Source organism: Roseovarius bejariae (assembly GCF_009669325.1).
GTDB lineage: Bacteria > Pseudomonadota > Alphaproteobacteria > Rhodobacterales > Rhodobacteraceae > Roseovarius > Roseovarius bejariae.
In genome coordinates this window covers 1-113929 of sequence record NZ_SZWE01000002.1, presented here as the reverse complement: position 1 = coordinate 113929, position 113929 = coordinate 1, and the positions used below count along the sequence as shown (strand labels likewise).

General features: G+C 61.8%; 110 protein-coding genes, 1 tRNA gene, 1 other RNA gene, 1 pseudogene and 1 riboswitch (1 of these 114 cut by a window edge). Of the genes and pseudogenes, 61 read left to right on the top strand and 52 right to left on the bottom strand.

Translation table 11 applies throughout. The features are described from left to right. From FDP25_RS14500 to dctP, 4 genes are all read right to left on the bottom strand, one after another. On the bottom strand, positions 1 to 1213 hold the 5' portion of the coding sequence (locus FDP25_RS14500) for a malonyl-CoA decarboxylase (protein WP_154153857.1). The gene continues 47 nt to the left of window position 1, outside the view; only the first 1213 of its 1260 coding nucleotides appear in the window; the start codon lies at positions 1211 to 1213; its stop codon lies off the left edge, out of view. Continuing rightward, entirely contained in the window at positions 1210 to 2526 is a 1317-nt protein-coding gene (locus FDP25_RS14495; RefSeq protein WP_154153854.1) for a TRAP transporter large permease, read from the bottom strand. The genes FDP25_RS14500 and FDP25_RS14495 overlap by 4 nt, the downstream gene beginning before the upstream one ends. Before the next feature lie 5 nt (positions 2527 to 2531). Further along, on the bottom strand, positions 2532 to 3077 hold the full coding sequence (locus FDP25_RS14490; protein ID WP_154153851.1) for a TRAP transporter small permease: 546 nt from the start codon (positions 3075 to 3077) through the stop codon (positions 2532 to 2534). 70 nt (positions 3078 to 3147) lie between these two features. Next, a complete protein-coding gene (dctP, locus tag FDP25_RS14485) occupies positions 3148 to 4134 on the bottom strand; it encodes a TRAP transporter substrate-binding protein DctP (protein ID WP_154153848.1) in 987 nt (328 codons plus the stop codon). Positions 4135 to 4272: 138 nt separating this feature from the next. Between dctP and FDP25_RS14480 the strand changes: the two genes are divergently transcribed. Continuing rightward, complete coding sequence (locus tag FDP25_RS14480) at positions 4273 to 4929, top strand: GntR family transcriptional regulator (protein WP_154153845.1); 657 nt, start codon at positions 4273 to 4275, stop codon at positions 4927 to 4929. A 172-nt stretch (positions 4930 to 5101) separates the two neighbouring features. Here FDP25_RS14480 and FDP25_RS14475 read toward each other — a convergent pair whose 3' ends face one another. The 5 genes from FDP25_RS14475 to FDP25_RS14455 all read right to left on the bottom strand — a co-directional run bounded on the left by FDP25_RS14475 (position 5102) and on the right by FDP25_RS14455 (position 11566). Further along, complete coding sequence (locus tag FDP25_RS14475; protein ID WP_154153842.1) at positions 5102 to 5752, bottom strand: DUF3726 domain-containing protein; 651 nt, start codon at positions 5750 to 5752, stop codon at positions 5102 to 5104. Beyond that, positions 5749 to 7440 (bottom strand): hypothetical protein, encoded by a 1692-nt coding sequence (locus FDP25_RS14470; protein ID WP_154153839.1) that lies wholly within the window; start codon positions 7438 to 7440, stop codon positions 5749 to 5751. Before FDP25_RS14470 ends, FDP25_RS14475 begins: the two co-directional genes overlap by 4 nt. Positions 7441 to 7514: 74 nt before the next feature. Beyond that, positions 7515 to 9071, bottom strand: a complete 1557-nt coding sequence (locus tag FDP25_RS14465; protein WP_154153836.1) for a BCCT family transporter — start codon at positions 9069 to 9071, stop codon at positions 7515 to 7517. 42 nt (positions 9072 to 9113) lie between these two features. Further along, positions 9114 to 10109 carry a membrane dipeptidase gene (locus FDP25_RS14460; protein WP_154153833.1) on the bottom strand — a complete coding sequence of 332 codons (996 nt, stop codon included), beginning with the start codon at positions 10107 to 10109 and terminating at the stop codon, positions 9114 to 9116. A gap of 5 nt (positions 10110 to 10114) precedes the next feature. Next, positions 10115 to 11566 (bottom strand): aldehyde dehydrogenase family protein, encoded by a 1452-nt coding sequence (locus tag FDP25_RS14455; RefSeq protein WP_154153830.1) that lies wholly within the window; start codon positions 11564 to 11566, stop codon positions 10115 to 10117. Positions 11567 to 11678: 112 nt separating this feature from the next. Here FDP25_RS14455 and FDP25_RS14450 point away from each other — a divergent pair, with 112 nt between their 5' ends. From FDP25_RS14450 to FDP25_RS14440, 3 genes are all read left to right on the top strand, one after another. After that, positions 11679 to 12590 carry a LysR family transcriptional regulator gene (locus FDP25_RS14450; RefSeq protein WP_154153826.1) on the top strand — a complete coding sequence of 304 codons (912 nt, stop codon included), beginning with the start codon at positions 11679 to 11681 and terminating at the stop codon, positions 12588 to 12590. A gap of 198 nt (positions 12591 to 12788) precedes the next feature. Beyond that, positions 12789 to 14801: a vWA domain-containing protein gene (locus FDP25_RS14445; protein ID WP_154153823.1), complete on the top strand. Its 2013-nt coding sequence runs from the start codon at positions 12789 to 12791 to the stop codon at positions 14799 to 14801. Between the two features lie 100 nt (positions 14802 to 14901). Further along, positions 14902 to 15468, top strand: coding sequence for a hypothetical protein (locus FDP25_RS14440; RefSeq protein ID WP_154153820.1), 567 nt, complete (start codon positions 14902 to 14904; stop codon positions 15466 to 15468). Positions 15469 to 15495: 27 nt separating this feature from the next. Here FDP25_RS14440 and FDP25_RS14435 read toward each other — a convergent pair whose 3' ends face one another. From FDP25_RS14435 to FDP25_RS14390, 10 genes are all read right to left on the bottom strand, one after another. Next, entirely contained in the window at positions 15496 to 16161 is a 666-nt protein-coding gene (locus tag FDP25_RS14435) for an ABC transporter permease subunit (protein WP_218939986.1), read from the bottom strand. Beyond that, positions 16158 to 16895 carry an amino acid ABC transporter ATP-binding protein gene (locus FDP25_RS14430; protein WP_154153817.1) on the bottom strand — a complete coding sequence of 246 codons (738 nt, stop codon included), beginning with the start codon at positions 16893 to 16895 and terminating at the stop codon, positions 16158 to 16160. Before FDP25_RS14430 ends, FDP25_RS14435 begins: the two co-directional genes overlap by 4 nt. Next, positions 16895 to 17566, bottom strand: a complete 672-nt coding sequence (locus FDP25_RS14425; protein ID WP_154153814.1) for an amino acid ABC transporter permease — start codon at positions 17564 to 17566, stop codon at positions 16895 to 16897. Before FDP25_RS14425 ends, FDP25_RS14430 begins: the two co-directional genes overlap by 1 nt. Before the next feature lie 74 nt (positions 17567 to 17640). Next, entirely contained in the window at positions 17641 to 18465 is an 825-nt protein-coding gene (locus FDP25_RS14420) for an ABC transporter substrate-binding protein (protein ID WP_172982821.1), read from the bottom strand. A 102-nt stretch (positions 18466 to 18567) separates the two neighbouring features. After that, positions 18568 to 19230, bottom strand: a complete 663-nt coding sequence (locus FDP25_RS14415; protein WP_154153809.1) for an adenosylcobinamide amidohydrolase — start codon at positions 19228 to 19230, stop codon at positions 18568 to 18570. Beyond that, entirely contained in the window at positions 19227 to 19985 is a 759-nt protein-coding gene (locus FDP25_RS14410) for an ABC transporter ATP-binding protein (RefSeq protein ID WP_154153806.1), read from the bottom strand. The genes FDP25_RS14415 and FDP25_RS14410 overlap by 4 nt, the downstream gene beginning before the upstream one ends. Next, the gene (locus FDP25_RS14405; RefSeq protein ID WP_154153803.1) at positions 19982 to 20965 is read right to left on the bottom strand and encodes a FecCD family ABC transporter permease; all 984 of its coding nucleotides are present in this window, start codon (positions 20963 to 20965) and stop codon (positions 19982 to 19984) included. The genes FDP25_RS14410 and FDP25_RS14405 overlap by 4 nt, the downstream gene beginning before the upstream one ends. Continuing rightward, the gene (locus FDP25_RS14400) at positions 20962 to 21801 is read right to left on the bottom strand and encodes an ABC transporter substrate-binding protein (protein WP_154153801.1); all 840 of its coding nucleotides are present in this window, start codon (positions 21799 to 21801) and stop codon (positions 20962 to 20964) included. Before FDP25_RS14400 ends, FDP25_RS14405 begins: the two co-directional genes overlap by 4 nt. 8 nt (positions 21802 to 21809) lie before the next feature. Further along, positions 21810 to 23729, bottom strand: coding sequence for a TonB-dependent receptor plug domain-containing protein (locus tag FDP25_RS14395; RefSeq protein WP_154153798.1), 1920 nt, complete (start codon positions 23727 to 23729; stop codon positions 21810 to 21812). 129 nt (positions 23730 to 23858) lie between these two features. Then, positions 23859 to 24076: riboswitch (cobalamin riboswitch) on the bottom strand. A 169-nt stretch (positions 24077 to 24245) separates the two neighbouring features. Beyond that, entirely contained in the window at positions 24246 to 26276 is a 2031-nt protein-coding gene (locus tag FDP25_RS14390) for a TonB-dependent receptor domain-containing protein (protein WP_246175939.1), read from the bottom strand. A gap of 214 nt (positions 26277 to 26490) precedes the next feature. Between FDP25_RS14390 and FDP25_RS14385 the strand changes: the two genes are divergently transcribed. The 17 genes from FDP25_RS14385 to FDP25_RS14305 all read left to right on the top strand — a co-directional run bounded on the left by FDP25_RS14385 (position 26491) and on the right by FDP25_RS14305 (position 40100). Continuing rightward, positions 26491 to 27543, top strand: a complete 1053-nt coding sequence (locus FDP25_RS14385) for a hemin-degrading factor (protein WP_154153792.1) — start codon at positions 26491 to 26493, stop codon at positions 27541 to 27543. A 77-nt stretch (positions 27544 to 27620) separates the two neighbouring features. After that, complete coding sequence (locus FDP25_RS14380; RefSeq protein ID WP_246175938.1) at positions 27621 to 28526, top strand: heme/hemin ABC transporter substrate-binding protein; 906 nt, start codon at positions 27621 to 27623, stop codon at positions 28524 to 28526. Between the two features lie 3 nt (positions 28527 to 28529). Next, entirely contained in the window at positions 28530 to 29597 is a 1068-nt protein-coding gene (locus FDP25_RS14375; RefSeq protein WP_154153789.1) for a FecCD family ABC transporter permease, read from the top strand. Then, a complete protein-coding gene (locus FDP25_RS14370) occupies positions 29594 to 30376 on the top strand; it encodes a heme ABC transporter ATP-binding protein (protein ID WP_154153786.1) in 783 nt (260 codons plus the stop codon). Before FDP25_RS14375 ends, FDP25_RS14370 begins: the two co-directional genes overlap by 4 nt. A 13-nt stretch (positions 30377 to 30389) precedes the next feature. Further along, on the top strand, positions 30390 to 31139 hold the full coding sequence (locus FDP25_RS14365; RefSeq protein WP_154153783.1) for a ChaN family lipoprotein: 750 nt from the start codon (positions 30390 to 30392) through the stop codon (positions 31137 to 31139). A gap of 152 nt (positions 31140 to 31291) precedes the next feature. Next, positions 31292 to 31462: a hypothetical protein gene (locus FDP25_RS14360; RefSeq protein WP_154153780.1), complete on the top strand. Its 171-nt coding sequence runs from the start codon at positions 31292 to 31294 to the stop codon at positions 31460 to 31462. A gap of 5 nt (positions 31463 to 31467) precedes the next feature. Next, on the top strand, positions 31468 to 31632 hold the full coding sequence (gene hemP / locus FDP25_RS14355; RefSeq protein WP_425500531.1) for a hemin uptake protein HemP: 165 nt from the start codon (positions 31468 to 31470) through the stop codon (positions 31630 to 31632). After that, positions 31629 to 32111 (top strand): hypothetical protein, encoded by a 483-nt coding sequence (locus tag FDP25_RS14350; protein ID WP_154153774.1) that lies wholly within the window; start codon positions 31629 to 31631, stop codon positions 32109 to 32111. The genes hemP and FDP25_RS14350 overlap by 4 nt, the downstream gene beginning before the upstream one ends. A gap of 136 nt (positions 32112 to 32247) precedes the next feature. Next, on the top strand, positions 32248 to 32682 hold the full coding sequence (locus FDP25_RS14345; RefSeq protein ID WP_154153771.1) for a hypothetical protein: 435 nt from the start codon (positions 32248 to 32250) through the stop codon (positions 32680 to 32682). Beyond that, the gene (locus FDP25_RS14340; protein ID WP_154153768.1) at positions 32679 to 33335 is read left to right on the top strand and encodes a MotA/TolQ/ExbB proton channel family protein; all 657 of its coding nucleotides are present in this window, start codon (positions 32679 to 32681) and stop codon (positions 33333 to 33335) included. The genes FDP25_RS14345 and FDP25_RS14340 overlap by 4 nt, the downstream gene beginning before the upstream one ends. Before the next feature lie 25 nt (positions 33336 to 33360). Beyond that, a complete protein-coding gene (locus FDP25_RS14335) occupies positions 33361 to 33708 on the top strand; it encodes an ExbD/TolR family protein (protein WP_154153765.1) in 348 nt (115 codons plus the stop codon). Beyond that, positions 33705 to 34091, top strand: coding sequence for an ExbD/TolR family protein (locus FDP25_RS14330; RefSeq protein ID WP_154153762.1), 387 nt, complete (start codon positions 33705 to 33707; stop codon positions 34089 to 34091). The genes FDP25_RS14335 and FDP25_RS14330 overlap by 4 nt, the downstream gene beginning before the upstream one ends. After that, entirely contained in the window at positions 34088 to 35047 is a 960-nt protein-coding gene (locus FDP25_RS17350; protein ID WP_154153759.1) for an energy transducer TonB family protein, read from the top strand. The genes FDP25_RS14330 and FDP25_RS17350 overlap by 4 nt, the downstream gene beginning before the upstream one ends. Before the next feature lie 128 nt (positions 35048 to 35175). Further along, positions 35176 to 36438 carry an imelysin family protein gene (locus tag FDP25_RS14320; protein WP_154153756.1) on the top strand — a complete coding sequence of 421 codons (1263 nt, stop codon included), beginning with the start codon at positions 35176 to 35178 and terminating at the stop codon, positions 36436 to 36438. A gap of 47 nt (positions 36439 to 36485) precedes the next feature. Then, the gene (locus tag FDP25_RS14315) at positions 36486 to 38042 is read left to right on the top strand and encodes a di-heme oxidoreductase family protein (protein WP_154153753.1); all 1557 of its coding nucleotides are present in this window, start codon (positions 36486 to 36488) and stop codon (positions 38040 to 38042) included. Further along, positions 38039 to 39025: an imelysin family protein gene (locus FDP25_RS14310; RefSeq protein WP_154153750.1), complete on the top strand. Its 987-nt coding sequence runs from the start codon at positions 38039 to 38041 to the stop codon at positions 39023 to 39025. Before FDP25_RS14315 ends, FDP25_RS14310 begins: the two co-directional genes overlap by 4 nt. Positions 39026 to 39029: 4 nt before the next feature. Next, positions 39030 to 40100 carry a DUF1513 domain-containing protein gene (locus tag FDP25_RS14305; protein WP_154153747.1) on the top strand — a complete coding sequence of 357 codons (1071 nt, stop codon included), beginning with the start codon at positions 39030 to 39032 and terminating at the stop codon, positions 40098 to 40100. Positions 40101 to 40167: 67 nt separating this feature from the next. Here FDP25_RS14305 and FDP25_RS14300 read toward each other — a convergent pair. Beyond that, positions 40168 to 40254, bottom strand: a tRNA-Leu gene (locus tag FDP25_RS14300). Between the two features lie 161 nt (positions 40255 to 40415). On the opposite strand from FDP25_RS14300, the gene lipB reads away from it, so the two are divergent. The 6 genes from lipB (at position 40416) to folP (ending at position 46364) form a co-directional block, all read left to right on the top strand. Next, positions 40416 to 41069, top strand: coding sequence for a lipoyl(octanoyl) transferase LipB (lipB, locus tag FDP25_RS14295; RefSeq protein ID WP_154153744.1), 654 nt, complete (start codon positions 40416 to 40418; stop codon positions 41067 to 41069). Between the two features lie 270 nt (positions 41070 to 41339). Continuing rightward, complete coding sequence (locus FDP25_RS14290; RefSeq protein WP_154153741.1) at positions 41340 to 41732, top strand: c-type cytochrome; 393 nt, start codon at positions 41340 to 41342, stop codon at positions 41730 to 41732. A 212-nt stretch (positions 41733 to 41944) separates the two neighbouring features. Next, complete coding sequence (ctaD, locus tag FDP25_RS14285) at positions 41945 to 43618, top strand: cytochrome c oxidase subunit I (protein ID WP_154153738.1); 1674 nt, start codon at positions 41945 to 41947, stop codon at positions 43616 to 43618. Positions 43619 to 43694: 76 nt separating this feature from the next. Beyond that, positions 43695 to 44258, top strand: a complete 564-nt coding sequence (locus FDP25_RS14280) for a hypothetical protein (RefSeq protein ID WP_154153735.1) — start codon at positions 43695 to 43697, stop codon at positions 44256 to 44258. Between the two features lie 88 nt (positions 44259 to 44346). Further along, positions 44347 to 45279, top strand: coding sequence for a dihydroneopterin aldolase (locus FDP25_RS14275; protein WP_154153732.1), 933 nt, complete (start codon positions 44347 to 44349; stop codon positions 45277 to 45279). Between the two features lie 71 nt (positions 45280 to 45350). Continuing rightward, positions 45351 to 46364: a dihydropteroate synthase gene (folP, locus tag FDP25_RS14270; protein ID WP_154153730.1), complete on the top strand. Its 1014-nt coding sequence runs from the start codon at positions 45351 to 45353 to the stop codon at positions 46362 to 46364. A 118-nt stretch (positions 46365 to 46482) separates the two neighbouring features. On the opposite strand, the gene FDP25_RS14265 is transcribed toward folP, so the two are convergent. Next, complete coding sequence (locus FDP25_RS14265; protein WP_154155013.1) at positions 46483 to 47364, bottom strand: DMT family transporter; 882 nt, start codon at positions 47362 to 47364, stop codon at positions 46483 to 46485. Positions 47365 to 47504: 140 nt separating this feature from the next. On the opposite strand from FDP25_RS14265, the gene FDP25_RS17345 reads away from it, so the two are divergent. Then, positions 47505 to 47627, top strand: coding sequence for a hypothetical protein (locus FDP25_RS17345; RefSeq protein WP_281350484.1), 123 nt, complete (start codon positions 47505 to 47507; stop codon positions 47625 to 47627). 77 nt (positions 47628 to 47704) lie between these two features. Here FDP25_RS17345 and ilvC read toward each other — a convergent pair whose 3' ends face one another. After that, positions 47705 to 48727 (bottom strand): ketol-acid reductoisomerase, encoded by a 1023-nt coding sequence (ilvC, locus tag FDP25_RS14260; protein ID WP_154153727.1) that lies wholly within the window; start codon positions 48725 to 48727, stop codon positions 47705 to 47707. 128 nt (positions 48728 to 48855) lie between these two features. Here ilvC and FDP25_RS14255 point away from each other — a divergent pair, with 128 nt between their 5' ends. The 3 genes from FDP25_RS14255 (at position 48856) to FDP25_RS14245 (ending at position 50996) form a co-directional block, all read left to right on the top strand. Next, positions 48856 to 49311 (top strand): Lrp/AsnC family transcriptional regulator, encoded by a 456-nt coding sequence (locus FDP25_RS14255; protein WP_154153724.1) that lies wholly within the window; start codon positions 48856 to 48858, stop codon positions 49309 to 49311. Further along, positions 49308 to 49766 (top strand): Lrp/AsnC family transcriptional regulator, encoded by a 459-nt coding sequence (locus tag FDP25_RS14250; protein ID WP_154153722.1) that lies wholly within the window; start codon positions 49308 to 49310, stop codon positions 49764 to 49766. The genes FDP25_RS14255 and FDP25_RS14250 overlap by 4 nt, the downstream gene beginning before the upstream one ends. Before the next feature lie 102 nt (positions 49767 to 49868). Next, entirely contained in the window at positions 49869 to 50996 is a 1128-nt protein-coding gene (locus FDP25_RS14245) for an aminotransferase class V-fold PLP-dependent enzyme (RefSeq protein ID WP_154153719.1), read from the top strand. Positions 50997 to 51000: 4 nt separating this feature from the next. Here FDP25_RS14245 and FDP25_RS14240 read toward each other — a convergent pair whose 3' ends face one another. The 3 genes from FDP25_RS14240 to FDP25_RS14230 form a co-directional block, all read right to left on the bottom strand. Continuing rightward, entirely contained in the window at positions 51001 to 52203 is a 1203-nt protein-coding gene (locus FDP25_RS14240) for a UbiH/UbiF family hydroxylase (protein WP_154153716.1), read from the bottom strand. A 31-nt stretch (positions 52204 to 52234) separates the two neighbouring features. Then, entirely contained in the window at positions 52235 to 52456 is a 222-nt protein-coding gene (locus tag FDP25_RS14235; protein ID WP_154153713.1) for a hypothetical protein, read from the bottom strand. A gap of 83 nt (positions 52457 to 52539) precedes the next feature. After that, a complete protein-coding gene (locus tag FDP25_RS14230) occupies positions 52540 to 53184 on the bottom strand; it encodes a pyrimidine 5'-nucleotidase (protein ID WP_154153710.1) in 645 nt (214 codons plus the stop codon). Positions 53185 to 53294: 110 nt separating this feature from the next. On the opposite strand from FDP25_RS14230, the gene FDP25_RS14225 reads away from it, so the two are divergent. After that, entirely contained in the window at positions 53295 to 53939 is a 645-nt protein-coding gene (locus tag FDP25_RS14225; protein ID WP_154153707.1) for a GntR family transcriptional regulator, read from the top strand. Here FDP25_RS14225 and FDP25_RS14220 read toward each other — a convergent pair. Both FDP25_RS14220 and carA read right to left on the bottom strand, forming a co-directional pair. Continuing rightward, on the bottom strand, positions 53880 to 55820 hold the full coding sequence (locus FDP25_RS14220; protein ID WP_154153704.1) for a glycosyltransferase: 1941 nt from the start codon (positions 55818 to 55820) through the stop codon (positions 53880 to 53882). The genes FDP25_RS14225 and FDP25_RS14220 overlap by 60 nt on opposite strands. 95 nt (positions 55821 to 55915) lie before the next feature. After that, positions 55916 to 57064: a glutamine-hydrolyzing carbamoyl-phosphate synthase small subunit gene (carA, locus tag FDP25_RS14215; RefSeq protein WP_154153701.1), complete on the bottom strand. Its 1149-nt coding sequence runs from the start codon at positions 57062 to 57064 to the stop codon at positions 55916 to 55918. A 196-nt stretch (positions 57065 to 57260) separates the two neighbouring features. Here carA and FDP25_RS14210 point away from each other — a divergent pair, with 196 nt between their 5' ends. Further along, positions 57261 to 57719, top strand: a complete 459-nt coding sequence (locus FDP25_RS14210) for a GatB/YqeY domain-containing protein (RefSeq protein ID WP_154153699.1) — start codon at positions 57261 to 57263, stop codon at positions 57717 to 57719. Positions 57720 to 57728: 9 nt separating this feature from the next. On the opposite strand, the gene FDP25_RS14205 is transcribed toward FDP25_RS14210, so the two are convergent. From FDP25_RS14205 to gatC, 6 genes are all read right to left on the bottom strand, one after another. Continuing rightward, positions 57729 to 58235, bottom strand: coding sequence for a DUF2244 domain-containing protein (locus tag FDP25_RS14205; protein WP_154153697.1), 507 nt, complete (start codon positions 58233 to 58235; stop codon positions 57729 to 57731). A 95-nt stretch (positions 58236 to 58330) separates the two neighbouring features. Further along, positions 58331 to 58732, bottom strand: an RNA gene (gene rnpB, locus FDP25_RS14200) — RNase P RNA component class A. Positions 58733 to 58743: 11 nt separating this feature from the next. Beyond that, positions 58744 to 59439 carry an N-acetylmuramoyl-L-alanine amidase gene (locus tag FDP25_RS14195; RefSeq protein ID WP_484592887.1) on the bottom strand — a complete coding sequence of 232 codons (696 nt, stop codon included), beginning with the start codon at positions 59437 to 59439 and terminating at the stop codon, positions 58744 to 58746. Positions 59440 to 59445: 6 nt separating this feature from the next. After that, a complete protein-coding gene (locus tag FDP25_RS14190) occupies positions 59446 to 60174 on the bottom strand; it encodes a hypothetical protein (protein WP_154153694.1) in 729 nt (242 codons plus the stop codon). A 35-nt stretch (positions 60175 to 60209) separates the two neighbouring features. Then, a complete protein-coding gene (gatA, locus tag FDP25_RS14185) occupies positions 60210 to 61691 on the bottom strand; it encodes an Asp-tRNA(Asn)/Glu-tRNA(Gln) amidotransferase subunit GatA (protein ID WP_154153691.1) in 1482 nt (493 codons plus the stop codon). After that, complete coding sequence (gene gatC, locus FDP25_RS14180) at positions 61691 to 61978, bottom strand: Asp-tRNA(Asn)/Glu-tRNA(Gln) amidotransferase subunit GatC (protein WP_154153688.1); 288 nt, start codon at positions 61976 to 61978, stop codon at positions 61691 to 61693. Before gatC ends, gatA begins: the two co-directional genes overlap by 1 nt. Before the next feature lie 148 nt (positions 61979 to 62126). Here gatC and FDP25_RS14175 point away from each other — a divergent pair, with 148 nt between their 5' ends. Beyond that, the gene (locus tag FDP25_RS14175) at positions 62127 to 62819 is read left to right on the top strand and encodes a metal-dependent hydrolase (RefSeq protein WP_154153685.1); all 693 of its coding nucleotides are present in this window, start codon (positions 62127 to 62129) and stop codon (positions 62817 to 62819) included. Between the two features lie 63 nt (positions 62820 to 62882). Here FDP25_RS14175 and FDP25_RS14170 read toward each other — a convergent pair whose 3' ends face one another. Beyond that, the gene (locus tag FDP25_RS14170; RefSeq protein WP_154153682.1) at positions 62883 to 63335 is read right to left on the bottom strand and encodes a nucleoside deaminase; all 453 of its coding nucleotides are present in this window, start codon (positions 63333 to 63335) and stop codon (positions 62883 to 62885) included. Between the two features lie 61 nt (positions 63336 to 63396). Here FDP25_RS14170 and FDP25_RS14165 point away from each other — a divergent pair, with 61 nt between their 5' ends. After that, positions 63397 to 64203: a pseudouridine synthase gene (locus FDP25_RS14165; protein WP_154153679.1), complete on the top strand. Its 807-nt coding sequence runs from the start codon at positions 63397 to 63399 to the stop codon at positions 64201 to 64203. Between the two features lie 56 nt (positions 64204 to 64259). On the opposite strand, the gene FDP25_RS14160 is transcribed toward FDP25_RS14165, so the two are convergent. After that, a complete protein-coding gene (locus FDP25_RS14160) occupies positions 64260 to 65273 on the bottom strand; it encodes a GlxA family transcriptional regulator (protein ID WP_154153676.1) in 1014 nt (337 codons plus the stop codon). A 121-nt stretch (positions 65274 to 65394) separates the two neighbouring features. Here FDP25_RS14160 and FDP25_RS14155 point away from each other — a divergent pair, with 121 nt between their 5' ends. From FDP25_RS14155 to FDP25_RS14110, 10 genes are all read left to right on the top strand, one after another. Beyond that, positions 65395 to 66213 (top strand): TerC family protein, encoded by an 819-nt coding sequence (locus FDP25_RS14155; RefSeq protein ID WP_154153673.1) that lies wholly within the window; start codon positions 65395 to 65397, stop codon positions 66211 to 66213. A gap of 209 nt (positions 66214 to 66422) precedes the next feature. After that, positions 66423 to 67319: a 5-bromo-4-chloroindolyl phosphate hydrolysis family protein gene (locus FDP25_RS14150; protein WP_154153670.1), complete on the top strand. Its 897-nt coding sequence runs from the start codon at positions 66423 to 66425 to the stop codon at positions 67317 to 67319. A gap of 10 nt (positions 67320 to 67329) precedes the next feature. Then, complete coding sequence (locus FDP25_RS14145) at positions 67330 to 68529, top strand: toxic anion resistance protein (protein ID WP_154153667.1); 1200 nt, start codon at positions 67330 to 67332, stop codon at positions 68527 to 68529. Positions 68530 to 68534: 5 nt separating this feature from the next. Then, positions 68535 to 69503, top strand: coding sequence for a DUF2927 domain-containing protein (locus FDP25_RS14140; RefSeq protein WP_154153664.1), 969 nt, complete (start codon positions 68535 to 68537; stop codon positions 69501 to 69503). 22 nt (positions 69504 to 69525) lie between these two features. After that, positions 69526 to 70638 carry an SPFH domain-containing protein gene (locus FDP25_RS14135; RefSeq protein ID WP_154153661.1) on the top strand — a complete coding sequence of 371 codons (1113 nt, stop codon included), beginning with the start codon at positions 69526 to 69528 and terminating at the stop codon, positions 70636 to 70638. A gap of 70 nt (positions 70639 to 70708) precedes the next feature. Then, positions 70709 to 71827, top strand: a complete 1119-nt coding sequence (locus tag FDP25_RS14130; RefSeq protein ID WP_154153658.1) for a TFIIB-type zinc finger domain-containing protein — start codon at positions 70709 to 70711, stop codon at positions 71825 to 71827. Between the two features lie 2 nt (positions 71828 to 71829). Next, positions 71830 to 72873, top strand: coding sequence for a trans-3-hydroxy-L-proline dehydratase (locus FDP25_RS14125; protein ID WP_343032102.1), 1044 nt, complete (start codon positions 71830 to 71832; stop codon positions 72871 to 72873). Beyond that, entirely contained in the window at positions 72870 to 73541 is a 672-nt protein-coding gene (locus FDP25_RS14120) for a nitroreductase (RefSeq protein ID WP_154153652.1), read from the top strand. The genes FDP25_RS14125 and FDP25_RS14120 overlap by 4 nt, the downstream gene beginning before the upstream one ends. 21 nt (positions 73542 to 73562) lie before the next feature. Beyond that, positions 73563 to 74021: a D-aminoacyl-tRNA deacylase gene (dtd, locus tag FDP25_RS14115; protein ID WP_154153649.1), complete on the top strand. Its 459-nt coding sequence runs from the start codon at positions 73563 to 73565 to the stop codon at positions 74019 to 74021. Then, complete coding sequence (locus FDP25_RS14110; protein ID WP_154153647.1) at positions 74018 to 75334, top strand: serine hydroxymethyltransferase; 1317 nt, start codon at positions 74018 to 74020, stop codon at positions 75332 to 75334. The genes dtd and FDP25_RS14110 overlap by 4 nt, the downstream gene beginning before the upstream one ends. Positions 75335 to 75378: 44 nt before the next feature. On the opposite strand, the gene FDP25_RS14105 is transcribed toward FDP25_RS14110, so the two are convergent. Continuing rightward, positions 75379 to 76392, bottom strand: coding sequence for an NAD-dependent epimerase/dehydratase family protein (locus tag FDP25_RS14105; protein ID WP_154153644.1), 1014 nt, complete (start codon positions 76390 to 76392; stop codon positions 75379 to 75381). A 192-nt stretch (positions 76393 to 76584) separates the two neighbouring features. Between FDP25_RS14105 and FDP25_RS14100 the strand changes: the two genes are divergently transcribed. Next, entirely contained in the window at positions 76585 to 77613 is a 1029-nt protein-coding gene (locus FDP25_RS14100) for an extracellular solute-binding protein (RefSeq protein ID WP_154153641.1), read from the top strand. 94 nt (positions 77614 to 77707) lie between these two features. Here the strand turns inward: FDP25_RS14100 and FDP25_RS14095 are convergent, their stop codons facing one another. Beyond that, entirely contained in the window at positions 77708 to 78475 is a 768-nt protein-coding gene (locus tag FDP25_RS14095) for a beta-keto acid cleavage family enzyme (RefSeq protein ID WP_343032076.1), read from the bottom strand. Continuing rightward, the gene (locus FDP25_RS14090; RefSeq protein ID WP_154153637.1) at positions 78472 to 79794 is read right to left on the bottom strand and encodes an aspartate aminotransferase family protein; all 1323 of its coding nucleotides are present in this window, start codon (positions 79792 to 79794) and stop codon (positions 78472 to 78474) included. The genes FDP25_RS14095 and FDP25_RS14090 overlap by 4 nt, the downstream gene beginning before the upstream one ends. A gap of 135 nt (positions 79795 to 79929) precedes the next feature. On the opposite strand from FDP25_RS14090, the gene glnH reads away from it, so the two are divergent. The 11 genes from glnH to cydX all read left to right on the top strand — a co-directional run bounded on the left by glnH (position 79930) and on the right by cydX (position 91060). Then, the gene (gene glnH, locus FDP25_RS14085; RefSeq protein WP_154153634.1) at positions 79930 to 80661 is read left to right on the top strand and encodes a glutamine ABC transporter substrate-binding protein GlnH; all 732 of its coding nucleotides are present in this window, start codon (positions 79930 to 79932) and stop codon (positions 80659 to 80661) included. Positions 80662 to 80742: 81 nt separating this feature from the next. Continuing rightward, positions 80743 to 81399, top strand: coding sequence for a glutamine ABC transporter permease GlnP (gene glnP / locus FDP25_RS14080; protein WP_154153631.1), 657 nt, complete (start codon positions 80743 to 80745; stop codon positions 81397 to 81399). Then, positions 81396 to 82121 (top strand): glutamine ABC transporter ATP-binding protein GlnQ, encoded by a 726-nt coding sequence (glnQ, locus tag FDP25_RS14075; protein WP_154153628.1) that lies wholly within the window; start codon positions 81396 to 81398, stop codon positions 82119 to 82121. Before glnP ends, glnQ begins: the two co-directional genes overlap by 4 nt. After that, the gene (locus FDP25_RS14070) at positions 82114 to 83133 is read left to right on the top strand and encodes a C45 family autoproteolytic acyltransferase/hydrolase (RefSeq protein WP_154153625.1); all 1020 of its coding nucleotides are present in this window, start codon (positions 82114 to 82116) and stop codon (positions 83131 to 83133) included. Before glnQ ends, FDP25_RS14070 begins: the two co-directional genes overlap by 8 nt. Further along, the gene (locus tag FDP25_RS14065; RefSeq protein WP_218939985.1) at positions 83093 to 84046 is read left to right on the top strand and encodes a MurR/RpiR family transcriptional regulator; all 954 of its coding nucleotides are present in this window, start codon (positions 83093 to 83095) and stop codon (positions 84044 to 84046) included. Before FDP25_RS14070 ends, FDP25_RS14065 begins: the two co-directional genes overlap by 41 nt. 163 nt (positions 84047 to 84209) lie before the next feature. After that, on the top strand, positions 84210 to 84560 hold the full coding sequence (locus tag FDP25_RS14060) for a hypothetical protein (protein ID WP_154153622.1): 351 nt from the start codon (positions 84210 to 84212) through the stop codon (positions 84558 to 84560). A 141-nt stretch (positions 84561 to 84701) separates the two neighbouring features. Further along, positions 84702 to 86384 (top strand): thiol reductant ABC exporter subunit CydD, encoded by a 1683-nt coding sequence (cydD, locus tag FDP25_RS14055; RefSeq protein WP_343032075.1) that lies wholly within the window; start codon positions 84702 to 84704, stop codon positions 86382 to 86384. After that, complete coding sequence (locus FDP25_RS14050; RefSeq protein ID WP_154153616.1) at positions 86384 to 88069, top strand: amino acid ABC transporter ATP-binding/permease protein; 1686 nt, start codon at positions 86384 to 86386, stop codon at positions 88067 to 88069. Before cydD ends, FDP25_RS14050 begins: the two co-directional genes overlap by 1 nt. 95 nt (positions 88070 to 88164) lie before the next feature. Further along, entirely contained in the window at positions 88165 to 89775 is a 1611-nt protein-coding gene (locus FDP25_RS14045; protein WP_154153613.1) for a cytochrome ubiquinol oxidase subunit I, read from the top strand. A 5-nt stretch (positions 89776 to 89780) separates the two neighbouring features. Then, a complete protein-coding gene (cydB, locus tag FDP25_RS14040; protein ID WP_154153610.1) occupies positions 89781 to 90929 on the top strand; it encodes a cytochrome d ubiquinol oxidase subunit II in 1149 nt (382 codons plus the stop codon). 17 nt (positions 90930 to 90946) lie between these two features. Then, positions 90947 to 91060: a cytochrome bd-I oxidase subunit CydX gene (gene cydX / locus FDP25_RS14035; RefSeq protein ID WP_154153607.1), complete on the top strand. Its 114-nt coding sequence runs from the start codon at positions 90947 to 90949 to the stop codon at positions 91058 to 91060. 102 nt (positions 91061 to 91162) lie between these two features. Here the strand turns inward: cydX and FDP25_RS14030 are convergent, their stop codons facing one another. The 3 genes from FDP25_RS14030 to FDP25_RS14020 form a co-directional block, all read right to left on the bottom strand. After that, positions 91163 to 92842, bottom strand: a complete 1680-nt coding sequence (locus FDP25_RS14030) for a bifunctional protein tyrosine phosphatase family protein/NAD(P)/FAD-dependent oxidoreductase (protein ID WP_343032074.1) — start codon at positions 92840 to 92842, stop codon at positions 91163 to 91165. Positions 92843 to 93072: 230 nt separating this feature from the next. Beyond that, the gene (locus FDP25_RS14025; protein ID WP_154153602.1) at positions 93073 to 93945 is read right to left on the bottom strand and encodes an MBL fold metallo-hydrolase; all 873 of its coding nucleotides are present in this window, start codon (positions 93943 to 93945) and stop codon (positions 93073 to 93075) included. 78 nt (positions 93946 to 94023) lie between these two features. Continuing rightward, a complete protein-coding gene (locus tag FDP25_RS14020; protein WP_154153599.1) occupies positions 94024 to 94668 on the bottom strand; it encodes a peroxiredoxin in 645 nt (214 codons plus the stop codon). Between the two features lie 110 nt (positions 94669 to 94778). On the opposite strand from FDP25_RS14020, the gene FDP25_RS14015 reads away from it, so the two are divergent. After that, positions 94779 to 95690 (top strand): hydrogen peroxide-inducible genes activator, encoded by a 912-nt coding sequence (locus tag FDP25_RS14015; RefSeq protein ID WP_154153597.1) that lies wholly within the window; start codon positions 94779 to 94781, stop codon positions 95688 to 95690. 79 nt (positions 95691 to 95769) lie between these two features. Here FDP25_RS14015 and FDP25_RS14010 read toward each other — a convergent pair whose 3' ends face one another. From FDP25_RS14010 to FDP25_RS13980, 7 genes are all read right to left on the bottom strand, one after another. Continuing rightward, positions 95770 to 97083, bottom strand: coding sequence for an HlyD family type I secretion periplasmic adaptor subunit (locus tag FDP25_RS14010; RefSeq protein ID WP_154153594.1), 1314 nt, complete (start codon positions 97081 to 97083; stop codon positions 95770 to 95772). Then, positions 97080 to 98813 carry a type I secretion system permease/ATPase gene (locus FDP25_RS14005; protein ID WP_154153591.1) on the bottom strand — a complete coding sequence of 578 codons (1734 nt, stop codon included), beginning with the start codon at positions 98811 to 98813 and terminating at the stop codon, positions 97080 to 97082. Before FDP25_RS14005 ends, FDP25_RS14010 begins: the two co-directional genes overlap by 4 nt. Before the next feature lie 533 nt (positions 98814 to 99346). After that, positions 99347 to 101272, bottom strand: a complete 1926-nt coding sequence (locus tag FDP25_RS14000; RefSeq protein WP_172982820.1) for an SEL1-like repeat protein — start codon at positions 101270 to 101272, stop codon at positions 99347 to 99349. 5 nt (positions 101273 to 101277) lie between these two features. After that, entirely contained in the window at positions 101278 to 101808 is a 531-nt protein-coding gene (locus tag FDP25_RS13995; protein WP_154153585.1) for a hypothetical protein, read from the bottom strand. Between the two features lie 26 nt (positions 101809 to 101834). Continuing rightward, positions 101835 to 104534, bottom strand: a complete 2700-nt coding sequence (locus tag FDP25_RS13990; protein WP_154153582.1) for a PASTA domain-containing protein — start codon at positions 104532 to 104534, stop codon at positions 101835 to 101837. Further along, a complete protein-coding gene (locus FDP25_RS13985; protein WP_154153578.1) occupies positions 104531 to 104911 on the bottom strand; it encodes an SH3 domain-containing protein in 381 nt (126 codons plus the stop codon). The genes FDP25_RS13990 and FDP25_RS13985 overlap by 4 nt, the downstream gene beginning before the upstream one ends. Further along, a complete protein-coding gene (locus FDP25_RS13980; protein WP_154153575.1) occupies positions 104874 to 105434 on the bottom strand; it encodes an NADase-type glycan-binding domain-containing protein in 561 nt (186 codons plus the stop codon). Before FDP25_RS13980 ends, FDP25_RS13985 begins: the two co-directional genes overlap by 38 nt. 808 nt (positions 105435 to 106242) lie before the next feature. On the opposite strand from FDP25_RS13980, the gene FDP25_RS17085 reads away from it, so the two are divergent. Then, complete coding sequence (locus FDP25_RS17085) at positions 106243 to 106413, top strand: hypothetical protein (protein ID WP_172982819.1); 171 nt, start codon at positions 106243 to 106245, stop codon at positions 106411 to 106413. On the opposite strand, the gene FDP25_RS13975 is transcribed toward FDP25_RS17085, so the two are convergent. Genes FDP25_RS13975 through FDP25_RS13960 form a run of 4 tightly spaced genes read right to left on the bottom strand, consistent with a single transcriptional unit; the run spans position 106392 to position 112245 of the window. Further along, the gene (locus tag FDP25_RS13975; RefSeq protein ID WP_154153572.1) at positions 106392 to 108224 is read right to left on the bottom strand and encodes a TniQ family protein; all 1833 of its coding nucleotides are present in this window, start codon (positions 108222 to 108224) and stop codon (positions 106392 to 106394) included. The genes FDP25_RS17085 and FDP25_RS13975 overlap by 22 nt on opposite strands. Before the next feature lie 3 nt (positions 108225 to 108227). Beyond that, positions 108228 to 109220, bottom strand: a complete 993-nt coding sequence (locus FDP25_RS13970) for a TniB family NTP-binding protein (protein ID WP_154153569.1) — start codon at positions 109218 to 109220, stop codon at positions 108228 to 108230. Further along, entirely contained in the window at positions 109217 to 111577 is a 2361-nt protein-coding gene (locus FDP25_RS13965; protein ID WP_172982818.1) for a Mu transposase C-terminal domain-containing protein, read from the bottom strand. Before FDP25_RS13965 ends, FDP25_RS13970 begins: the two co-directional genes overlap by 4 nt. After that, on the bottom strand, positions 111574 to 112245 hold the full coding sequence (locus tag FDP25_RS13960; protein WP_154153563.1) for a hypothetical protein: 672 nt from the start codon (positions 112243 to 112245) through the stop codon (positions 111574 to 111576). Before FDP25_RS13960 ends, FDP25_RS13965 begins: the two co-directional genes overlap by 4 nt. An 883-nt stretch (positions 112246 to 113128) precedes the next feature. On the opposite strand from FDP25_RS13960, the gene FDP25_RS13955 reads away from it, so the two are divergent. Both FDP25_RS13955 and FDP25_RS13950 read left to right on the top strand, forming a co-directional pair. Next, positions 113129 to 113503, top strand: a complete 375-nt coding sequence (locus tag FDP25_RS13955; RefSeq protein WP_154153560.1) for a helix-turn-helix domain-containing protein — start codon at positions 113129 to 113131, stop codon at positions 113501 to 113503. Positions 113504 to 113646: 143 nt separating this feature from the next. After that, a pseudogene (locus tag FDP25_RS13950) lies at positions 113647 to 113929 on the top strand (hypothetical protein); the annotation flags it as partial.

The window sequence follows — 113929 nt, the reverse complement described above, 5'->3', positions numbered from 1 at the left end:
TGATCTCGGGCGCGGCGACGACTTCGCGCGTGTTGGCGAATATTTCGTGATTTTGGGCGACCTGTGCAAGGTCATAGAGGTAGTTCACCATGGTGCCACCCGATTGGGCACGGCCCTTGTCAGAGGTGTCGGCATCCGCGTGAACGGCATGGACAACCGCCCCGTTGCCCAGATGAAAGCGCGCCACCGGATCGAAGGGCAACCCGTTGTCGCGCTTGGCATACAGCAGGTAATGTGCCGCCAGCGCCTTCATCGTCTCGGGGTTCGCGATGTCCCATGCAAGCCGCTCCTGTTTCAGCCACTTGGTCAGCCCGGGAATGGGCGAGAGGGTCACGAAGGTTTCCAGGCCGGGCAATTCCGCGGCCAGATCCGCCGCGACCTGTTTGATCAGGGAATTGCCGAAGGAAATGCTCGCCAGCCCCGACTGACAGTTGGAGATCGAGTAAAAGACGGCCGTGTCGGCCTCCTCCGTCGGCATGGCCGCGCGATCCCCGGCCAGAAGCGCCTGAACCGAGCCGGGAACGCCCTTGGTCAGGGCCACCTCGACAAAGATCAATGGCTCATCCGGCATGGCCGGGTGAAAGAACGCAAAGCAGCGGCGATCCTTGGGTTGCAACCTGCGCCGCAGGTCATCCCAGCTATCAATCGCGTGGACCGCTTCGTAGGCGATGATCTTTTCGAGGATATGGGCCGGGCTTTCCCAGTTGATCGGGCGCAACACAAGGAAGCCGCGATTGAACCACGACGCGAACAGGTGCCGGAAATCGAGGTCCAGCGCCTGAAGCTCGGGCTCCTGTCCGCCCAAGCGCAGCAGGTCGGCCCGCATCTTGACCAGGGCGCCGGTGGCCCCGGGAACCTGGTTCAGGCGGCGAATCAACTCCTGCCGGGCGGGTTCGGCGGCCTCCATGAAGGCCCGGTAGCTGTGCTTGGAGGGGCTGCGCTCGTAGTCGTCGAGCGTGGTACGCACCGCTTCGGGGTCGATGTTCATCGTGGTGGCGATGTCGTGAAAGAAGGACAGCTTGTCATCGTCGTCCAGCTCGGCGAAGCGCGACAGGATTTCGCGCGCCAGCGCCAGTCCCGATGTCTCCCCCGCCGACCCCACCAGAGCATCGGCCATCTCGGTCAGCGGGCGGCCATCGACGGCGGCCTGCGGTGTCTCACGGCGATAGCGCCGCTCGAACACGGTAGACAAAAGATCAGCAAGCAAGGTCATAGCGCACCCCCCATGACGACATTTGGCAACCATGTGGCCAGCCCCGGGAACAGGCAGAGAAGGACGATGGCAATCACCATGCACGCCACGAAGGGCAAGGAGCCGGTCAGGATCGTCCTGAGCGAAATATCCGGCGCAATGCCATTGATCACGTAAAGGTTCAGGCCCACCGGCGGCGAGATCAGGCCGATCTCCATGTTGATTGTCAGCACAACGGCGAACCAGATCGGGTCAAACCCGGCAGTGGTGATGATCGGCAGAAGGATGGGCGCCGCCATCAGGATGACGGCGACAGGCGGCAGAAAGAACCCGGCGATCAGCAGGAAGATATTGACCGCCCCCATCAGCACCCAACGGTTCACATCCAGCGTCCCGATCCATTCGGCAATCGACTGGGTGATGAAGAGCGACGAAAGCATATAGGAAAAGACACCGGCGGCGGCGATGATGAACAGGATCATCACGCTTTCCTTGGTGCTGTCGCGCAGCACGACCCACAGTGCCCTCGGGTGCCAAAGCTTGTAGATGATCATGGCGATCAGCAGGCACAGGAGCGCACCGACAGCCGCCGTTTCCGAGGGCGTGGCAACGCCGCCGTACATGGCATAGAGCACGCCCAGGATGATCAGCAGGAAAGGCAGAACGCGCGGCAGAATCTCGAACCGCTCGGCCCAGCTGTAATTCCCGGCGCTGAGCAATGCCGCGTCACCCGACCGCCATGTCGAGAAAAGCGACCAGGCCATGAACAGCCCCACCAACATCAGGCCCGGGATCACACCCGCCAGAAACAACCGGCCAATCGAGCTTTCCGTGGCGATGCCATAGACGATCATGGTGACCGATGGCGGGATCAGGATGCCCAGCGTGCCACCCGCCGCGATGGAACCCGCCGCGACCCCATCGGGATAGCCACGCTTGCGCATTTCCGGAATGCCCATCTTGCCGATGGCCGCACAGGTGGCGGGCGAGGAGCCGGACATCGCCGCGAACAGCGCACAGGCCCCGAGATTGGAAACCACAAGACCACCGGGCACCCGTGTCAGCCAGCGCTCCAGCGCCTCGTAAAGGTCGGCGCCGGCACGGGTGGAGGCGATGGAGGCCCCCATGATGATGAACATCGGAATCGACAGCAGGGCAAAGTTATCGAGCTTGCCGAACAGGATTTCGGGCATCAACTCAAGTGAGCGGGGACCGTCGAATATGACGAGGAACCCGGCCGAGACGATCAGCAGGCCGATGGCCACCGAAACGCCGGAGAAGAGAACGAGGATGGTGACGATCGCCACGATCCCACCGAGCAAGAGCGGATCCATGGTGATTACTCCAGACCAAAGGGTTTATCGACGCGCGTGAGAACAGCGACCAGATCGGCGACGAGTTGCAGAAGAAGCAGGCCGAATCCCACCGGGATCGACAGATAGGGAATCCAAAGGCGCACGCCCCAGATCGTGTCGGAGCGCCAGCCCCGGTCCCAGGCGAAATGCCAGAATTCATAACCGTAAAAGAGCATCACGCCGACGATGATGATCGACAGGACCGCCGTCAGGATCGCCATGGCGAAACGCGCACGCGGCGCAAGGGAAATCGGGATCAGGTCCACGTTCACATGGCCCCGCAGGCGTTGCACATAGGGCAACCCGATAAGCGTGGCTGCGATGACAAGATAGATCACGGCCTCGGTCTGCCAGACAGTCGAGCCGTTCAGCACGAACCGCACGACAATCATCTGACAGGTGATCGCCACGGCGGCCACGATCATTCCGGCAGAGCACCACCCCGCCAGAGTGGAAATCGCTGCCACGGCTTTCAGGAAGGGGTTTCCCCCCGTATGCGCAGCACTGGCAGAGCTGTGTCCTCCGGCCATGTTTGCCTCCCTATAGTTCGTCTGGTGTGGAAAGGCGGGGACAGCGCGCGGCTGCCCCCGCCGAAGGGTGTTACTCGACGGCCAGCGCCATATCGAGCAGCGCTTGCCCGTCAGGCACTTCTTCGACGAATTTCGCGTAGGAGGTTTCCTTGGCCAGCTTGCGCCATGCCTCGAAATCCTCGGCGCTCATCTGGGCAATTTCGACCCCGGCGTCCCTGAACACCTCGGCCGAGGCGGCATCCTGTTTCTTGGCTTCTTCAAGGTAATAGGCCTCGGCCTTTTCGGACGCAGCCAGAAGCGCGTTCTGCTGGTCTTCGCTCAGACCTTCGAAGGTGGTCTTGTTCATCAACAGCGGTTGATACATGAACCACAGCGCCACGTCGCCCGCTGGTGTATAGCAGCTGACCTGCTCGTAGATGCGGTAGCTGACGAAGGACGACGACGATGTATTGGCGGCCTGGAGCACGCCGGTCTGCATTGCGTTGTAGATTTCCGATGAGGCCATCGACGCGATCGAGGCCCCGGCCCCGGCCAGCATCTGTTCGAACGATTTGCCAGCGGCCCGGGTTTGCAGGCCCTCCACGTCCTCCGGCGCGGTGATGCACTTGTCCTTGCCGGCAAATCCACCGGCCAGATAGCCATGCACCAGTACCATCACGTCGTCTTCGGCCATCTTCTCCTCGAGCGCTTCCATGAAGGGCGAGTTGGACAGCCGCGCGGCGTGGTCGTGGTTTTTCACGAGGCCCGGCATCAGGGTCAGGTTATAGGCCGGTTGCTGACCACCCGCATAGGACAGCGGCAGAACGGTCATGTCCAACTGTCCGCGGCTGAGCGGCGTGTACTGTTCGCGCGGCTTGAAAAGCGACTTCGACCCGAAGATCTTGATCTCCAGATCGACATCGGCGGCAGCCACCTCATCGGCCACGATCTGTGCCACCTGGTGGCGGATGTCCTTGTTGGACCACTGATGCGACAGGCGCAGTTCCGTGGCGTTGGCCGTAACGCCAACAGCCGCGAGGGCCAGCGCCGCGGCGGTGGTTTTCAGAATAGATTTCATTTGTTCCTCCCTAGAACTCCAGCCCGGCAAGAACCGGGGCTGCCCATAGCCTAGACATGTCATGTATTTTGAGTCAATGTTTTTGTATACAATAATCTTCATATTGAATTTTCACACTTCGGCAGGTAATACAAGACCATGGACAAACGTCGCGCAGACATCATTGCGGAACAGCTCGAAGAGCGGATTTTCGATGGCACCTATCAGGATGGCGATCGTCTGGACGAAGTGCGCCTTGCCAGTCAATTCGGGGTCTCCCGAACGCCACTGCGAGAGGCCCTGCAAAGGCTTGCACGCTCCGGGCTGGTGGAGCTTGTTCCCCGGCGCGGGGCCTTCGTACGTCAGCCCGGCCCCGTGGACCTTATGGAAATGTTCGAAGTCATGGCCGAACTCGAAGCCGCCTGCGGCAGGCTGGCGGCCAGACGGATTTCGGACGAGGCCCTGGCAGACCTGCACAACGCCAACGCCAAGTGCCAGACCGCCGTCGAAGCACATGACCCGGATTCGTACTACGTGGAAAACGAGCGGTTTCACAAGATCATCTACCGCGAATCCGGCAATGGGTTTCTTGAAACGGAAACCGGAAACCTCCACCGGCGTCTGCAACCCTTCCGCCGTCAACAACTCAGGCTGAGGGGCCGCATGGCACAGTCGATGGGCGAACACAGGGCCATTCTGGACGCCCTCGAAAAAGGCGACTCAGAAGCTGCCGCCGACGCATTGCGCGGGCATGTCGCAATCCAGGGCGAGAAATTTCACAACCTGATCGCAACCCTCAAGAGTGCCGCGGAATAACCTTCCAAAGAGGCAGGCCGCGCCGTCAGCAACCTCGGCCAAGGTCGCTGACGGGGACAACACAGCAAACTTGAGATACAGAAGGATCAGGCCCCGTTAATCCCACACCGTGTTTGGCTGGGTCGCGCATCTCGCATCACCTGTCACGGGGCCACCGGGGGCGGCCAAAGGATCAGTCATTATCGCTGAGGCCAGCCCCGGCGCCGCGTTGACGGCTTTCTTCGGTGGCCGGGGCAAAGGTGCGGCGCGCGAACTCTCCCAGCAATGCCCAGCTGTCTGCGCTCACTTCGGCGCGCATGACCGGCTCACGCGGGCCGGTCATTTCGGCGGGCGCACCGAACACCAGCCGATCGGCATGGGCGGCTTGAAGCTGTGCCAGATCCCCCCGGGTACAAAGCTGTTTGCCGTCGGTCGCCAGGTACGCCCCCTCCCATTCGGCATAAACCGGCACACCAAGACGCAAAGCCGCTCCCCCCATGAAGGGCACTGCCAGAAGCGGCACGCTGACGTTTTCCATGGTGATCTTGCCACGCTCCAGAAGGCGCACCGCACAATCGCTCAACGAGGCACCCGCGATAAGCGGGCTCATTCGCCGCGCAGGCGCGTGCCAGACCTCGGCGCGCAGGGACACCGGCGCGACATCGATGGACGGAACACGATCGTTGAGCTTCAACAGATCTCCCAGCATTTCGATTCCGGGGAAGCCGAACGCCGAAAGCCAGCGCGTACCTTTTGCCGCCTCTTCGGCCAGCCCCCATGACAGGCCGGCCCCTCGGGCGGCCCGTTTGCTCATGGCTTCGATTTCATTCAGGGAATGACTCATGCCTGGCCCTCCTCAAGCTCAGGGAACACCCAATAATCCGCGGTGTCGGCGCTCAACTCCGACGGCAGAGGCGCACCGCCATACATGCAGATACGGACCCATCGGTCTGATCGCGGGTCGAACTGCGTCGCGCCGAAGAAGGACAACTTGCAACGCAGCATGTCGATGGGCAGCATCTGGGCCGAGATCGTGTTGTCGCGTATTTCGGCATAGGGCGCCCGCCCGACGATCTGCGCCCGTCGCAGCATATGGCGGTGTTCGGGGTGGCGAAGAAGGAAATCGGCCACCTTTGCGTCTTCCGGCCAATGCGCCAAGGCACGATAAAGCATCGCGGCATCCCGCCCGGGCGCGAGGGGTTGCTCGTATTCCTCGATCGGTTCCTCGAACCGCTCCCCCATGCGCGGCTCAAGCTTTTCTTCGGAGACATACCAGGCGCGCGCCTTGTTTTCGGGCGCGTGCCAATCAATATCTGTCGCCCAGGAATACACGGACGTCAGTAGCGCCCGAAGGTCTCCCACGCTCATTGCGCCGGAAATACGGAAAGTGGCGGTGTTGTTGGCGGACATTTCCGTGGCAAAGTCATCGACAAGCTCGCCATAGGGCTCAAGGATCAACGAGGCGATCCACTCCTGCCCCTCCAGCGAAAGGGTGTCCTCGCTCCAGCGGTACAGCGCATCCCATGGCCTTGTGGTGTGAAGGCCGGCCTCGTCCAGATAGGCATCCACCTTCGCAACGTCGGCACGCAGCCCGGCAAGCTTGGTGATCTGGATCGGATGCTCGGAATGCCATTTCGCGATACTGATCTTGCTCCGCTCGAACAGTGACTTGAAAAGTTCAATCTCGGCATCGCTCGCCGCCTCAACGGCGCGCACCGACTGAATGGCCTTTTCCCGCGCGGCAACCCAGTTGTTGAAAAGAACCGGATGGTTCAGCAAAAATGGCGCCATCCCAAGCCCGGTCGAATTGCCGATACCCAACGAGCGGGCGATCTCGGGCGCAAGCTGCGCGGCAACGTCCCCGTTCGCGGCGGCACGGCGGTTGGCCATATGCTGCACAAGATCAAGCGTGAACCATCGGGTCAGATAGACCGACAGCATCTCGACCTGGAAGGGAACGCTGAACTCCGGGCGATCCGCGATCATCTCGCGGTCGGCCGCGCCCAACTTGCCCGAACCGTAAACCGCCGTGGTCCGCATAAGATAGCCCACGGCGTCAATCTGATCGCGGTCGGGCTGGCGGCCTTGGGCAAGACTTGAAACCACGTGCTCCCACAGCCGGACAGAGCGGTTGGCACGCGAGACCGACAGTTCCGTCCCGGTCACACGCCCCGCTTCCTGTACTGGGATATTGCGGGAAAGACGCGCGATGTCATCCGCGCTCGGCACGCCGTCGAAAAGCGTGAACGTGGCATCCCACGCCTCTGCAATCACCCGGTCCGAGCGTTTCTCAGGCGGCAAATCATGTGCAAAAGCAATCAGCGAATAGGCGCGCTCGGGGCCATGGGCCGTGTAAACGGCATGACCTTCGCCCAAATCGTTCACCTCGAACCCCGTCCGCTCAAAGCGCCAGCCTTCCCTTGCCAGACGGCGGGTCAGCACACGCATGAATGACAGGCGCGATTGGTGCATGGATCCAAGGCGCGCAAGGCGCATTACGGTTTCGGGGGGTCTGGTGCCGATCTCAGCCATGATCGCCTTGTCCTCTCATTCACAAATGACAATCTGCACCCGGGCCGCTGAAACGGCCCGGGCACTCTCGTGGATCAGGTGTCCTTTCCCTTTGCCAACGTGATGCGCAAGGCATCCCAAAGGGAGGGTAACAAAACCAGCGATACAGGGACCGCCGTCACCACGATGAAGCTTTGCAATTTGCCCACGCCGCCAGAGCCCGTGTAAATCAGGATCAGCGCCATGATACCCATCGCCACGCCCCAGAACAGGCGCACCGGCAGGGCGGGCTTGTCCTCGTTCGACATGGCCACCGAGATCACATAGGTCATCGAGTCGCCCGTGGTGGCCACGAAAACCGTGGTCAGGATCAGGAACAACACCGAAACCAGAAAGCCCATCGGCAAGGATTGGGTGATCGCCAGAAGGGCGGCGGGCAGGTTGAAGCCTTCGAAGGCGGTAGAGACCGAGCCGGGATTGGTCAGTTCCGCGCTGATGCCGGTGCCGCCAACAATCGTGAACCAGAAGGCGGTCACGATGGGCGCCACGATCGACAACATGATCACGATCGAACGGATCGACCGGCCCCGCGAAATCCGGGCGATGAACATCGCCATGAGCGGACCATAACCAAGGAACCAGCCCCAGAAGAACACGGTCCACCAGCCCAGCCAGCCGGGCTCACCGAAAACACCGGCGTCGCCACGGAACAGGGCCATGCCGAAGAAATCGGTGAAATAGGTCCCCATACCGCCGAAGAAGCCCTTGAAGATGAACCCCGTCGGGCCGGCAACCAGCATGAAAAGCAGCAGGACCGCGGCAAGGATCACGTTGAAGCGGCTCAGGATCTGGATACCTTTCGACAGGCCCGTCGCCGCCGAGAAGGTATAAAGCGCCACGAGCGCGAGAATGACGAAGGCTTGCGTGGTAAAGGTATCGGGAATGCCGAAAAGATCGTTCAGGCCATAGCTGACTTGCAGGCCCAGAAACCCGATGGGGCCGACGGTCCCCGCCACCACGGCAATGATGCAGGACGCATCGGCAATCAGGCCAATCGGGCCCTTGATCGCCTTGTCCCCGAACACCGGGTAAAGCAGGGTACGCGGCGACAGCGGCAGGCCCTTTTCATAGTGGTAATGCATCAGCATCACGGTGGTCAGCGCACCAAGGATGGCCCAGGCCAGAAAACCCCAGTGCATGAAGCTTTGCGCCAGCGCCGAGTTTACCGCGTCCGCCGTGCCGCTTTCGGCCCCGAAATAGGGCGGCGAGGACAGGAAATGCGCCATCGGCTCACCCGCGGCCCAGAACACGCCGCCACCGGCCAGCAGGGTACACATGATCATCGCACCCCACTGGAACACCGGGAATTCCGGGGTCGCGAGGTTGCCCATGATCGCCTTGCCGCCGGGCAGGAAGATCAGAACGATACCGATCAGGAACGTCGCCAGAAGCAGGATTTGCCAGTAAAGGCCAAAATACTTGGCCGAGAAGGCAAAGCTGGCATCGACCATGCCCGACAGCAGGTCGAGATCATAAAGCGCCACCAGACAGAAGGCGGCGATAAAGCCGCCGGTGATGGCAAACAGCGGCTTGTTGATGTGGTGCAAATCACTTTTGGAATTGCCCACATCGGTTTGGGTTGTGTCGGACATTCTTTCCTCCCTGCGAATATCCCCAAAAGGGCCCATCGGCCCTCAGGTATCCGGCGCCTCATGTGCCGGGGTGAAGTTTTCGTCGAAAAAGCGGTGCCAGTTGTCGCCCATCAGGCCGGCGACCTCTGCGTCGGAAAAGCCCACGCCATGCAGGCCCTCCTCGATATTGCCGAAATCGCGGTTGTCGCGGAACCAGTCGGGCATCGGCGGAAAGCCGGGATTGGACGCCGAGCCTTCGCCATAGTCGATCTCTTTCGACCAGCGGCCAACGCGCATCCATTCCACCACGCTGTCGGGTTGATCCTGACACAGGTCCGATCCGATGCCGAAATGTTCGGTGCCAAAGCGTTCAGCGGCCTGCGCCACCATCTCGCAGAAGGATTGCACGGTGCAATCGCCCTTGCCCTTGAGGTGATGCGGGTAAAGCGAAAAGCCCATCATGCCGCCGTTCTCCACCACCGCGCGCACCACGTCGTCGCGCTTGTTACGCAGGGCGGGTTGCCATGCGTGCAGGTTCGCGTGCGTGATGGCGATGGGCCTCTCGGATATATCTGCGGCCTCGATGGTGGAACGGTCCGCCGAATGGCTCATGTCCACGACCAACCCGACCCGGTTCATTTCCTTGATGACCTGCTTGCCCATGCGGGTGATGCCGGGGTCCTCGGCCTCATAGCACCCGGTCGCCAGAAGCGACTGATTGTTATAGCTCAGCTGCATGAACCGCGCGCCCAGCTTGTGGAGCACTTCGACAAGGCCGATGTCATCTTCGATGGGCGACGGGTTCTGGAAACCAAAGAAAATCGCCGTGCGGCCGGTTTCACGGGCTTTTGCAACATCACCGGCCCATTCCCCGTGAAAGATCAGGTCAGGGTATTGTTCGAACCAGCGGTTCCATTTCTCGATATTGAGAACGGTTTCGCGGAAATTCTCATGATAGGCGATGGTCACATGTACCGCATCGACGCCGCCGTCGCGCATCTGGCGGAAGACCTTTTCGGACCAGTTGGCATATTGCAGACAGTCGATGCGATAGGTCATGTGGATTACTCCGGCTGGCCAGCGGCGATATAGGCTGTCTTGACGGTGGTATAGAATTCCGCCGCCGCTTTGCCCTGTTCGCGCGGACCGTAGGAACTGTCGCCGCGGCCCCCGAAGGGCACGTGGTAATCGGTCCCGGCTGTGGGCAGGTTGACGGTAACCACCCCGGTTTTGGCATTCCGGCGGAAGTGTGTCGCGCGGGCAAGGTTTTGCGTCACGATCCCCGAGGTCAGGCCGAAGTTGGTGTCGTTGACCGTGGCCAGCGCCTCGTCATAGCTGCCGACCTTGATCACGGCGGCCAGCGGCGCGAACATTTCCTCGCGGTTGATGCGCATCTGGTTGGTGGTGTTCAGGAACACGCCCGGCGACATGTAATAGCCCTCGTGCTCCATGTTCAGGCGGGCGCCGCCACAGGCCAGTTCCGCGCCTTCGGATTTCCCCAGCTCGACATACTCAAGGTTCTCCTTGAGCTGTTGTTCGCTGACCACCGGGCCGATTTGCGTGCCATCGGCCAAGGCATGGCCAACCTTCATGGCCTGCGCCCCCGCGACCAGCTTCTCGACAAAGGCGTCGTGAACGGCCTCATGCACGATCAAGCGCGAGGAGGCCGTGCATTTTTGCCCCGTGCCGCCAAAAGCCCCGCCAAGCGCGAGGGTGACCGCCAGATCGAGATCGGCGTCGTCCATCACGGCCAGCGCATTTTTAGAACCCATTTCCATTTGAACCTTGGTGAGGTTCTGAATGGCAGCCCCGGCAATCCCCTTGCCCACCGGCACCGACCCGGTAAAGGAAATGGCATTGACCTTGGGGCTTTCCACAAGGCGCTGCCCCACGTCGCGGCCCGCCCCCATCACCAGTTGGAACAGGCCCTTGGGGATGTCCTGACGCGCGATGATTTCGGTCAGGGCCACCGCCGAGGCGGGCGTGGCATTGGCCGGTTTCCAGATGACCGCGTTGCCATAGCAAAGCGCGGGGGCGATTTTCCAGCTTGCCGTGGCAGTGGGGAAGTTCCACGGGCTGATCACCGCCACGGTCCCCACGGCCTCGCGGCGCACGTCGACCTCGATGTTGGGACGTACGCTATCGGCGTTTTCGCCCAGTTGCCGCAGGCATTCCGCGGCGTAGTAGGTAAAGAACTGACCCGCGCGATAGACCTCGCCCTTGCCCTCGGCAAAGGGCTTGCCCTCTTCCCGGCTCAGAAGCGTGCCCAGTTCTTCGGCCCGCGCCATCAACTCGTTGCCGATGTTCATCAGCACCGCCTGCTTGCGCTCCATGCCATAGGCCTCCCATTCGGCCTGCGCCGCCTTGGCGGCATCAAGCGCGATCTCAAGCTGATCCGGGGTGGCCTGTGCGAACATACCGACCAGATCGGACAGATCGGACGGGTTGCGGTTTTCAATTTCGCCCGCGCCGGTCAGCCATTCGCCGGCAATCAGGTTTTTTTGGATATCAAGCATGGAAGTTTCGCCTCGCACAGAAGTCAGTTTCCCCCTGTATGGACTTTTTACCTCATTTCACTCAAACTCAAATTTCTGAATCCTATTTCAATAAATATGAAACGGTATACCCATGGCCCTGAAAATCGAAATGCTCCGAGGCTTTGCGACCGTCGCACGCAGCGGCAATCTGAGCGACGCAGCCAGCGCTTTGGGGCGCACCCCCTCGGCCGTTTCGATGATGCTCAAACAACTGGAAAACCACCTTGGCGAGCCATTGTTCGAAACCGACCGCAAGAACAAACTGACCGCATTAGGAGAGTTCACCCTCGAACAGGCCGAACGCGAGTTGGAGCAATTCGACAACACCGTGAGAGCCATTGAAGGCTTCGCCCGCGCCAGCCACGGCCATGTCCGCGTCGCCGCCGTGCCTTCCGTTGCAGGTTCGATCATACCACAGGTTTTTTCTCGCCATATCAATGCGTTCAATGCCGTGGACATCGAACTTCGCGACATGGACTCCAGTTCAATCTTGCATGAATTATCACGCAATCGCGTGGACATCGGCATCGCCACCCTGGGCGAAAACGACCTTGGCCTTCACAGTCGGCTTCTCATGTCGGACAGGTTCGGCGTGATCTGCACATCGGATCACCCGCTCGCCCGCTGTACCGAACCGGTGAATTGGGAGATGCTGGAAAACGAGCGGCTGATCGCCAACAGCCTGTCGGCCGGGATCAACGCCGAGCCCTCACGCGCGCTGCACGGAAAGGCCCTGCTCACGGCGCAAAACCTGACCTCGATCATGGCAATGGTCCGAACCGGCATCGGCATCACCATCCTGCCGGAAATGGCGGTTCGGGCCTTACAGTCCAATGACCTGACGTTCCGCCCCCTCACCGACCCGACCGCCAAGCGGCAAATCCACCTTCTGCGAAAGGCGGATGTCACCCTGTCCCCCGCTGCGCAACTTCTGGAAGGCTATATAATCAACTGCGCCCAGGACCTGATGCAGCCGGGCAATGACGCGCAAAACCTCCGGTGACACGGGCAAGCGCCACGTCCTCCCGCGGGGCATGACGGAACAAACTTCGAATGCCCCCATGACGGCAAGGCTTTAAAACGCTAGCATGATCGCAATCAAAGGCGGCGGGGTATCGGGTTGCGGACGCGCGCAACGATCCGACCTGCCCATACGGAGACACACGACACACCCTTTTTGTATCAAGCAAGGACATATCCCATGCGCAAAGCCTTTCAGATACTTCTGACCTCGTTCAGCGCCGCCGTCACCGCAGCGCCCGCTCTGGCGGCTGATGATGTCATGGTGGTTTTCGATGGCTCCAATTCGATGTGGGGCCAGATTGACGGGACCGCGAAAATCGAAATCGCGCGCGACGTGATCGGCAACCTCACCGCCGAGCTGGAGCCGACGGCGAACGTCGGGCTGATGGCCTATGGCCACCGCCGCCGCGGCGATTGCAGCGACATCGAAGTGGTCTTGCCCCCTGCCCCACTGGACCGTTCCACATTTCTGGATGAGATCGCCAAGATCACACCCACGGGCAAAACCCCACTCACCGACGCGGTCGCACAAGCCGCCGAAACGCTGTCATTCCGCGACCGCCCGGCCACCGTGGTCCTGATTTCCGACGGTGTCGAAAGCTGTCAGCGCGACCCCTGCGCACTGGCCGGCGATCTCGAACGGCGCGGCGTGGATTTCACCGCCCATGTCGTGGGCTTCGGCCTTGGCGCGAATGAAGACACGCGCTCGCTGGCCTGCATCGCGGATCAGACCGGCGGCCAATACATCGCCGCTGCCGATGCCGCCGAACTGGGCGCGGCCCTGAGCACGGTCGGCGCCGCCGTGGCCCAAAGCGCCCCCGCACCTGAGCCTGAGCCCGAACCTGAACCGCAATTCACCCTGACCGCCCCCGAAAGCGTAACCCAAGGGGCCGCCTTCGAGTTTTCTTGGAATCCGGCAGGCGACAACCCGCGCGATTACGTGACCATCGTGCCGATGGGTGCCGAGGATGGCACCTATGAAAGCTATATCCGGGTTCAGGACGACACCGCAGGCAGCCTCGTGGCCCCCGCCGAAACCGGCCTCTATGACCTGCGCTACATGCTGAAAGACACCGGCACCACCGCAGGCAGCACTCCGGTCGAGGTGGTTCCCGCCGAGGTCACCGTCAGCGGCCCCGAAACCGCGGTGACCGGCGCCAGCTTCGATGTCACATGGACCGGCGCGGTCCACCCCCGCGACTACGTCACCATCGTCCCCATGGGCACCGAGGACGGCAAATACGCAAGCTACTTCCGCGTCGGGGATCACCAGAAAGACAGCCTCGTCGCCCCCGCCGAACCGGGCCTTTACGAGCTGCGCTACATGCTCAAGGAAGGCGCCAAGGTCATGGCCCGCGCGCCCATCGAGGTGACCGAACCCGAGGTCACCGTCAGCGGCCCGGAAACCGCGATGACCGGCGCCAGCTTCGATGTCACATGGACCGGCGCGGTCCACCCCCGCGACTACGTCACCATCGTCCCCATGGGCACCGAGGACGGCCAATACGCAAGCTATTTCCGCGTCGGCGATCACCAGAAAGACAGCCTCGTCGCCCCCGCCGAACCGGGCCTTTACGAGCTGCGCTACATGCTCAAGGAAGGCGCCAAGGTCATGGCCCGCGCGCCCATCGAGGTCACCGAACCCGAGGTCACCGTCAGTGGCCCCGACCAAGTCCGCGCCGGGGATGAGGTCTTGGCCGAATGGACCGGCGCGGTCCATCCCCGCGACTACGTCACAATCGTCCCCATGGGCACCCCCGATCAGGACAGTGGCGACTACAAGCGCGTCGGCGACCACGCCAAGGCCAAGCTGACCGCCCCCGAGGCGACCGGCCTCTATGAACTGCGCTATGTCCTGAACGAAGGCAAACGCGTGATGGCACGGCACAGTCTCGAAGTACTGTCAAAGGATGCGCAGCTTTCCACCGGGGCTCAGTTGCAGGCCCCGGACAGCGCCACGGCCGGGGCCACGATCGAGGTTTCCTGGTCCGTGGACGGGGAAAGCGCCGATCAGCGCATCACCCTTGCAAAGGGCAACCAGCCGATCTTCACCTGGATCGTCGCGCACAAGATCGACGGCCCGCCACCGATCAGCCTGACCCTACCCGAAGAGCCCGGCCAGTACGAACTGCGCTTCCTCGACGTGGCCGGGCAAAAGGTGCTGAGCCGCGCGCCCATCGAGGTCAAATAGCAAGGGAAAGGACACCTCCCGCCGCGCCTTACGACGCGGCGGGGGTCGCCCGCGCGATTCTGCGGGCGATCCGTGGAATACAATTGAAGGAATTTTATTGATGAAACTAAAAGCTTTGGCACTTGCGCTTTCGATGTTCCCGTTGGCGGGCATGGCACAGGCGGAACTATACGAGGACATGCCACCGCTCTGTCTTGGCCACGTGGTTCCCGCGGACCTGACCGGGGATTACACCTTTTCGACCGGCTCGCTGGCCCTGCGCGTCAACGGGCAGCCCATGTCGCCGGACAAGGGCGGAGAGGTCCCGGCGGTTCTGACGACCAATGCGGATGCCCCGTCCGACCTGCTTCTTACAGGCCTGCCAGAGTTACCAGCGATCCACTTGACACAAACCATGGCGAACGACGGAAAGGATTGGGATCTGTCGCGCGCGCCAGACTTCGAATTGGCCAACCCCGAGTTGGAGCTTGTCCTGGCATGCGACCTTGAAGACCTGCCAGCACTCTCCGCGCAGTTCCGGACGCAATCGCAAGACGGCTATGACATCGACAACACGTTTCGTCTGGTGGTGCTGGAGGCTGGCTGGCTTATCGGGCTGTGGGAGTTCACCGCGATCGGCACGCCGTATCCGATCAGTGGTCTCCGCTCGATCGCCCTCGAACGGTAACCCCGTACAGGCCCCGACACCGGAAAATCAGCGGTTCACGCCGGGAATGGACGTGCGTTGTTCCAGAACATGCAAAAGCTGTGCAACGATGCCCGTCAACACGACATAGACAATGGCCACCAGAAGGAAGACCTCGAAGAAATGAAAGGTCTTGTAACCGATCTGCTCGGCCTTCGATGTCATTTCGCTGACCCCGATGGCATAGGCGATCGAGGTGTATTTCAACTCGAGGATCGCCTCGTTGGACCACTGTGGAATGACCCGGCGCAGGGCCTGTGGCAACAACACGTTGCGCAGCGCCTGAAGGCGGGTCATGCCGATGGCCCGGGCGGCGGCCATCTGCCCCTGCGGGATGGATCGCACCGCGCCGCGGAAATACTCGGCCTGATAGGCCGCCGAATTCAAGCCAATGGCAATCACGGCGGCTGTGAACGGGTTCAGAACGATACCGACCTCGGGCAGGCCGAGATAGATAAAGAACATCTGCACCAACATCGGCGTCCCGCGAAACACCTCGACATAGGTGGTCGCAAGGGCATATGTGATACGCCCCCCGTAAAGCCGCCCCGTTGCCAGCAACAGGCCAAGTGCCGCGCCGATGATGATCGCCAGCACCCACATGCCAAGCGTGATCGGCAGGGCCGACAGGATCGTCGGCAGGTGTTCGGCGGCAAAGGCGATGAATTCACTCACGATATCTGCCCCTCTTCCGCGATCATGTTCAGGAACTCGCGGGTGCGGTCCTGCCTTGGGGCGCCGATGATCTGCTCGGGCGCGCCTTCCTCGATCACATGGCCGCCCTCCATGAAAATAATGGCATCCGCAGCCCGGCGGGCGAACCCGATCTCGTGGCTGACAACCAACATCGTGATCCCGTCCGCCGCCAGTTTCTGCATGACCGTGACCACCTCACCCGTCAGTTCGGGATCAAGCGCCGAGGTCGGCTCGTCGAACAGGATGACCTCGGGTTTCATCGCAAGGGCGCGGGCAATCGACACGCGCTGCTGCTGTCCGCCCGACAGTTGCGCGGGATAGGACGCGGCATGGTTCTGCATGCCCACGCGTTGCAATTCCTGCATGGCCAACTCCCGCGCCTCGGCCCGTTTCATCCCCTTCAGGCGCATCGGCCCCATGGCAACGTTATCAAGCGCGCTGAGGTGCAGGAACAGGTTGAAATCCTGAAACACGAAGGCCACCTTCTGGCGCATCTCGTTGATATTGGCATCGCATATCAACTCACCATCCAGAAACACCTCGCCCGAGGTTGGCGGGCTCAGGCGGTTGATACAGCGCAGCAAGGTGGATTTCCCGGTGCCCGACGGCCCCATGATGACCTTGGTCTCGCCGCGCGCCAGTGTCAGGGAGACACCTTTCAGCACCTCGACCTCACCGTATTTCTTGTGAATGTTCTTAACGTCGAGCAGCATCAGTCACTCTCCCTCCGTTCGAGTCCGGGAATCTCCAGCGCCCTTTCGGCGCGGTACAGCACACGGTTGCCCAGCCAATTGACCACGAAATACATCAGCGCCACGACGGCAAAGACGATCAGGATATTGCCCTGCGTGCTGGAAATGATGTACCGCCCCTGCCGCGTCAGCTCGACCACACCGATCACATAGGCCAGCGACGTCGCCTTGAGTTCGCTGGAAAATTCATTCGACCACGGCCCCGGCATCTGCCGCAGGGCTTGTGGCAAGACCACGTAGCGCACCGCCTGCACACCCGACATGCCGATGGCGCGGGCGGCGGCGATCTGTCCCTTGGGCACCGCCTGTATGACCCCGCGGAAAATCTGCGACTGATAGGCGGTGGATCGTAACCCAAGTGCCAGAACAGCCGCCGGGAACGGCTCGATCGGGAACCAGTTCCCGACGCCATAAAAACACATCAGGATCAGCACAAGTTCGGGAATGCCACGAAACACCCGTTCGAAGGCCATGCCAAAGGCGCGCAGCGTCCAGTGCCCGTAAATCTCGGCCAGCGCCAGAAGCAGGCCAAAGACGAAGCCGATGGCCAACAGGCACACCAACAGTTGAATAGCGACCCACAGCCCATCCAGAAGATAGGGAATGTGATTGATGATGATTTCGACGATCATAGGCCCGACCCGCACCCGTGAAACAGCCGGGCCACGCCTTCACGCAGCCCGGCGAAAAAATCGCACGGTGGCGATTACTCGGAATAGCCCGGAATAGGCTCCTGATAGGAATCCACGTAATCCGGCATCGCCGTCGGGATCGCCCGGATCGAGGCCTGCGGCGAGTATTCGTGCACGATCTCTTCCCACTGACCGCTGGCATAGATGTTGAGGATCCCGCGATTCAGGCTGGCCAGCAACTCGTTGGGGTCGCCTTCCTGCACGGCCAGCGCCTGCGGCTGGTTCTGCTGAATGGTGCCGACGATGGTCACCGGACGACCGTTCGAGATGAATTCCTCGGCCGTGTCGGTCGAGGTGACCACGGCATCGGTGCGCCCGGCCAGCATATCCTCGATGGCAACGACATAATCCTCGTAGCCGCGCAGCGTCACGTCCACGCCCTCACGATTGACAAGGTTTTCCTCAAGCCACTGATATTGCGTGGCCCCGCCCTGCGCACCGATGGTCGCCCCACAGCACAGCACGTCGATCATGTTCTTGCCCGAGTCCGAGGCAACGAGAATCTCGTCGTCGTTTTCCCACCACGGGATCGAGAAATCCAGAACTTCGGCGCGCTCGGGGGTCACGTTCAGCCCGGTCACCAGAAGGTCGATCCGCCCCTGCGCCAGCGCAGGCACCAGCGAGGGCCACGGCATATCGCGAAATTCGACATCCAGTCCCTGATCTTCGGCAATCGCGCGCATCGCGTCGATGGCGATCCCCTTGAATTCGCCCTCTTCCACATAGGCCCAAGGCGGGAACGAGGCTTCGACCCCGGCGACATAGGCATCCTGGGCCTGCGCCATACTGGTCGAAACGAGGCCCGCCGTGACGGCGGCAATCAAGTAACGAGGCATCATGGTTTTTCTCCCTGTTAATTTTTGCTGAATAGGGCGAAACAACCATGCCCCCGCCGAGAGTTCAACCATTTGATCAAAAAATCTGAAAACGGCCTAGCCACCTCAAGAGGTGGCGGCCTCCACCTCGCGGTTGCTGGCCATCCAGTCGCGGGCGCCCTCAAGCACGGCATCATACACGGCACGGCCAGCGGCCTCGCCGATTTCGGTATGCAACCCGGCATAACGCTGCCCCCCACGCGGTGCCGCGACCGCCACGCAATCGGTGCCAGTGCCCGTGGCAATCCCGACAGGAAGCCGCAACCGCGCATCCATCACCGCCGCGGTCCGCGCCTGTACGACAATGCTCATGCTTTCCAGCAAGGCCGCCTCGGTCATCGGGGCATCCAGATGCAGCGCCACGTTGATCGTGCCCCAATCCTTGCCGGTCCGGTCAACCCTGTGGCCAATCCGCTCGGCGTTGGAAAACCCGACCGTTGCCACGGCATGAGCGGCAACATCCCCTGCCCGCACGCGACGTTCGGTGAAAAACCGGATGTCCCGCGAGGTCAGGAAGGTCACGGCATCGGTCGCCCCGCGCTCGTGCAACTCGGCGTTCAGCCAGCCGTCCACATCCAGATCGGCGGGCAGATCAGCGTTGCGCACCTCGCGCCACAGGATGCGCCGCGCCTCGACAAGCCCCGGACGGTTCACCGCCCAACTCAGCACCGGCATTTCCCGGCCCAGATCAAACGTAAGCCATGGCCGATCCAAGGCCACCGCGCTCATCGGATCACCTCCAGCGGTTGATATACCGGGCCCTTGTCGGTCTGCCCGAACCATGCGGAAATGCCGAAGACCCGCGCAAGGCGGTCAGGGGTCAGAACCTCCTCGGGCGGACCATCGGCGACAAGCCCGCCATCGCCCAGAAGCAACAGGCGCGAACAATGCCGCACCGCCAGCCCCAGATCATGCAACGACACAAGCGAGGATTTCCCCTGCGCTGCCAAGGCGGCAAAGGTCTCCATGGTCGCGATCTGATGCGCCGGGTCCAATCCGGCAATGGGTTCATCCGCCAACAAAAGCGGCGTGTCCTGCGCCAGGGCCCGCGCGATCAACACCCGGGCCTGCTCCCCCCCTGACAGGTAGGTGGCCGACCGTTGCCGCATCCCGGTCAACTCCATCTGCTCAAGGGCCGCATCCACTTTCGCATGGTCCTCTGCCTTGGCCTGTTGCAACGAGGACAGATAAGGCGTCCGGCCCAGCATCACCACGGTTTCCACGGTCACCGGCCATGCGATTTCGCGAGCCTGCGGCATCCATGCCGCCTGTTGCGCGCGCTCGCCCTCGGAACAGGCCGCCAGCGAGCTGTGCCCCTCGAAGGGCAAAAGCCCAAGCGCGGCCCGCATCAACGTGGTCTTGCCCGCCCCATTGGGGCCGATCAGGCCAACGAACTCACCCTCGCCGATGCTGAAGCTCACATCGCGGAATATATCCCGCCCCCGCAGGCGGACGGCAAAATCCGTCAGGTTCAAACGTGTCAAATCCGCTCCCTCCGCAGCTTCAGGATGAGATGCAGGAACAAGGGCGCCCCCACAAGCGCCGTCAGCACCCCCAGCTTCAGATCCCGCGTCGGCAAAACGACCCGCACGGCAATATCGGCGGCCAAGACCATCGCCGCCCCGCCAAGCGCCGAAGCCCACAGAAGCCGCGAGGGATGCGCCCCCACCAGCGGGCGCAGGATATGCGGCACCACGAGCCCGACGAAGCCGATGGCCCCCGCCACCGCCGTGCCCGCCCCCACGACACAGGCCGTGCCAAGGATCAGGTGCAACCGAAGGCGCTCAACCCGGATGCCCATGGCCTGTGCTGCATCCTCGCCCAGCGTCAGGGCATCCAGCCCCCGGCCCAGCCGCCCCAGCAGCACCCAGCCCACCATCATGAAGGGTAAGGCCAGCCAGACATGCTTCATCGACCGATCCGCCAGTGATCCCATCATCCAGAACACCACCTCGCTTGCCGCAAAGGGGTTGGGCGACAGGTTCAGCACCAGTGACGTCAGCGCCGCCGCGAGGGCGGAGACCGCAATCCCGGCAAGGATCAGGGTCAGCGAACTGCCCCGCGGACCGGCCAGCACCATGACAAGCAATACGGCAATCAACGCCCCGAGCAAGGCCGCAAGCGGCAAGCCCAGCGCGAAGGAGGCCGCAAGCCCCGTTTGCAAGGCAATCACCGCGCCCAAGGCCGCCGATCCCGACACGCCGATCAGCCCCGGCTCGGCCAGCGGGTTGCGCAGATAGCCCTGCATCGCCGCCCCCGACAGCCCCAGACTGGCCCCGATCATCACCGCCAGAACGGCCCGGGGCAGGCGTATTTCACGCATGACAAGCGCCAAGGGCCCATCGCCCCCGTGGACCAGCGCCGCCATGCTTTCGGCCACGCCAAGATTGGCCGGTCCTGTCAGCATCGACACCACGAACAACCCGCCGACGAGCAGGATCAAGGCCACGGCCAGACGGGTCATTGCGCGCCTCCCGTCAGCTTGTCACGCTCCGCTGCAAGCGCATCGATCGCGCGCAGGACATAGGGCGTGCCACAAACCCAATCCTGATCCGTCATCGCCGCCGTGCCCCGGCCCTCCCGCATGGCCCGCACGACCGGATGGTCCAGAATGGCCTCGGATCGCGAGGCCCCGGGATAGGATTCGGCGGTGATCACGATTTCGGGGTCGGTCACTGCCAAGACTTCCAGCGGCAGTTTCCGCCCGGCGGCGTATCCCGTTTCCTCCGCCGAATTGGCAAACCCCGCCGCCAGCAAAATCTGCCCGGCAAGCGTGCTGTCCCCCGAGGTATAGCCATTGGCATGGTAAAGGATCGCCCGCGGGCGCCGCTCTACCTCGGTGGTCAACCGCGCCAGCCGTGCATCGAAATCCCTGACCACCTGCCGCGCGGCCCCTTGCCGGTGCAGGACCTCCCCCATACGGGTGATCCGTGCCCTGACATCCTCCATGGTATTCGACGGCGCGAATTCCGCCACCGGGATGCTCAACCGACGCAGCATCTCGACCGTCGCACGCGGCGTAAAGGCACCGGCAAGCACAAGGTCGGGCTGCAACAGGTAAATCTCTTCGGCCAGCCCGTAGTTGATCACATAGCGATCCGCCTCTTGCGCCATGGCCGAAACGCGCCTGTCCTGCGCGATATGACTGACCGACAAAAGCTGCCCCTCTTCGGCCAGAAGCATCGCCAGTTGGTCGGTACACAGGTTGATCGAAACGACACGCCCGGGCGCGGCCTCCCCCGCGTTCACAGCCCCGCCGAAAAGCAGGGCCGCCACGAGATATGCGAACACCCGGCGCATGATTCAGACTACCACTCGGCGCTGAGTCCGACAAAGGCCTCGCGACCATTGCCGTAGTAGCCCCAAGCCTCCTGATAGGTCTCATCCGTCAGGTTCGTGATCCGAGCGTTCAGCACGACCCCATCCGAGATCATGTAATCGGCTGACAGGTCCACCGTGGTGAAGGATGGCAGTTCGGCCAAGGGCGCAGGGGTGGCAAAGCCGCTGCCAGCAAAGAACTGCTGCGCGACCGACCCCGAGACATGCCGCAGGCCAAGGCCCACGGTGCCACGGCCACCAAAGGCATCGGCAATGGCCGACAGCGTGACCTCGTGTTCAGGCCGCCCTTGCAGCCGCGCCCCCGTGGAGTCGCGCGCATCCAGATAAGTATACCCTCCGGTCAGCGACAGGCCCGCCACCGGCTCGATCGAGGCCTCGATCTCGATCCCGTCGATCTTGCTGGTTCCGGGCAGGTTCACGGATGTCATGCCACTTCCGGCAATCGTATCGGTGACCTCCGACCAAAAGGCCGTCACACTCAGCATCCCCATGCCACCAAGGCCCACATCCGCGCCCAACTCGATCGCCTGGCTTTCCTCGGGCTTCAGGTTGGGATTGCCCGAATAGCTGCCGGGAACGAAGCCATAAAGCTCGGTCATGGTCGGGTTGACGACAGCACTGCCAATCGCCCCGCGCAAGCGGACATCGGTTTCGGGCAGTTGATAGGACAGGGATGCATTCCACGTCGTCGCATCCTTGAAAACATCGTTGAAGTCATGACGCAGGCCAAGTTGCAGGTCAAACCCGCGGCCCAACGCGGCGCGATACTCCGTCGCCAGCGACTGGGTCTCGCGGGTGTAGCTTCCGCCGGGGTTGAAACTGGACGCATAGGTCAGTTCCTGCGCCTCGGCGACAAAGTTCAAACGGTGGTTCGTCGCCGCAAGCGACGCCCCGTCCAGCGCCAAACTACCAGTATACTGAAGGCTGACATCCGTTCCCTTGCTATTGAAATCCGCGAAATACAGGCTGTCGCGCGACACTTCCCTGACGTCCGACCCCGAAAGGCTGACCCGGTGCTTCACGCGTTCGTCCTCGTCGCCCACCTCGACCCAGAGCGACCCGAGGGTCACGTCGCGCTCACCATTCTGCGGGCTTTCCACCTGGTAAAACAGCGGCGAGGCAAGCGGCGGCGCGAAAAATGGCTTGGTGTCCTCGCTGTCGTAATCCTGCTGCTCGTTGCGAAAGGTAAAGCCCGCGGTCACGCCATCGGTCACCTCGTAGCGACCGGACAGGTCAATCGTCAGGCTTTCAAGGCCCTCGGTATCGCCCCCGTCATAGCGCGAGCCATCCTCGCCATCCGTCTTGTTGCGCGTAACGGCAAAGCTCAGATCGCCACGTTGCCCCTGCTGGCGGATGAAAAGGTTGGAATTCAGCGTCTTGTTCGACCCGACCTCGACACTCCCGCCATAAGACGTGCCGGGCGCGTCGGCCCGTTTCGTGGTGATCGAGATCACCCCGGTCATCGCGTTGCTGCCGTAAAGCGCCGATTGCGGGCCGCGCAAAACCTCGATCCGCTCGATGTTCTGAACGGCGATCCCCCGGAACGGCACCGTGCCACCATTCACGTTGGTCATATCGACACCATCCACCAGCAATACGAAGTGGTTGCTGTCCCCGCCCCGGATGCTTGCCGTGGTATAGGATGCGCCGGTCGAGGTGACCGAAACACCCGGAAGCTGCCGCAGGGCGTTCTGCACCGTCTTGATCCCGCGTGCCTCGATGTCCTCGGACGTCAGCACCGAGACCGACCGGCCATAGTTCTCAGATTCGATCGGGGTCAGCCCCCCCGATATGATGATCGACCCAAGGTCCATCACCTCCTCTGCCGAGGCCGCTTGAGTTAATATGACGGTCGATGCGCAAAGCCCCGCCACGATTGTACGTGTCATGTTCTGTCCCCTCCATCCCGCGCCGCAGCGCGAAAACCTTTTGATGTCTGAGGAGGTCACACCCTCCCGCAAACGGTGAAATTGCCACCACTACGGAAGGTCCGTTGCCCATGACGCGCCCCGCGTCCGGACAGGGTGATCACTTCGGTAGGTCTCCTGACTTGCGGGTCGAGGCTTGGCCGGGTCTTCCCACCATGCTGTCCGGCATGGCAGTGACATTGGTCCGGCTTCACTCACCGCCTACAGTTGCGGGGGCAGTCACGGAATTGGCGTTCAAAGATGACACCGCACCGTGTTCCCTATTATCCGAACGGCGTACCGCCCGGACCGAAGCGACTCGGCTCGTAGCGCAAGATGATGGTTCTGGAAAGGATGAATTGCGCTTACACCCAAGGCCCACCCAAGGCGGTGCCGATCAGCCACAAATCTCACGGAGGATACGGGCATAACCCGAGGCGCATCCAGACCTCGGGCTATCAGGAACAGAGGCCGGGGCCACTGCCCCGGCGCACGGTTTCAGAAGGCTTTCGTCAGTGAAACCTTGAAGGTCCGCCCGGGGGCCTTGCGGCTGGGCGATGACAGGTGGCTGACGTAATCCTCGTCCAACAGGTTCTCGATCCCGAAACGCACCTCGGTTTCCGTCAACCAGTCATGCTTGGGCCGCCACGTGGCGCGCAGGTTATGCACCGTGCTGTCGGGCAGGCCCGCGCCCAGCGCATCGCGCTTGTCCGTCGTGTGAACGACTTCCCAGCTCAGATCGAGATGATCGTTCCACTTCTTGCCAAGGGTCAACTGCACCCGGTCCGCCGGGCTGTTGCGCCATGTCGCCGAGGCCCCGGACGGGGCATATTCCGTCCCCTCGCCCAAGTGCCCGGCCAGATCGGCGTAAAACCCATTCGCCAAACCGTATGAGGCCTCAAGCTCGATCCCCTCGGATGTCACACCATCAAGATCGGTCCCTGTCGACCCGGCCACGGTATAGCTGGTAATGTCCCACAGCTTTGTCTGATACAGATTGCCACGCATCGTGAGGCTGTCACCCGGTGCGAATACACCCGTCCCGCTGTATTCCGCCCCGACTTCGAAGGTGTGCGATTTTTCGGTCATCGCCAAACGCCGCTGCGAGGTGCCCGAGGCCGAAAGATCGTCGATAAGCGGCAGGCCCTCGGTATAGGCCCCGCTGCCGAAGACCGACAGGCCATTGCCGAAATCATAGGCCACCGCCAGCCCCCCCATCAAAGCATCCGAGTCATAGCTGTCAGGCACCCCCGCCAATGGAACGGCACTTTCGATACGGGAATTTTCATAGCGCAGCGCGGGGGTCACGGTGAATTGCCCGATGGTCATTTCATCGACCATGAAGACCGCGAAACGCCGGTCGGTCCCGCCCGGCGCACTGGCGGCATTGAGCCGGTCCTTGCGAATACCCTCGACCCCGGCCAGCATGTCATGCGCAACGCGCCCGCTATCAAACAGCGCCCGGTTGGAAATGGTCAACTTGGTCGTTTCATACCGGTTGTCGGCACAGATCACGCCAAAAAACGGATCGGCGCAAAAGGCCGCAACGGACATCCCGCCCTGAAACGGCGAACTGCCGTCGATATAGTCGGTATCGATTTTCTGATCGGCATAAGACAGGTTGGCGCGCAGGTCGATCAGGTCATTCGCTGGGTTGAACCGATACTCAAGCGAGGTTTGCTTGGTATCGGTCAGGCGATCCACCCGGCCGAAATTCCCCGCTGTCGTCTGGAACTGGTCATAGGGCACGTCCTTGTCGTCGGCCTCGGTCTGCGAATGGCTGAATGTCAGCGAATAGGCATCGTCCTGTCCGAAGGTGAACTTTCCCTTGGCCAGGAAAGACGGGGTTTCAAACGAACTGTTTCCGATGGTCGTCCCGTCACCGGCTTTCAGATCCCCCTGTTCCCGCCAGCTGTAGTTGAGCAGGAACTCGGCCCCCTCCACCGGCATCCAGGCAAGGTTCGTGGAACTGACCCAGCCATCCCCGTTCGAACTATATTCGAACGTCTGCGATCCACCGAACCCCGGCACACCGCCGGTAAAATCGCTGGCATTCTTGGTCTCCAGCTTCACGACACCGCCGACAATCCCCGACCCATAGGCAAAACTGCCAATGGTGCCGCGGATCACTTCAACATTCTTGTAAAGCAGCGGATCGGTGAAAAGCTGCGTCCCGATACGATAGAGTTCCTCCGACCCGAGACTCGCCCCGTCGATCTGAATCGCGATCTTCTGATCCGAGCCATAGGTTGTATTCGCCCCGAAACCACGGATGTTGATCCCCGAGCCTTGCGGCGTCGTCCCATTGACCAGCGTCACACCGGGGACCGAATCGATCACCTGCGCCACCGTACTGGCTTGTCGGTCTTGGATTTCTTCTTCGCCGACCACGGTCCGCGGCAGGGCCGTGCCAAAGGTCAGGTCCCGCTTTCCGCCGGTCAAAACCAGCGTTCCAAGGAAACCCGGGTCGTCCTGCGCACTCACTGGCACGGCCAGTGACAGGCAGACAAGCGCGGTTGTTCCGCGCATCACAGAGGTAAGCATTTGCGCCATCCTTTTGTATGTTCAGGCCGTAGCTTGCAAAAGGCTGGCGCGGCAATTTCATGATTTGGCGATGAATCTTATCGCAACGGGTTGCAGCGTTAATCGTATCAGACTAAAACAGTCAAGTAATTTACGAAAGCCACGCACCGGATCGTTTCGGGCGCAGCCATCGGACCGCTTCAACCTCCGAGGATGCCCCATGACCGAGCGCCCAACGCCATCACCTGACACCATTCGCGCCTTCCTTGCCGAAACCCCCAAACTGCGCGCCCGTGACGCTGCCGGGAAGCTCGGCATTGCCGAGGCTCAACTCGTGGCCGCCCAGATCGGGCATGGGGCCACACGTATCGCCGCCCACCCCGACCGCATCATTCCCGCCGCCGAACAGCTGGGCGAGGTGATGGCCCTGACCCGCGTTGGCGATTGCGTACACGAGAAAACAGGCGAATACGGCAACTATCACCCCGGCCAACACGCCGCGATGACCCTGACGGAACAGATCGACCTGCGCATTTTCCCGTCGCACTGGGTCCATGCCTATGCCGTCGAAACCGAGTCCGAGCAGGGCCTGCGTCGCTCGCTGCAAATCTTCGATGCGGCGGGCGACGCGGTGCACAAGATTCACCTGCGAGAGGCCTCGCGACATGCGGCATGGGCACAGGTGGTCGCCGACCTGGCCGAGGCCGATCAATCCGAGGGTCAAACGGTCGAGCCGCGCAAACCCACCGAGGCCCCGAAATCGCGCCCCGACAAGGCGGATGCCCTGCGCGACGAGTGGACCAAGCTGACCGACACGCACCAGTTCCTGCGCCTGTGTTCCAAGCTCAGGATGAACCGCCTCGGCGCCTATCGGATCGCGGGGGAGCCATTCGTACGCCAGCTTGACCCGACTGCGGCGGATGCGATGCTCCATGCCGTGCGCGATGCCGGGATCGAGGTGATGATCTTCGTCGGCAATCGCGGCTGCATCCAGATCCACAACGGCCCCGTTCATACCCTGCGCCCGATGGGCCCCTGGCAGAACGTCATGGACCCGGGCTTCAACCTGCACCTGCGCCTCGATACCGTGGCCGAGGTCTGGGCCGTCGAAAAACCCACGCAACGCGGCCCGGCCATCTCGGTCGAAGCCTTCGACGCCGAGGGCGGGTTGATCTTCCAGACCTTTGGCCTTGGCAAGGAAGGCCGGGATTCGCGCCCCGCTTGGGGCAAGCTGGTTGCGGCGCTGCCCTCCCTCGCGGCGGTCCCCGCCTGAAACCACACCCTTGATCCCCCCTGCACCTGCCCCGGGCTGACCGTAGAGGCAAGGCGCGGACCGAAGGAGATTCAACCATGTTTGGGAAATTGAAAACCTGTGGTGGGCGTGGTGGCTTTGCCGCCATCTGGACCTCGATGATCGGGGCCTGCCTTGCCATCGCCGTCAGCGCCGAACAATCGGCACAGCCCGCCAACCCACATGCCGATGTGCTTTCCATCGGCGGTTCGGTCACCGAAATCGTCGCGACCCTTGGTCAGGGGCACCGCCTGAAAGCGCGGGATACGACCTCAAGCTATCCTCCCGAGGTGACCAACCTGCCGGACGTGGGCTACATGCGGGCCCTTTCGCCCGAGGGGGTGCTCTCGGTCGGCCCGTCCCTGATCCTGTCCGAAGAAGGCGCAGGCCCGCCCGAAGCACTCGACGTGATCCGAGCGGCGGATGTGGCGTTCGTCGAGGTGCCCAATGCCCTGACCACCAAAGGCATCCAGCGCAAGATCAGGATCATCGGCAAGGCGCTTGATGTGCCCACCCGCGCCAAGGCCCTCTCCGCCAGGGTCGGACGCGAGATGACCAAGGCCATTCAGGACAGCACCCGCCCCGAGGGTGACAAGAAACGCGTGCTTTTCATGCTGTCCACCCAAGGCGGCAAAATCAACGCCAGCGGCACCGGCACGGCGGCGGATGCGCTCATTCGCATGGCGGGCGGCGTCAACGCGATCACCGATTTCCCCGGCTACAAGCAGATCACCGACGAGGCCGTCGGCATGGCCGCGCCGGATGTGATCCTGATGATGGACCGGGGCGGCGACCATGGGATGGCCGATGACGAATTGTTCGACATGCCCGCGATCAAACTGACACCCGCCGCCCAGAACCGCGCGGTTCTGCGCATCGACGGGTTGCTGATGCTGGGCTTCGGCCCCCGCACAGCCAAGGCCGTGCGCGACCTGAACCACGCTCTTTACAACGAAGGGGCCTGAACCTTGTCCGCAATCACTGACATCGCCCCAGCGGCCACCGACAGGCTCAGCCGCGCGCGTGCCCTGCACTGGGCACTGGCCGCCGCACTGCTCCTGACCGCCGCGATCAGCCTGCAAGTCGGCGCGACCGGGGTCACCCTGTCGGCCATGCTGGGCAAACTGGCTCAGGGCGAGACCCTGACCCAGATGGAGCGCGTGGTGCTTTGGGACATCCGCCTGCCCCGTCTGGCCATGGGCCTGCTGGTGGGGGCCGCGCTGGCCGTTTCGGGGGCCGCGATGCAGGGGTTGTTTCGCAATCCGCTGGCCGATCCGGGAATCGTCGGCGTCGGCGCGGGGGCCGGCCTGGGCGCGATCCTCGCCATCGTGCTGGGCGCCCTGCTGCCCGCGTGGCTGATCGACCTGACCGGCAACCAACTGACGCCCGTCGCGGCCTTCCTCGGCGGTTGGGGGTCCACCCTCCTGCTCTATCGCGTTTCTACCCGCCACGGCCGGACCTCCGTCGCGACCATGCTGCTGGCCGGGATCGCGCTTGGCGCACTGGCAGGCGCGCTTTCGGGCATCCTTGTCTATATCGCCGACGACCGGCAGTTGCGCGACCTGACCTTCTGGGGGCTCGGGTCGCTGGCCGGGGCAAGCTGGGCCAAGGTCCTGGCGGCGGGGCCGATGATCCTGCTGGCCGTCATCACATCCCTGACGCTGGGCCGCGGCCTCAACGGGCTGGCCCTGGGCGAGGCGACGGCGGCCCATATCGGCATCGACGTGCAGCGCATGAAATCCATCGCCATTCTGGCCGTCGCCGCCGCCACCGGCGCGGCTGTCGCGGTTTCGGGCGGGATCGGCTTCATCGGCATCGTGGTGCCGCACCTGCTGCGGCTGGCCTCCGGCCCGGATCACCGGCCCCTTATTCTCAATTCCGCCTTGCTGGGCGCGATCCTGCTGGTTCTTGCCGACGTGATCGCACGGGTCATCATCGCCCCCGCCGAATTGCCCATCGGCATCGTCACCGCCGTTCTGGGCGCGCCGGTCTTCCTGTGGATTCTGCTCAAACGCCGGGGGCTGGTCGAGCTATGACAGTCCGCGCCGATCACATCCATGTCGCCTATGGCCAACATCAGGCCCTGCGCAACGTCAGCCTGACCGCCACCCCCGGCGAGGTCACCGCCATCGTCGGCCCCAACGGCTCGGGTAAATCCACCCTTCTCGGTGCGATGACGGCCTCCCTGCCCTACAGGGGCCGCGTCGCCCTCAATGGCCGTGACATCGCGACGCTGAAGCCATGGGACCTCGCCGCACAACGCGCCGTCCTGCCACAGGCCTCGCGCCTCGCCTTTCCCTTCACGGTGCTCGAGGTCGTCCACATCGGCCTGCAAGCGGGCACCGCCGGGGACCGCCGCGAGGTGCCCATGCAGGCCCTCGCCCGTGTCGGCCTGGCCTCTTATGCCGGGCGCAACTTCCAGGACCTCTCGGGCGGCGAGGCACAGCGCGTCATGCTGGCCCGCGTTCTGGCGCAGGTCTGGCGCCCCGTCGAAGATGGGCAGCCACGCTGGCTCCTGCTGGATGAACCCGTGTCCAGCCTCGACATCGCCCATCAATTGCAGGTCATGCAGATCGCCCGCGATTTCGCGCAGGGCGGCGGCGGCGTCATCGCCGTGATGCACGATCTCAACCTGACCGCCCTCTACGCCGATCGCGTCGCGGTTCTGTCCGCCGGGCAATGCCTCGCCTTCGGTACCCCGCCCGAGGTCCTCACCGACGACACCCTGTCACGGGCCTACGGCTGCACCCTGCGGGTCTCCGCACCGCCGCCCGTGGGCATCCCCTTCATCCTGCCCCACGCGGCAACCGCCTGAACCGGAGAACACCATGCGCCTGACCGCCTTGCTGCTTTGCCTCGCCAGCCCCGCCCTTGCCGGGCCGCAGGCCGAGATCGTCATTCTGGGCGAGGTCCACGACAACGCCAATGCCCACCGTGGACAGGCCCGCGCCCTGCGCGACCTCGCCCCCACCGCCGTCGTCTTCGAAATGCTCACCGCCGAGGATGCACAACAGGCCACGGCCAACCCCGGCCTGCTCCCCACGATCTGGCAAGACAGTGACTGGCCCGACTACTCACTCTACAAGCCGATCTTCGACGCCCTCGGCACGGCAAGGATCATCGGCGCCGCCGCCCCGCGCGACACCATCCGCACAGCCTATACCGAAGGCCCCGCCGCCCTCTTTGGCGCGCAGGCCCCGCGCTATGGGCTGGACAAGGCCCTGCCCGAAGATCAACAAGCAACGCGCGAAAACCTCCAGTTCGACGCCCACTGCAAGGCCATGCCGCACGACATGATGGCCGGACTGGTCGCCGTGCAACGCTACCGCGATGCCGTCTTCGCCCGGGCTGCACTCAATGCACTGGACACCTACGGCCCGCCCGTCGCCGTCATCGCCGGTAACGGCCATGCCCGCACCGACTGGGGCATACCGGCCCTGATCGCACAGGCCGCCCCCGGGGTCACGACCCACTCCACAGGCTTTGTCGAGGCCGCCACCGACATGCCCTTCGACACCCTGCATATCGTGCCGCAAGCCAAGCGTGACGATCCCTGCGAAACCCTAGAAACCAACTAGCCTGCACCCATGGTGGATTATACTTGACTGTTTTAGTATGTTTTAAGTATCCAAGGGGCAGACCCCCAATTCAACAAACCGGAATCCACTCCGACACGCTCGTCCCAGCCACCGCACACGGCAGCCCGGATGTCATCAGAAAGGAGATCGACGTGACGACACCCGAGCCCACAAGCCATCCGCAAAAACAAACCACAACAACGACCACATGGCGCGAGTTCATGCAATCACAGATGGACCATGCCCAAACCGACGGCCTCATGCTGGAAACCCTGATCGACCGGCAACGCGGCTCCCCCCTTCCCGACGGAGCCGGGACATGAGCCTCATGCAAAAACTGACCCCGCCCCACACACGCGACAGCACCGACCAAACCGCGACGTATGACGCCCGCACACTGATCGGTGACGGCGTGAAGGCCGAAATCGTGCTCGACGGTCAAACCTACACCCTGCGCATCACCTGCGCGGGCAAGCTCATCCTGACCAAATGACCGGCCTCGCGGACCATACCGGCGCCGCCGTGGTCGGTCGGCTCACAGATCTGCCGCCGTGGGAGGCCGACCTGATCCTGTCGATGCGCCTTTGGATGCAAAGCCCCGAAGGTCAGGCCGAAGTCTGGAACGGCTTTGCGCGCTGCTTCGGTCCGGTCGAGGGACGCGCAGAGATGCAGCAGTTCGAATCCCTGTTGCGCAACCTGTGCCACAATGCCCGCCGTCCTCTCGTGCGCCATGCTCTCGGCTGTACCTGCATCGGCACCGACGAGGCCGTCTTGCGGATGCTCGTCCGCGAGGCCGCGCGCGGCGATCTGGCCGAGGCCACCATGATCGCCAGCCTTCTGGTTCCCGCCGGACAAGCCGAACAGGTCGCCCTCATATCCGCAAGGGTCGGTCGCGCGATGCAGCGAATGTCACGTCACATGCCACAGTCAACGCAACGCCCCGCCCATAGCGCAAACCGCCGCCTGCACTGACCCGGGCCACAACCGGCCCAAAACATAGTGATTTTATCAGGTATTGAAACGAAAGGTGCCCGATGATAAAGCCTTCACATCCGGCAGAGACACAGCGCCTTGCCAGTCGATCAACTGAACATCGGAGGCCGGGGCCATGACCATGTTCCCAAATCGCTTCGTCGCCGCCTGTCTGGGGGCCATCCTGCTCACCGGGCCGGCTATGGCAGAGACAGTGCAAGGCGCGCATGTGTCCATCGAACTCAATGCCCTGGACCCTGCCGATGGCGCTTGCCAAATCAGTTTCCTTGTTCAGAACGGCCACCCCTTCGACATCGAGCAAGCGGTTTACGAGGCCGTGCTGTTCGATACCGAGGGCCGGGTTGACCGCCTGACCCTCTTCGATTTCGGCACCCTGCCCGCCGCCCGGCCCCGCGTGCGGCAATTCGTGGTGCCCGGCCTCGCCTGTGCATCGCTGGGGCGGCTCTTGATCAACGGGGCCGAGACCTGCTCGGGCCCCGAGGTCACCGAGGCCGCCTGCACCAAGGATCTTGACCTGCAAAGCCGCACGGATGTGGAGATTATCGGATGATCTCGACACTCCAAAACGCACTTCTGCGCATCGTCGATCTTGGCGGCCCCGTGGTTCTGCTCCTCGGGGCGATCTCCGTTCTGGTCTTCGCGGTCGTGCTCTACAAGCTCTGGCAATTCAGCACTTCGGGCGTGGGCCGCCACAAGGCCCTGCAAGACGCAGTCGCCGCATGGGACAATGGCGACCACTGCGGCGCCCGCCGACACCTCGGGCAATCGCGCAGCTACCTGCGCCCGGTCATCACCATGGCGCTCGACGGACAAACCGATGCCGCGCGTCTGGATGCCGAGGCCGAAACCCGGTTCGCCAAGCTGGAAAGCGGGTTCCGCCTGCTGGATTCCGTGGCGCAACTGGCCCCGCTTCTGGGGTTGTTCGGCACCGTTCTGGGCATGATCTCGGCCTTCCAAGCCCTGCAAGAAGCCGGAACACAGGTTGATCCGTCGATCCTTGCCGGCGGCATCTGGGTGGCGCTGCTGACCACCGCCGTCGGGCTGGCCGTCGCCATGCCCACCGCCCTTGTCCTGAGCTGGTTCGAGGCCCGCATGGATGCCGACCGCGTCCTGGCGCAACGTGCACTGCGCACCATCCTTGCCCCCGATGGCAACAAGTCCGTACAGGCCGCTGAGACAGCCGCCCAATCGATCCATGCGTAGACTGCGCCGCAGACGCAGGCTTTCGATGACATCGCTGATCGATGTCATCTTCCTGTTGCTGCTCTTCTTCATGCTGTCCTCCACCTTCACCCGCTTTTCCGAGGTCGAACTGGCCGCGGCTGGCGCAGGCGGCGCGGACCGCCCGGAGGCGCCTGTTTTTCTGTCCCTCACCCCGGACAGCCTCCAACTGAACGGCAACACCGCGCACCTCGCCACCCTGCCCGACGCCTTGGTTCAATACCGCGCGGATGACGCCCCCCTGACCGTCCTCATCGCCCTGAAAGGCGCGGTGACCGCCCAACGCCTCACCGATGCTCTGGCCGCCCTGCGCGGCATCAAGGGCCTGCACGTCACGGTTCTGGAGTCGACATGAGGCGCGCGGCGGCAAAACAGGGGCGCGAACCCACCATCGCGCTGATCAACATCGTCTTCCTGATGCTGATCTTCTTTCTGGTGGCGGGCACCCTCGCCGTGCCGCTCGACCCCGATCTGTCCCTGGTCAAGACCACGGAACTCGAAGGCAACGCCCCCGCCGACGCGCTGGTCGTCCATGCCGATGGCCGCATGACACACCGGGGCACGCCAGTGGCCGATGCGACGGCTTTCTTCACCGCCCTGCCGCCAGAGGCGCGCGACAAGGTACGCCTCGTACCCGATCGCGATCTGCCGGCCAAAACCCTCGTCCGTCTTGGCCGCGCCCTGCGCACAGCCGGGGCCGGGCAGGTCGTCATCGTCACCGAACGGGGGCTGCCATGATCCGCTCCTCCGGTATCGCCAAGGCCGCGGCCCTGACGGTGGCCATCGTCGCCCATGGCGCCCTCGTCATGGGCCTCACCGCGACTGACACAACGGAAATCGAAGGCGCGGGCACCACCGCCGATGTCCGCCTCGGCAGCGCCTTCAAGGATCTGGCCGCTGGCACGCTACAGGCACAGACGCCCAGCGCGCAAAGCGCTCCGCCCGCCACAGCTGAGAAAATAACGCCTCAAAGGGCCGAGCCCGCCAAGACCCAAACCGCCAAAGCGGCCGCAAAAGCGCAAACACCGCAAGTCACACCCCCGGCGACGCCGAACGGCACACTTTCTGCCGCCCCGGCCAAAACCGAACCACCACAAAACCCCGAGCCCACAAAGCAGGCCAGCACTCCACGGCCGAACCAAGCCACCCCCGACACCCCCACCCAACGCATCGACGGGGCCGAACCGGAAACACCTGCCGTCACCCGCTCCCTCCGGCCCAAAACCCGAAGCGCCGCCTTCGAGGCCGCCCACAAACAGCGCCCCACGCCGGAACCCAAACGCAAACCCCAGAAAAAGACCGCCAAACCCAAGGCCAAACCCGCCGAACAGGGCAACGCCACCCGCAACGCCCGCGCCGGTGAGGCCACGGGCAAGACCAAGGCCACCGCCCGCCAAAGCGGCAGCGGCGGCAACCAAAAAGAAACCGGCAACGCCGCGGCCAGCAACTACCCCGGCCTGGTCATGCGCAAACTGTCACGCGCTGGCAAACCACGGGTCAATGCGCGCGGCGCCGCCGTCGTCGCCTTCTCGATCGGCGGCAACGGACGGCTTACCTCGGTCTCGCTGGCGCGCAGTTCCGGGTCGTCCTCGCTCGACCGCGCCGCCCTGCGCCTCGTCCAAAGGGCAGGCCCCTTCCCCAAACCACCGCGCGGGGCACAGCGCCGCTTCTCGATCCAGATCAAGGGCCGTTGATTCCACAATACCTGATTTTTTAAATCGGGTATTGAATTTCATGAGCATTTCAGTCAGGTATTCACGCGAAACCTCGCCATGCACAGCCGCATGGCGCTTGAATCCCATGCCAGCAGGAAGGAAACGACATGACCCGTATGCTCTTGGCCACAACCGCGCTCACCTGCGGACTCGCCGGGGCCGCACAGGCCCAGTCCGCCGCCGATGTGCTCGACACCTACGCCAACATCGCCGCCGCGAAATACGAGGACAGCCTGATCGCCGCCCGCGCCCTCGACACGGCCGTGACCACCCTCATCGAAGCCCCCTCGCCCGAGGCGCTTCAGGCCGCCCGCGCCGCATGGCTCGAATCCCGCGTTCCCTACCAGCAGACCGAGGTCTACCGTTTCGGCAATCCCATCGTCGACGACTGGGAAGGCAAGGTAAACGCATGGCCGCTGGACGAAGGCCTGATCGACTATGTCGACGGGGCCTACGGCGGGCCGACGGATGAAAACCAACTGGCCGCGCTCAACGTCATCGCCAACCCCGAATTCACCCTGTCCGGCGACACCATCGACGCCTCCGACATCACCCCGGCCCTTCTGGAAAACGAACTGCACGAGGCCGACGGGATCGAGGCCAATGTCGCCACCGGCTATCACGCCATCGAGTTCCTGCTCTGGGGGCAGGATCTCAACGGCCACGACGACGGCGCAGGCAACCGCCCCTGGACCGACTACGCACAGGGCACGGCCTGCACCAACGGCAACTGCGACCGCCGGGCCGACTACCTTGCCGCCGCGACGGAGCTGCTGGTCACCGATCTCGAATGGATGGCCAATGCCTGGGCCGAGGACGGCGAGGCCCGCACCGCGCTGCTGGATAACGAACAGGCCGGGCTTTCGGCGATCCTCACCGGCATGGGCTCGCTCTCCTACGGGGAGCAGGCCGGCGAACGGATGCGCCTCGGCCTGATGCTCAACGACCCCGAAGAAGAGCACGATTGTTTCTCGGACAACACGCACAACAGCCACTACTACGATGGCCTCGGCATCCAGAATGTTTACCTGGGCGAATACGTGCGCACCGACGGCACGGTCATCTCCGGCCCCTCGCTCAGCGATCTGGTGGCCGCCGAAAACCCCGGCCTCGACGCCGAGATGAAGGCAAAGCTGTCCGGCACCATGATGGCGCTTGGCCGGATCAAATCCGCCGCCGAGGCCGGGTTCGCCTATGACGAGATGCTGGCACGCGGCAACGATGCGGGCGAGGCCCTGATCATGGGCGGGGTCAACGGCCTGATCGACCAGACCCGCTCGATCGAACGCGTCGTGACCGAACTGAACCTCGATCAGATTGCCTTCGAAGGCTCCGACAGCCTCGATAACCCCTCCGCCGTCTTCCAATAAGACACCATGGGGAGGCGCCATCGCGCGCCTCCCGTCATGAGGCCGACATGCGCTCCATTTCCCGTTTCACCCTGCCGCTCGTCGCGGCCCTGTCCCTCACCTGCCCCGCCACGGCACAAGAGGACAACTCCGTGCCTTGGGCCGGGCTGAAAGACATCCACCTCAACGTGATCCCGCGCACCGGGGCCGAGCGCGACCGCATCGCCAAGGTCACCGCGCCGCCCACGGATTTCTCCGCGCCCTGGACCTTCGAGGAAAACAGCGGCGGCGCGCAAACCGTGCGCGCCCGGCAAACCGCCGATGCCTTCTCGCAACCCGCCGCCAACCTGTCTTTTGAACAGGAGCTTGATTTCAAGGTCGGCAACGGGATGTTCAAGCGCCTCTGGGTCTCGCCCCCGGCCTCGACCATCGCCTCAGATGGGCTCGGCCCGCTTTACAACGCGCGGTCCTGCCAACGCTGCCACCTCAAGGACGGGCGCGGCCATCCCCCCGAAGGCTCCGAAGACTCCGCCGTCTCCATGTTCCTCCGCGTTTCGATCCCGGCCTCCGACAGCGCCGAGATCGAAACCTACATCGCGGGCACACACCCCACGGCCCCCGACCCCACCTACGGCACCCAGATTCAGGACTTCAGCCTGCCCGGCCACGCCCCCGAGGCACGGATGCAGATCACCTACGACGAATTCGAGGTGCCCCTTTCGGGCGGCGAACACGCAACCCTGCGCCAACCAACCTACAAGGCCACCGACCTCGGCTATGGCCCGCTGCACCCCGGGGCCATGCTTTCCCCGCGCGTGGCCCCGCAGATGATCGGCATGGGCCTGCTTGAGTCGATCCCGGCGCAGGACATCCTCGCATGGGCCGACCCGCAGGACACCGACGGCGATGGCATTTCCGGCTCCCCGCAAATCGTTCTCTCCGACGTCTACGACCGGCCCATGCTGGGCCGCTTCGGCCACAAGGCGGGCAACCCGACAATTCTGGAACAAACCGCCAGCGCCTTCGCCGGGGACATCGGCATCTCGAACCCGATCCACACCGCAGGCGCGGGCGAATGCACCGATGCGCAAACCGATTGCACCGCCGCCCTGCACGGCGGCAACCCCAAGCAGGACGGGCTCGAGATCGACCAGACCGGCCTTGACCTCGTTACCTTCTACAGCCGCACACTGGGCGTGCCCGCCCGCCGCAACGTGGACGACCCGCAGGTGCTGCACGGGCGCGAAGTGTTCTTCGAGACCGGCTGCGTCGCCTGTCACCGCGCCAATTACGTGACCCACCGGCTGGAACAGGGCAACCCGGCCAGCTTCCAGCTGATCTGGCCCTATACCGACCTTCTGCTGCACGATATGGGGCCGGGCCTGGCCGACAACCGCCCCGAGGGCCGCGCCTCGGGGCGCGAATGGCGCACCGCCCCGCTCTGGGGCATCGGCCTGACCGAAACCGTCTCGGGCCACAGCTATTTCCTGCACGACGGTCGCGCCCGCTCGCTTCTCGAAGCCATCCTGTGGCACGGTGGCGAGGCACAAACGGCGCGGGATACCGTTGTGAACATGCCCCCCGACGACCGCACCGCCCTGATTCGCTACCTGGAGAGCCTATGAAATTTCTCGCCCCCCTCGCCGTAACATGCGCCCTCGCGACCACGGCCCTCGCAGGGGTCGATGACACGCTGGACCAATACATCCTGCCGGGTTTCGATAACTTCGCCAAAACCACCCAAGCACTCTCCACGCAGGCCACGAAAACCTGCCGCGCCAAGGCCCTGCGCCCGGCCTATCAGGCAACCTACGACGCATGGATGCCCGTGGCCGACCTGCGGCTCGGCCCCTCGGAAACCGGCGCGCTTTCCGTCGCCTTCTGGCCGGATTCGCGCGGCTTCACCGGGCGCACCCTGGCCCGCCTCATCGCCGAGAAAGACCCGGTGGCGCAAGATGCCGAAGCCTACGCCGAAGTGTCCATCGCCGCGCGTGGGCTTCTCGCCCTCGAACGGCTCCTCTTCGACCCGGACCTCGCGGATTACAGGCAAGGCAGCTATACCTGCACCCTCGTCACCACCATCGCCGCCGACCTCGACGCACAGGCCCACGCCCTCGCACGCGCATGGCGCAACAGCTACGCCGGCACCCTGCGCAGCGCCGGACAGCCCGGCAACAACACCTACCTGTCAGAGAACGAGGCCCTCCGCGCCCTCTATACCCAGATCCTCTCAAGCCTCGATTTCACCGCCAATCAACGCCTTGGCCGCCCCATGGGCAGCTTCGAACGCCCCCGTCCCGCCCGCGCCGAGGCGCGCCGGTCGGGCCGAAGCCTGCGCAACGCGGTGATGGCCGCCGAGGCCGCCCACGGCCTCGCCACGGCCCTCGCCGACTGGGACCTGCCAGAAACCGACGCGGCCATGGCAAAACTGCACGAGGCCGCCTCGCATATCTCCGACCCCGCCTTTCAGGACGTGACCGATCCACAGGCCCGCCTGCGCGTCGAGGTCCTGCAACAGGCCGTGCACAGCCTGAACGAGGCGATCCAGGTCGAAATCGGCGCCCGGCTCGGCATCGCGCCGGGGTTCAACTCGCAGGACGGGGACTGAAACCATGACAACACGCCGCGGTTTTCTCGCATCTCTTCTCGCCATGGGCGCGGCCCCGCGGCTCGGCTGGGCCGCCGTGGGCGACCCCTCCTACCTCGCCGCCGCCCGCGACCCCGATGGCACCTTCGCGCTCTACGGCCTCGATCGCAACGGCACGGTCACCTTCCGCGTTCCCCTGCCCGCCCGCGGCCACGCGGGCGCAGGCCACCCCCACCGCGCCGAGGCCGTCGCCTTCGCCCGCCGCCCCGGCACCTTCGCCCTTGTCATCGACTGTACCAGCGGCGCGGTCCTGCACCGTCTCTCGCCCCCCGATGGGCAGCATTTCAACGGCCACGGCGTCTTTGCCGAAAACGGCGCCCTGCTCGTGACCAGCGAACAGACGGGCGAGACCAGCGAGGGCCGGATCGGCCTTTGGGATGTCGAGGCGGGCTATACCCGCATCGGCGAGAGACCCACCGCAGGCCTCGGCCCGCACGACCTGCGCCTCATGCCCGACGGGCAAACCCTCGTCGTCGCCAATGGCGGCATCGCCACCGACCCAGCCGACCGCCGCAAGCTCAATATCCCGACGATGCGGCCCAACCTGACCTATCTGACCCTGGGCGGCGCGATCCTCGACCAAGTCGAACTTGATCCCGAGCTTTGGAAAAACTCCATCCGCCACCTCGCGGTGCGCGCCGATGGGCTGGTGGGCTTTGCCATGCAATGGCAGGGTGAAACCGGCACCGCCCCGCCCCTTCTGGGCCTGCACCGCCGGGGCAACGCCCCGGGTCTCGCCCCGGCCCCTCTGGCCGATGAACTGGCCATGCAGGATTATGCCGGCAGCATCGCCTTCAGCGGCCCGGGGGATGAACTCGCCATCACCTCGCCGCGCGGCGGTCGCCTGCACCGCTTTTCCGACAGCGGCGCCTTCCTCGGCCCGGTCTCTCGCCCGGATGTCTGCGGCCTCGCCCCCTTGACGGGCGGCTACCTCGCCAGCGACGGGCTGGGCGGCCTGCTCGCCATCAGCCCAGAGGGCACAACCGCCCTCAATCGCCTGCCCTGCGCCTGGGACAACCACATCGTCCTCCTCTGACGCGGGGCCCCGTGGCCACGACAAAGCCCGCCATGACAGCACAATATCATCGAATGTCAGGAAAGATTGGTGCGGTCGAGAAGACTCGAACTTCCACGGGTGTTACCCCACAGCGACCTCAACGCTGCGCGTCTACCAATTCCGCCACGACCGCACGTGATCAGGTAGGTGGGCGGCGTATACGCAAATCCTTTCACCTTGTGAAGGGCAAAACGCAGGGTTTTTGACCCAGTCGAAACTTTTTCCCCCTGCGCCCGCCTCCGGCACGTCGTTGCCACCTTCCCAAAGCCCCCGGTTCGGGTTAAAGCGCGGGCCATGGTTGAATGGATCACCTCCCCCGGGCTCACCGACTACGAAACAGCCGTCCAGCACATGGAAACCCGCGCCGCCGCCATCGCCGAGGGCCGCGCGGACGAGGCCATCTGGCTTCTCGAACACCCGCCGCTCTATACCGCGGGCACATCGGCCAACCCCGCCGACCTGACCGACCCCGATCGCTTCCCCGTCTACCCTTCCAAACGCGGCGGGCAATATACATATCACGGCCCGGGCCAACGGGTGATCTACGTCATGCTGGACCTCAACCAACGGGGCCGCGATATCCGCGCCTTCGTCAAACAGTTGGAAACATGGGTCATCGCCACGCTCGACCAGTTCAACGTCACGGGCGAGATTCGCGACGGCCGCGTCGGCGTCTGGGTGCGGCGCGACGACAAACCGCTCACCGCCACCGGCCAAACCCCCGAGGACAAGATCGCCGCCATCGGTATCCGCCTGCGCAAATGGGTCTCCTTCCACGGCATCTCGATCAACGTCGAACCCGACCTCGACCATTTCACCGGCATCGTCCCCTGCGGCATCTCCGAGCACGGCGTGACCAGCCTCGTCGACCTCGGCCTGCCGGTCACCATGGAAGATCTCGACGTCGCCCTCAAACGCACCTTCCCGGACAGCTTCCCAAGCTCCTGAAGCCCGCTTTTTCTTGGCCCCAATACCCCGGGGTAGGTTGAAAATCCCATTTTCAACCAAGGGGCAGCGCCCCTTTCCCGCGCACGCAGTGCGCTCAAATCTGCGCGGCGCAAGCCGCTCCTTTCGGCAATGCCAACAAATCCTGAGTCGCAGATGCGACAATTCACCCGAAAGTCGCGCTTGCGCATCGCGCTAGCATACGGTTCATTCGCGCCAACGCGCAGCAGTACAGGACCATCCGGTTCACTCCCACTATTCAAGAGGTTCACAATGAAAACGCTTCTGACCGCTTCCGCGACCCTTCTGGCCTTTGCGGCCCCCGTGCTTGCCGAAGGCGACGCCGCCAAGGGCGAAAAAGCCTTCCGTCAGTGCAAGGCCTGCCACAGCATTCAGGCCCCCGATGGCGAAACCATCGTCCGTGGCGGCCCCGTCGGCCCCAACCTCTATGGCGTGATCGGGCGCACCGCCGGGTCGGTCGAGGATTTCCGCTATTCCAAGGATCTCGCCGCCAAGGGCGAAGAGGGCCTCGTCTGGGACGAAGAAAACATCGTCGAATACATGACCGACCCGTCGAAATTCATCGGCGGACGCTCGAAAATGACCTTCAAACTGCGCAAAGGCGGCGAGGATCTGGCCGCCTACTTGGCGACTTTCTCGGAATAATCCATTTACCTCAATGGGTTAAAAGGGGGCCGACCCGGATCGGCCCCCTTTCTTTTGGCCACCCCCCGGCGCCGGGGGGTGCGACAAAATTATTTGATCTGTGTCAAACTCGTCCATTGCCCTGCCCCGTCCACCATTCTAAAACCTGAATAGATAGAGGGCACGCGATGACGGGATTCGTGTGTTCAAAGACCATCAGCAGGAGGCACACAATGGCAGACGCAGCCATTCACGGCCACGAGCACGAAGATCAGCGCGGGTTTTTCGCCCGTTGGTTCATGTCCACTAACCACAAGGACATCGGCCTTCTTTACCTGGTCACTTCGGCAATCGTCGGCCTGATTTCGGTTATCTTCACCGTTTACATGCGCATGGAGCTCATGGAGCCCGGCGTTCAATACATGTGCCTTGAAGGCGCACGTTTCACCGCGGCCGCGGCGGGCGAATGTACCCCCAACGGCCACCTCTGGAACGTCATGATCACCTACCACGGTGTCCTGATGATGTTCTTCGTGGTGATCCCGGCGCTCTTCGGCGGCTTCGGCAACTACTTCATGCCGCTGCAAATCGGCGCGCCCGACATGGCCTTCCCGCGGATGAACAACCTCAGCTTCTGGCTCTATGTGGCCGGGACATCGCTGGGCGTGGCCTCCCTGCTCAGCCCGGGTGGTAACGGTCAACTGGGCTCGGGGATCGGCTGGGTGCTGTATCCGCCACTGTCCACGACCGAGGCCGGCTTCTCCACCGACCTGGCGATCTTTGCCGTGCACGTCTCAGGCGCAAGCTCGATCCTCGGCGCGATCAACATGATCACCACCTTCCTGAACATGCGCGCCCCGGGGATGACGCTCTTCAAGGTGCCGCTCTTCGCATGGTCGATCTTTGTCACCGCATGGCTGATCCTTCTGTCCCTGCCCGTGCTGGCCGGGGCCATCACCATGCTGCTGATGGACCGTAACTTCGGGACCACCTTCTTCGATCCCGCAGGCGGCGGCGACCCGGTGCTGTACCAGCACATCCTGTGGTTCTTCGGCCACCCCGAGGTGTATATCATCATCCTGCCCGCCTTCGGCATCATCAGCCACGTGATCTCGACCTTCAGCCGCAAACCGATCTTCGGTTACCTGCCGATGGTCTGGGCGCTGATCGCCATCGGCTTCCTCGGCTTCGTCGTCTGGGCGCACCACATGTACACCGTGGGCATGTCCCTGACGCAGCAAAGCTACTTCATGCTGGCCACCATGGTCATCGCGGTGCCCACCGGCGTGAAGGTCTTCAGCTGGATCGCCACCATGTGGGGCGGCTCGATTGAGTTCCGCACGCCGATGCTCTGGGCCTTCGGGTTCCTGTTCCTCTTCACAGTGGGCGGCGTGACTGGCATCGTCCTGTCGCAGGCCGGTGTCGACCGTGCCTACCACGATACCTACTATGTCGTGGCGCACTTCCACTACGTGATGAGCCTCGGCGCCGTCTTCGGCATCTTCGCGGGGATCTACTTCTACTTCCCCAAGATGACCGGCAAGATGTACCCCGAATGGGCCGGCAAGCTGCACTTCTGGGCCATGTTCATCGGCGCCAACCTGACCTTCTTCCCCCAGCACTTCCTGGGCCGTCAGGGCATGCCGCGCCGCTACATCGACTACCCCGAGGCCTTCGCGGTCTGGAACTACTGGTCGTCGATCGGGGCCTTCATCAGCTTCGCCAGCTTCGTGTTCTTCTTCGGCGTGGTGTTCTACGCGCTGACCCGTGGCGCCCGCGTCACCGAGAACAACCCCTGGAACGAATACGCCGACACGCTGGAATGGACCCTGCCCAGCCCGCCGCCGGAGCATACGTTCGAGCAGCTTCCCAAACAGGAAGACTGGGACAAGCAACCGGCGCACTAAGCTTCGGCTAACCTAAAACCCACAAGCCCCGGAGATTCCTCCGGGGCTTGTTTCTTTTAACGTCCCGAGTGCCGCCATGTCCCCCTACACCCTCACCGCGATTGTAGTCTTCGCCACAGCGGCCCTAATGCACGCCAGGGGCGCACGCCCGCCCTGGCTTTTTGGTCTGGCCGGGCTCGGGTTTCTGGCCGCGGACGTGACGATGGACCTGATACCGGCCCTCCTTGATGAAAACCCGCAGCCCCTCCGCATCACATCCACCACCCGAAACGGCAGGCTGCACGATACATACTATGTGGCGTCACAGCTGAACTTCGCCCGCCCCGTCGGCACGCTCCTGCTGGCCGTCACCGCCTTTCTCGCCCTGCAACAGATACTCGGTGCGATGTACCTGCCCCGCCTGACCCGCTGGCTGTTCTGGCCATTCGCGGGCGGGCTGGCCCTCACCCCCATCGTGCAAACCCTGACGCTTGGGCAAATCCCCCGCCGCTACACCGAGGTCGCCGACCGCTTCAGCGCCGCGCATACCCTCGAAGTCACCCTCGCCTATATCACCTATGCCGCTGGCGGGCTCCTGCTGGCTCTTTTCCTCGGCTCCCTGCTCTGGCGGCTGAAAACCGCCCTCCACCGCGCCAAGTGACGCGCCACAGGGCTCAGCCGTCGCATTCACCCTTTCCCGTGCATGTGCCCCCATGCTACCCCGGCCCGCACCAGACGCAGGAAAGCCCATGTCCAACGAAATCCGCCTCGCCTTCGAACACCCCTCGGAACGCGCCGATGCCACCGCCCCCGACGGCCCGCTGGATCGTATCTCGGTCCGCGATCATATCGTCGAGGTCGAGATCGGCGCCTTTCAGGCCGAACGCGGCGTCACCCAGCGCGTCTGCTTCAACGTGGTGGTCGAGGTCCGGCCCATCACCGACCCGCTCGATGACGACGTGGATCGCATCCTCAGCTATGACAAGGTGACCGAGGCGATCGAGGCGGCCCTCGCCGAAGAACGCCTGAACCTGCTGGAAACCCTCGCCGACCGGATCGCCGAACTCATCCTCTGGGAGCCGCAGGCGGTGCGCACCTTCGTCCGTATCGAAAAGCTCGATCGCGGCCCCGGCGCGCTTGGCGTGGAAATCGTGCGCTCGGTCGAAGACCTCGCAACCAAGCCCGTCGCCCCCCTCGCCGACACCACACCGCATCCGCATGTCGTTTACCTGACGAACGCTGCAATCCAGTCACCGAACCTCGGCCCATGGCTCGATCAGCTTGAGGCCCGCGCCGAACCCGTGATCCTCTGCGTCGGCCACGCCGAGGCAGACAGCCCCAAGACCGGCCACAACATGACCCAACGCCGTGTCGATCTTCTGGCGCTGGAGCAAAACGCTTGGGTTCTGGCAGGGCGTGACGACCGCTGCGTCGTCGTCGGCACCCGGACCGAGTTGGACTGGGCCATGAAAAACGGCCAGATCAGCGTCTGGGCGCCCTCCAAGATCGTGCTCGATGCCGTCGATGGCCCGGAAACCGGCCCCGACGATCCCGTGGCGCTGGCCGCGTGGTTCGCGGGTCATATCGAGGCTTCCGACCTTCTCCTCATCGGGGAAACCCCGCCCCCGGCCTCGGCCCCCGTACCTGTCCTCATTCAGGACATCGCACAATCGGGCCTTTGATCGAACCGCCCCGGGCTTGACCCGGGGCCTCATGGCCCAATAAAGGGGCATCCCCTGCAAAGGACGCCCCGATGACCACCTATTACCGCCCCATCCCCCGCACCGACCAAACGCGCCCCGAAGGCGCGCTGCCTCTCGCCGGTGGCTGGACATGGTTCGACACGGTCGAAGTTCTCTATCGCGACGCGCCCTCCCGCCTCCTGCCCGCCACAGAGCTGCCGCAAGAGGCCCGCGACCGCCTCACCGCGCCCCGCGCCCCCATCGCGGGCCTCGCCTTCGACGCGCCGCACCTCATGGGCATCCTCAACGTCACCCCCGACAGCTTCTCGGACGGCGGGGAACACGATGACCTCCGGGCCGCGCTGGCCCACGCGGCGGACATGCAGGCCCAAGGGGCCACGATCATCGACGTGGGCGGCGAAAGCACCCGCCCCGGCGCCGAGGAAGTCGCGATTGACGAGGAAATCCGCCGCACCGCCCCGGTGATCGAAAGCATCCGCGCCGCCTCTGCCGTGCCGATCTCCATCGACACCCGCAAGGCCGCCGTCGCCCGCGCTGCGCATGAGGCGGGGGCGTCGCTCATCAACGACGTGGCGGGCTTCACCTTCGATCCCGCCCTCGCCCCCTTCGCCGCCGAGGCCGGTTTGCCCGTCTGCGTCATGCACGCCCAGGGCACGCCCGACATCATGCAGGTCGATCCGCGCTACGATAACGTGGCCCTCGACATCTACGATTATCTGGAAGAGCGGATCACCGCGCTTGAGGCCACAGGCATTCCGCGCGCCCGGATCATCACCGACCCCGGTATCGGCTTCGGCAAAACGCTGGAGCACAACCTGACGCTTCTGCAAAACCTCGCGCTTTTCCATTCGCTCGGCTGCCCCATCCTTCTTGGGGCCTCGCGTAAGCGATTCATCGGCACTCTCGGCGGCACCGAGGAGGCCCGCCACCGCGCCCCCGGCTCCATCGCCGTGGCATTGGCCGGGGTCGCCCAAGGGGTGCAGATGCTGCGCATCCATGACGTGCGCGAAACCGACGAGGCGCTGCGCCTCTGGCAGGCGGCGACATTGGGTCAGGCAACCTGACTCACCCCCTCGGTCTCCGCGAAACACCTCGAATGTCGTACGACTCGTACGAAATATCCCGGCGACCCTGTGATTTTCGTACGAAACTCGCGTACGAAACGTACGACTCGTACATAGGTTAACGACGTCTGAACAAGCGGCTGAGCGCCCCGTATTGGCTCAGGGCTACCCCGCACAAGATAAGTGCCAAAGCCGTCAAAAGGCTTGGTGGCAAAGGCTCGGACAGGATCAAACCGCCCAGCACCACCGACCAGACCGGCACTTGGTAATTGACGAGGCTCATAAACACCGGCCCCGCCGTACGGATCACCAGAACCCGCAACAGGCTTGCCCCGGCGGTCGGCACCAATCCAAGAAAAAGCAATATAAACAACGTGTTGCGATCCACTGTTGGGGGCGGGCCCTCGATGCCCCATGCTGCGGCGACCACGATCACCGCACCGATCAGCAGCGTCACCGCGTTCAACCCGATCGAGTCCACATCCGGCAAAAGCCGCATCTGGACCGAGCTCAACGCATAGCACGCAGCCGCCGAAAGGCAGGCCAAACGCCCAAATGGCTCAAGGAATTCCCCTGTTGTTTCAAAGGCTTGCCCACCGATCAGGATCACCACGCCAACAAACCCGATGACGAATCCCAAGGTCTTGCGAACCGTCAAACGCTCTCCCGGCACCAGGAAATGCGCCAAGGGCAAAACCATCAGGGCCACCCCGGCCATGGAGACACCTGCAAAGCCGGAGGTCACATATTGTTGCCCCCAACTGAGCAACATGAAAGGAACGGCCGAGGACAACGCACCAATGATGATGAGCCGGAAAATATCTGGTTTTCCAATGGGTTCTACGAATAACTTAAAGCCCCGACACCCCCAGAATGCGATCATCAACAGCGTCGCGAAACCAATCCGGGCAGCGGCCAACCAGAAGGGCGTGATCCCTTCCAGCGCCAACTCGATCACCATGAAGGTCGCGCCCCAAATCAGGCCCAAGGCCGCCACCATCACCCAGCTCTGAGCGGTGATATCGGGAAGATTTTCCTTTTTAGTCAATACTTTGATCCCCCCGTGACAGGACGTCTCGTTTTATCTGGAAACTGACCGCCCCACGTTGTCACGCAGGTAAGCAACGAAAGGAGCGTACCATGAACATCTTTGTGATACCCATTGTGACCCTGACACTCATGGCCCTTCTGGGCCTCTTCGTCCTGCGCAACAATGCCAACGAAGAAGACGAGCACGACCCTCACCGTGTCAGGGTTGAATAAGTGTATCGCAAGGCTTGAAAACTTGCCGATCCGGCCCTGTGGGGCCGGATCAAGTTCATTCAGTAAGATACTGAAACTTAGTTCTTTTCTTTATCGACCATCTTGCCGGCCGAGATCCAGGGCATCATCGCGCGCAGTTTCTCACCGACCTCTTCGATCTGGTGTGCGTCGTTCATCCGACGAGTGCCTTTGAAGAAGGGCTGCCCCACGGCGTTTTCCTGCATGAAGTCACGCACGAACTTGCCCGACTGGATATCGTGCAGGATCGCCTTCATCTCTTTCTTGGTGCGCTCATAAGGCAGAACCCGCGGACCGCTGACATACTCGCCATACTCGGCTGTGTTCGAGATCGAGTAGTTCATGTTGGCGATGCCGCCTTCATAGATCAGGTCAACGATCAGCTTCACCTCGTGCAAGCACTCAAAGTAAGCCATTTCAGGGGCATAGCCCGCCTCAACAAGGGTTTCAAAGCCCATGCGGATCAGTTCGACAACACCGCCACAAAGAACCGCCTGCTCACCGAAGAGGTCGGTTTCGCACTCTTCCTTGAAGTTGGTCTCGATGATACCCGAGCGGCCACCACCGATGGCCGAGCAGTAGCTGAGGCCGATTTCGAGGGCTTTGCCCGAGGCATCGGTGTCCACGGCCACAAGGCAAGGCACGCCGCCGCCTTTGACGTATTCGCCGCGCACGGTGTGACCGGGGCCTTTCGGGGCCATCATGATCACGTCAACGCCTTCTTTCGGCTCAATCAGGCCGAAGTGCACGTTCAGACCGTGGGCAAAGGCAATTGCCGCGCCGGGCTTGATGTGGTCGTGCACATATTTCTTGTAGGTCTCTGCCTGAAGCTCGTCGGGCATCGTGAACATCATCACGTCACACCATGCTGCGGCTTCGGAAATCTCTTTGACTTCAAGGCCTTCGGCCTGCGCCTTCTTGGCCGAGGCCGAGCCCTCGCGCAGGGCCACACAGAGGTTCTTGGCACCGCTGTCGCGCAGGTTCAGGGCGTGGGCGTGGCCTTGGCTGCCGTACCCCAGAATGGCGACTTTCTTGTCTTTGATCAGGTTGATATCGCAATCGCGATCATAATAAACGCGCATGGCGCTCTCCTTTTCTGCTTGGATAGCGTCATCCTAGCGATCCTCCCCGAGGATGCAGAGCAAAAGACATTTATAATCGCCAATTTTCGTGATAATCATGCGCTGTTTGATTAATCATGGCGAACTTCATGCTTGACGACATCGATAGACGCATCCTGCGCCATTACCAACACGACCCCAGCCTGTCGGCCGCTGACCTGGCCGACCGCGCGAACGTGACCACGGCCACCTGCGCGCGCAGGTTGGAGCGGATGCAGGCAAATGGCGTGATCCGCGGCAACTACGCGGTAATCGACTGGCACGCGCTTGGTTACGAGGTCGAAGTGTCCCTGCGTGTCACGCTTGACAAGACACAGCCACGCGCCTTCGAGGAGTTCACAGAGAAGGCGAAGAACATTCCAGAAGTTGTTGAAATTCAATCATTCTTGGGTCGCGTCGACCTACGCCTTTCGGTCATCGCACGGGACATGCAGCATTATCAACAGCTGTACCGCACGACGATCCTGACCTTGCCGCATATTGCGGATATCGAGGCGCTGATGCATGTCGCGCGCCTGAAATCAGACGAGGTTCTGCCGCTATGACCGACCTCGACACCACCGACCGCCAGTTGCTTCGAGAGCTCAGTCGTGACGCCACCCAAAGCGCCAGTGCCCTTGGCCGCAAACTGGGGCTGTCGCAACCGGCCACATGGCGCCGCATCAAGCGCCTCCGCGATGCAGGCGTCATCCGCGGGCAACGCCTTGATCTGGATGCGGAAAAGCTGGGATTCGGGGTAACGGTCTTTCTGGGGGTCAAACTTGCCACCAAGGGCCGTGTCAGCCTTGATGACTTCGAACGCGCGGTCTCGGCCATCCCCGAGGTGCAAACGGTGGAACACATCCTTGGCCTCTACGACTACCGCCTGCGCGTCGTCGCGCGGGATATTTCGGATTTCGAGCGGGTCTTGAGACGCCGCCTTATGACACTTCCCGGTGTCGGGGACATCGAGGCGAATGTCCTTTTAAGCGAGGAACGGCGCCCCGGCCCGATTGGCTGACCCAAGAGGATCGATTAATTTAAAACATGTCGCTTCCGCGCATGGACATATGATTTCTATTGAGGTCAGTTACCTGCACACACTCACGTGCAGGAGCTTGGAATGACCGCCCTTCTTGATCACATCGACCCCGACGGCCTTCTGGAATACTCGGTGGTCTTCACCGACCGCTCGCTCAATCACATGAGCAAAGCCTTCCAAAAGGTGATGACCGACATCTCCGGGATGCTGAAAGAGGTCTACAAGGCCGATGCGGTGGCCCTCATCCCCGGCGGCGGCACCTACGCCATGGAGGCCGTGGCCCGACAGTTCGGCCATGATGCCCATGCCCTGATCGTGCGCAACGGCTGGTTTTCCTACCGCTGGACCCAGATTTTCGAGGCTGGAAAATTCACCTCCGACACGACCGTTTGCATGGCCCGTCAAACCGGCAATGGGCCCAAAGCCCCTTTCGCCCCCGCCCCGATCGACGAGGTCTGCACCCAGATCCGCGAAGCCAAACCCGATGTCGTTTTTGCCCCGCATGTAGAAACCTCCGCCGGGCTGATCCTGCCCGAGGATTACGTGACCGAACTGGCCAAGGCCGCGCATGAGGTTGGCGCGCTCATGGTGCTGGATTGTATCGCCTCGGGTTGTGCATGGATCGACATGCAGAAAACGGGTGTGGATGTCCTGATTTCGGCCCCGCAAAAGGGCTGGTCGGCCTCGCCCTCGGCCGGGCTTGTGATGATGTCGGAACGCGCGCTTCAGCGATTGGAGAACACCACCTCGAACAGCTTTGCAATCGACCTCAAGAAGTGGCACCAGATCATGCAGGCCTATGAAAACGGGGGCCATGCGTATCATGCCACCATGCCCACCGATGCCCTGCGCGCCTTCCGTGACACCATGCTGGAAACCCGCGATTACGGTTTTGAAAAGCTGCGCGAGGCACAATGGGCCTTGGGCAATGGTGTACGCGCCATGCTGGCCGAGAAAGGCGTCACCTCGGTCGCCGCTGAAGGCTTCGGAGCGCCTGGGGTGGTCGTAAGCTACACCGATGATCCCGACATTCAGAACGGCAGCAAATTCGCCGCCGAAGGCATGCAGATTGCCGCCGGTGTACCCTTGCAATGCAATGAGCCCGAGGGCTTTCGCACCTTCCGGCTTGGTCTGTTCGGGCTGGATAAACTCTATGATGTCGACGGCAGCCTGAACCGCCTGAAAGCGGTGCTCGACAAGGTGATTTAAACGCTCAGCCGCGTGCGCCAAGGCCCAGTTGCATGAGGGTCTTGCGCACCGGGGCCAGCGAGTAAATCGCGTTAAGCCCCATGGCGCGCGCATCGCGCAGAGGCTTGGCCCGCATCATCGAGGCACGGTTCAGCACGTCGATCCCTGTCACTCGCGCCTTCACCTCAAGGTGACGGCGACGGTGATAGGTAGCCAGCATTTCGGCATCGCCCAACCTGTCGGGGTTCGCCTGCGCCAGTTCCAAAAGCACGCGCATATCCGCAAGGCTCATGTTCAGCCCCTGCGCCCCGATGGGGGGCACCACATGCGCGGCCTCGGCCACAAGCGCCACACGCTCGGAATACATCGTCTCGGCCAACTGACTGATGATCGGCCAGACGGTTCGGTTCGACGCCAATGTCAGCGGCCCGAAAAGCAAGCATGACCGTTCGTTCATTTCTTGCTCGAACTCGTCTTGTGGCAAGGCCGCCAATCGCTTGACCTCGGGCCCTTCCTCCATCCAGACGATGGCGGACGAAGGACGCCCCTGGTAATCCGGCAGAGGCACAAGGGTAAACGGCCCGCCCCAGCGGTGTATCTCGGTCGAGACATTCTCGTGCGGGATCGGATGTGTCACGGCAAAGGCAAGGGCCTTTTGGCCGTAGCGGGTGGTGGTCACCTCGATCCCCGCCGCCTCGCGTACCGGCGAGTTACGGCCGTCGGCGGCGATCACCAGCTTGGCCCGCAAGCGCGAACCATCCGACAGCTCGACCCGCGCTTCGCTTTCGCGGGTAAAGAGCGACTTGAACCCGGTGCCCGGACGAAACTCCACGGTCTCAAGGTTTTCAAGCTGCGCGACGAGTTCGCGCCGCAACAACCAGTTGGGCAGGTTCCAGCCAAAAGGTTTTTCAGAGATGTCCGAGGCATCGAATTCCTTGACGATGCGCGGCTCGGACACGTCGCCCCCCGCGTCCACGATGCGCATGACCTGCAAATCGGCCGCATGGGGCGCAAACCGCTCCCACACCCCCGCTTGCTCCAGAAAGGCCTGCGACGGTTGCAGGAAGGCGGTTGTGCGCAGGTCCGATCCCTGTGCATCCCGTTCGGTCACCGGCGGGGCGGGATCAACGCAGACAACGGAAAACCCTGCTGCACCGAACACTGCCGCCGCGGTCAGGCCGGCAACACCCCCTCCGGATACGACGATGTCGACGTGTCTCGTGGTCATGGTGCGGCCCTCCTTTTTTCGAACGAATGCCCTATCCGCGCGAGATCAGCAACAAGATCCCCATCATCACGGGCACCATGGCCAACGCCGGAATGTAAAGCCCCGGGATGCCCCATGTGGCAATACTCAGGCCCCAGCCGATCATGGCTAACAGAACCGTCACCAATATTTTCGCGGCAAGACGCCCCTCCCCCGTTGTGGATGCGGCATGGGACATGGTGTCGTTATTGGTCTGGGTATCGGTCGCGGTCATTATCGCCTCTTATCGGGTTGAACTGCCCCTTACATAGGCGCCACGCCCCCGGGCGAAAGGCGCGTTTCGACGCAGGCAGGCGGTCAGACGAGTTTGGCCAGGAAATCACTCAAGTCAGCGGTATGATGGTGAATATAAGCCGCGTCATGTGCCTTTGGGGCGACGTGGACGGTGCGCATCCCCATATCATGCGGGGCGGCAAGATTGCGGGGGTCATCCTCGAACATCGCGGCGCGGGTTGGCACCACGCCGTCGCGTGTGAATATGGCATCGAAGGCCGCGCGCTCGGGTTTGGGGCGGTAATCGGCATGCTCGACCCCATAGACCGCATCGAACACCCCGGACAACCCGCGCCGGTCGATCACTCTCTCAGCATAGGGGGCGCTTCCATTGGTGTAGACGATCCGGCGCCCCGGTAATGCGGTAACACGTGCACGCAACTCGGGGTCGGGCGTGAGCGCGTCGAAAGATATGTCATGCACCGCCTCAAGATAATCCTGCGGCTCCATGTCATGTTCGCGCATCAACCCGGCAAGCGTGGTGCCATGGTGGCGCCAATAGTGATCCCTCAGGCGGTCGGCCTCTGCGCGTCCCACGTTCAGCCGCCGCATGACGTAATCGGTCATTTTCACCTCGATCTGGTCGAAGAGGCGCACACTTGGGCAATAGAGCGTGTTATCGAGGTCGAAAACCCAGGTTTCGACATGTGAAAAGTCCTGTTTCGGCATGGGCCGAAGGTAGCCCGCCGCGACAATGGGCGCAATGTACCAAGGCTTGATCGTATGCGCCCCGGGGCGTACGGTTTGCCGATAATAAACACGCAGGGACGGAACCAATCATGAAAGCGCCGCAGAAAGACGCCTATACGCTCATCCTCGAAGCGATTGACATGGGCGTTTACAAGCCCGGGGACCGTCTGGTGGAAAGCGACCTGGCCGAGCAGTTCGGCATGTCACGCACGCCGATCCGTGAAGCGCTGCAACGCCTTGAGACACAATCCCTTCTGACACGGGATGGGCGCAGCCTTATTGTCGCGTCACTGGATCACAACCAATTGGCCGAGCTTTACGTTGTCCGCGCTCAACTGGAGGCCCTCGCCGCCAACCTTGCCGCACGCCATGCCACCGATGAGGAAGTGCGCGTCTTGCGCGACATGGTCGAAGACGACCGTCACCTGATGAACAATCCGCAGGCCATGGCCCGCGCCAACCGTCGGTTTCACAAGCAGATCCACCTTGCCTCACACAATCGGTTCCTCGTGCAACAACTTGATCTCGTGCATCGGTCCATGGCCCTGATGGCGACAACATCACTGGCTGCCGCCGGTCGCCCCGAGGATGCGATCAAAGAGCATGACGCCATCGTCAAAGCCATCGAGGCCCGCGATTCCGAAACCGCCGGTGAAGCGCTCAAGGCGCATATTTCAAAGGCCTTTGTAACCCGCCTCAAGCTTGACTCCGGCGAGGTCGATAGCATCGTCTGAACCCTTCTCCCTCACCTCCTGCAAGGACAGCCCGTGGGTGGTTTTTTCCCAGAAGAAGGGTTTGGCGATCAATTCGTAGAGCGCTTTGTAGGCCGCTATGGACCCCAACGGGATATAGAAATGCATCGTCGGAACCCAGGCGATCAAGTGCCTGTGGCGTGACCCCGAAACAGCGACAAGGTGTATGGCTATATTGATCGCCTCGATCATCAGGAACAACGTGCCGAAAGCCACCAAAACATCGCGGTGCAAGATCGTGTCAAGCGGATGAGGCAACCCGAACAGCACAAGCCAGAAGGTCCACAAGAACGGGGCCAGCAAGAACTGCGACAAGGCCGTGATGAAATGCGCCTGAAAACCCCAGAATTTCCAAGCCCCCAGTTGCCGGTACAGAAGCCGGGGCCGTCGCATGTGTACGAGATAGGTGGTCATATACCCTTTGAGCCATCTTGAGCGTTGCTTGACCCATGGCCAGAGGTGGCAATTCGCCTCTTCCCCCGTGACCGTGCGGACCATCTCAGTTCGATAGCCGTGCCGCGCAAGGCGAAACCCCAAGTCGGCATCTTCCGTAACATTGTGCGCATCCCAGCCGCCAAGCTCTTCCAGGACCTTTCGGCGAAAATAGAGCGTCGTTCCCCCCAAGGGGATTGCAAAGCCCAGTTTTTCCATGCCCGGTAAGATCATGCGAAACCACGTCGCATATTCGATCGTAAAACAGCGCGCCAACCAGTTCTGTCGCGCGTTATAGTAATCCAGAACACCTTGCAGGCAAACGACGTCATCAGGTACCTCCTGAAACCGGCGCGCAACAGTGGTGATCTGGTCCGGGTCAGGTGCATCCTCGGCATCGAAGATGCCCACGATATCCCCCTCGCAAAAATCAAGCGCATAGTTCATCGCCCGCGGCTTGGTTCGGGGTTGGCCATCGGGAACGACCACGGCGCGCATCCACGGGGGAAGGTCGATGGAAGCCAGGGTTTCGCGCGTCGTGTCGTCCTCCTCTTCGAGGATAAGAACGACATCCAGAAGACATTTGGGGTAGGTCAAACGTGAAAGCCGGGCGATCAGGTGATGCGCGATCTCGGTTTCCTTGAACAATGGGACAAGGATCGAGACCTTTGGCAGGGGCGTCTTGGGAATTTGTGGCGCATTTGTCATGGTCTCTCCTGCGGTCACCATGCGCGCAACGAAAGACGCTGTTTTCATGATGGCCGAGACAATCAAGGTAAAGGCCGCCCACGCCACGAAACACCCCAGAACGATCGCGGGAAAACTCCATGCAACAGCGGCCAAGAGCGATAGAAGCCCAAGACTGGCGGCCAAGCGGTGCGCCCTGCGCTGGCCCCATGTTCGACAGCTTTCGACACTGGGAACACGGGATTGCGCAAGAACCGTGAGTTCGGCGCGATTTCGGTTGGCCGCCTCGTTCTGAACGATGCGAGGTTCCGCGATCAGGATGCGCTGTGGGTCCACCCTGCCCTGTGTGTCATTCGCCTCGTGGGTCGCGACATTGGCGGGCTGCCCAGTCACGACCGCCTTGGTGCCATCCCGGTCATAAACGGGTAACATGCTTCGCTTTATCAGGGCTCTTGGGTCTTCCCCCACTTCACGCCCATCAAGCGCGTTAATTTCCTCACGCGTCAATCGGCGGCTGTTAAGCCTGCGGGCATGAACGTCAAGCAAGTCGTCCTGTCGGGCGAGCCCTTCTGCCATCAACACACGATCAAGCGTCGCATCGCAGTGGCGCCGGACAATACCGGCCAAGGCCATATCGCTTCTGTCGATCACACCTTGGCGAACCAGTTCGCCGCCAAGTGCGTCAAAGGCATCATCCCCCTCTTCGTACAAGGGCGCGGCCTGACGCAATTCCGAGATTCCCATATCTTATCCCCTGCTTCCCCCGTCGGGCAGCTTGGACAAGTTTGGTTAATCCAACGTAAACAAGAAGTTAACAGACAGTTAACGCTAAAGCGGTCTCACCCCGCCATTGAAGCGGCAAAGCGTTCGAAAAGATAGAAACTGTCTTGCGGGCCAGGGCTGGCTTCCGGGTGATGCTGCACCGAAAAGACCGGTGCATCCGTCATGCGGATCCCGCAATTGGACCCATCGAAGAGCGACACATGCGATTCCATGACGCCCTCGGGCAAGGTTTGACTATCTACCGCGAACCCATGGTTCATCGAGGTGATTTCGACCTTCCCGGTTTCCATATCCTTGACCGGGTGGTTGGCCCCGTGGTGGCCGTGGTTCATCTTGACGGTCTTCGCGCCAAGCGCGAGCGCCAGCATCTGGTGGCCAAGGCAAATCCCGAAAATCGGCAGGCCCTTGTCCAGAACCCCCTTGATCATCGGAACGGCGTATTCCCCCGTCGCCGCCGGATCGCCTGGACCATTCGACAGGAAAACACCATCGGGCTCATGCGCCAGAACCTCTTCGGCCGTGGCGGTGGCGGGCAGTACGGTTACCTCGCACCCAGCACTGGCAAGACAGCGCAGGATATTCCGCTTGGCCCCGTAATCCACGGCAACCACGCGGTGCTTGGCCTCAGTCTGCGGCTTATATCCATCTGGCCATGCCCAGCGCATTTCGTTCCAACGGTACGACTGTGCACAGGTCACCTGTTTGGCCAGGTCCATCCCTTCCAGGCCCGCAAAACCACGCGCCTTTTCAACCAGCGCCGTAGTATCGAAATTGCCCTCCGGATCGTGCGCCAGGGCAACATGTGGCGCCCCCTGCTGCCGGATCGCCCGCGTCAACCGGCGGGTATCGACCCCCCCGATCGCGATGCGCCCCCTCTTGGCCAGCCAATCAGTGAGCGTTTCGGTCGCGCGCCAGTTGCTCGGCTCGGTCGGATCCCACTTGACGACCATGCCCTCGGCCACCGGATCGACGGTTTCATCATCTTCGGGGTTCACGCCCACATTGCCGATATGGGGGAAGGTGAAGGTCACGACCTGCCCGGCATAGCTGGGGTCGGTCATGATTTCCTGATAGCCCGTCATCGCGGTATTGAAGCACAACTCGGCAACGGTATCGCCCGTCGCGCCGAAGCCCTGACCGTAAAACACTGTCCCGTCAGCAAGGGCTAGACATGCGGTTGGGTGGTCCTGGGTCACTTGGGCCATGACGTGAGTCTCCGGTCTGGGCAAATTGGCGTATACCTATGTGGCGGGACTATCAGGGTCAAGCCACAAGATACCACTTTACCCCATGTATTTCAGGGCTCAAACGTATGTGTCGCAGGCCGGCTTGCCCCTGTTGCCTCGAGGGTCTGATTTGGATAGTGTCACACACTTGACGCATAGTAGGGGATGCATCGCCATGGGTTTGCGAGAGCGGATCAATACAGCCCTTAAAACGGCCATGAAAGAAAAAGACAGCGCGCGTTTGGGCACACTGCGCCTCATCAACGCGGCGATCAAGGATCAGGATATCGCGCGGCGCGGGGGGGAAGATGATACAGGCGTCAGCGATGCGGATATCCTCAGTATTCTTGGCAAGATGACCAAACAGCGTCAGGAAAGCGTCCGCGCCTACGAAGAAGGTGGGCGTCTTGACCTGGCCGAGCGTGAACGACAGGAAGTCGCGATCATCGAAGAGTTCCTGCCAAAACAACTGTCCGACGACGAGGTCGAAGCAGCTATCGACGCAGCGATTGCAGATGTCGAAGCGACCTCGATCCGGGACATGGGCAAGATCATGGGGCAACTCAAGCAGAAGTACACCGGCCAGATGGATTTCGGCACGGTAGGACCAAAGGTGAAGGCCAAGCTGGGGTAATCGCTCAACTTATTGTGCGGCATCCGTGGTAAGTGCGCGGCGCAATGCATCCGCAAGCTCACCATGAAGCGCCTTGCGCTCGTCCTCGGATAGGAAGGCCCCGATTTCGACCTCGCGGCCCTTACCCTTCATAGTGAGGTAATGCGCCACAGGGCCGCCAGTTGGATAGATATCCACCTTGGCCCAATAACTGTTGCACTCCCATTCCTGTGTCCTGCCGTCCGGATTGACGCGGGTCAGGTGCACTTCGTCAGGTCCGATCACCAATTCTTCGAGCATCTCGGCATCACGGTAGGACCGCTCTAGTGCCCACCATATTCCCCCGACGGCCACCAACAGAAATGGCAAGAGCCCCCACAGGACGAAGGTCCCCAGAAGCGGATAGAGCGGGATGGTGATCAAGGCGAAAGTACCCAGGATAAATCCCACGAATCCACGCCGCGGCAAGGACCTGTGGGGCCAGATCTTCAGGCGGGTCCGGCCCCCTGTGGTATCTTCTCTCCAAGCGTATGGCATGTACCTATTTTAGCGTGGTCTGAAAGGCAGAAAAGAGGCGTCACACCGCCACGGGGCAAAAAAACGATACGGGCAGTTTGCAATCATGCCAAAGTATGCGCGGAGGGCCTGTAAGCCGGATTCTGTCCACCCCTTGCGGGGCTGGATGACCATTCCTCTAGGCGTACCGTTACCGACACGCGTCTAGCTGCCAACCCGGATCGCCAGGCCAAGGCGGCCCTGCAGGCGGTATCCCGGAGTTCCCTCCCGGACCGGTCCCCGCGCGCGATCCCTATTCGGCATTGCTCCCGGTGGGGCTTGCCTTGCCGGTCCTGTTGCCAGTCCCGCGGTGGGCTCTTACCCCACCGTTTCACCCTCACTCCGGCAAGCCGGAGCAGATTATTCTCTGTGGCGCTTTCCCTGGGGTTTCCCCCGCCGGGCGTTACCCGGCACCGTTGCCTTGTGGAGTCCGGACTTTCCTCGCGGCCCGAAGGCCCCGCGGCCATCCGGCCCTCCGCGCAAGATGCACTTAGGCATTGGGGCCGACGCGGTCAACGGGGAAGCGCGCGGCAAGATCGGCCATAAGGGCGCGATCCGTATCGCAAAGCGGCCCTTCGGCCCATGGGCGAAAACGCTGCCGGAAGGCATCAAGGATGGCCTTCTGCCCCACATCACCCGAGGCGACATAGCCAAAGACCTGTGCATCTTGCAGGAAATCACCCGGTGTGCGCCCCAATTTCGGCCAGACGCCAAGCCCTTCCCGCGCCAGACGCCCCCAATCGAAACGCCGCCCCGGGTCGGCCTTGCGCAGGGGGGCCATATCGGAATGTCCGATAATCCGCTCAGGCGGGATGTCCCACCGCTGCATGACTCCGCGCATCAGCGCGACCAAGGTGGTGATCTGCGGCTCGGGGAAGGGATGCGTGCCGGTGTTGGCCAATTCGATCCCGATGGAGCGGGAATTGACATCGCGCACCGCGCCCCAGCCCCCTGCCCCAGCGTGCCATGCGCGCCGGTCTTCGGGAACCAGTGCAAACACCTGCCCCTTTTCACAAATCAGGTAATGCGCAGAGACTTCTGCCGCCGGATCGCACAGCCTGTCCAAGGCGGCCCCGGCTGTCTCCATCGCCGTATAGTGCAGAACGACCATATCGGGGGTGGCATCATCTCGCCGTGCCCCGAAGTTGGGGGAAACCCGTTCAACAACCGGCAAGGCTCCGGGCATCGCCCGTTACCCGCCAACCGCCTTTTGGAACGGCGCCGGGTTCCAACTACAGGCGTATCCATCGCCATCCGGGTCAAGACCAAGCCGATCTTTCTGGGGGCCGCCGCGCGACAGGAAATCTTCCTGTGCCCGGTCCGGTGAGGCGTACTTCGCGCAATTCCGGCGGAATTTCGACTCCTTGTTGAAGCCCACACGGCTGTAAACCTGTGCCCCAACCGGGTGTTTGCTGGACAAGGCATAGGCCACGATGTTGGGCCCCTGCGCACCGCTGCGCGAGGGAAGCGCCTCGGGTTCGATCACCTTGTAGCGCGCCCGGTTTCGGGCAATCAGGGCCGCGTCACTTTCAATAGACCGCCGCTCACCCACAGCCTCGAAATCATTCTCGCCGGAAATACCGGTCGAGGTATTCACAGTCGTGGGTGCCGGGTTGTCGGGACTCGCGTGAACCACGCTTTCCCCTGAATTGGCATCAGCTTCTGCCAGTGCAGCTTCGGCTTCGGCGGCAATCGACTCGGCGTCATCGTCGGTCACGGTCCGGCCAGTCGCATCGAGGCTTTCGGAAGAAACCGCATCGGGGGCAGGCAATGCACCGCCGGAAAGCTGCGCATCGCGGGCGCGCTTCTCCGCACGATAGGCGTCGTAATCGTCAAACCCCACGCCTGCGCCGCTGTCGGGAACGCTCGTGGTACAGGCACCAAGGGCCACAAGGCCCACTGCACAAAGGAAAAAACGCATCTGCTTATGTCCTGCCATTGCTCTTTCGGGCGGGTTTACCACCATTTCTCCGGTTTTGCCACAAATCCGGCGGCCTGCTCCAATGCATAGGCGGTGTTCAGCAGATCACCCTCTTCCCAAGGCCGGCCGATCAATTGCAAGCCAAGCGGCAGCCCCTGTTTATCCAGCCCCGCAGGCACCGACACACCAGGCAGTCCGGCAAGGTTCACCGTCACCGTGAACACGTCGTTGAGGTACATTTGCACCGGGTCGGCCTCGGTCATCTCCCCCAGAGCAAAGGCCGACGAGGGCGTGGCCGGGGTCAGGATCGCGTCGACCCCTTGATCGAAAACCTGTTCGAAGTCGCGCTTGATCAGGGTGCGGACCTTGCGCGCGCGGTTGTAATACGCGTCGTAAAATCCGGCAGACAGCACATAGGTACCCACCATCACGCGGCGCTTGACCTCGTCGCCAAAGCCTTCGGCGCGGGTTTTCTCGTACATCTCGGTGATACCGTCGCCCTGCTCCAGCTTGGCCCGGTGACCGTAACGCACCCCGTCATAGCGTGCGAGGTTCGACGATGCCTCGGCCGGTGCAATCACGTAATAGGCCGGCAAGGCGTACTTGGTATGCGGCAGGGAAATCTCACGGATCTCGGCGCCGGCATCTTTCAGCATCGCGGTGCCATCGGCCCAAAGCTTTTCGATCTCTTCCGGCATGCCCTCCATGTGATATTCCCGAGGAATACCAATAACCTTGCCCTTGATGTCGCCGGTCAGCATCGCCTCGAAATCAGGGACGGGAATGTCGGCGCTTGTGCTGTCCTTGGGGTCGTGCCCGCACATGGCCTCAAGCATGATGGCCGCGTCGCGGACATCCTTGGTCATCGGCCCCGCCTGATCCAGCGACGAGGCGAAGGCCACGATCCCCCACCGCGAGCAACGCCCGTAGGTCGGCTTGATCCCCGTGATGCCGGTAAAGGCCGCCGGTTGCCGGATCGACCCGCCGGTGTCGGTGCCAGTGGCGGCAAGACAAAGGTCGGCGGCCACGGCACTGGCCGACCCGCCCGAAGAGCCGCCGGGCGTCAATTCCCGACCATCCACTTTCCATGGATTCACGGCATTGCCGTACACGCTGGTTTCGTTGGAAGACCCCATGGCAAATTCATCCATGTTGAGCTTGCCCAGCATGACCGCACCCGCATCGAAAAGGTTCTGGGTCACGGTCGATTCATACTCAGGCTTGAAGCCTTCGAGGATACCGCTGGCCGCTTGGCTGGCCACACCCTTGGTGCAAAACAGATCCTTGATCCCCAAGGGAATACCGCACATCGCGGGCGCATCGCCGACCTTGATCCGCTCATCCGCCGCCTTGGCCTGTTCGCGCGCCAGATCGGAAGTGTCATGCACAAAGGCATTGAGCGCGCCGGCTCCCTCCACCTGAGTCAGGCAGGCCTCGGTCAATTCCGCACTTGTCACCTCGCCCTTGCGCAGGGCATCGCGGGCGGTGGCGATGGTCAGTTTGTTCAGATCGGTCATTATTCCACCACTTTCGGTACGGCAAAGAACCCTTCACGTGCATCGGGCGCGTTCGACAGGACCTTCTCGGGCATGCCGCCTTCGGTCACCTGATCCTCGCGCCGCTTGAGGCGCATGGGCGTGACACTGGTCATCGGCTCGACGCCCTCCACGTCCACCTCGCCCAACTGTTCGATGAAGCCGAGGATATTGTTGAATTCCTGCGCCAGCGCTGGCAGCGCATCGTCTTCCACGCGGATGCGGGCCAGCTTGGCCACCTTGGCGGCGGTTTCCTTGTCGATCGACATTGCCTGATCTCCCGTTTGTCGGTTGTCCTGCGTTTAGCGCCGCAGGCCATGACCCGCAAGCATTGCGGCACTCCAAATCCGCCGCATGCCCCCTTTTCGTGCGACAAAGGCATGTTAGGCTTGCATCAACAACAGACAGGAGGATGAGATGAAAATAACATGGTTGGGCCATTCTTCGTTCAGGATCGAAATCGGCGGGCTGTGCCTGCTCATCGATCCGTGGCTGACCGGCAACCCGATGATGCCAGAGGACAGGCATGACGAGGCCACGAAAGGGGCCACGCACATTCTTCTGACCCATGCACATTTCGATCATGTGAGCGATGTTCTTGGCGTGGCGAAGGCACAAGGCATCCCGGTGGTCGGGCAGTTTGACCTGATGTCGTATTGGGAAGAACACGAGAAAATCAAGGTTGTGGGCTTCAACAAAGGTGGCACGGTGGACCTTGGCGGCGTCAAGGTGACCATGGTGCATGCCGTGCACTCCTCAAGCTTCGGCACCGAGACCGGGCCCAGCGTTCCGGGGACAGAATGCGGCTACATGATCGAGGGTGACGGCCATACGATCTATGTCTCGGGCGATACCGACGTGATGGCCGACATGAAAATCTTCAACGACCTGCACCAACCCGACATCGGCATTCTCTGCGCGGGCGGGCATTTCACCATGGATATGCGTCGCGCGGCCTATGCGGCCAAGGAGTTCTTTAATTTCAACACGGTCATTCCCTGCCATTACAAGACCTTCCCGATCTTGGAGCAATCAGCCGAGGAACTGGTCAGGGCCCTGCCGACAGTGGATGTGATCGAGCCGGAGGTATTGCAACCGATCGAGCTGTGATTGGGGCTTTGCCCCCGGGGCCTTTGGCCCCTCCCCCAGGATATTTGCAAAAAGAAGAAAGGGTTAGGGGCGTTTTGCCTTGAAAAAATCCGTCAACAGGGCCTCGGCCTCGGCGGCACTGATGCCATCGTAGACCTCGGGCACGTGATGGCATTGCGGGTGTGAGAAGACCCGCGCGCCATGGGCCACGCCACCGGATTTCGGATCAGCCGCGCCATAGTATACCCGGGAAATGCGGGCGGCAGAGATCGCCGTGGCGCACATCGCGCAGGGCTCCAGCGTGACGTAAAGCGCATGGCCCGGAAGGCGTTCACTGCCCGCTTTGGCGCATCCCTCGCGGATCACGAGAATTTCCGCATGCGCGGTGGGGTCGTGCAATTCGCGTGTGCGGTTGCCCGCCTGTGCCACCACTTGGCCGCGCGGGTCTACAAGCACGGCACCAACAGGAACCTCGCCGCGATCTGCGGCGGCGCGGGCCTCGAACAGGGCCGTTTGCATGTGGCTCGTGAAACGCATACCCTCTCTTGCCGCGCGATCCGTGCTTTCGCAAGCCCGGGCTTTGCGGTAATCGGGGCGCATGACGGAAAGCCAACATAAGGGCGAGCGGATCGCCAAGGTCATCGCGCGGGCCGGTCTTGCCAGCCGACGCGAGGCCGAACGCATGATCGAGTCTGGCCGGGTCAAGGTTAACGGCAAGTTAATCGACCGGGCGGCCTTGAATATAACGCCAAAGGACAAGGTAACGGTGGATGGGCGGGACCTGTCGGCCCCCGAGCCGCCGCGGCTTTGGCTGTACCACAAGCCCACGGGCCTTGTGACCACCACCCGCGACGAACAGGGGCGGCCAACGATTTATGACGAGTTGCCAGACGACCTGCCGAGGGTGATGAGCGTGGGGCGGCTCGACCTGAATTCCGAAGGATTGCTATTGCTGACCAATGACGGGGGCATAAAGCGCAAGCTGGAGCTCCCCTCGACCGGATGGCTGCGCAAATACCGGGTGCGCGTGAAAGGGCGGCCAACGGACAAGACGCTGGACCCGCTGCGCCAAGGCATTGAAATTGAAGGCGAAAAATTCCAATCCATGACGGTTTCACTTGACCGGCAGCAAGGCGCGAATGCTTGGGTCACGGTGGGGCTGCGCGAAGGCAAAAACCGCGAAATCCGCCGCGCGATGGAGGCCGTGGGCCTGTCGGTGAACAGGTTGATCCGTATTTCTTACGGACCCTTTCAACTGGGTCAGTTGAAGCCCGGTGAGGTGCAGGAAATCCGGCCCCGGGTCCTGAAAGACCAGTTGGGAATGCAGGGGGACGAAGAGAAGAAACCCGGCAAACCCACCCCAAAACGCACCCGGCGCGCCCCCGGCAAACCGCGCCAGAAATAGCGGGCTGTGCCGCGTCGGTATTTTGTCGGTATCGCGTCGGTGAAAAACACCGACGCCTACCCGGCCACCTGCCAGCTTTTGCGATAGGCGCGCGGCGACATGCCGTACCGCTTGCGAAAGCGCGCGCCCATCTGCGAGGCGCTGTTAAAGCCGGTGGCCGCCGCGATCTCGGCCACGCTGAGATCGGTTTCGTTCAAAAGCGCATGTGCCCGGGCAATCCGCAGGTCGATATAGAACTGCGCGGGCGTGGTGCCGACGTGGCCGGTAAAGAGGCGCTCCAACTGTCGACGGGAAATCCCCACCTGCTCCGCCAGTTCGGAAATTTCCAACGGTGTCTCGATGGTCTCGTTCATCGCCCGCATAGCCGCGATAAGGTGCGGATTGCGACTACTGAGGGCATGGGAAAAGCCCGAGCGCTGCGGGGCCTCATGGGTCGAGGCGCGGAAATGCAGGCACATGTCGGCCACCACGCTGGCCAAGTCTGCCCCGTGGTCGCGCTCTATCAAATGCAGCATCATATCGGTGGCGGCGCTGCCGCCGCCGCAGGTAATCAGGCCACGGTCGATCTCATAGAGCGCGCCCGTCGGCTCAAGCCCCATGAAACGTTCGGTGAAGGCGGGTTGGTTTTCCCAATGCAGGGTAAAGCGCCGCCCCTCCAGAAGCCCCGCGCGGGCAAGCGCGAAAGCCCCGGTGCAGATGCCCCCGACAGTACAGCCAAAGGCACGTTGACGGCTGATCCAGCGGGTGGCGCGCAGGGTCACGGTTTCGGTGGGCTCGATCCCGGCACAGACAAACGCCAGCGCCTCGCGCGGGACATCGTGCAAACCACTGTCAGGCGTGATCGTTACCCCGCAGGAACAGGAGACCGGCCCGCCGTCCTCGCTCATCAGGAACCAGCGGTAAAGTTCGCGCCCTGCCACCTGATTGGCCACGCGCAGCGGCTCAAGCGCCGAGGTGAAGGCCAAGAGCGTCAGCTTGGGCAGCAAAAGAAAGTGAACGTCGCGTGGCGGACCGTCGTAATCCACCCGGAAACTGGCCGCGCCGCGGGGTACGAAGCTACGTGTTGTCATGTGCCCTCGATACCACGGCCCTTCGCAAGCGATAGAGCAAAGACACGCGTTTCATTTTGTTTTTGCGACAAGGCTGGGCTAAAGCGGCAGCTGACATGTAACGAACGAGGGGCATTCAAAAATGGCCGACCTGTTGACGATCGAAAACCTGGGCAACTTGCTGATGCTGTGCTTTTTGCAAGCTGTGCTGGGCTTCGACAACCTGCTTTATATCTCTATCGAATCACAGCGCGCACCTGTTGCACAGCAAAAGGCGGTGCGCTTTTGGGGCATCATCATCGCGGTGGCCCTTCGTGTCGTGCTGCTGTTTGTCATGATCCAGCTGATCGATGCCATGGCCGAGCCATTCTATATTTTCAACTGGCCCGGTGTTCTGGAAGGCGGGGTGAACTTTGCCACCTGTGTCTTCATCATCGGCGGGATTTTCATCATCTATACGGCGGTCAAGGAAATCAGCCATATGTTGTCGATCGAACATCTGAATACAGATGTCAGCGGTAAATCGGGCAAATCCGCCGCGCAGGTGATCATGCTGATCGTGACGATGAACCTGATCTTTTCGTTCGATTCGGTCCTTTCAGCCTTAGCGATCACCGATGTTTTCCCGATCCTTGCCTTTGCGATCATCCTGTCGGGGCTGGCCATGCTGGTTCTGGCCGATGGGGTAACAGCCTTTCTGGAGAAAAACCGGATGTACGAGGTTCTCGGCCTGTTCATCCTGTTGATCGTGGGGGTCGTTCTGTTGGGCGAGGCCGGGCAAGCGGCGGCGCATGCCATGCATGACGACGCGCTGGCGCTGAAATTCTTTGGTTACGAAGTGGTGCCGATGTCCAAGACCACCTTCTATTTCTCTGTTGTCGTCCTGGTGGCCGTGGAGGTGATACAGTCGGGCTATACCCGCAAGCTGAACGCCGAGCGGCGAACCGCCGCGCGGCACTGATCCACGCCTATCGCGCATCGCCTGAGAGCTTTCGGGCGGTGCGCCACCCACGCGAATCTTCCCCCTAGCATGCAAGCGCAGCATGGCCTAAGTTCTTCGTGAACCACTGGGCCGCGGGGGGTGTATGTCCGATACCGGGTTGCAAAAACTGGCGTTTTTCCTGCTTGTTGCATTGATGCTTTACGTGTCGATCGCAGGAGGCGCGTGATATGGCCCAAAGATACGGCGGAAAATACAGCCCCGATGGCGCGCAAGGCGGAACGCCGCCTGTGGACCGGGGCAGTTATCAGGGTGCGCAGCGCACCAAGGCCGGAGGGCGGGTGAACCTGCTGTTTCTGGCGCCCTTGCCCTTGATCGTAAAAGCGTTCACGTCTGAGCCCGTGGACATGGCGATGTATCTTGCCGCGCTTGGCCTTCTCATTTTGGCCGCGTGGCTGACGCGTGAGGGAATCTTGGCGCAGGAGGCCTACGAGGCGCGCAAGGTGGCGCGCCGACCTGCCCTGCCGCGTAAGATCGTGGGATCTTTGGCCACTGGCCTTGGCTTGGGGATCGCAGGGTTTGCCGGGTTTGGCCTGTTGGAGGCGGTGATTTTTGCCGTGCTGGGCGCTGTCATTCATTCCTTTGCCTTTGGGTTGGACCCCTTGCAGGACAAGGGAGCCGAGGGCGTGGACCTGTTCCAGACCGACCGCGTGGCGCGCGCCGTGGACGAGGCGGAAAAACATCTTTCGGCGATGTCCGATGCCATCAAGCGCGCGGGCGACCGGCAGCTTGAGGGCCGGATCGAGCGTTTCAAGAGCACCGCGCGCGATCTGTTCCGCACGGTCGAGGAAGACCCCCGAGACCTGACGGCAGCGCGAAAGTATCTTTCGGTCTATTTGCTGGGGGCCAAGGACGCGACGGTGAAATTCGCCGATATCTATAGCCGCAACCGCGATAGCGCGGCGCGGCAGGATTACGTGACGCTTCTGGATGATCTGGAAGGCAACTTCGCTGCCCGGACCGAGAAACTTTTGCTGGACGACCGCAGCGATTTGACCATTGAAATTGACGTGCTGCGCGACCGTTTGCAGCGCGAGGGCATCCGCCCGAACGGTAACAACGAGTAAGGGGACAGCCATGTCAGAGAATACCCGTCAGAAAGCCGAGGCCGCACTGGCCGAGGTGGAGGAAGTCAGCCGCGCAATCCTGCCTGAACCGGCGGATGCCAATGCAATTGTTCCGCTGGAAAAGGCCGATGCCCCGGTCGGGTCGGAAATCCGCAAACGGATGGACGAGATCGACATGGCCGACACCAATTCGATCGTCTCCTTCGGGTCTGCCGCGCAGGCCGAGTTGCAGGAAATCTCGCAAAGCATGCTGCAAGGTGTGCGCAACAAGGATGTGGGCCCGGCAGGCGACAGCTTGCGCGGGATCGTGACGACGATCCGGGGGTTTTCGGTCTCGGAACTGGACGTACGCCGCGAGCGGTCGTGGTGGGAAAAACTGTTGGGCAAGGCCGCGCCCTTTGCCAAGTTCACCGCCCGCTACGAAAGCGTTCAGGGGCAGATCGACAAGATCACCGACGATCTGCTGCATCATGAGCATACCCTGCTCAAGGACATAAAATCGCTCGACCTGCTGTATGAAAAGACGCTGCAGTTCTACGACGAACTGGCGCTTTACATCTCGGCAGGTGAAGAGAAGCTGAAGGAACTGGATGAAAAGGTCATCCCGGCCAAGGAAGACGAGGTTCAGGCAGCGCCGGAAAACGATCAGGTGCTCAAGGCGCAGGAATTGCGCGACCTGCGCGCCGCACGCGATGACCTGGAACGCCGGGTACATGACCTGAAGTTGACCCGCCAGGTGACCATGCAATCCCTGCCCTCGATCCGCCTGGTGCAGGAAAACGACAAATCGCTGGTGACCAAGATCAACTCCACGCTGGTCAACACCGTGCCGCTTTGGGAAACCCAACTGGCCCAGGCCGTCACCATTCAACGCAGCGCCGAGGCCGCCGCTGCCGTGCGTGACGCCAATGACCTGACCAATGAATTGCTGACGTCGAATGCCGAGAACCTCCGCGAAAGCAACAAGATGATCCGCGAGGAAATGGAACGCGGTGTCTTCGACATCGAGGCGGTCAAGAAGGCCAATGCGGACCTGATCGGCACCATCGAGGAAAGCCTGCAAATCGCCGACGAAGGCAAGGCCAAGCGCGCCGCAGCCGAGGAAGAGCTCAAGAAAATGGAAACCGAGTTGCGCGATACATTGGCCGCAGCCAAGGCGCGCAAGGATGGCGTAGGCGACAACGCTGGCACCGCCGTGCCAAAGGCCTGAGCGCGATGCCCAAGGCGCGCCGCATTCTGAATTCGGGTTTATCGGGGCTGGCTGCGCTGGCCCTGTCGGCCTGTATGGCGCTGCCGCCGACCACGCCTTCGACAAATCCGCAGGCCCGGCCTGCGGGATTGGCCCCTGCCCCGATGCCGTCGCCCAATCCAGAGGGGCCGTCTCGGCGCAGTCAGGCCCTCTCACGATATTATTCCGCAGTACAGGCAGATCTACTCGCCCAAGGGCTATTGCGCACGGGCGGTGGCGGGGTGGACACCCCCTATACCGACACGGATGTAATGCGCAATTTCGAGCGGATCGCCTTTTACGATGAATACGCCCGCAATGCGGGTTTCCAACGCGCCGGCGACACGCCCGGGGGCCTGCGAAAATGGACCGGACCGGTGCGCATGACCGTGGAATTCGGGGCCAATGTGCCACAAGATCAGCGCGCCGACGACAAGACAATGGTCAACGATTATGCCGCGCGCCTTGCCCGGATCACAGGCCACCCTATCAGCGCGGGCAGTTCAAACCCCAATTTCCATGTGCTATTCATGAGCGAGGACGACCGTCAGCAGGCGGTGAACCGTATTCGGCAAATCGTGCCCAACATCGGCACCAACTCTTTGGCGCTCTTTCGCAACCTGCCACGCTCGATACATTGCCTTGTTGTCGCCTTTTCGGACAGCAACAACGACTACCGCTATAGCCGGGCGATTGCGCTGATCCGCTCGGAACACCCCGATTTGATGCGCCGTTCCTGCGTGCATGAGGAACTGGCCCAGGGGCTTGGCCTGGCCAATGACAGCCCACAGGCGCGCCCCTCGATTTTCAACGACGACGACGAATTCGCGCTGCTGACCACCCATGACGAGGAATTGCTGCGCCTATTATATAACCCGGCCCTGAAACCCGGCATGACCCCGGATCAGGCCCGCCCGATCATCCGCCGCATCCTTTTGGGTGGCGGGCCGATCTGACGACATCAAGGAGACCTGAATTATGGGTATTTTCGATTTTCTGACCGGTGAATTCATCGACGTCATCCATTGGGTCGACGACACGCGCGACACCATGGTCTGGCGGTTTCAGCGCGAAGGCCATGAAATCAAGTACGGTGCCAAGCTGACCGTGCGCGAGGGGCAATCGGCGGTTTTCGTTCACGAGGGGCAACTGGCCGATGTCTTTACCCCCGGTCTCTATTTTCTTGAGACCAACAACATGCCGATCCTGACGACGCTCAACCACTGGGATCATAGTTTCAAATCGCCGTTCAAATCCGAGGTTTATTTCGTCAACACCACCCGCTTCAGCGATCTGAAGTGGGGCACGAAAAACCCCATCATGCTACGCGACCCCGAGTTCGGGCCGACCCGCATTCGCGCCTTCGGCACCTATGCGGTGAAGGTCTCCGACCCGGCCAGATTCCTGACCGAGATCGTCGGCACCGATGGCGAATTCACCATGGACGAGATCAGCTACCAGATCCGGAACATCATCGTGCAGTCGTTTTCGCGGATCATCGCCGGAAGCGGCATCCCCGTGCTGGACATGGCCGCCAATACCCGCGACCTGGGCAAGCTGGTGGCAAGCGAAATTTCCAAGGTGGTGGCCGAGTATGGCCTGACCATCCCCGAGTTCTATATCGAGAACATCTCGCTGCCCCCCGCCGTGGAAGAGGCTTTGGACAAGCGCACCTCGATGGGCTTGGCCGGGGACTTGGGCAAGTTCACGCAGTATTCCGCCGCCGAGGCCATGACATCGGCCGCAGGTACGCCGTCCGGTGGCGGCGGCATGGGCGCGGGCCTTGGCATGGGCATGGGTATGGCCATGGCACAAAACATGGCAAACCAAGGGCCGTGGGGGGCGCAACCCGCGCAATCGCCCGCCGCCCCGCCCCCCCCGCCGATGGAACATGTCTGGCATATCGCCGAGGGTGGCGAGACCAAGGGGCCGTTCTCCAAGGCTGCGCTTGGCCGGATGGCCACCGAGGGCAAGATCACCCGCGACACCTATGTCTGGACCGCCGGTCAGGACGGCTGGATGAAGGCCGAGGATGTGCAGGAACTGGCACAGCTTTTCACCATCCTGCCGCCGCCCCCGCCGGGGGCCTGAGCGCCGATTTGATGGCCGCCGCGCGGGCCCTTGGCCGGCGCGGCTTTCTTTGTTCTGACAGGTGATCGCCATGACGACCGGCACCGCGCCCGCCCCCTTGGAAGAACATCGGTTTCCCTGTGATCAATGCGGGGCGGATTACCGCTTTGCCCCGGACCGGGGCGAGTTGGTTTGCGACCATTGCGGCCACGCCGAACCCATCGCGCAATCCGGGCCTTGGGACAGCTCCATTCGGGAGCTGGATTTTCACCGTGCTCTGGCGCAGGACCTGCCCGAGCAGGAGATCGAGGAAACCCGGGTTCTGACCTGTCCAAACTGTGCCGCGCAAGTGGAGTTCGACTCCAGTGTTCACGCCGCCGAATGCCCGTTTTGTGCAACACCCGTCGTCACCGACACGGGTACGCATCGCCATATCAAACCGCGCGGTTTGCTGCCCTTCGCGCTGGACGAGGAAACCGCCCGCGACGCGATGAACCACTGGCTGGGCGGGCTTTGGTTCGCGCCCAATGGATTGCAGGCCTATGCCCGCAAAGGGCGGAAAATGCAGGGGATATATGTCCCCTACTGGACATTCGATGCCGATACCGCCTCGCAATACAGCGGCGAGCGGGGAACGGTCTACTACGAAACCCGCACCGTGATGCGTGATGGCAAACGCGAACAGGTTCGCGTGCCCAAGGTCCGCTGGCGACGGGTGTCGGGGCGCGTGGCACGGTTTTTCGACGATGTGCTGGTGCTTGCCTCGCGCAGCTTGCCCAAACGCTTCACCGATGCTTTGCAGCCATGGGATTTGGCCGCGCTTGAGCCTTATAACCCCGAGTACCTCGCCGGGTTCCGCGCCGAGGGGTATACGGTTGAGTTGGAAGACGGCTTCACCGAGGCGCGCGCCCATATGGACCGGGTGATCGCCCGGGATGTGCGGTTCGACATCGGTGGCGACCGGCAGCGCATCCATGACATCCAGACCCGCGTCAGCGATGTGACTTTCAAGCATGTTCTGCTTCCCGTCTGGCTGGCGGCCTACAAGTATCGCGGGGAAACCTATCGTTTCGTCGTCAATGGTCGCACCGGACGCGTGCAGGGAGAGCGGCCATGGTCTGCTTGGAAGATCGGTTTTGCCGTCATCATCGGCCTTCTGATCGCCGGGGCCGTGGGCTATGCCATTGCCATGAATGAAGGGCAATTCTGATGGTGCGCAGCCTGAAGAATATTCAAGTGATCTCGGCCCATGCCGAGGGCGAAGTGGGCGACGTTATTACCGGCGGCGTGGCTCCGCCCCCCGGAGATACCCTGTGGGCGCAATCGCGGTTCATCGCGCAAGATGACAGCCTGCGGCGGTTCGTTTTGAATGAACCGCGCGGCGGCGTCTTTCGGCATGTCAACCTGCTGGTCCCGCCCAAGGACCCCCGCGCCGATATGGGGTTCATCATCATGGAGCCCTGCGACACCCCGCCGATGTCGGGCTCCAATTCGATCTGTGTGTCCACGGTGCTGCTGGACTCCGGGATCATCCCGATGCAGGAGCCGGTCACGCATCTGACGCTGGAGGCCCCCGGCGGGTTGGTCGAGGTGCGGGCCGATTGCGCCGACGGAAAAGCACAGCGCATTCATGTGACCAATATCCCGTCGTTCGCCGCTCAGATGGATGCCAAAATCGAGGTGCCGGGTCTGGGACAACTTACCGTCGACACCGCCTTTGGCGGTGATAGCTTCGTGGTGGTGGATGCCAAAGGCTTGGGCCTTGATCTGGTGCCGGAAAATGCCCGGAAACTCGCGCAACTTGGCACGTGCATAACCCAAGCAGCGACCGAACAGCTTGGCTTTCATCACCCCACCAACCCAGATTGGCGGCATATCTCATTCTGCCTTTTCACCCATGCCCCACGCGAGACTGACCAAGGGCTTCAGGCCCGCCACGCCGTGGCCATCCGCCCCGGCAAGATCGACCGCTCACCCACCGGCACGGCCCTTTCGGCGCGCATGGCGCTTTTGCAAGCGCGCGGGCAGATGAGCGAAGGGGACCAGTACGCCGCCACCTCGCTGATCGACTCGCGCTTCGAGGGGCGGATCAAGGCGCTGACCGACTTGCAAGGCACCCCCGCCGTAATCCCCGAAATCTCGGGCCGGGGATGGATCACCGGCATGCAGACCCATATGCTCGACCCCGACGATCCATGGCCTCACGGGTATCGCCTGTCCGATACATGGCCCAACGACAAGGACGATGAGGCATGAGCCAAGCCGACACCCTGCGCGATATCCTGACCGCGCGCTATTCCTGCCGCGCCTACACACCCGATCCGGTGCCTGCAGAGGTGATTGCCGAAGTTGTCCGCGATGCGGGGCGCGCGCCCTCGTGGTGCAATGCGCAGCCCTGGCAGGTGGTCGTCACCCAAGGCGATGAAACCGACGCCTTCCGCACGGCCCTTCTGGCCGAAGTGGAACGCGCCAAACCCGGGGCTGATATGCCATGGCCCGAAGGCTATCCGGGCGTCTACGGCGAGCGGCGGCGCACCTGTGGGTATCAGCTTTACGAGGCCGTCGGCATCGCCCGCGATGATCGCGCCGCGCGCGCCGAGCAATCCATGCAGAACTATCGCCTCTTCGGCGCGCCGCATGTGGCGATTGTCCATGCCGAGGCCGCACTTGGCCCTTATGGCGCGATGGATGCCGGCGGCTTTGTCACCGCTTTTCTGCTGGCCGCCACCGCGCGCGGGATCGGCACCATCGCGCAGGCCTCGGTCGCCGCCTACCCCGATATGATCCGCGCGCATTTCGACCTGCCGGACACGCGCAACATCCTCTGCGCCATCAGCTTTGGCTACCCCGACCCAGACCACCCCGCCAACCAATTCCGCACCGAGCGCGCGGCACTTGACGATATCCTCGACCTACGCGGTTGAGCCAAGAAAAGGAGCCCGCCCATGCGCGCGCTTTTGCAACGTGTCTCTCATGCCTCCGTTACCGTGGAGGATCAGGTCATCGGGCAGACCGGCCCCGGCCTTCTGGTGCTGGTGTGCGCCATGCAGGGCGACACGGAGGCACAGACCGACCATCTGGCCGCCAAGATCGCCAAGCTACGGGTTTTCACCGATGACGCGGGCAAGATGAACCGCTCGGTCCGTGATATCGAAGGCTCGGCGCTTGTGGTCAGTCAATTCACGCTGGCCGCCGATACATCGCGCGGCAACAGGCCCGGTTTTTCCACCGCCGCGCCGCCCGAGGAGGGTAAGCGGTTGTACGAGTATTTCGCGGCACAACTCACCGCTCAGGGGGTGCCGGTCGAAACAGGTGAATTCGGCGCTGACATGAAGGTGGACTTACGCAATGATGGGCCGGTGACCATCTGGATGGACACCGATGCAGGAAAGGCTTCAGCATGACATTGGTAAAACGGGATTGGGTGCCTGAAACCTGTGAAAACCGGGTACAAGACATCGCCAGCCAAACCGCCAAATCCGGGTCGGACGCCCTGCGCGACCGGATCGAGGATTTGACCAAGCAAAACCTGCATATTCATGAACGGGAGTGTTTCAACCTCAACCCCGCGACCAACGTGATGAACCCGCGTGCCGAGGCGCTTTTGTCGGCCGGTCTGGGCTCCCGCCCCTCGCTTGGCTACCCGGGCGATAAATACGAGATGGGCCTTGAGGCCATCGAGGAAATCGAGGTGATCGCGGCGGAGCTGTGCGCCGAGGTGTTCAACGCCAGATATGCCGAAATCCGCGTGCCCTCGGGCGCGATTGCCAATCTTTACGGCTTCATGGCCACCTGCAAGCCGGGCGACACCATCATTGCCCCGCCCGCCACGATCGGCGGGCATGTGACACACCACGAGGCCGGGTGCGCGGGGCTGTACGGGCTGCGCATTGTCCCGGCCCCGGTCCTGACCGATGGCTATACCGTGGACATAAAAGGCCTGCGCGATCTGGCGCATAAGGTGAACCCGGCGCTGATCACCATCGGCGGTAGCCTGAACCTGTTCGAGCACCCCGTGGCCGAGGCGCGCCAGGTGGCAGATGAAGTCGGCGCGAAACTGCTGTTCGATGCCGCCCACCAATGCGGGATCATCGCAGGGGGTGCTTGGCGCAACCCGCTGGACGAGGGGGCACATCTGTTGACCATGTCCACCTACAAAAGCCTTGGCGGCCCTGCGGGTGGTTTGATCGTAACCAATGAGGCCGATCTGGCGCAGGCATTGGACGCCATCGCTTTTCCCGGCATGACCGCGAATTTCGACGCCGCGAAGTCGGCGGCGCTGGCGGTGACCATGCTGGATTGGCGCGATCAAGGCGCTGCCTATGCGCGGGCAATGATCGACTTGGCACAGGCATTGGCACAGGCGCTGGATGCTCAGGGCCTGCCGGTCTTTGCCAAGGAACAGGGCTATACCCAGTCACATCAATTCGCATTGGAGGCCGCGCGCTTTGGCGGCGGGCAAGCCGCGTCGAAAACCCTGCGCAAGGCGGGCTTTCTGGCCTGTGGTATTGGACTACCGGTTGATCCGGTCGAAGGCGACATGAACGGCCTGCGCATCGGCACGCCGGAACTGGTGCGGTGGGGCATGGGCGTGGAGCATGCCGAGCGGCTGGCCAACCTGATTGCCATGGCACTGACCTCGAACGCGCCCGAAGCCTTGGCCCAGGAAGTGGCAGAATTTCGCGCCGAATTCACGGCCCTGCAGTACGTCACCTAAGAAGCCGAAATCTTTTTAAGAAATCGGCGCAGGCCGCAGATCGCTCACGTCCCGTAATAGTCGCGGAACCAAGCGACAAAGTGCTTGATCCCCTCGCGCACGTCGGTTTGGGGGCGATAGCCCGTCAACTCCTGCAAAAGCGTGGCATCGGCCCAAGTGGCCGGCACATCGCCCTTTTGCATCTCCATCATGTTGCGGGTGGCCGTCATGCCGAGCGCCTCTTCGATCGCCTCAACGAAATCCAGAAGACGCACGGTTTGCGAGTTGCCGATATTCACCACCCGGTAGGGCGCCACCGGAGACAGGCTGTCGTGTTCGGAAATCGCATCGGGGCTTTCGGGGCGCTCGGGGACTGCATCAATCAGCAGGCGAATACCGCGCACCAGATCGCTGATATAGGTGAAATCGCGGTACATCTCACCGTGGTTATAAACGTCGATGGGCCGCCCATCGAGGATCGCATCAACGAATTTGTAAAGCGCCATGTCGGGCCGCCCCCACGGGCCATAGACCGTGAAAAAGCGGAACATGGTGGTGGGAATGTTCCACAGATGCGCATAGGAATGGCCCATCGCCTCGCCCGCCTTCTTGGTGGCGGCATAGATGGTCATTTGTGTGTCGGCTTTTTGCGTCTCGCGGTACGGCATATCGGTTTCCGCGCCATAGACCGAACTGGTCGAGGCCATGAGCAGATGCTTGACCTCGTGGCGGCGGGCCACCTCCATCACGTTGAAGGTGCCCACGACATTGGAGTCAATATAGGCACGTGGATTTTCGAGGCTGTAACGTACCCCCGCTTGCGCGGCCAGATGCACGATCACCTCGGGGCGGAACTCATCGGTGATGCGGTCAATGGTCTCCTCGTCCTCCAACATGGCCTCGACCCCGACAAACCCGGGATTCTGCGACAGCATCTGGTGGCGACGTTGCTTGAGGCGCACGTCGTAATAGTCGGTCATACCGTCAAGACCCAGAACAGCATGCCCCTCATGCAGCAACAGATCGGCCAGATGATAGCCGATGAACCCCGCCGTGCCGGTGATGAAAACCCGTGTCATGCCGCCCTGCCCCCATGATTTTGCCGGATATCTTCCTGAGATCCCTATCCTTTCACAAGCAAGATCACCTCGCGCAAGTCAACGGATTTTTGGCCACGGCATTTTCCGACTAAATTAGTCAAATACCCCTTGACCCACATTCCACAACTGGTATCTGACAAAATTAGTAAACATTCAAACTTGGAGGATCGCATGTCATCCCTTCGTAATGCCTCGCTCCTTGCCCTGACCGCCAGCATCGCAGTTGGCGCCGCAGTTCAGGCCAAGGCGGACGAACTCAACCTCTACTCCTCGCGCCACTATGACACCGATGAGCGGCTCTATAGCGACTTCGAAGAGATGACCGGGATCACCATCAACCGTATCGAAGGCAAGGCCGACGAGCTGATTGCGCGAATGAAGGCCGAAGGGGATAATTCCCCCGCAGACGTGTTGCTGACGGTAGATACCTCCCGCCTGGAACGCGCCAAGAACGAAGGTGTCCTGCAATCGGTGGACAGTGACACGCTCGAAGCCCGCATTCCCGGCTACCTTCAGGATGCCGACAACCAATGGTTCGGGTTTTCGCAACGCGCGCGCATCATCTTCTACGACAAAACCGATGTTCCCAACCCGCCGACATCTTATATCGAACTGGCCGATCCTGCGTACGAAGGCATGGTATGCCACCGATCCTCGACCAACGTCTATTCGCTCACGCTCCTGTCGTCAGTCATCGAAAACCACGGTGAAGAAGCCGCGAAAGAATGGGCTGCTGGCGTGGTCGACAACTTTGCACGCGAGCCGCAAGGTGGCGACACCGACCAACTACGAGGACTCGTATCAGGCGAATGCGACGTGTCGGTTGGCAATACCTATTACTTCGCCCGCGCCCTGCGCACCGATGTCAGCGGCCTGCCAGCAGATGCCATGGAAAACATCGGCTGGGTCTTCCCGGCGCAGGATGCCGAAGGCGCGCATATGAACCTGTCGGGGGGCGGCGTAGCGGCCCATGCTCCGAACCGTGACAACGCAGTGAAATTCCTCGAATACCTCGCGTCGGATCAGGCGCAGAAGTACTTCTCGGCCGGGAACGACGAATACCCTGCCGTGCCCGGCGTGGGCCTCAGCGACTCGGTTGCGCAACTGGGCATCTTCAAGCCCGACGACGTGGACCTGAGCAAGGTGGCCAAAAACGTGCCCACCGCCCAGAAAATCTTTAACGAAGTGGGCTGGAAGTAATCCCTTCCGTCACCTCACGACAAACGGGCGCGAACTGTCTCGCGCCCGATTTTTCATGTCTCGTTGACGGCCCGCCCTCTCGGGAAATGACAGGTCACAAGGCACAGGCCGCGCGCACCTGGGCCACGCGTTCCGCGTTGTCCCGCGCAAGGCTCCCGTCGGCGTTCCACAGTGAATTCTCGAAACCGACCCGCAGTTTTCCGCCCCGGCGGTTCGCTTCGCAAAGGCAAGCGGTTTCCCCCTGCCCGAAAGCACAGACCGCCCAGTCGGGCATCAGGCCCATGTTGTCCATGCGCATAAGGAACGGCAACAAATCGTCGGGGTTACTGTCCTGATCCTTGCTGTAGCGACCCAGAACGAAAATCATCTGGAGGCCCGGAGAACGGAGCAACTCATCGGGCAACAAGCGCGCCAGCAAATCGAAATCCGCAGCATCGTAAAGTATATGCTGCACGGCGACACCCCGCGCGTGGCACTCCTGATAAAACCCCATGACCACCGAATCCTCGGTATCCTGCACCATCTCGCGCAGCGCGATGGACACCAACCCCGCCCCCGCCTCCAATGCGACTGCGCGTTGATGCGGCGCTGCATAACGGCCAGCGGCCTCAGTGGTGATCTGAAGCGCCATCTCCGGCACGACCGTGTTCAACTCGCAAAGCGCCTCGCGGTAGGCGCCTGAATCCAGCAGGTGACACCCCTCGGAATCCCGCAGATGCAGGTGCAGCCCATCCGCCCCCGCCACCGAGCAGGCCTTTGCCGTCTCGACGATTTCGGGCAAGGTCATTGGCAGCGCCGGGTGATCGGCCTTGGTGCGACGCGCACCATTCGGTGCGACCATAAGATACGGTAAACCAGTCACGACAACGCCACCTCCAGGGCTGTTGAAAGTTTGCCGACAAGCTCATCAACCTGATCTTCGGTCACGATGAAGGGCGGCGCCAGCAGGATATGATCCCCTTGCCGCCCATCAATCGTTCCCCCCATGGGATAGCACATCAGGCCCGCCTCCATCGCCGCCGACTTGACCCGCTTGTGAAGCTTGAGCGACGGATCGAAAGGCGCTTTCGTTTCGCGATCCTGCACCAGCTCCACCCCTTGAAACAAGCCGCGCCCGCGAATGTCGCCCACGTTGGGGTGCTGGCCGAACTCATCGGTCAGGCGGCCCTTGAGTGTGGCACCAGCGGACAGAACACCCGGCAAAACATCCCCATCGGTCAAGCGGCCCAGAACCGCCCCGGCGGCCGCCATGGCCATCGGGTGGCCGATATAGGTGTGTCCATGCTGGAAAAAGCCCGACCCGCCAGCAATCGTGTCATGGATTTGCGCCGAACACAGCATCGCGCCAACAGGCTGATACCCGGCCCCGAGCCCCTTGGCGATGGTGGCGATATCAGGGACGACACCCTCTTGCTCGCAGGCAAACAGCGTGCCGGTGCGCCCCATCCCACACATTACCTCATCAAGGATCAACAGGATTCCATGCCGGTCGCAGATCTCGCGCACCCGCTTGAAGTATCCGGGGACGGACGGCACAGCCCCCAGCGTGGCCCCGACCACCGGCTCGGCCACGAAGGCAATCACCGTCTCGGGGCCAAGGCGCTGCAACTCGGCCTCAAGCTCATCAGCCACCCGCAGGCCATAAACCTCGGGCGTTTCGCCCTCCTCCCGCCCGCGGTATTCGTAACACGGCGAAATATGGCTGGTCTCGATCATCAAGGGCGCGAAAGGCTCGCGTCGCCATGCATTGCCCCCGGTCGACAGCGCGCCAAGCGTATTGCCATGATAGCTCTGCCGCCGCGCAATGAAACGGTGGCGCTTCGGCTCACCCCGCTCAAGAAAATACTGCCGCGCGAGCTTGAGCGCGGCCTCGACCGCCTCGGACCCGCCAGACACCGGATAGACCCGGTCCAATCCCTTGGGCGCATGGGCGGCCAGCGCATCTGCGAATGATTCGGCGGCCTCGGTGGTGAAAAACCCGGTGTGCGCGAAGGGCAGTTTTTCAAGCTGCTCACGGATCGCGGCCTTTACCGTCTCGTCGGAATGCCCAAGGCACGACACAGCCGCCCCGCCGCAGGCGTCCAGATAACGTTTTCCATTGCGATCAATGATATAGCACCCCTCGCCCTGATCCGCCCAAGGCAGGGTGGCATTGCACGAACGATGAAAAAGGGCCGACATGACGCGTTCCTCCGGCTGAATGAAATCTGCTTGGCGCAAAACGAGATTTGCATTTCATCGCCCGATGTGCAAATTATTTTGCATCGCTACAAAGAAAAGCGCGATTAATTTGCAATCAACCGACTGGGAGCTGACATGAACACGCTACTAAAACTGGCCGCCACCGCGGCGCTGGCCTTCGGTGCCACAACCGCCCACGCCGAAGACATCGTCGTGGCAACCGACACCGCCTTCGTCCCCTTTGAATTCAAGCAAGACGGCGAATACACCGGCTTTGACATCGAGATGTGGCAAGCCATCTCCGAGGAACTGGGCGTTGAATACGAATTGCGCCCGATGGACTTCTCGGGGATCATCCCCGCGCTTCAGACCGGACAGGTGGATGTCGCGCTGGCCGGGATCACGATCAAGCCCGAGCGCGAGGAAGTCATCGATTTCTCGGACGGCTATTATGACAGCGGTTTCCGCCTGATGGTCCCCGCCGACAGCGATGTCGCAAGCTGGGACGATCTGGCCGGCAAGACATTGGCAGTGAAAACCGGCACCTCCGCCTCGGACTGGGCCGAGGAAAACCTGCCCGACACCGAGTTGCGCAAGTTCCCCAACATCGACAACGCCTATCTTGAGCTGCGCACGGGCCGCGTTGATGCGGCCATGCACGATACGCCCAATGTGCTGTATTACATCGCCACCGCTGGCAACGGCGACGTGAAAGCCGTGGGCGATCAGCAGATGGCGCATCAATACGGTATCGGATTCCCCAAGGGCAGCGAGTTGGTCGCCCCGGTAAACGAGGCGCTGGCCAAGATGCGCGAAGACGGTCGCTATGACGCGATTTACTCCAAGTGGTTCGGCGACGATAGCTGAGCCACCCGGCCGGGTCGCCCCGTCCTACCGGCGACCCGGCCTCAATTCGACATTTCTGACATGCAATAACGGAGGCCTTCCATGGATACGGACTGGTCCGTCATCGTCGATTTCCTGCCCCAGCTTCTGGAGGGCGCGAAAACAACGATCTATATCACTGTGGTCGGCCTGATCGGCGGCCTTGTTCTGGGCACGCTGGCGGGGCTGATGCGCGCCTACGGCGGGCGTATCCTGAACGCCATCGCATTCGCCTATATCGAGGTGATCCGCGGCACGCCCATCGTGGTGCAGGTGATGTTCCTGTATTTCGCCCTGCCCGTTCTGGCCGATCTGCGCATCGACCCGATGAGCGCGGCGGTTCTGGCCATCGTCGTCAATGCCGGGGCCTATATCGCCGAAATCGTGCGCGGTGCCTTCCTGTCGATCGGTAAGGGCCTGACCGAGGCGGGATTGGCCATCGGCCTGCCGCATTGGAAGGTCCTGACCTATATCGTCGGCCCGCTGGCCTTTCGCCGCCTGATCCCGCCGCTGGGCAATCAGTTCATCGTCAGCCTGAAAGATACCTCGCTGTTCATCGTGATCGGCGTGGGTGAGTTGACCCGCACGGGGCAGGAAATCATGGCCTCGAACTTCCGCGCGGTCGAAATCTGGACCGCCGTGGCAATCATCTACTTGGTCATGACGGGCACCTTGAGCCTGATCCTGCGCACCATCGAAAAACGCATGAGGATCCTATGAGCATCATCGAATTCAAGAATACATCGAAGCATTTCGGCCCGCTCAAGGTTCTCGACGGGGTCGACCTGTCGATCAACGCGGGCGAGGTCGTGGTTCTGGTCGGCCCGTCCGGGTCGGGCAAATCCACGCTGCTGCGCTGCATCAACGGGTTGGAGACCATCACCGGCGGTGACCTGATCGTTGACGGGCTGAGCGTGACCGGCAGCGCCAAGCAGCTGCGCGAAATCCGGCAGGAGGCCGGCATGGTGTTCCAGCAGTTCAACCTGTTCCCGCAACTGACGGCACTGGAAAACGTGGCCTTTGGCCCCTCGAAGGTGCGCGGGCTGAGCAAGGCAAAGGCCGAGGAAACCGCGCTGGACCTGCTGGAAAAGGTCGGGCTGCGCGACAAGGCGGGGCATTACCCGTCGGAATTGTCGGGCGGTCAGCAACAACGCGTGGCGATTGCCCGCGCGCTGGCGGTCAAACCCAAGGTGATGCTGTTCGACGAACCCACCTCGGCGCTGGATCCTGAGTTGAAGCAGGAAGTCCTGAACGTCATGCGCGCGCTTGCCGAGGAAGGCATGACCATGGTCGTCGTCACCCACGAGATGGCCTTCGCCAAACAGGTGGGCACACGGCTGATCTTCATGGAGCATGGGCATATCGCCGTGGATGGCGACCCGCGCGAGGTGATCGACACGCCGCCCAACGACCGGATGAAGGACTTTTTGCAACATGTCTGACACCACTGCATCCGAATTGTCACGGGTTGCGGCACGGGGCACCCCGCACCAAATAGGCCGGACCTTGGGCGAAGCAGGCCGCGACGCGGTGCATGATATACTGCTCAAAGTCGATTATTGGCGGGCAGTGACCGACCCGACCCATGCCGACAAGGTGCAGGTCATGGCGGAAAACCTTCGAACCCTGTTTCCCGCCATCTGGGAAGAGTTGCAGGGATTGGCCGAAGGGCTGCACCTGCCGCTGGAACAGGTGGTTGCGTGGAACTGCCGGGGCGACTTGATGTCGAACGTGCCCGATGGCTGCACCACAGTGCAAATCCCTGGCGACGCCCCGATCATCGGTCACAACGAGGATGGTTTACCCGGTTTCCGAGGGCACGCCATGCTGGCCGAGATCACGCCCGATGACGGCCCGGCGTTCATGTCGTTCTGCTATCCCGGTTCGGTCCCCGGCCACACCTTCGCCACCAATGCCACCGGGCTGGTTCAGGCAGTCAACAACCTGCGCCTGCGCGATGTTGCCGCCGACCTGCCACGCATGGGGGTGGGCCGGGCGCTTCTGACCTGCGAGACATTGGATGATGCCCTGCGCTTGCTGGCGCGCCACAACACCTGCGGCGGGTTTCACATGACCCTTGCACAGGCAGGTGACCCCCGCCTGATGAGTGTCGAATTCGGCGGCGGCGACTGTTCGACCAAAGAGATTCTAACGCCATCGGTTCACGCCAACCATGCCCTGCACATGGGCAATGGCGCCAAAGGGCAAGCGATTACTGCCTCGTCCCGCGACCGGCAGGCGCGCGGCACCGAGATGTTAGCCGAGGGTGTGAGGAACCCGCTGCGTATCCTGCGCGATACCGGCGGCGCCGGCCTTCCGGTTCACAGATGCCACGCCGAGGACCCCGATCACGAGAATACCCTTGCGTCCGCTGTATTCCGCGTAGGATCATCCACCGTGGATTGGAGCGTTTATGACCAAACTTCGGAACACCCGGTTTTTGCAAGCACCTGAAACCTCGCGCGGGGGGCAGGCCACCGCCCCCCGCAACGTGCAGGAAATGCGCGACCTGATGTTGCGCATCTCGCGCGGCGAGTCTCACCTGTCGCTGGGGCCAAAGGCACAGACGGCGCTGGCCGATATCCTCGACCTTCGGGGCGATCCCGCGCTTTTGTCCATCACGGCCCTTGCCGAGAAACTGTCGGTCAATCCTTCGACTCTCACCCGTCTGGCCCGCACGCTCGGATACTCCGGCTTCGGGGCCTTTCAACAGGTCCTTCTGGATGCCTCGATGTCGGCCCCCGGGGATTTCTACACGCGGCAGGCGCAAACCGCATTGGCCGGTGAAGATGCCACCGGCATGGGCGGCATCGCGCGGTTGTGCCGGGAAAATCAGGCCAATATCGAACGTTTCATCGAAGGGTGCGACGTTGGGCAATTCCAACAGGCAACCGCCCTGATCACCTCGGCCCCGCGTGTCATGGTTCACGGCATCCGGCAATTCCATGCCTTCGCCAGCTTTCTGGTTTATGGCCTACGCATGATCCGCTCGGACGTGCATATGCTGGATTCCAGCAACCTCGGCATTGCCGAGGGTCTCGCCTCAATGGGGCCGCGAGACGTTCTGATCTCGGCCTCCTGCGCGCCCTATTCGACACAGGTTGCCGCAACGGCCCGCGCCGCCGCCGACCATGACATCAACATCGTCGCCGTCACCGACAGGGCCAGTTCCCCCCTCGCCGCAGTATCGCAGGCGGCCATCCTCGTGCCGCATGAAACCAGTTTCCTATCGAATTCCATGACGACCTTCACCCTGGCAGCCGAATGCCTGATAAACGGCTGCGCTGCGGCCTTGCCGGAAGAGGCGAAACAGGCTCTCACGGCCCGGGACGACATGATCAAGAAACTCGACATCGAAATTTCCTAGCGCACTTTGGCAGTTTGCAAAGACCACTAAAGAGTGCCCATGCCCCATTGATGATGATCATCCCTCGCCAGAAATGCACCGGACTTTCTTTTCAAAACGCCCTGTGCAACGCTGCTTCCAATTTGAATGCCATCTTTTTTGAAAGGACAGAAAGTTGCACCACATGACAAAGAAGCTGGCCATCTGGTCCTTGATGATTGGATTGCTCCCATCAACAACATTGGCCCAAGACGCCGTGTTCCGCATGTGCAACGAGCGCGACAGCGATGATATCTGCGCCTGCGCCTCCGATGCTCTGACCGAAAAGATCAGCGATGAAGATTATGCGATCTACGAGGCCATTGGAAAAGATTATCTCGAACGCATGGATGCAGGAGAATCTCGCGCCGACGCCTGGACGGAAGCCAGCCGGACAGAAGCAGAAAAGCGCGGGATCGATCGCACCGCTCTCATGGAGCGCACCAATGGAATCGGCAATATCCACCGCACAGCGATCAAGGACTGCGGCGGCTGATCCGCACAGTCGCAAAAAATTTTCGCTGCCAACGCTAGGATAGCTGGAAAATCTTCGATACCCGCCACGAAACCCATCTTGGCGGCGATGTCACCTGTGACAATCTTGGGGCTTTAGCACCATGCCACACAGGCATTAAGGATGCGCACCACCTTCAGCCCAAAACGAAAGCCACCACATTTTAGCATGTCAGATCGATTGAACGCTAACCCCGTCGCTCAAGCGACCTGGGCCATCTCGGCCCTATTGTGGATTCCTCAAGCGTGGTTTGCGGCCTCATTGATTGCTGGTTTGCTAGAACAGACTTCAACGCATGAGATCACCGCAAAGCTTGCCGTTTTCGCAATTTTGGGCGGTCTGCGTCTCGGGCTGGAGTATTTCGCTCAAACGCATCTCACCCGCGATGCGCGGCACTCTGTTGCAGGGCTGCGTCAACACCTGCTGAACCGCGAGGCCGGGCGAAGCCCCATCGATACCACCCGCCCCGATTCCGGGGCTCTCGGGGCCTTGCTGACCGAGAAACTGGATATTCTGATCCCCGCGCTGACACGATACCAACCCGCCATGATGCGGGTCCGGGTCGTTCCGCCGGTCATCCTGGGGCTGGCACTGTGGCACTCATGGGCCGTGGGGCTGGTCCTGCTGGTGGCCGGGCCTCTCATTCCGGTGTTTCAGGCCCTCGTCGGCATGGCCGCCAAACAGGCCAGCGCACGCCAGTTGGACGAGGTATCCTCGCTGAACAGCCTGCTTCTCGACCGTTTGCGCGCCCTGCCCGACCTGCGGCTTCTCGGGGCAGTCAGCCGCATGACCGACGAGTTCCACCAAAGGGCCGATGCGCTGCGTGAACAGACAATGTCGGTACTGCGCCTTGCGTTCCTGTCCTCGACGGTGCTCGAACTTTTCTCGGCCATCGGGGTGGCCATGGTTGCGGTTTACGTCGGTTTCCTTTTGTTGGGACAAATCGACTTCGGCTACTGGGCCACGCCCCTGACCCCAACCGAGGGCATCTGGCTTCTGATGCTGGCCCCCGCCTTTTTCGAGCCCCTGCGCGAACTGGCCGCGGCATGGCATGACAAGGCTGCCGCCGAGGCCGTCAACGATGAACTTGACGCGCTGGAGGCCCGCGGCCTGCTACCCTTGCCCGGTGGCGGCGCTGGCACCCCTGCCCTTCAAGGCGCTGCGCACATCCGCACCCGGTCATGCGGAATGAAGGCCGCAGACCACTGGATCGAGTTTCCCGACCTCGACATCCCCCCCGGCGCACGTGTGGCCCTGACTGGCGCCAGCGGATCGGGCAAAAGCAGTCTGTTGGCTTCTCTCGCCGCCCTCCGAATGCCCGATCAGGGCCGAATCGAGGTGGCGGGCAAAATCCTGGACCCCGATACCGCCGCCGCATGGCGCGCGCGCCTTGGATGGTTGCCACAAGACGTCCATTTCCTGAACCGCAGCCTTCTGGGCAACCTGCTATTGAACGGGCGCGAGGCAGATGTCGCAACGGTCCAAACCGCTCTGAGCAAGGCGCAGGCTGAACACGTCGTGGACCGCCTGCCACGTGGCCTGAACACCCGCCTTGGCGAAACCGGCGTCGGGGTTTCTGGCGGTGAGGCGCGACGATTGCTCATTGCGCGCCTGTGGCTGTCGCAAGCCGATGTCATCCTCGCAGATGAGCCGACCGCCGATCTGGATCGCACAACCGCCGATGCGGTCATCGACGGGCTACTGGAACTCTCCGCCTCGGGGCGGACCCTGATCATAGCGACCCATGACAACGTCCTTGCGGACCGGATGGATCAGGTCATCTCGCTTACCGGAAAGGCGGGCTGATGCGCTGGCTCTGGCAAATCTACCGATTGCTCTGGCGCGCCGACAAACGCGCGATGCGACGCGGGTTTGCCCTGTCGGTCGCGGTCCTTGTCGCCGGGGCGGCCCTGTTGGGCCTGTCCGGTTGGTTCATTACCGCCGCCGCCGCGGCGGGCCTCGCCGGTGCGGGCGCCGTTTTCGATGTCTTCCGACCCAGCGCCGGGGTGCGGTTTCTTGCGCTGGGCCGGACCGCCGCACGCTATGGCGAGCGCATCCTGACACATGACGCCACGCTACGCGCCTTGGCCAACCTGCGGGTGCGGCTTCTGGCCGGAATCGCCGCGCGACCATGGCGACAACTGTCGCGAATGCGCGGGTCGCAGGCATTGAACCGAATTGTCGCCGATGTCGACGCGCTGGACGGTGTGATGTTGCGCCTAGCACTGCCATTGCTGGCAGGGGCCGCCACCCTTGCGCTTGGCCTTGCCGTGCTCACATGGCTGACGACGCCGATCATTGCCCTGTGGGTGGTCGGCATACTGGGTCTCGGCGGCGCGGCAAGCCTGACGGTGGCGGCGATGCGGGCCCGCCGGGCGGCCCGCCGGGCCGAGGCCGCCATGCAGGCCCTGCGCACGCGAAGCATGGACATGATGCGCGCCAAGACCGATCTGGTCATGCATGGCGTGCTGGATCGCGCAAGGGCGGATTTTCACGGCGCGGCTGAGCGGATGGAAGCGGCCCGCGCCACGGTGGACCGGGCCGAACATCGCGCCGGATTGGCCCTTGGCGGCGCGGCCCTGCTCGCCGCCACCGGCGCTTTGGGTCTTGGCGCTGCCCTCGTGCAGGACGGGACCCTGACCCCGGCGCAGGCCGCCTTAGAGTTTTTCGCGGCACTGGCACTGGCCGAGGTGTTCGGCCCCCTGCGGCGGGGCGTGGCCGATCTGGGGCGCATGATGGACGCCGCCCGCCGTGTCGGACGGCAGCTTGAGCAGGCAAACGCCGCACATCGCCCCGCCCCGCCAGAGCACGCCCCCTCACCGGGCCGGTTGGCCTTGCAAAATGTCACCTTGCGGGAGGACCGCGCCATGGCGCCCGTTGTGTCGGGTGTTTCACTCACGCTCGCGCCCGGCGACATTGTCGCGCTGACCGGCCCAAGCGGCTGTGGCAAAAGCACAATCCTGCATCTTGCCGCCGGGCTTTTGGAGGCCAATGAAGGGCATGTGGCGCTTGATGGGCGCGTCATGGCAGACTGGAGCGAGGCAGATTTGCGCGCCCGTGTCGGCCTCCTGCCACAACGCAGCGCCCTGACCCGCGGCACCGTGGCCGATATCCTGCGCGTGGCCCTGCCCGACGCCAGCGAAGCGCGGATGCGCGCGGTGCTTGAGGCCGTGGCGCTGTGGCCGGTCCTCGCCCCACGCGGCGGATTGCAGGCGGAATTGAGCGAAACCGGCACCGGCCTGTCAGGCGGCGAGACACGCCGCCTCGCACTGGCCCGTGTCCTCCTTCGCCGCCCCGCACTCCTCTTGCTGGACGAACCGACAACCGGCCTCGACCACGACACAGCCCGCGCAGTCCTTGCCGGCATACGCAAGTTATGCCCTCAAAGTACCATCCTGATTGCCTCGCACAGCCCGGCCGAAACCGAATGGGCGCAGGCCTCCGGCGGATCACGCTTCCCCGTCACAACAAATCGTGATTCCAGAATGTAACTTTGACCTGAATCAAAGATTTATCTTTAATACACCTTATTGGTTTGAATGGTATCCACGCCAAAGGGGCCCCTAGGGGCTGGAGAGTAGACATTATGGAACTCGACGTTGTTGAGCTGTCTCGCCTGCAATTCGCGATGACGGCCATGTATCACTTCCTTTTCGTACCACTGACACTGGGCCTGTCCCTCCTGATCGCAATCATGGAGACTGTCTATGTCATGACGAACCGCCCCATCTGGCGGCAGATGACCAAGTTCTGGGGGTCCCTCTTCGGGATCAACTTCGTGCTTGGGGTCGCCACGGGCATCACCATGGAGTTCCAGTTCGGCATGAACTGGAGCTATTACAGCCACTACGTCGGCGACGTGTTCGGCGCTCCGCTGGCCATCGAAGGGCTGATGGCCTTCTTCCTTGAGGCGACATTTGTCGGCCTTTGGTTCTTTGGCTGGGACAAGCTGTCGAAGGTGGCACATATGGTCATCGGCTGGCTGGTTGCCATCGGGTCGAACTTCTCGGCGCTCTGGATCCTGATCGCCAACGGCTGGATGCAAAACCCGGTCGGGTCCGAATTCAACCCCATGACCATGCGCATGGAAATGACCAGCTTCTTCGACGTGATGTTCAACGAGGTGGCACAGGCCAAGTTCGTGCATACCGTCTCGGCGGGCTACGTCACCGCCTCGGTCTTCGTGCTGGGGGTTTCCGCGTGGTACCTGCTCAAGGGGCGGCATATCGAACTGGCCCGCCGGTCGATGACCGTCGCCTCAAGCTTCGGTCTGGCCGCCGCGCTTTCGGTTGTCCTGTTGGGCGATGAATCGGGCTATAGCGCCACGCATACCCAACGCATGAAGCTCGCCGCGATGGAAGGCATGTGGCACACCGAGGAGGCCCCGGCCCCCTTCACCCTTGTCGCCCTGCCCGATCAGGAGGCCCGCGAAAACCACTACGCGATCAAGATTCCCTATGCCATGGGCCTGATCGCCACCCGCTCCCTGACCCGCGAAATACCCGGCATCAACGATCTGGTGGCCGAGTCCGAAGACCGTATCCGCTCGGGCCTCATCGCCTATGACGCGCTGATGACCATCCGCGAGACCCGCGAAGAAACCGCGCAAGAGGTCCTCGACACTTTCGAAGCCCATGGCGGCAACCTTGGTTACGCCCTGCTTCTGAAACGCTATGTCGAAGACCCGCGCGAGGCCACCGAGGCACAGATCGCGCAAGCCGCGGACGATACCGTCCCCACCGTCTGGCCCCTGTTCTGGGCGTTCCGGATAATGGTGGGGCTTGGGTTCGGATTCATCGGTGTGATGACCTATTTCTTTGTCCGCTCGAACTTCGGCAGCCGCAGCTATCCCCGCTGGGCGCTCTGGGCGGCAGTAGTGATCATTCCGACCCCGTGGATCGCCGCCGAAATGGGCTGGTTCGTGGCCGAATATGGCCGCCAGCCCTGGACGGTGGACGGGGTTCTGCCCACGGCCTTGTCGGTCAGCCACTTGTCGGTCACATCGCTGCTGCTGACCTTGGCAGGCTTCATCACCTTCTACACGGTTCTCTTCGTCATCGAGATGGGCCTGATGCTGAAATACATCCGCAAGGGCCCGGTTCAGGATGTCGAGGAAACCGAGGAATGGCGCATCCGCCATGAACACCGCCTGCGCACCCATGACGGGCGCGACCCATTTGCAAACCCTGCGGAGTAATCACCATGATCCTGCATGAACTGATAGATTTCGACATCCTGCGCGTCATCTGGTGGGGGCTTCTGGGGGTGCTGCTGATCGGCTTTGCCCTGACCGACGGGTTCGATATGGGCGTCGGTGCGCTGCTGCCCTTCATCGCCAGAACCGATGACGAGAGGCGCCTTGTCATCAACACCGTCGGCCCCGTCTGGGAAGGCAACCAGGTGTGGTTCATCCTTGGGGGCGGCGCGATTTTTGCCGCGTGGCCGCCCCTCTACGCGGTCAGCTTCTCGGGCTTCTACCTTGCGATGTTCGTGGTTCTTGCGGCGCTGATCCTGCGGCCCGTGGCCTTCAAGTATCGCTCCAAACGCGACGACCGCCGCTGGCGCAGCGGCTGGGACTGGGCGCTTTTCATCGGTGGCGCGGTGCCCGCGCTGATCTTTGGCGTCGCGGTCGGCAACGTGCTGCAAGGCGTGCCCTTCCGCCTGACCGACGATCTGTTTTCGCTCTACGAAGGATCGTTCTTTGCCCTGCTCAACCCGTTTGCCCTGCTGGCCGGTGTGGTCTCGCTGACGATGCTGATCGCCCACGGCGCGGCCTGGGTGGCGGTCAAGGCCGAAGGCCCGGTCGTGAACCGCGCCCGCCGCTTCGGCACATTCGCCGGGCTGGCCGCGATGGCGGGCTATGCACTGGCCGGTCTGTGGCTGGCCATGGGCATCGACGGCTACACCATGACCACGCAAGCCGCCGTCAACGGCCCCTCGAACCCATTGCTGACCGAGGTCGCGCGCGAAGGCTCGTGGCTTGCAGCCTATGCCACCCGCCCCTGGATCGTGATCGCCCCAGCGATGGGATTTGTCGGTATGGCGCTGGCCTACCTGTCGCTCTGGCGCGGGGGCGAGGTTTCGGCGCTGCTGTTCTCGAAACTGGGCATCACCGGCGTGATCGCCTCGGTGGGGCTCACGATGTTCCCGTTCATCCTGCCCTCGTCGATTGATCCGCGCTCGTCGCTGACGGTGTGGGACAGTTCATCGTCACACCTGACGCTCTTCGTGATGCTTGGCGTCACGGTGATCTTCATGCCCCTGATCCTTCTCTACACCGCTTGGGTCTACAAGGTGCTGTGGGGCAAGGTCACCATCGACGAGATCACCAGCAACAAGAACGCTTATTAAGGAAAGGAGCCCTCACCATGTGGTATTTCGCCTGGATTCTCGGCCTTCCGCTTGCCGCACTCTTCGCCATTCTCAACGCGATCTGGTTCGAGGTGCGCGAGGATGCGAACCTGACTGAAGAGACTGACTGATAACTGACTGTCACACCAGCCAAAGTCACTCTCGCCAAAACACCACGGGGCCGCCCTTATGAAATAGGGCGGCCCCAAGCATACAGATTATGAAAAGCACAATCAGGTAGAGGGAACCTTGAGTTTTTCAGGTTTGGCCATCCACTCTTTCCCTCTCAGCATCGCCTTCCAATAGATCGGCGGCAGCAATCTTTCCTTCAACCACCAAGCGCGGCGCGTCGGTTTGGTTCCATCCAGAAGCACACGTGGGAAGCTGGGTTTCAAGGCACCCCCATACCCGAACTCTGCCAGCACGATTTTGCCCCGCTCCACCGTCAGGGGGCATGACCCATACCCGTCATAACAGGCATCCGGCGCCCGCCCTTCGATATCGGCGACGATATTGTCGGCCACCACCGGGGCTTGCTTGCGCGCCGCCGCCGCCGTCTTGGCATTGGGCGCGTTCATGACATCCCCGAGGCTCCAGATATTGTCGAAACTCTTGTGCCGCAGGGTTTCCTGATCGACATCCACCCAGCCCGCCGCATCGGCCAGCGGTGACACCCGGATGAAATCCGGTGCGACCTGCGGGGGAACGGCATGAAGCATATCGAATTCCATCTCGACCCGCTCGGGCGTCTCATCCGGCTTTCTGACCTCGAACACAGCGGTTTTCGACGGCCCATCGACCGCGATAAGGTTATGGAAGAAATCCAGCGAGACACCGTATTTTTCGATGTAGGTTTCCAGAGCCGGAACATAATCCTTTACCCCGAACAGAACGCCGCCCGCATTGCAGAAATGGATATCCATGTGGTCCAGAACACCCGCCCGCTTCCACGCATCCGCTGACAGGTACATTGCCTTTTGTGGCGCCCCCGCGCATTTGATCGGCATCGGCGGCTGCGTGAACAGGGCCCGGCCCTCCTTCATCTCGGTCACCAATTGCCATGTGTATGGCGCAAGATCGTACCGGTAATTCGAGGTCACACCGTTCCGGCCCAATGTGTCGACCAAACCGTCAACCTTGGCCCAGTCCAGCTTGAGCCCCGGGCAAACCACCAGCCGGTCGTATTTCACCACGCGGCATCCATCCAGAATGATGGCGTTGTTCTCAGCTTCGAAGGCCGCGACCGCTGCCTTGATCCAATGCACCCCCCGGGGGATGAGGCTACCCATGGTCTTTGCCGTGTCCTCAGGGTGAAAGATACCACCGCCAACCATCGTCCAGCCGGGTTGGTAATAATGAACATCGGCAGGGTCAATCACCGCGACATCGAGGTCCGGTTTTCTTGACCTCAGGCTCGCCGCCACGGCGATGCCCGCAGCCCCGGCCCCGACAATGACAACGTCATACTTGGCGTCCCCGGTATCTGTGGGGGTCTTGCCACCGTTGGAAATCCGGCGGGCCACGCCGTTCATGTCGTAACCGGCGGCCCGTGTCGCCCCGAGTATTTCCGAGACTGGCATCGACTTGGCCGCATTGAGCGACCACAGAGTGGCCGAGCGCGTACCAGTCCGGCAATAGGCAAAAACCGGCCCCGGCAGTTCGGTCAAAGCATCGCCAAAGTCGTCCGCCGTTTCATCCGTTACCACCCCCGGTGTCACCGGCAGATAGCGGAATTCAAGACCGGCAGCACGGGCCGCCTCGGCCATTTCCTCATGCGAGGGCTGATCGGCACCTTCACCATCGGGCCGGTTGCAAATAAGCGAGCGATAGCCACGCCTTTTCAGGCTGGCCACATCTTCAAGCTGAATCTGCGGGCTGACGGCCAGTGCTTCGGTTATCTTTCTTTCGTCCACTTCAAGGTCTCCCTCATGTTCAGTATCCGGCATACCGCCGAAAAGGGGCGTCGGCGTTTCGATCACGCGACCCCCAACATCCGACAGATCGTTGCCCACCCATCATCACATTGCAAGATAAGAATATATAAACCGCATGGACAATCACATTGCCGTGCGCAGTTGCCGTTTGGGCGATCCATTGCAGGGCCCGCCCCTTTGTGGCGCGGGCCCCGTCCTTTGGTCACTTGTCAACGCGGATCGAAGTAATCCAGCGGGATCTTCAGATAAGATCGTCCGTTCTCTTCTGGCACAGGCTTGCGCCCCCCGCGTATATTGATCTGCAAGGCCGCCAGCATCAGTTTGGGCAACGGCAGGGTCGCATCGCGGGCGTCCCGGACGCTCCGGTATTCCGCTTCCGACGGGGCATCCTTGAGATGGATATTGCTGTCCTTATGCTCGGCCACGGTCGCCATGCAGGCAGCCTCGCGGCCCTTGGGTGCATAATCGTGCCCGACATAAAGGCGCGTATCCTCGGGCAGGTCCAGAATGGCCTGAATGCTGTCATACAACTCTTTCGAGCTGCCCCCCGGAAAATCCGCCCGGCTGGTTCCGCTGTCCGGCATCATGAATGTGTCGTGCACAAAGGCCGCATCGCCCGCGACATAAGTGATCGACGCCAGCGTATGACCGGGCGAAAACATCACGCGCACCGGAACGTCACCGACATAGAATTCGTCACCATCAGCAAAAAGACGATCCCACTGGCTCCCGTCTGTCGGGAAGTCGGCGGGCAGGTTGTAGATGTCTTTCCACAGTTTCTGCACCTTGACCACGTGCTCACCAATCGCCGTTGGCGCACCCAGACGCTCTTTGAGCCACGGCGCAGCCGAGAAGTGATCGGCATGTGGATGCGTGTCGAGAATCCAGACAATCTCGATCCCCGCATCCTTCACATAGGCAAGAATCTCGTCGGCACTATGGGTTTGGGTGGCCCCCGCCTGCGGGTCGTAATTCAGGACCGGGTCCACGATCGCGCCCTTCATGGTCGCGGGATCGTGGAACACATACTGCCAGCTTCCTGTTGGTTCATTCCAAAAGGGCTTCACAATTGGTGTCGTCATGTCTTTTCTCTCTCGTTTGCGAATGAGTGGACGGGGGAACAAGCCCGGCAAGTCCTGCCGGGCTCATCGACACAGCGATCAAAGCTCACGCGTGGAAAAATACCAATCCACGGTGTCATAACCTTCACCGGAACGCGCCAAGGCCGCTTCCGGCGTGGCCGGGGTTGGAACAATAACCGGATCACCGGGTTTCCAGTTCTCCGGCATGGCGCATTTGTTTTCGTCTGCGGTCTGCAAGGCAACCAGCAAGCGGTGGATTTCATCCACCGACCGACCCGCGTTCATGGGGTAATAAACCATGGCCCGCAACACGCCTTCAGGGTCGATGATGAATGTCGCGCGCACCGCGGCGGTATCCGACGCTCCGGGCTGGATCATGCCATAAGATTGCGCAACCTTCATGTTCAGGTCGGCAATGATCGGGAACCCGATCTCGACCCCGAACTTCTCCTTGATGTTCAGCATCCATGCGATGTGGCTGTAATGACTGTCGATGGAAAGTCCCAGCAACTCGGCCCCAAGTGCCGCGAAATCATCCTGACGCTTGGCAAATGCGATGAACTCGGTCGTGCAAACCGGGGTGAAGTCCGCCGGATGCGAAAACAGGATCAACCATTTGCCCTTGTAATCCTCCAACGTCTTGCGGCCATCGGTCGTCGGCGCGTCAAACGCCGGTGCAGGTTCATTCAGGCGCGGAAAGGATTGTGCAGTCTCGTCGGTCATAGCGTGGTCTCCTTGGTTATCTATCTGACCCAAAGGTACGCATTCGCGCTTCATCATTGAAATGAATGTTTTGAATTGAAGTAATAGATACTTTCTATATATCAGGTATCATGATCACACTGCGCCAACTGAGGTTTCTCGTCGCGCTCACGGAAGAGCGCCATTTTTCCCGCGCCGCCGAGTCCTGCAACGTAACTCAACCCACACTCAGCAGCGGCTTGAAGGAACTCGAAGACATGCTTGGCGTCCAACTTGCCGAGCGAACAAAGCGGTCCGTTCTCATCACGCCGATTGGCGAGGAAATCGCACAACGCGCCCGGCAACTTCTCATCGCCGCATCCGACATCGAGCAACTGGCCACCGAGCGACGCTCTCCGAACTCCGGCAATATCCGCCTTGGGGCCATTCCCACCATTGCCCCCTACCTCATGCCCAAGGCGCTGCCGCTGATCCACAAAGCATTTCCCGATTTGCGCGTTTACCTGCGCGAAGAGCTAACTGAATTGCTCCTCGACGGGCTGGCAACCGGACGCCTGGACGCAGCACTGATCGCCAAGCCCTTCGACATTGGCAATCTTGAAACACTCGACCTTTTCGAAGACGGTTATCTTTTGGCCACTCCGCGGGATTATGCCACGGCACCCATCAAAGTGATGCACGGCGCAGACCTGGAAGGATCGCGGTTGATGCTGCTCGAAAGAGGCCACTGTCTGCAACGTCACGCCCTGTCAGCCTTCCCCGATCACGACATCCGACAGGATGACAGCTTCTCGGCGACCAGTCTGCCGACACTGATTTCGATGGTCGCCGAGGGCCTCGGAATAACGCTCCTGCCACGCCTTGCGGTCGACGCCGGCATCGCCGCACAACATGATGTTGATCTTTTTCCCCTCGCCGACGCCTGCCCGCGTCAAGTGGTCCTTGCCTGGCGTCCGACCTCCGCACGTGCCAAGGTGTTCCGTCAAATCGCCGACCTGCTCATCAAAAGCCGCAAGGCGCTAGGAGGGCCAGCCGACGCTTGAACACGGTCGAGCAACCTTTGCGTGCCAAAAAAACAAATTGTGGCTTGGCCCCTCCGTACCAACTATTTCGCGTTTACGTCTATTCGCGGAAGGCCTTTGTAAAGTAATCCGTGAAGGGTTTGACCAAGTAGGCAATCGGTGTGCGGTCCGCCGTTCGGATGAAGCTTTCGACCGGCATACCGGGGATCAGGGTCACCCCTTCCGGCAGCTTGGCCTGCTCCCCCTCGCTCAGGATAATCTCGGCCCGGTAATAGCTTTGTTGAGTTGTCTCGTCCAGGAAAGCATCCGCCGAGATCAACCCCACCTGCCCGGTCAACTCCGGCGTGCGCCTCTGGTCCAGGGCCGAGAAACGCAGGGTTACATCCTGCCCGACATGAATCTTGTCGATGTGAATGGGCGGCACCTGCGCATTGATCACCAACGGGCGGTCCTGCGGCACGATGAACAGCACCGGGTCGGCCGGCCGGATGACCGAGCGCAGGGCAAAAACCTGCATCCCGTAAACCACGCCCGAGACTGGCGCGGTGATCTCCAGCCGACTCATCTGTTCGATAAGGGCCCGCCGCTCCTCGCGCAGTTCAAGCTCGCGATACTGCAAATCGCGCAGCTGGGTGATCGCGTCTTCCCTGCGTTGCGACCCGAGCTTGAGTATTTCGACATCAATCTCGGTGATACGCCCACCCGCTTGCGCCTTCTGCGCCGCCAGATCCCCCATCGTGCCGCTCAATCGGGCTTGCTCGCGTAGCAGGGACAAGACCCGCGTTGCCTGGGCCAAACCCCGATCCAGAAGCGATTGCTGATCGGCCAGTTCCATTTCGATCAATTCAAGCTGTCGCCCCAATGCCGTTCGCTGCGCGTCGAGGCCAACAATCTGATCCGCGATCTGCGCGCGGCGTTTTTCAAGTTGCTCGGTCTCACGGGCAACGGACTCTGCCCGCGCCTGCATCAGCCGCTTCTGGCCAGCCATCAAATCGGCGGCATCCGCACGATCCTGTGCCACCTCGATCAGTAAAGGATCAAAGGCAATCTCTTGCCTGCTGTCGCGCTCGGCCTCCAGCCGCCCGCGCCGCGCCATCAGTTCGAAAAGCTGGCTCTCGGTGATTGCGAGCTGCGAGGTCAATTGCGTATCGTCCAGCCGCAACAGAACCTCCCCCGCCTTGATGTGATCGCCCTCCTCGACAAGGATCGCCTCCACGACCCCGCCATCGGGGTGCTGTACCACCTGCCTGTTCTGGTCCACCTCGATCCGCCCGGAGGCGATTATCGCACCGGAAATCTCGGTCAGGGCAGCCCATGTCCCGAACCCGCCAACCAGAAGGGCAAGGCCAATCAGGCCGATGATCATCGGCCGCTTGGCCGACCATGTGTCGTCCTGCTGCTGCGGGGCGGTCATTGCACACCCCCTGCGCCAACACTCTGGTTGATTTGCTGGTGGTTCTGCACCACCTCGCGCAAGACCTGATCCTTTGGGCCGAATTTGCGCACCATGCCATGGTCCAGCATCAACAGCATATCGCATTCCTGAATGGCGGCAGGCCGGTGGGCCATGATCAGGATGGATTTTCCCTCGGCCTTCATCGCGCGAATGGCGGCATTCACCGCCACGCTGCCATCGTTATCGAGGTTCGAATTGGGCTCATCCAGAACCAACAGGACAGGGTCGCCATACATCGCCCGGGCAAGGCCCACCCGCTGGATTTGCCCGCCCGACAGGCGCCCGCCACCCGCCGTGACCCGGGTGTCATAGCCATCGGGCAATTGCAGGATCATATCATGCGCATCGGCCTTCCTGGCCGCGGCAACGATGGCCTCGGCATCCGGCTGCATCGACAGTTTGGCGATGTTCTCGGCGATGGTGCCATCGAACAACTGCACCCGCTGCGGCAAGTATCCCACATGCTCCCCCAGAACGCTGGGCGCATATAGATCAAGCGCCGCCCCATCCAACCGTATCTTTCCCGCGGCCAGCCGCCACACCCCGGTCAGCGCCCGCGCCAGCGTGGACTTACCCGCGCCCGACGGCCCGATGACGCCCACCGCTTGCCCGGGCTGCACCGTGAAGGTCACCCCTTTCAAAGCGGGTTGCTGATCGCCGGGCGGCACGACGGTGGCCTGTTGCACCTGCAACAGGGCCTTCGGTTTGGGCAGCGGTGTCCGCTCCTGTTCGGGCGGCACCATCGACAGCAATTCGGCAAGGCTGTTCCATCCGCGTATCGCGCGCTGGACAAGCGGCCATTGCCCCACGGTCTGTTCAATCGGCGCCAGCGCGCGGCCCAACAGGATCGATCCGGCGATCATCGCCCCGGGCGTCAATTCGTTGCCCAGCACCAGATAAGCCCCAAGGCCCAGCATCGCCGACTGCAAGAACAACCGAAACGTCTTGGTCGTGGTGGTGAAGGTTCCGCCCATGTCCGCCGTTTTGATCTGCTCGCGCAGGGACTGGCCCCGCGCGATCTGCCAACGATCGAAAGCGGCCTCGCGCATCCCCATGGCCTGTACCATCTCGGCCTCGGTCCGTATCTGGTCCGATATCTTCCCCGAAGCATAGCTGGCACGCCCGGATTTCATCACCGGCTCTCGCGTCACCACCTGATTGATGATCGTTATCACGATCAGGATCGCCCCACCCACCAAGGCCAGTACGCCCAGCCACGGATGGAAAATCCAGATCGCAGCAAGAAAAAACGGCGTCATCGGAATATCGAACATCGCGGTCAAAACCGGCGAGGCCATCAGGCGCTGAACCGCTTCCAGATCGGCCAGCCCTGTGGCCGTCCTCTCATCCGGCTTCAAGGCCGATTTTCGCACCACCGCATCGAACACCCGCCGGTCCAACCGTGCCTGAAACCGCGCCGCCACCCGGCCCATGATCCGCCCGCGCGCATAATCCAGAAGGCCCATCATGCCGTAAAGGAACACCACCAGAACCGAGAGCGCGATCAAGGTCTCAACCGACCGGCTGCCAAGCACACGGTCATAGACCTGCAACATGTAGATCGGCCCGGTCAGCATCAGCAGATTTACAAAGACGCTGAAAATGGCCACGAACCAATAAAGCCTGCGGCTTTCCCGCCTGGCTGCGCGCAACTCTGCACGCCCCGCCTCAAGGTGTTGACCACTCATACCAGTTCCTCGACCAACCGTATGCCCTTGCCGTTCGGATACGTCTAAAGGGGCTTTATTGCAAACTTTTCCTGTGCAAACCTTAATCGCCAAGGTTGTGCATCATTTCAATATCGGCCTTTTTAAAATGGGCATGAGCGGCATTTTGATATTTTGAAACCGTCGCGGGCTATGCTTGAGGTTGATCCATGTGTACTTATGCAAACCACGCGCAGCCTAACAACAAGGATACGAACACGCCTATTTTGATGTTGCTGCCTATCTCTCAGGCAAAGACGACATTCTCTTGCTTGAGGGCAACAAGCTGACTGCCGTGCATGGTTGGCCTGGCGCCTGAGCTCGCCCAATCCATCACCCCATGCGCGCTCGCTTTTGTCTTTACTCAGGTGAATGGCTCTTGGGTTTCGACATCACTGATCTCCTACTCATCGAAGACCAAATGATTACGTATCGCACCTTACGTCCGTGTCCGATTTTCGGGGCTTTGCCCACTCCTGCTCGGCCAGATCGAACCGGAAACGAACAACATGAGCTCAATCCCGATGAACCGCGCGCAACGCACGCACGGTGGCGGGTCCGAATACACCATCGATCCCACCCGAATAAAGACCGCGTGTTTGCAGCAACCGCTGTACATATTTGCGAGTATCGGGTGACAGACCGGAGTATTCGACCATCAACTCCTGATACGCTTTTTGCGACCCACGCTCCAAAGCGTCGAGCAGCAACGTGGCGGCCCGCGCCGGATCATAGCGAACGCCCTGGCCGTTGTTGACAAGAACGCCAAGGTTGGCCGTGCCATCCGCATGGCCGGCCTCTGAGGCGGCACGATAGAAGCCTGCGGCGCGGACCGGATCATATAGCTGGCTGTCGGGATTGATCGTCATCGAGGCGGCGAACATCATCGCCGCGACATTGCCGGCATCCGCACTGCGTTCAAACCAATAAAGGGCGCGTGCGGGGTCGGGCTGCACGCCGCTCCCGCTCTTATACATGGTCGCGACAAAGGCCATGCCCTGCGCGCTGCCCATCTCAGCGGCAATCATGGCGCTATCGAAAGCCTCTGCCGGCCGGTCCAGCTTGTGCAGCACGCTTGCGAGATTGGCATGAAACCGACGGCTGTCGGGCCAGCGGGCGATCGCGGCTTCGCAGGCCACCAGCGCCCGTGCGGCGTCAATTGCAGCATAGTCCACACCCAGCGCCGGATCCGGGCGATCCGCATCAAACGGATGGGCAGCCAGCCGGTCACAGTCCTGCACTTCGTCAGTTTGTCGCGCAGGCCCGGCGATGGCCTCGGCAGCGGGGGCCACTGGTTGCGCCGGTTGTTGCAACTGCGCTGCCGGCTCCACCGCATCGTAACATTCCCAGTCACGCACGCAGAGCGCCTCATTCTCGTGATTGGCCGGCGCGGCATGCGCGGCATCGCGCCAGTACCGGGCCTGCTCCGGATTGCTGGACTCGAGCAGCCCCGCCAGCGTATCCATCGCCGCTACCTGACCATTCTCCGCCGCCCGTGTCAGGTAATCGCGTGCTCTTGCACGATCCGCCGACACACCGGCATCTCCATCGAGATAAATCTGCCCGACCACCGATTGCGCCGGACCGTACCCATAGTCAGCCGCCTCACGCAGCCAGGAAACCATTTCATGCTCGCTGGCCGGCACACCGGTTCCGTCTTCATAAAGCAGGGCCAAAAGATACATGCCCTGAGCACTGCCATAGGCCGCGGCCTTGTGCAGCATTTCCGTGCCCATCGGAATATCCGCCGCACCGCCCTGACCAGTCAGATGCATCAGCCCGAGACGCAGATAGGCATCCGGCTCCCCATATTGTGCGGCCAGCTCTTGCCAGGCCAGCGCCACCTCATGCAACTGCGGCACCCCCATACCGAACGCATAAAGCGCGCCGAGTTCCGTCATCGCATGGCCGTGATACTGCCTCGCAGCGTCGCGCAACAAGGGTGCGGCCTGTGCGAATTCTCCCTCGGACATCAGGTTCTGCGCCGCGAGATACAGATTTTCGGCCGCAGGTGACGGGTCGATCTGTCGGAGCGGGATATCCGGCAGATGCATCGCCAAGTCCTCTGCCCCGCTTTGTGCAGCAGCCGCATCGGACTGTTCCCCTCTGTCACCCGCCTGTCCGGCCTGTGTCACCGAGCTGTCAATCCGGGCGACATAGCCGGGCTGCGGGGTTCCCGTGGGTGGTGCTTCGGGCACGGCGATGAGACGCTGCCCCTCGATCCGTTCCACCCGCCACAGGGTGCTGATCGCCGTCAGGCCCAGCCCCGGAATATCGGCCAAAAGGGTCACAGGATCGTCTGGATTGGCCGAAACGCCGGCAGGCAAGGTGATCTCGACACGGCCCCGCTCGGCCACCAACGCGACCTTGCCTTCGATCATCTCGGCTTGAGCGCTCATCGGCAGGCTCAACAGGGTCATCAGGATAAGGGGACGCAACATCTCGATCATTCTCCTGCTTCCGGAATGCAATGAAATTGAAGTGCGCGGGGACCATCCGGACCGGTCCAGCGCAGATAACACATCGCCCCACTTCGCTTCAGTGTCAGGCTTCCCAGGAGCACTGCGCGCGCCTCGGGAGACATGAGGCCCGGGGCGTCATCCGGGGGCGGGACAAACCCCAAGACACGGGCCTCCGTCAGGGCCTGCGGATCGCCCTTCAGCCGAGTGGAGGTGGCCGTCACCGGAATCTGGGTATCGGCACTGCAAGGGTCGCTCAGATCGGGATCCCAGCGTAGCCAGAGCGTGCCGAATTCAGATTGAACCTCGAGACTGCTCAGCGGCGCCGGGCCGCCCTCCGGCGGGGTAATGCGCCATGCTCCCATCCAGTCGGTCGGTGTCTCCGCAGCCGGCTCCTCCGAGGACGACGACGCGGCAAAACGCGCCTCAAGATCGGGGGCCAAAAAGCCAAAGCCCTGTGGGGTACCGCTGATAGGTGGGCAAACCAGTTCCCCGGCCGAAAGTGGCGCGGCAATCATTGAGGCTATGACCCCCGCCCAGCGCATCACAACCGCCGGCAGCGCGCTGTGAGGGTGACCATCTGGCTGCCGCGCACGTCATAGATCCGGATCGTGCAGGCGACTCCCTTACGGGTCATTTCCAGCTCGTTCAACGCGCCGAAGATCACCTGCGCCAATTGCCCGACTTCGCCCTTGGCCGCATCGGCCTGAAGTTCGGCCTCCATCTCGCGCAGGAAGCCCGGATCCGCACGTAATATACCGACACGGTCGATCTCGACCGGGAAATCAAAGAACTTCTTCCACTCACCATTGCGGTTGCTGTAAAGCCGGAACATCGGTCTGCCGTCTGCTTCCTCGACGCGGAACCGCAACACCCCGTCCGACAGGCTTTGCCGGGCCGAGGCGCTGTCAGTGCTGAAATCGCTCAATTCCCACAGGCCCCTCCAATCACCGTCGCCGGCCGCAAGCGGTGCCGGATCGGGCGGCGCGGCGGGGGCATCGGGCTCGACCGCCACGGCAGGCACGGCGACGTACAGATTGACCGTCGTGCCTTTGGGGGCGGGCTGCCCGATCCCGGGGGTGGTGTATTGCACGGTGCCGGGCTTCTCGTCACCTGTCGCCGGTTTACCGGCCGAAACCGTGCCAACTTCAAAGAACCCATCCTTGCGGATTATTTCCTTCGCCTTGCCCGGTTCCATGCCCTTCACCCCTGGCACCGGACGCATCTCGGGTTCGGCCGGGGGCGCGGGTGCGGCAAAGGCCAGTGGCTGCAACGTGGTGAACATCGGATACGGGCCGGGCCCGGGCGGGTCCGTATCATAGAAACTCCCCGGCTTCTCGCCTTCGGGGGCGGGGTTGCCGGCTGCTGCGGGTCCGGGAACAAAGCCCGCCTCGGCAAGGATGCCCTGCGCCTGTGCTTCGGTCTTGGCACCGGCGAGGCTCGGCACCTCGATCATCGGGCGCGGACCGACCACGGTCAATGAGATCGCCGCGCCCATGGCCGCGGGCCGTCCCGGCCCCGGCACGGCGGTATGGACAATACCGGGTTTCAGCTCCAACCGGTTGGCGGGAATCCGTTTGCCCACGACCCCGCTTAGCCCGGCCTCGGACAACGCAGTGAGCGCCTTGGCTTCGGTGAGGCCAAGGATCGGGGGCACGGTGACCAGTTCCGGCCCGGCCTCGGCCTTCGGCTGTGCACCGGTCACGGTCAGGGTGACCCCGGTCCAAACCCGGACCGGCTCCCCGGGCGCCGGGGCACTGTCCACCACGATGCCTTCCGGTTCATCGGGTTTCGGCGGTATGCGTGTCGGTGGGCCGAGTAGGAAAAGCCGCGCCTCTTCGAGCGCCCGTACCGCCTCGGTGGCGGGCAGGCGAAGGATCTCGCGCGGGACTGCTGTCATCTGGCAATGTTCGGGGAGATTGTTTGCCATTCGGTCCAGCTCTTGCTGCAACTGCGGCTGAGCGATTTCCCCACAAGACCCGTTGGTATATCCGAGCGCGGGATGGGTGCGCATTTCCTCACGCAGGGCGGCGATGGCACGATCGCGCCCCCCGGTCTTGCAGGCATTGTGTAGGCCACGAATATGATCGAGCCGGGTCCAATAGCCGGCGGAGCGCGTACGTGCCTCTTGGGACAAGGCCGCCACAAGCGCATCGACATGCGGCAGGGCATCCCCGCCCACGCCATAGAAAGCGGGGCGGCAGGAAAGCTTGGTCCCGTTTGCAAGCGCCTGCGCCGTGGTCATCGGATCGAGATCCCGACAACTGGCCGCGGTCGGAAGTGCTTTCTGTGCCGCATCGAAGGCTGCGCGATAATCACTGCGCCGCGCCGCAAAGCTTTTCGCCTCGGAGGGCAGGTCGCGCTCGATCTGTTCCAACTCGGCATAGTCGTCTTCAAACTGCTCCAACAGCCTCATCTTGCTGCGCATAATCTTGGTCAGAATGTCGAATTCATCGTGAAACTGGTTGCGGTTGAACTCTTTCAGGCGTCCGCGAAAGGTATAGCTGTGATGCCGCAGGTTGCGTTCCGCCTGACGATAGGCATGGCCAGCTTCAACACAGGCATCATCGGTCGCCATGCGGAGGTTTTTCAGCTCCACTGACGCCGCGCCATAGTCGCAGCGCTCGCGATAATGGCCCAGCGCCAGAAAGTGTTTGTATCGCTTGGTCAGCAGCGTATCCAATATCTGCCCGCCCACATCCGAGTGGTACAGCGCCTCGAGATCGAAACTGCGCTCACCGGCCGACATCATCGTCGTCATGAAAACATCCGCATCGGCCGCGCGCAGCTGGCCCAGGCTCTTGAGAAGGCTATACCAATTGGCAACGCTGATGCCCGCATTCACGAGCGTCTTGTAATCTTCCTTTTGATAGGCGTTGATCGTGGAGTCGGCGTCGATGAAGCTGTTGAGCACGCATTGCGCCGCGTCGACCTTCAGATCGGAGATCATGGCGGCCGTGACGGTCGGATTGTCCTTCAGATTGAGGATATATTTGCTGTATTTGCGCACCTGCTCTTCGGTGCCACAATTGGCAAGCGCGGCCTTGCCGACCCTCAGTGGGTAGAACTCGGCTTCAATTGGGTAGGGTTTCGGCATGCATATGGGGTTCACGTCCCGCACGCCCTTCTCGAAAGCCTCCAGCTTTTTGTGTGGAAATTCCTCGTTGAAGGTATATCCGTTTCCAGCAACCGCCATGACTGGCAGCAGAAGCACGGCCAGCCACATCAGGATCCGGGCGATCATTGGGCACTCCCTTCGGCCAGGAACCAGCCTGCGACCCAACCCCGTATGCCGCGATAACTGATGTCACACCACACCCTTTTGCGGGCCTTCTCGCGCTCAGCGGGGCTCGCCGCCTGCCATTGTGCATAGCTCATCTGGTTGATGCAGCCGTGGTTGAGAATGCCATCACCATCATGCGGGATCGTGCCGATTTTCACGGCGCGCGCTGTCGGGGCCGCGCGGATGTTGAGCACATCGTTGGAAGCCACATCGACGACTCGGAGATAATCCGGACCATCCGCCTCAGCCCAAACCGCACCGGCCCAGACCGAGCCCGCCAGACAGAGCGCCGTGATCGCGCTAATATCCCTGAGATTTCCACTCCAAGTCACGTTCATGCTCCAAATCCGCCGCGAAAAGACTGAGACAGGTGTCGCGGTATTTCGACCCTGGGTAGACATCGACAATCCTGAACCGGATCACGCGATGGTTGTCGGGCTGGTTGCCTGGCAGGGTTATGGTGATCGGGGCGGCCGTATCCGGCAATTCGACCAGCACCGGCGCGGCAAGGTCTGTCGAAATCTCCGCCAGGCGCACACGCCCGTTGGCAAAGAACGCCTTGTCCGATTTGGCATAACCGTTGCTGATCATCACTTGCCGGAAGGCGCCGGCCCCCTGCAGGCTCAGCGTCACGGTCTCTCCTATGCCGAAGCCGGGTGCGCCCTCGCACCAGGCATTGCCCGAGCCGTCGAACAGATTGGCAGGGCCATAGCTGTTTCCCACCTGCGGCGGCAGGACCGAACTGACGCAGATCCGCATATGATCCACCAATTCCGTCGCCGGAAAATCCGCACAGGTTTCTGCCTGTGAAGTCGTCGCAAAAAGGGATGCGAGCAGTGGCATAATCAATATCGGACGCATGGCCCTGCCTCCTGTCCCGCGACATCAATCGCTTGCTGAATAGTATACGCAAGCGTCTGTTTTGACCAGAAACGTCTCGTATCCTCGCGTCTCCGCAAGCGTCGGTACTACATCACATATTTTAAAAATTGCATATATAAATCAGAATGTTATGGGAAACTCTCGCCCATTCACAAGCGAGGGTATGCGGGAATATGACGCACAATCTAACCCAAACAGCCTCCGGCAAACCCGGAACGGTTCAGAACGCAAGGCGAGGCTATTGCGTCGACACATCGGTCAGATGGTATGGCGCACGCGTCAGCGACCTGCTGGCCGCCTTTCGCTAAGGCGTAAACCTTACCCTGTCCAAGCCGCGACCTCCCCGGTCACGGCTTTTTGTCGTGGCCCCAACTATCTTCAGAATCGCGGAGGTTCCTTGTCTGCCAGACCTGAAATTGAGGGCACACTTTGCATCCTCGACACACATAGACGCCAATAACTTCTTCAACAGACAATAATCATTTCCCGTCGAAGGATACGGCTTTGGAGAAATCCCAAAAATCATGTCTGAGACGTTTCTTGCGCCTGTGGAACGAACCTATGTGCTTTACAAGGAGTCGAACCACAGCAACATCGACTCTAACCGAAACAAGCGTCAAACGGGCCGTTTAGCCCGATAGACCTCTTTTGCTTGCAAAATGGCGTTTTTGACCCCGCCAGTGGCCACTAATTGGTAGTGGCGACAACACTGTCAGAGCAGCAATAGTTATGCCAAACGCAGAACCACAGACAAGAAAAATCCAATGAAATCAATGGCCGAAATTTCGTGATCTCGAAATCGGCGGGTTTCTTTGCCAAGCAGTTCGGTGAAGTTTTGCCACGAAAATTCAGAAATAGTCTTGCCAAACAGGCATTAGGCAACAAAAAGCCGCCCGTGTGGGCGGCTTCATTCAGCAAAATTTTTGAGGACTGGGTCTACAAATCGGCACGCCTGTAGATCGCAGCGTTAAGAAGTTCCCGCCTCATAATCGGCTTTATGTCAAGTTTCCGTAGCTCCACCGCAACCGTCTTCGGGGACTTGCCCCTCTCTTTGGCCAGATCCGATAACGCGACATAGTCCGCCTGGAACCGCTTCACCTCCTCTTCCGCGAAGCGATGACGGACGGTGCCGCTCGACGCCACGGTTTCAAGTGAGGGCAGAAACGGGCGACCCGAACTGTCGACCTTCGTCCGAAGATGCGTGACGCCGGATGTGAAAATTCCGAGACGGGCGGCAACATCATGCGCGGACAAACCGATCTCGCCTTCAAGTTCCGAGATCACGGAACGGACCTCGTCCGGGGAGACCAGTACCGAGAGGAACCCAATGTCCTCAGGCAGGAGCTCAATCGATGTCAGTTTGCGATCCAGAACAAGCTGAACGATGTCCATCACCGGTCGCCGCACGATCTCGGACGCGGTGATGACATCCTTCATGCCATCGCTGGCCCGGCCAACCGGTGTCCCACCAGCCCGAAAGCGCGAGATAAACTCATCGAGGTCCTGGACGGCAACCTTGGCGAGGACACCACCGCCGCGGCCGAGATTCGGCACCAACTGAGATACGATACCCCGCTTTACCAGCATCTGCGCCTGGGTCCGATTGCAGTTCAGGTAGTCCGGGATCTTGCTGATCGGAATTGAATTGTGAATGCGTTCGGCCAACCTTTCCCCTTGGCCCGCGTCGACGGTGAACCGTTCGTCGGCGTCCACATCAGCGGGAAGAACACCGGTGAGTTTCAGCGCCCGGCGCAAGGTCGCCTGGTGAACTCCGGTCGATCGCGACAGGCTGGCCAGCGAATGACGGCGCCGCGTCTCGACAGGGGTGCCAAATAAGGTACTGCCAGGGTCAACCGGCATCGTGTCCAGGACAAATTCCCGCACGACATCCCGGATCGATCCAGGGTCCGTCTTCGATTTCTTGAATTGCAGCCACTGGTAAATTCGACCCAAGGCCGCTTGCGGGCCACCCTTGGAAATCTGGCGAAAGGACGCGCGTGAAATCTCTTCAAGTGCGTTGCGCACCCCGTCCACGCCATCACGGGCCGCCTCGTACCCGGCGCTGCCGGCCTCCGACCAATCATGGAGCGAAAGCGTATCAAGATTTGTATGCGCCCCGAACACGATGCAGGCCCCGAGCATCTCACAGGCTTTAGTCGTCTGGTCCACGTCCTGGGTATCGAGCCAGTCGGGACCGGACACGCCATTGAAACGCCGCTCGACATAAGACTGCAAGGCAGAGGTGCTTGCTGACGGCGCATCTGCCGCCAGCTTCTCCAGGACGGCATCGTCCGGCGCCACGAGGGTCATATCCTGGAACTGCTCATGAAACCCGCTGTTGCGGCGCCGATGAAGAACAATCCCGTGCCGGGGGCATGTTCTGACTGGGCTGAACATCCAGCCAATCCGGCCAACCCGCTGCCCCGAGCTGGGCCCGGCGGGATCTGCATCCTCGAGCAAGCAAGCCGGGCAGAAGGTCGTATGGGTGCGCAGCGCGAACCGCATGCCGAATTCCTCGTCACGATGCTTGAAGCGCGCCTCACCGACACGCTGCACGCCGGAGGCCCGTATGCGGGGCTCGGCGATCCCGGTAAGGTCAGCCAGCCGTCCGATGCAGTCATCAGTGGTGTCGACGACGCTTTGGCGACTGATCTGCATGAGCTTCAGGAAGTCTGGGCCGGACAAGCCGGCATGAAACGGACCGAGCCGAGAGCACCACGATACGGTGCTCTCCCCCTCGATCAGTGGAAGGACAGGCAGCATCACCATGGCTCAACCCCGCTCGATTTTCTTCTGCTGGCGTTTGGTGCGCGCCTTCTCGTATTCCTCGGCCCCTGCATCCAGGGGGATCGACATCCAATCCGGGGCCAGGAAGATATTGGAGCCAGGCTCACAGCCTTCCTGCATAGCCCAGGCCTCGGCGAAGTGATCGACGGTGAGGAAAGCTTCATCGTCGTAAATGGCGCACTCGATCGCGTTCACGATGGTCTCGATCACCCGTCCGAACCGATAGCGGCTCCCCGTCATCAGGCGTAGTGCCAAATCTTCAGGCAACCGCGCTGTGATACCGGCCTCATCGCAATAGGCGTCGATCATCCCGAAAAGGTTCTCCTGGTCTGTGCTGTGGTCGAGGTCTGTCGGCGCGATCTTGGTGAAGCGCCGCGACACCTGCGGATCGAAACTCGTAATCTCGCCCAGCCTCCGTGTCCCGCTGAGAATTGGGATCACAGCGTTCTTGCCCTGCATGAGCGTCTTGATCGTCCTCAAGGTCGTCTCGGTATCATTTGCCGACTGGGCCATCACGAGGTCCTGGGCCTCGTCCAACCACAGAACCTTGATACCCATTTGACCCAACCGTTTCCGCACGGCGCCCCAGATTTCCCAAGCCTTGGCATTCGAGGAGACCCCGGACATGCCGGTTGCCTCCAGGATCGCAAGACCAACGCTCTTGTGCGTCGCAGGACTGGGGATCTGGATCTCCAGATATCGCGGAAGGCCGGTTTCCGGGTTCATCCGCAAAGCCTCGGTCGATTGCAGCACTGTTCGGATCGCCGTGGTTTTCCCGCCACCAGCAGCTTCGATGACGGCGATGCCGCGCGTTTCCCTGTCCGCGGTAAATCGGCATGGCTCGGCAGTCGGGCGACCCTCATCATCGACCTGCAGCAGCCGGTTGAGGTGTTTTTCCACCGCATCGTCCCGCTCGTTGGGCACATGCATGTCGCGCAGGCTCTGCACCAGTTTGCCCTTGGGCATTTGAATGTTCATTGGTCGTCCTCCTTGGGTTTACGCGGAACCCATGCTGTCCGCGGGCGGGTGGCTGGTTTGACGGGAGGCAACTCCTGGCTGCTACCAGGTGCCGCTGGTCCCTGATCGGTATCTTGGTGGTTCTGGACATCCGGCGTCGCGGGCACATCATCGGAGGCCTTGCGAGGGGTCGTGGTCCTGACCGGACGGTCGGGATCGGGTTCGCGCGGGGTGATTTCTCGGCCTGCGTCTTGACCATCGTCGCGAAGTGATTGCGTCTCCGTGATGCGGAAAGTCCCGAAAAGTTCTGACTCAATCTCTTTCAGCCGCTTCTCTGAAATCGAGGTGTCCACGATTCCGAAGGCTATGGATCTATCCGTCGCAAGGTCCTCGATGTCATCGATGGCCTTGAACACGACCTCTTCTTCCCACGCCCGTCGCGATGCTGATTTCGCGCGCAGGGCACGGCGTGCTCTTAGCCAGACATGCAGGTTCAAACCCCGGAACCGGTCGTGCACCGCAGGAACCTCACGCCACGCACCATCGAGGTACACCTCGATCGCGCCGAGATCCGTCTGGTCCCAGCTGACATCCACTTGTTTGGACCCTGGCTGCATATAGAACAGGGCGAGGTCTTCGCTGTGGTACCGAATACCCATCACCGTGATGCCCTCGCGCGTCACGGTGCGCTTGACCTGGTTGCCGAAGGCGAGGCGTTTCGAGCGGGCATCCGGCAGAGCACGAAGGGGGTAGTTGCCGCTTTCCATGTCCGCGTCCCACTGTTCGAGCGGTGTACGCCCACCCAAACCCTCGTGCGGCGTATTGTGGTAAATGTCGACGATCCAGCGTACCAAGGCGAAGGCCACATCCTCTGCATCAAGGCACGCCCGATCCTCGGCCGGATAGTCGCCACGCTCGCGAGGGTTCGAAAAGGTGCGACCGACAAGGCGCGGCATCAGGCCGAGGGCGGCCGTATGGAACAGACGCTCGATGGCCCCACGCATGCCGGGAATTCCACCGATCGTTCGAAGAAACACCATCTGCAGATCAAGGCAGGCGTTTTGGAAAATACGCGACTTGAAACCTGGGCCGTTATCGGTGGCGAGGACTTCCGGAACAACGGCGTGTGACCACGCACAGCATGCTCTGACACTGTCAGACCATTGGCCCTTGTCACTGACAACCATACGAAGGCATTCGCGCGCCGCGCTGCCCGATGGATTGCGGGTCAGCTTCATTCCGAGGCAGATCCTGGTGCGGCAATCTATGGCGGCGACAAGCCACCATCGGGCCTTTTCGCCATCAAGGCCAAGAGCCTTCAAATGCTCTTCGCCGAAGACCGTTTCGAGTTTCGCAGACCGAATGATGGAGAGCAGATCGATGCACCACTCATCCATCTCGACGCGCTCGCCGGGTCGTGAGACTTCGAGCCCCTTGCCTACGGGCCGGAGCTTTTTCATCGCTTCTTCGCGCCCGAAACGCGCGATAAGAACCGTCAAGCGGTCGAGTTTTTTGATCGTCCGACGCACCGCATCACGGCCCGGTACCCTAAGGGGCGAAAGCCCCTCTTGGTCACGACGCTCGTTTTCAGCCTGGAACCCGCGTTTAACGTCGGCAACCGTTGCCTTGATCGACTTCCGCTCTGGCGTGAGGTAGCTGCCGTTGACGATGTCCGTCAGCAGCGCCTGTTCCTCGGGCCGAAACGGGCTTGTCCTGTTCCCGGATTTCGAAAGATCGTCGGCCAGTGCCGCCACGCCTTCGTTCTTGTAGCGAGCGAAAAGCTTTCGCAGGTAATCGGCGCTGAAAAGGCCGACTCTCCGTGTTATGCCGCCACCGCGATTCTGACGGACGCCTTTGCGTATGCGATCTGGCAATCCGTCATTGGCAATTTCGTTTGCAATGAGGTCACGTTCAGTCGCCTGTGCTTTGAAGTACTCCTCGGCGCGTTTTTCGATATCGGAACGCGCTGCCTCGATGCTCTCCTTATTCGGCCTGAGAATACCTTCAGCCTCCATATCTTCGATGGCCTTGATCTGGGCGAGTTTTGCATCGAAGCGCACCCTCGCTTTCCCGACGAGGTTTGATGGCTGGAAATCAAAGGCTGCGACCGCCGACGCCGGCTTGAGGTCATCCGGAAGGTAGTAGCCAACCTCGTGCTTGATGTCGCCGGACGCGCTCAAGCGGGCCAGTGCGCCCATCGGGAAGACCTCTGTCATCCCGGCGCCGCTTGCGGGTATCAGCTCGGCGTTGTCGCCAGACATGCCGAGGAAACGGTAGGGCTTACCATGAATGAGAAGCCGATCATGAACATCCAAGCGAAAGCCGCTCTTCACCGGCGTGGCGTCGCCAAGGTCTTGCGTGTTGGGGAGAATGGTCATTGACGCTCTCCTTTCCATTCAACAAGGGTTTCATGGGTGACTTTTTCGGAATGCAGGGGTGCGAGCTCTCCTGCTGAAACAAGTCGCAAAAGGGCCCGATAGCCGCGTGCCGCGAGGCCGACCTGTTGCGTGAGTTGGTTCAGCGGCACCGCACCGCGCAGGCCACTTGCCACGGCGCGTGCCGCCTGCTCAGCCTCCGGATCCGTATCGCGCAAGGCCGAGTTGATGTTCGCGTTATGAAGGACGACCCGATCGATATCGGCCTCGGTTAAGAGACGCACCGACTTGGCAAACCCCTTCTCTTGAACCCACCAGGCGATGGTCCGCATGTCTTCGACATGGCGACCAGATTTGAGGCGTGCTTCAGGCTTGACCGTGTAGGCAATGCGCTCTCCAGAAGCCTTCGTGACAACCATGTCGAAAAAGTGCCGTTTCTCGTCTTGCCGGCCGAAGGTGAACAGCACCTGCTCCTGGATGTCGGTAACATCGGACCGAGCGCCTTGGATTTTCTGGTGACAGAGCTCGGTGTAGGACTCCGCTTGGCTGCGGGTGCCTGAATGCTCACCAAGAACGGTAAAAGCGGTGCAGTGCGCGGTTGACGCATTCGCGATATCGCGGTCCCCACGGGATTGCGCAGGCAATACGCGACCCTCCGAATAATTCGGCATTTCGTTTTCCTTTCACGTAGGAAGACCACCCGCCAGACTTCAGTCCGACGCTGCCCGAAGGCGGCGGTCTATTTTTGGGAGTTTCTGAAAACGACCACTTGGGTTTCCCTTAGCGGTCGCTCGACCCTTTTGGATCTATCGATCCGCATGGGCGGATTTGGATTTAGATATAAACAGCCACTTTTCGTGTCCTCTTCAATCGCGTGTCGGACGCCCCACTTCCCAGTCTTTCAGGCTCGACAGATCGAACATTAGCCCTTTGCACACAGCCCGAAATCCAAGGGTCAATTTTTTCCTAAAGTTCGCTGTCGACTGTCTCATGTGGCCTTCAAGGTACGCACTGTTCCCTGCCAAACAACCGCGATTTTCGCCCGAAATTTATTTCTGAAAATCGCTTCGTCGCGCGAAAAAATGGGCAACGTGGACTCTCTGAAAAATGGTAACCTACTGTTATTTATGTATATATTCTTGATAAGCGCTACAGACGCTCGTCATCTGCGGTCTCACACCCAGAGACAAGCGCCAAATCTTGGGTCAAACGGCGTGATATTCACTGATTTAGGTGTTGCAAAAATACCAGCGCCGGGGCGCCCTCAAAAAGCTTTTTGGAGCCCTGCGCTTACGTTGAAGGCATTTTAATGGATTCGAAAATGCATTGGGGGCATTGTGCCGAGCTGGCGAAGGTAGTGCCCCTACGGTTGGTGAAAGAGGCCGCGAACGAAGCCTTTCGGCGTAGCGCAGTGCGCGGCCGAGTCTGGCGGCAACCGTGTTTCTTCTTAGTCTGAGGTTGTTCAAAGACCGATAATAACGAAAGAGAGCAGGATTCCGAGACCATGATCAATCTTCGACGCGACGACCGTCAACTTGTACTGAGGAGATCACCATGACGATCGCCAAGATTACCGACCGGAAGAGCTACGATGCCGCTATGGCGCGGATCGAGGAACTCTGGGGCGCACCTCAGGGGACCGACATGGGCGCCGAGCTTGATCAGCTGGTTGATACTGTCGAGGCCTATGAGAGCGCCATGGTGGGTCCGCTCTGCTCGGATCCCATTGAGCTTCTCAAGGCACATATGCAGGCGCACGGCCTGACCCAGACCGATCTCGCCACGGTGCTTGGCTCCAAGTCACGCGCCTCGGAAATCATGAACCGCAAGCGGCAGCTGAGCAAGGAGCACATCCACAAGATTCACCAGGCCTGGCGCATACCAGCCGATCTTCTCGTGGTGCCAAACGAGCTTTCGGGGTCGGCCTGAGTCTATCTTTTGACGGAAATTTTGAAGTTTCTCCGGGCTCTGATGTGGCTGTCGTGCAATTGTTTCCGTCGACACCTCCAGTGAATTTATTGACGTAGTGCCATTTGCCTATCTACGGTCAAAACAACCTTTAGGAGATAAAAATGACTGATTTACCTGATTTTTTGAAGCAAGGGGAACCTGCGCGCCTCTTCCCGGTCCTGGCCGACACCAGTCGCGAGAAAAGGATGGCATCCATTTTTCTCTCGCTTCTCCCCCAGATTCCGCCCTTGGCAACGGCGGTCTTGAGCACCGTCGGCATGAGGGTCGGAAAGAGAACCACGATCGAAGCATTCACAGAGGTTGTTCTCAAGGAAGGAAGTGACACGAACGATCGTCCTGATGGTCTCCTGATCGTCTCCACTGGAAAAACAACCTGGAGTGCAT

Bases quoted from the DNA above. Each gene is read 5' to 3' on its own strand.
- dtd (WP_154153649.1), top strand. From the start codon at position 73,563: ATGCGCGCGCTTTTGCAACGTGTCTCTCATGCCTCCGTTACCGTGGAG.
- FDP25_RS14280 (WP_154153735.1), top strand. From the start codon at position 43,695: ATGTCCCCCTACACCCTCACCGCGATTGTAGTCTTCGCCACAGCGGCC.
- FDP25_RS14090 (WP_154153637.1), bottom strand. From the start codon at position 79,794: ATGTCGGCCCTTTTTCATCGTTCGTGCAATGCCACCCTGCCTTGGGCG.
- carA (WP_154153701.1), bottom strand. From the start codon at position 57,064: ATGGCCCAAGTGACCCAGGACCACCCAACCGCATGTCTAGCCCTTGCT.
- hemP (WP_425500531.1), top strand. From the start codon at position 31,468: ATGCAAAAACTGACCCCGCCCCACACACGCGACAGCACCGACCAAACC.
- FDP25_RS14400 (WP_154153801.1), bottom strand. From the start codon at position 21,801: ATGCGCCGGGTGTTCGCATATCTCGTGGCGGCCCTGCTTTTCGGCGGG.
- FDP25_RS14070 (WP_154153625.1), top strand. From the start codon at position 82,114: ATGTCTGACACCACTGCATCCGAATTGTCACGGGTTGCGGCACGGGGC.
- FDP25_RS14000 (WP_172982820.1), bottom strand. From the start codon at position 101,272: ATGTTGCGTCCCCTTATCCTGATGACCCTGTTGAGCCTGCCGATGAGC.
- FDP25_RS14155 (WP_154153673.1), top strand. From the start codon at position 65,395: ATGGCCGACCTGTTGACGATCGAAAACCTGGGCAACTTGCTGATGCTG.
- FDP25_RS14190 (WP_154153694.1), bottom strand. From the start codon at position 60,174: ATGCGTTTTTTCCTTTGTGCAGTGGGCCTTGTGGCCCTTGGTGCCTGT.
- FDP25_RS14365 (WP_154153783.1), top strand. From the start codon at position 30,390: ATGCGCCTGACCGCCTTGCTGCTTTGCCTCGCCAGCCCCGCCCTTGCC.
- dctP (WP_154153848.1), bottom strand. From the start codon at position 4,134: ATGAAATCTATTCTGAAAACCACCGCCGCGGCGCTGGCCCTCGCGGCT.
- FDP25_RS13980 (WP_154153575.1), bottom strand. From the start codon at position 105,434: ATGCGTCCGATATTGATTATGCCACTGCTCGCATCCCTTTTTGCGACG.
- ilvC (WP_154153727.1), bottom strand. From the start codon at position 48,727: ATGCGCGTTTATTATGATCGCGATTGCGATATCAACCTGATCAAAGAC.
- ctaD (WP_154153738.1), top strand. From the start codon at position 41,945: ATGGCAGACGCAGCCATTCACGGCCACGAGCACGAAGATCAGCGCGGG.
- FDP25_RS14470 (WP_154153839.1), bottom strand. From the start codon at position 7,440: ATGGCTGAGATCGGCACCAGACCCCCCGAAACCGTAATGCGCCTTGCG.
- FDP25_RS14290 (WP_154153741.1), top strand. From the start codon at position 41,340: ATGAAAACGCTTCTGACCGCTTCCGCGACCCTTCTGGCCTTTGCGGCC.
- FDP25_RS14255 (WP_154153724.1), top strand. From the start codon at position 48,856: ATGCTTGACGACATCGATAGACGCATCCTGCGCCATTACCAACACGAC.
- FDP25_RS14245 (WP_154153719.1), top strand. From the start codon at position 49,869: ATGACCGCCCTTCTTGATCACATCGACCCCGACGGCCTTCTGGAATAC.
- FDP25_RS14330 (WP_154153762.1), top strand. From the start codon at position 33,705: ATGAGGCGCGCGGCGGCAAAACAGGGGCGCGAACCCACCATCGCGCTG.
- FDP25_RS14045 (WP_154153613.1), top strand. From the start codon at position 88,165: ATGGAACTCGACGTTGTTGAGCTGTCTCGCCTGCAATTCGCGATGACG.
- FDP25_RS14315 (WP_154153753.1), top strand. From the start codon at position 36,486: ATGCGCTCCATTTCCCGTTTCACCCTGCCGCTCGTCGCGGCCCTGTCC.
- FDP25_RS14220 (WP_154153704.1), bottom strand. From the start codon at position 55,820: ATGGGAATCTCGGAATTGCGTCAGGCCGCGCCCTTGTACGAAGAGGGG.
- FDP25_RS14240 (WP_154153716.1), bottom strand. From the start codon at position 52,203: ATGACCACGAGACACGTCGACATCGTCGTATCCGGAGGGGGTGTTGCC.
- FDP25_RS14130 (WP_154153658.1), top strand. From the start codon at position 70,709: ATGACGACCGGCACCGCGCCCGCCCCCTTGGAAGAACATCGGTTTCCC.
- FDP25_RS14230 (WP_154153710.1), bottom strand. From the start codon at position 53,184: ATGCCGAAACAGGACTTTTCACATGTCGAAACCTGGGTTTTCGACCTC.
- FDP25_RS14100 (WP_154153641.1), top strand. From the start codon at position 76,585: ATGTCATCCCTTCGTAATGCCTCGCTCCTTGCCCTGACCGCCAGCATC.
- FDP25_RS14060 (WP_154153622.1), top strand. From the start codon at position 84,210: ATGACAAAGAAGCTGGCCATCTGGTCCTTGATGATTGGATTGCTCCCA.
- glnP (WP_154153631.1), top strand. From the start codon at position 80,743: ATGGATACGGACTGGTCCGTCATCGTCGATTTCCTGCCCCAGCTTCTG.
- FDP25_RS14205 (WP_154153697.1), bottom strand. From the start codon at position 58,235: ATGCCATACGCTTGGAGAGAAGATACCACAGGGGGCCGGACCCGCCTG.
- FDP25_RS14275 (WP_154153732.1), top strand. From the start codon at position 44,347: ATGTCCAACGAAATCCGCCTCGCCTTCGAACACCCCTCGGAACGCGCC.
- FDP25_RS14105 (WP_154153644.1), bottom strand. From the start codon at position 76,392: ATGACACGGGTTTTCATCACCGGCACGGCGGGGTTCATCGGCTATCAT.
- FDP25_RS14150 (WP_154153670.1), top strand. From the start codon at position 66,423: ATGGCCCAAAGATACGGCGGAAAATACAGCCCCGATGGCGCGCAAGGC.
- FDP25_RS13975 (WP_154153572.1), bottom strand. From the start codon at position 108,224: ATGGTGATGCTGCCTGTCCTTCCACTGATCGAGGGGGAGAGCACCGTA.
- FDP25_RS14025 (WP_154153602.1), bottom strand. From the start codon at position 93,945: ATGACGACACCAATTGTGAAGCCCTTTTGGAATGAACCAACAGGAAGC.
- FDP25_RS14445 (WP_154153823.1), top strand. From the start codon at position 12,789: ATGCGCAAAGCCTTTCAGATACTTCTGACCTCGTTCAGCGCCGCCGTC.
- FDP25_RS14110 (WP_154153647.1), top strand. From the start codon at position 74,018: ATGACATTGGTAAAACGGGATTGGGTGCCTGAAACCTGTGAAAACCGG.
- FDP25_RS14135 (WP_154153661.1), top strand. From the start codon at position 69,526: ATGGGTATTTTCGATTTTCTGACCGGTGAATTCATCGACGTCATCCAT.
- FDP25_RS13990 (WP_154153582.1), bottom strand. From the start codon at position 104,534: ATGATCGCCCGGATCCTGATGTGGCTGGCCGTGCTTCTGCTGCCAGTC.
- FDP25_RS13965 (WP_172982818.1), bottom strand. From the start codon at position 111,577: ATGACCATTCTCCCCAACACGCAAGACCTTGGCGACGCCACGCCGGTG.
- cydD (WP_343032075.1), top strand. From the start codon at position 84,702: ATGCGCACCACCTTCAGCCCAAAACGAAAGCCACCACATTTTAGCATG.
- FDP25_RS14425 (WP_154153814.1), bottom strand. From the start codon at position 17,566: ATGATCGTCGAAATCATCATCAATCACATTCCCTATCTTCTGGATGGG.
- FDP25_RS13985 (WP_154153578.1), bottom strand. From the start codon at position 104,911: ATGAACGTGACTTGGAGTGGAAATCTCAGGGATATTAGCGCGATCACG.
- cydB (WP_154153610.1), top strand. From the start codon at position 89,781: ATGATCCTGCATGAACTGATAGATTTCGACATCCTGCGCGTCATCTGG.
- FDP25_RS14310 (WP_154153750.1), top strand. From the start codon at position 38,039: ATGAAATTTCTCGCCCCCCTCGCCGTAACATGCGCCCTCGCGACCACG.
- FDP25_RS14390 (WP_246175939.1), bottom strand. From the start codon at position 26,276: ATGCGCGGAACAACCGCGCTTGTCTGCCTGTCACTGGCCGTGCCAGTG.
- FDP25_RS13995 (WP_154153585.1), bottom strand. From the start codon at position 101,808: ATGATTGCCGCGCCACTTTCGGCCGGGGAACTGGTTTGCCCACCTATC.
- FDP25_RS14430 (WP_154153817.1), bottom strand. From the start codon at position 16,895: ATGCTGCTCGACGTTAAGAACATTCACAAGAAATACGGTGAGGTCGAG.
- FDP25_RS14015 (WP_154153597.1), top strand. From the start codon at position 94,779: ATGATCACACTGCGCCAACTGAGGTTTCTCGTCGCGCTCACGGAAGAG.
- FDP25_RS14490 (WP_154153851.1), bottom strand. From the start codon at position 3,077: ATGGCCGGAGGACACAGCTCTGCCAGTGCTGCGCATACGGGGGGAAAC.
- FDP25_RS13970 (WP_154153569.1), bottom strand. From the start codon at position 109,220: ATGAACATTCAAATGCCCAAGGGCAAACTGGTGCAGAGCCTGCGCGAC.
- FDP25_RS14265 (WP_154155013.1), bottom strand. From the start codon at position 47,364: ATGGTGGCGGCCTTGGGCCTGATTTGGGGCGCGACCTTCATGGTGATC.
- lipB (WP_154153744.1), top strand. From the start codon at position 40,416: ATGGTTGAATGGATCACCTCCCCCGGGCTCACCGACTACGAAACAGCC.
- FDP25_RS14165 (WP_154153679.1), top strand. From the start codon at position 63,397: ATGACGGAAAGCCAACATAAGGGCGAGCGGATCGCCAAGGTCATCGCG.
- FDP25_RS14065 (WP_218939985.1), top strand. From the start codon at position 83,093: ATGACCAAACTTCGGAACACCCGGTTTTTGCAAGCACCTGAAACCTCG.
- FDP25_RS14225 (WP_154153707.1), top strand. From the start codon at position 53,295: ATGAAAGCGCCGCAGAAAGACGCCTATACGCTCATCCTCGAAGCGATT.
- FDP25_RS14010 (WP_154153594.1), bottom strand. From the start codon at position 97,083: ATGACCGCCCCGCAGCAGCAGGACGACACATGGTCGGCCAAGCGGCCG.
- cydX (WP_154153607.1), top strand. From the start codon at position 90,947: ATGTGGTATTTCGCCTGGATTCTCGGCCTTCCGCTTGCCGCACTCTTC.
- FDP25_RS14385 (WP_154153792.1), top strand. From the start codon at position 26,491: ATGACCGAGCGCCCAACGCCATCACCTGACACCATTCGCGCCTTCCTT.
- FDP25_RS14235 (WP_154153713.1), bottom strand. From the start codon at position 52,456: ATGACCGCGACCGATACCCAGACCAATAACGACACCATGTCCCATGCC.
- FDP25_RS14320 (WP_154153756.1), top strand. From the start codon at position 35,176: ATGACCCGTATGCTCTTGGCCACAACCGCGCTCACCTGCGGACTCGCC.
- FDP25_RS14450 (WP_154153826.1), top strand. From the start codon at position 11,679: ATGGCCCTGAAAATCGAAATGCTCCGAGGCTTTGCGACCGTCGCACGC.
- FDP25_RS14170 (WP_154153682.1), bottom strand. From the start codon at position 63,335: ATGCGTTTCACGAGCCACATGCAAACGGCCCTGTTCGAGGCCCGCGCC.
- FDP25_RS14145 (WP_154153667.1), top strand. From the start codon at position 67,330: ATGTCAGAGAATACCCGTCAGAAAGCCGAGGCCGCACTGGCCGAGGTG.
- FDP25_RS17345 (WP_281350484.1), top strand. From the start codon at position 47,505: ATGAACATCTTTGTGATACCCATTGTGACCCTGACACTCATGGCCCTT.
- gatC (WP_154153688.1), bottom strand. From the start codon at position 61,978: ATGTCGATCGACAAGGAAACCGCCGCCAAGGTGGCCAAGCTGGCCCGC.
- FDP25_RS13955 (WP_154153560.1), top strand. From the start codon at position 113,129: ATGACGATCGCCAAGATTACCGACCGGAAGAGCTACGATGCCGCTATG.
- FDP25_RS14305 (WP_154153747.1), top strand. From the start codon at position 39,030: ATGACAACACGCCGCGGTTTTCTCGCATCTCTTCTCGCCATGGGCGCG.
- FDP25_RS14210 (WP_154153699.1), top strand. From the start codon at position 57,261: ATGGGTTTGCGAGAGCGGATCAATACAGCCCTTAAAACGGCCATGAAA.
- glnQ (WP_154153628.1), top strand. From the start codon at position 81,396: ATGAGCATCATCGAATTCAAGAATACATCGAAGCATTTCGGCCCGCTC.
- FDP25_RS14350 (WP_154153774.1), top strand. From the start codon at position 31,629: ATGACCGGCCTCGCGGACCATACCGGCGCCGCCGTGGTCGGTCGGCTC.
- folP (WP_154153730.1), top strand. From the start codon at position 45,351: ATGACCACCTATTACCGCCCCATCCCCCGCACCGACCAAACGCGCCCC.
- FDP25_RS14495 (WP_154153854.1), bottom strand. From the start codon at position 2,526: ATGGATCCGCTCTTGCTCGGTGGGATCGTGGCGATCGTCACCATCCTC.
- FDP25_RS14455 (WP_154153830.1), bottom strand. From the start codon at position 11,566: ATGCTTGATATCCAAAAAAACCTGATTGCCGGCGAATGGCTGACCGGC.
- FDP25_RS14370 (WP_154153786.1), top strand. From the start codon at position 29,594: ATGACAGTCCGCGCCGATCACATCCATGTCGCCTATGGCCAACATCAG.
- FDP25_RS14195 (WP_484592887.1), bottom strand. From the start codon at position 59,439: ATGCCCGGAGCCTTGCCGGTTGTTGAACGGGTTTCCCCCAACTTCGGG.
- FDP25_RS14140 (WP_154153664.1), top strand. From the start codon at position 68,535: ATGCCCAAGGCGCGCCGCATTCTGAATTCGGGTTTATCGGGGCTGGCT.
- FDP25_RS14250 (WP_154153722.1), top strand. From the start codon at position 49,308: ATGACCGACCTCGACACCACCGACCGCCAGTTGCTTCGAGAGCTCAGT.
- FDP25_RS14335 (WP_154153765.1), top strand. From the start codon at position 33,361: ATGACATCGCTGATCGATGTCATCTTCCTGTTGCTGCTCTTCTTCATG.
- FDP25_RS14475 (WP_154153842.1), bottom strand. From the start codon at position 5,752: ATGAGTCATTCCCTGAATGAAATCGAAGCCATGAGCAAACGGGCCGCC.
- FDP25_RS14415 (WP_154153809.1), bottom strand. From the start codon at position 19,230: ATGAGCGCGGTGGCCTTGGATCGGCCATGGCTTACGTTTGATCTGGGC.
- gatA (WP_154153691.1), bottom strand. From the start codon at position 61,691: ATGACCGATCTGAACAAACTGACCATCGCCACCGCCCGCGATGCCCTG.
- FDP25_RS14175 (WP_154153685.1), top strand. From the start codon at position 62,127: ATGAAAATAACATGGTTGGGCCATTCTTCGTTCAGGATCGAAATCGGC.
- FDP25_RS14120 (WP_154153652.1), top strand. From the start codon at position 72,870: ATGAGCCAAGCCGACACCCTGCGCGATATCCTGACCGCGCGCTATTCC.
- FDP25_RS14395 (WP_154153798.1), bottom strand. From the start codon at position 23,729: ATGACACGTACAATCGTGGCGGGGCTTTGCGCATCGACCGTCATATTA.
- FDP25_RS14020 (WP_154153599.1), bottom strand. From the start codon at position 94,668: ATGACCGACGAGACTGCACAATCCTTTCCGCGCCTGAATGAACCTGCA.
- FDP25_RS14340 (WP_154153768.1), top strand. From the start codon at position 32,679: ATGATCTCGACACTCCAAAACGCACTTCTGCGCATCGTCGATCTTGGC.
- FDP25_RS14050 (WP_154153616.1), top strand. From the start codon at position 86,384: ATGCGCTGGCTCTGGCAAATCTACCGATTGCTCTGGCGCGCCGACAAA.
- FDP25_RS14460 (WP_154153833.1), bottom strand. From the start codon at position 10,109: ATGACCTATCGCATCGACTGTCTGCAATATGCCAACTGGTCCGAAAAG.
- FDP25_RS14465 (WP_154153836.1), bottom strand. From the start codon at position 9,071: ATGTCCGACACAACCCAAACCGATGTGGGCAATTCCAAAAGTGATTTG.
- FDP25_RS14345 (WP_154153771.1), top strand. From the start codon at position 32,248: ATGACCATGTTCCCAAATCGCTTCGTCGCCGCCTGTCTGGGGGCCATC.
- FDP25_RS14440 (WP_154153820.1), top strand. From the start codon at position 14,902: ATGAAACTAAAAGCTTTGGCACTTGCGCTTTCGATGTTCCCGTTGGCG.
- FDP25_RS14005 (WP_154153591.1), bottom strand. From the start codon at position 98,813: ATGAGTGGTCAACACCTTGAGGCGGGGCGTGCAGAGTTGCGCGCAGCC.
- FDP25_RS14420 (WP_172982821.1), bottom strand. From the start codon at position 18,465: ATGATGCCTCGTTACTTGATTGCCGCCGTCACGGCGGGCCTCGTTTCG.
- FDP25_RS14160 (WP_154153676.1), bottom strand. From the start codon at position 65,273: ATGACAACACGTAGCTTCGTACCCCGCGGCGCGGCCAGTTTCCGGGTG.
- FDP25_RS13960 (WP_154153563.1), bottom strand. From the start codon at position 112,245: ATGCCGAATTATTCGGAGGGTCGCGTATTGCCTGCGCAATCCCGTGGG.
- glnH (WP_154153634.1), top strand. From the start codon at position 79,930: ATGAACACGCTACTAAAACTGGCCGCCACCGCGGCGCTGGCCTTCGGT.
- FDP25_RS17350 (WP_154153759.1), top strand. From the start codon at position 34,088: ATGATCCGCTCCTCCGGTATCGCCAAGGCCGCGGCCCTGACGGTGGCC.
- FDP25_RS14480 (WP_154153845.1), top strand. From the start codon at position 4,273: ATGGACAAACGTCGCGCAGACATCATTGCGGAACAGCTCGAAGAGCGG.
- FDP25_RS14380 (WP_246175938.1), top strand. From the start codon at position 27,621: ATGTTTGGGAAATTGAAAACCTGTGGTGGGCGTGGTGGCTTTGCCGCC.
- FDP25_RS14405 (WP_154153803.1), bottom strand. From the start codon at position 20,965: ATGACCCGTCTGGCCGTGGCCTTGATCCTGCTCGTCGGCGGGTTGTTC.